The sequence below is a fragment of the Campylobacter sp. RM16189 genome (assembly GCF_012978815.1).
In the GTDB taxonomy this organism is placed as follows: Bacteria; Campylobacterota; Campylobacteria; order Campylobacterales; family Campylobacteraceae; genus Campylobacter_A.
The window spans coordinates 57,672-159,167 of sequence record NZ_LIWR01000001.1 but is presented as its reverse complement, the minus strand read 5'-3'; the positions used below and the strand labels follow the sequence as shown (position 1 = coordinate 159,167).

At 37.4% G+C, this 101,496-nt stretch carries 108 protein-coding genes and 2 pseudogenes (1 of these 110 cut by a window edge); 71 read left to right on the top strand and 39 right to left on the bottom strand.

Annotation, left to right across the window (positions count from 1 at the left end):
• The 12 genes from CDOM16189_RS00865 to mqnP all read right to left on the bottom strand — a co-directional run.
• The coding region (locus CDOM16189_RS00865) for an RNA methyltransferase substrate-binding domain-containing protein (protein WP_283240825.1) at nt 1-378 on the bottom strand (378 nt) is incomplete at its 3' end.
• 35 nt (nt 379-413) lie between these two features.
• On the bottom strand, nt 414-1,226 hold the full coding sequence (rsmI, locus tag CDOM16189_RS00860; protein ID WP_169973559.1) for a 16S rRNA (cytidine(1402)-2'-O)-methyltransferase: 813 nt from the start codon (nt 1,224-1,226) through the stop codon (nt 414-416).
• Between the two features lie 4 nt (nt 1,227-1,230).
• On the bottom strand, nt 1,231-1,431 hold the full coding sequence (gene rpmE / locus CDOM16189_RS00855) for a 50S ribosomal protein L31 (RefSeq protein WP_169973557.1): 201 nt from the start codon (nt 1,429-1,431) through the stop codon (nt 1,231-1,233).
• An 88-nt stretch (nt 1,432-1,519) separates the two neighbouring features.
• On the bottom strand, nt 1,520-2,176 hold the full coding sequence (locus CDOM16189_RS00850) for a 16S rRNA (uracil(1498)-N(3))-methyltransferase (protein ID WP_169973555.1): 657 nt from the start codon (nt 2,174-2,176) through the stop codon (nt 1,520-1,522).
• On the bottom strand, nt 2,173-2,586 hold the full coding sequence (locus CDOM16189_RS00845) for a hypothetical protein (RefSeq protein ID WP_169973553.1): 414 nt from the start codon (nt 2,584-2,586) through the stop codon (nt 2,173-2,175). Before CDOM16189_RS00845 ends, CDOM16189_RS00850 begins: the two co-directional genes overlap by 4 nt.
• The gene (locus tag CDOM16189_RS00840) at nt 2,586-2,774 is read right to left on the bottom strand and encodes a hypothetical protein (protein ID WP_169973551.1); all 189 of its coding nucleotides are present in this window, start codon (nt 2,772-2,774) and stop codon (nt 2,586-2,588) included. Before CDOM16189_RS00840 ends, CDOM16189_RS00845 begins: the two co-directional genes overlap by 1 nt.
• On the bottom strand, nt 2,774-3,355 hold the full coding sequence (locus tag CDOM16189_RS00835) for a 6-pyruvoyl trahydropterin synthase family protein (protein WP_169943178.1): 582 nt from the start codon (nt 3,353-3,355) through the stop codon (nt 2,774-2,776). The genes CDOM16189_RS00840 and CDOM16189_RS00835 overlap by 1 nt, the downstream gene beginning before the upstream one ends.
• The gene (locus tag CDOM16189_RS00830) at nt 3,356-4,117 is read right to left on the bottom strand and encodes a 7-carboxy-7-deazaguanine synthase QueE (protein ID WP_169973549.1); all 762 of its coding nucleotides are present in this window, start codon (nt 4,115-4,117) and stop codon (nt 3,356-3,358) included.
• Between the two features lie 37 nt (nt 4,118-4,154).
• A complete protein-coding gene (moaA, locus tag CDOM16189_RS00825) occupies nt 4,155-5,123 on the bottom strand; it encodes a GTP 3',8-cyclase MoaA (protein WP_169943180.1) in 969 nt (322 codons plus the stop codon).
• Between the two features lie 143 nt (nt 5,124-5,266).
• Nucleotides 5,267-5,779 carry a DUF6115 domain-containing protein gene (locus CDOM16189_RS00820; RefSeq protein WP_169973547.1) on the bottom strand — a complete coding sequence of 171 codons (513 nt, stop codon included), beginning with the start codon at nt 5,777-5,779 and terminating at the stop codon, nt 5,267-5,269.
• Complete coding sequence (locus CDOM16189_RS00815) at nt 5,772-6,287, bottom strand: hypothetical protein (protein ID WP_169973545.1); 516 nt, start codon at nt 6,285-6,287, stop codon at nt 5,772-5,774. The genes CDOM16189_RS00820 and CDOM16189_RS00815 overlap by 8 nt, the downstream gene beginning before the upstream one ends.
• Entirely contained in the window at nt 6,284-7,150 is an 867-nt protein-coding gene (gene mqnP, locus CDOM16189_RS00810; RefSeq protein WP_169973543.1) for a menaquinone biosynthesis prenyltransferase MqnP, read from the bottom strand. Before mqnP ends, CDOM16189_RS00815 begins: the two co-directional genes overlap by 4 nt.
• A gap of 94 nt (nt 7,151-7,244) precedes the next feature.
• On the opposite strand from mqnP, the gene CDOM16189_RS00805 reads away from it, so the two are divergent.
• From CDOM16189_RS00805 to gdhA, 15 genes and pseudogenes are all read left to right on the top strand, one after another.
• Nucleotides 7,245-8,447 carry an NAD(P)/FAD-dependent oxidoreductase gene (locus CDOM16189_RS00805; protein ID WP_170000682.1) on the top strand — a complete coding sequence of 401 codons (1,203 nt, stop codon included), beginning with the start codon at nt 7,245-7,247 and terminating at the stop codon, nt 8,445-8,447.
• Nucleotides 8,444-9,400 (top strand): tRNA (adenosine(37)-N6)-dimethylallyltransferase, encoded by a 957-nt coding sequence (locus CDOM16189_RS00800; RefSeq protein ID WP_169973539.1) that lies wholly within the window; start codon nt 8,444-8,446, stop codon nt 9,398-9,400. Before CDOM16189_RS00805 ends, CDOM16189_RS00800 begins: the two co-directional genes overlap by 4 nt.
• Before the next feature lie 54 nt (nt 9,401-9,454).
• Entirely contained in the window at nt 9,455-10,528 is a 1,074-nt protein-coding gene (locus tag CDOM16189_RS00795; protein WP_169973537.1) for an epoxyqueuosine reductase QueH, read from the top strand.
• A gap of 122 nt (nt 10,529-10,650) precedes the next feature.
• Nucleotides 10,651-11,097, top strand: coding sequence for a 3-hydroxyacyl-ACP dehydratase FabZ (gene fabZ, locus CDOM16189_RS00790; RefSeq protein WP_169973535.1), 447 nt, complete (start codon nt 10,651-10,653; stop codon nt 11,095-11,097).
• Nucleotides 11,098-11,107: 10 nt separating this feature from the next.
• Complete coding sequence (gene lpxA, locus CDOM16189_RS00785; RefSeq protein WP_169973533.1) at nt 11,108-11,896, top strand: acyl-ACP--UDP-N-acetylglucosamine O-acyltransferase; 789 nt, start codon at nt 11,108-11,110, stop codon at nt 11,894-11,896.
• The gene (gene clpX, locus CDOM16189_RS00780) at nt 11,896-13,128 is read left to right on the top strand and encodes an ATP-dependent Clp protease ATP-binding subunit ClpX (RefSeq protein WP_170000681.1); all 1,233 of its coding nucleotides are present in this window, start codon (nt 11,896-11,898) and stop codon (nt 13,126-13,128) included. The genes lpxA and clpX overlap by 1 nt, the downstream gene beginning before the upstream one ends.
• A 15-nt stretch (nt 13,129-13,143) precedes the next feature.
• A complete protein-coding gene (locus CDOM16189_RS00775; protein WP_169973529.1) occupies nt 13,144-14,181 on the top strand; it encodes a rod shape-determining protein in 1,038 nt (345 codons plus the stop codon).
• Complete coding sequence (gene mreC, locus CDOM16189_RS00770; protein ID WP_169973527.1) at nt 14,171-14,926, top strand: rod shape-determining protein MreC; 756 nt, start codon at nt 14,171-14,173, stop codon at nt 14,924-14,926. Before CDOM16189_RS00775 ends, mreC begins: the two co-directional genes overlap by 11 nt.
• Nucleotides 14,926-18,180, top strand: coding sequence for a carbamoyl-phosphate synthase large subunit (gene carB / locus CDOM16189_RS00765; protein ID WP_169973525.1), 3,255 nt, complete (start codon nt 14,926-14,928; stop codon nt 18,178-18,180). Before mreC ends, carB begins: the two co-directional genes overlap by 1 nt.
• Before the next feature lie 40 nt (nt 18,181-18,220).
• On the top strand, nt 18,221-19,507 hold the full coding sequence (locus CDOM16189_RS00760; RefSeq protein ID WP_169973523.1) for an AAA family ATPase: 1,287 nt from the start codon (nt 18,221-18,223) through the stop codon (nt 19,505-19,507).
• A complete protein-coding gene (locus tag CDOM16189_RS00755; RefSeq protein WP_169973521.1) occupies nt 19,497-20,021 on the top strand; it encodes a hypothetical protein in 525 nt (174 codons plus the stop codon). Before CDOM16189_RS00760 ends, CDOM16189_RS00755 begins: the two co-directional genes overlap by 11 nt.
• Nucleotides 20,022-20,068: 47 nt before the next feature.
• Nucleotides 20,069-20,326, top strand: a pseudogene (locus tag CDOM16189_RS00750) (DNA methyltransferase); the annotation flags it as partial.
• A gap of 84 nt (nt 20,327-20,410) precedes the next feature.
• The gene (locus tag CDOM16189_RS00745) at nt 20,411-21,313 is read left to right on the top strand and encodes a DMT family transporter (protein ID WP_169973519.1); all 903 of its coding nucleotides are present in this window, start codon (nt 20,411-20,413) and stop codon (nt 21,311-21,313) included.
• On the top strand, nt 21,310-21,732 hold the full coding sequence (locus tag CDOM16189_RS00740) for a Sua5/YciO/YrdC/YwlC family protein (protein WP_169973517.1): 423 nt from the start codon (nt 21,310-21,312) through the stop codon (nt 21,730-21,732). Before CDOM16189_RS00745 ends, CDOM16189_RS00740 begins: the two co-directional genes overlap by 4 nt.
• A gap of 220 nt (nt 21,733-21,952) precedes the next feature.
• On the top strand, nt 21,953-23,311 hold the full coding sequence (gene gdhA, locus CDOM16189_RS00735) for an NADP-specific glutamate dehydrogenase (RefSeq protein ID WP_169973516.1): 1,359 nt from the start codon (nt 21,953-21,955) through the stop codon (nt 23,309-23,311).
• 48 nt (nt 23,312-23,359) lie between these two features.
• Here gdhA and CDOM16189_RS00730 read toward each other — a convergent pair whose 3' ends face one another.
• On the bottom strand, nt 23,360-25,705 hold the full coding sequence (locus CDOM16189_RS00730) for an autotransporter outer membrane beta-barrel domain-containing protein (protein ID WP_170000680.1): 2,346 nt from the start codon (nt 25,703-25,705) through the stop codon (nt 23,360-23,362).
• Nucleotides 25,706-26,062: 357 nt separating this feature from the next.
• Between CDOM16189_RS00730 and CDOM16189_RS00725 the strand changes: the two genes are divergently transcribed.
• Nucleotides 26,063-26,500: an isoleucyl-tRNA synthetase gene (locus tag CDOM16189_RS00725; RefSeq protein WP_169973513.1), complete on the top strand. Its 438-nt coding sequence runs from the start codon at nt 26,063-26,065 to the stop codon at nt 26,498-26,500.
• Here CDOM16189_RS00725 and CDOM16189_RS00720 read toward each other — a convergent pair.
• A complete protein-coding gene (locus tag CDOM16189_RS00720) occupies nt 26,497-27,147 on the bottom strand; it encodes a tRNA threonylcarbamoyladenosine dehydratase (RefSeq protein ID WP_169973512.1) in 651 nt (216 codons plus the stop codon). The two genes, CDOM16189_RS00725 and CDOM16189_RS00720, sit on opposite strands and share 4 nt — an antisense overlap.
• Nucleotides 27,144-27,914 (bottom strand): 5'/3'-nucleotidase SurE, encoded by a 771-nt coding sequence (gene surE / locus CDOM16189_RS00715; RefSeq protein ID WP_169973510.1) that lies wholly within the window; start codon nt 27,912-27,914, stop codon nt 27,144-27,146. The genes CDOM16189_RS00720 and surE overlap by 4 nt, the downstream gene beginning before the upstream one ends.
• 131 nt (nt 27,915-28,045) lie before the next feature.
• On the opposite strand from surE, the gene lpxB reads away from it, so the two are divergent.
• The 22 genes from lpxB to CDOM16189_RS00605 all read left to right on the top strand — a co-directional run bounded on the left by lpxB (nt 28,046) and on the right by CDOM16189_RS00605 (nt 50,270).
• Nucleotides 28,046-29,077 (top strand): lipid-A-disaccharide synthase, encoded by a 1,032-nt coding sequence (gene lpxB / locus CDOM16189_RS00710; RefSeq protein WP_169973508.1) that lies wholly within the window; start codon nt 28,046-28,048, stop codon nt 29,075-29,077.
• 1 nt (nt 29,078) lies between these two features.
• The gene (gene greA, locus CDOM16189_RS00705) at nt 29,079-29,567 is read left to right on the top strand and encodes a transcription elongation factor GreA (RefSeq protein WP_169973506.1); all 489 of its coding nucleotides are present in this window, start codon (nt 29,079-29,081) and stop codon (nt 29,565-29,567) included.
• A gap of 3 nt (nt 29,568-29,570) precedes the next feature.
• A complete protein-coding gene (gene argC / locus CDOM16189_RS00700) occupies nt 29,571-30,572 on the top strand; it encodes an N-acetyl-gamma-glutamyl-phosphate reductase (RefSeq protein WP_169973504.1) in 1,002 nt (333 codons plus the stop codon).
• A 1-nt stretch (nt 30,573) separates the two neighbouring features.
• On the top strand, nt 30,574-31,302 hold the full coding sequence (locus tag CDOM16189_RS00695) for a UDP-2,3-diacylglucosamine diphosphatase (protein ID WP_169973503.1): 729 nt from the start codon (nt 30,574-30,576) through the stop codon (nt 31,300-31,302).
• Nucleotides 31,295-32,242 carry a chemotaxis protein gene (locus CDOM16189_RS00690; protein WP_169973501.1) on the top strand — a complete coding sequence of 316 codons (948 nt, stop codon included), beginning with the start codon at nt 31,295-31,297 and terminating at the stop codon, nt 32,240-32,242. Before CDOM16189_RS00695 ends, CDOM16189_RS00690 begins: the two co-directional genes overlap by 8 nt.
• A gap of 9 nt (nt 32,243-32,251) precedes the next feature.
• The gene (locus CDOM16189_RS00685; protein ID WP_169973499.1) at nt 32,252-34,591 is read left to right on the top strand and encodes a hybrid sensor histidine kinase/response regulator; all 2,340 of its coding nucleotides are present in this window, start codon (nt 32,252-32,254) and stop codon (nt 34,589-34,591) included.
• Nucleotides 34,592-34,594: 3 nt separating this feature from the next.
• Nucleotides 34,595-35,092: a chemotaxis protein CheW gene (locus CDOM16189_RS00680; protein ID WP_169973497.1), complete on the top strand. Its 498-nt coding sequence runs from the start codon at nt 34,595-34,597 to the stop codon at nt 35,090-35,092.
• Nucleotides 35,093-35,103: 11 nt separating this feature from the next.
• Complete coding sequence (serB, locus tag CDOM16189_RS00675) at nt 35,104-35,727, top strand: phosphoserine phosphatase SerB (RefSeq protein ID WP_169973495.1); 624 nt, start codon at nt 35,104-35,106, stop codon at nt 35,725-35,727.
• 9 nt (nt 35,728-35,736) lie between these two features.
• Entirely contained in the window at nt 35,737-36,741 is a 1,005-nt protein-coding gene (locus CDOM16189_RS00670; protein ID WP_169973493.1) for a transaldolase, read from the top strand.
• A 15-nt stretch (nt 36,742-36,756) separates the two neighbouring features.
• On the top strand, nt 36,757-37,950 hold the full coding sequence (locus CDOM16189_RS00665) for a type IV pilus twitching motility protein PilT (RefSeq protein ID WP_169973491.1): 1,194 nt from the start codon (nt 36,757-36,759) through the stop codon (nt 37,948-37,950).
• A gap of 91 nt (nt 37,951-38,041) precedes the next feature.
• Entirely contained in the window at nt 38,042-38,578 is a 537-nt protein-coding gene (locus CDOM16189_RS00660) for a 50S ribosomal protein L25/general stress protein Ctc (RefSeq protein ID WP_169973489.1), read from the top strand.
• Nucleotides 38,579-38,591: 13 nt separating this feature from the next.
• Nucleotides 38,592-39,146 carry an aminoacyl-tRNA hydrolase gene (gene pth / locus CDOM16189_RS00655; RefSeq protein WP_169973487.1) on the top strand — a complete coding sequence of 185 codons (555 nt, stop codon included), beginning with the start codon at nt 38,592-38,594 and terminating at the stop codon, nt 39,144-39,146.
• On the top strand, nt 39,143-40,204 hold the full coding sequence (locus tag CDOM16189_RS00650) for an LptF/LptG family permease (protein ID WP_169973485.1): 1,062 nt from the start codon (nt 39,143-39,145) through the stop codon (nt 40,202-40,204). Before pth ends, CDOM16189_RS00650 begins: the two co-directional genes overlap by 4 nt.
• A gap of 56 nt (nt 40,205-40,260) precedes the next feature.
• Nucleotides 40,261-41,460 (top strand): diaminopimelate decarboxylase, encoded by a 1,200-nt coding sequence (gene lysA / locus CDOM16189_RS00645; RefSeq protein WP_169973483.1) that lies wholly within the window; start codon nt 40,261-40,263, stop codon nt 41,458-41,460.
• Nucleotides 41,457-42,242 (top strand): HAD-IIA family hydrolase, encoded by a 786-nt coding sequence (locus tag CDOM16189_RS00640; RefSeq protein ID WP_169973481.1) that lies wholly within the window; start codon nt 41,457-41,459, stop codon nt 42,240-42,242. Before lysA ends, CDOM16189_RS00640 begins: the two co-directional genes overlap by 4 nt.
• Nucleotides 42,226-43,305, top strand: a complete 1,080-nt coding sequence (gene pheA, locus CDOM16189_RS00635) for a prephenate dehydratase (RefSeq protein WP_169973479.1) — start codon at nt 42,226-42,228, stop codon at nt 43,303-43,305. The genes CDOM16189_RS00640 and pheA overlap by 17 nt, the downstream gene beginning before the upstream one ends.
• A complete protein-coding gene (gene hisC / locus CDOM16189_RS00630) occupies nt 43,302-44,402 on the top strand; it encodes a histidinol-phosphate transaminase (RefSeq protein WP_169973477.1) in 1,101 nt (366 codons plus the stop codon). The genes pheA and hisC overlap by 4 nt, the downstream gene beginning before the upstream one ends.
• A 3-nt stretch (nt 44,403-44,405) precedes the next feature.
• Complete coding sequence (gene fliF / locus CDOM16189_RS00625) at nt 44,406-46,100, top strand: flagellar basal-body MS-ring/collar protein FliF (RefSeq protein WP_169973476.1); 1,695 nt, start codon at nt 44,406-44,408, stop codon at nt 46,098-46,100.
• The gene (gene fliG / locus CDOM16189_RS00620) at nt 46,100-47,131 is read left to right on the top strand and encodes a flagellar motor switch protein FliG (RefSeq protein ID WP_169973475.1); all 1,032 of its coding nucleotides are present in this window, start codon (nt 46,100-46,102) and stop codon (nt 47,129-47,131) included. The genes fliF and fliG overlap by 1 nt, the downstream gene beginning before the upstream one ends.
• Entirely contained in the window at nt 47,128-47,952 is an 825-nt protein-coding gene (gene fliH / locus CDOM16189_RS00615; protein ID WP_169973474.1) for a flagellar assembly protein FliH, read from the top strand. Before fliG ends, fliH begins: the two co-directional genes overlap by 4 nt.
• Before the next feature lie 12 nt (nt 47,953-47,964).
• The gene (gene dxs, locus CDOM16189_RS00610; protein WP_169973578.1) at nt 47,965-49,794 is read left to right on the top strand and encodes a 1-deoxy-D-xylulose-5-phosphate synthase; all 1,830 of its coding nucleotides are present in this window, start codon (nt 47,965-47,967) and stop codon (nt 49,792-49,794) included.
• A 62-nt stretch (nt 49,795-49,856) separates the two neighbouring features.
• Nucleotides 49,857-50,270: a Fur family transcriptional regulator gene (locus tag CDOM16189_RS00605; protein ID WP_169973473.1), complete on the top strand. Its 414-nt coding sequence runs from the start codon at nt 49,857-49,859 to the stop codon at nt 50,268-50,270.
• A gap of 237 nt (nt 50,271-50,507) precedes the next feature.
• Here CDOM16189_RS00605 and CDOM16189_RS10000 read toward each other — a convergent pair whose 3' ends face one another.
• The 5 genes from CDOM16189_RS10000 to CDOM16189_RS00585 form a co-directional block, all read right to left on the bottom strand.
• Entirely contained in the window at nt 50,508-50,615 is a 108-nt protein-coding gene (locus CDOM16189_RS10000) for a DIP1984 family protein (RefSeq protein ID WP_349304311.1), read from the bottom strand.
• 22 nt (nt 50,616-50,637) lie between these two features.
• A complete protein-coding gene (locus tag CDOM16189_RS09810; RefSeq protein WP_349304314.1) occupies nt 50,638-50,796 on the bottom strand; it encodes a DIP1984 family protein in 159 nt (52 codons plus the stop codon).
• Nucleotides 50,797-50,978: 182 nt separating this feature from the next.
• Nucleotides 50,979-52,142 (bottom strand): exodeoxyribonuclease VII large subunit, encoded by a 1,164-nt coding sequence (gene xseA / locus CDOM16189_RS00595; protein WP_169973472.1) that lies wholly within the window; start codon nt 52,140-52,142, stop codon nt 50,979-50,981.
• The gene (gene ubiE, locus CDOM16189_RS00590; protein WP_169973471.1) at nt 52,136-52,852 is read right to left on the bottom strand and encodes a bifunctional demethylmenaquinone methyltransferase/2-methoxy-6-polyprenyl-1,4-benzoquinol methylase UbiE; all 717 of its coding nucleotides are present in this window, start codon (nt 52,850-52,852) and stop codon (nt 52,136-52,138) included. The genes xseA and ubiE overlap by 7 nt, the downstream gene beginning before the upstream one ends.
• A 9-nt stretch (nt 52,853-52,861) precedes the next feature.
• Nucleotides 52,862-54,289, bottom strand: a complete 1,428-nt coding sequence (locus CDOM16189_RS00585) for a CYTH and CHAD domain-containing protein (RefSeq protein ID WP_169973469.1) — start codon at nt 54,287-54,289, stop codon at nt 52,862-52,864.
• 130 nt (nt 54,290-54,419) lie between these two features.
• Between CDOM16189_RS00585 and serC the strand changes: the two genes are divergently transcribed.
• Both serC and CDOM16189_RS00575 read left to right on the top strand, forming a co-directional pair.
• On the top strand, nt 54,420-55,502 hold the full coding sequence (gene serC, locus CDOM16189_RS00580; protein ID WP_169973467.1) for a phosphoserine transaminase: 1,083 nt from the start codon (nt 54,420-54,422) through the stop codon (nt 55,500-55,502).
• 115 nt (nt 55,503-55,617) lie between these two features.
• The gene (locus tag CDOM16189_RS00575) at nt 55,618-56,256 is read left to right on the top strand and encodes a Crp/Fnr family transcriptional regulator (RefSeq protein ID WP_169973466.1); all 639 of its coding nucleotides are present in this window, start codon (nt 55,618-55,620) and stop codon (nt 56,254-56,256) included.
• 34 nt (nt 56,257-56,290) lie between these two features.
• On the opposite strand, the gene CDOM16189_RS00570 is transcribed toward CDOM16189_RS00575, so the two are convergent.
• The 6 genes from CDOM16189_RS00570 to CDOM16189_RS00545 all read right to left on the bottom strand — a co-directional run bounded on the left by CDOM16189_RS00570 (nt 56,291) and on the right by CDOM16189_RS00545 (nt 59,599).
• Nucleotides 56,291-57,277, bottom strand: a complete 987-nt coding sequence (locus tag CDOM16189_RS00570; protein WP_169973465.1) for a beta-ketoacyl-ACP synthase III — start codon at nt 57,275-57,277, stop codon at nt 56,291-56,293.
• A gap of 3 nt (nt 57,278-57,280) precedes the next feature.
• A complete protein-coding gene (gene plsX, locus CDOM16189_RS00565) occupies nt 57,281-58,270 on the bottom strand; it encodes a phosphate acyltransferase PlsX (protein ID WP_169973463.1) in 990 nt (329 codons plus the stop codon).
• A 5-nt stretch (nt 58,271-58,275) separates the two neighbouring features.
• Nucleotides 58,276-58,422 carry a 50S ribosomal protein L32 gene (gene rpmF, locus CDOM16189_RS00560; protein ID WP_122863182.1) on the bottom strand — a complete coding sequence of 49 codons (147 nt, stop codon included), beginning with the start codon at nt 58,420-58,422 and terminating at the stop codon, nt 58,276-58,278.
• A gap of 11 nt (nt 58,423-58,433) precedes the next feature.
• Complete coding sequence (locus CDOM16189_RS00555) at nt 58,434-58,790, bottom strand: DUF177 domain-containing protein (protein ID WP_169973462.1); 357 nt, start codon at nt 58,788-58,790, stop codon at nt 58,434-58,436.
• An 8-nt stretch (nt 58,791-58,798) separates the two neighbouring features.
• On the bottom strand, nt 58,799-59,212 hold the full coding sequence (ndk, locus tag CDOM16189_RS00550; RefSeq protein ID WP_169973461.1) for a nucleoside-diphosphate kinase: 414 nt from the start codon (nt 59,210-59,212) through the stop codon (nt 58,799-58,801).
• Between the two features lie 102 nt (nt 59,213-59,314).
• Nucleotides 59,315-59,599, bottom strand: coding sequence for a DUF362 domain-containing protein (locus CDOM16189_RS00545; RefSeq protein WP_169973460.1), 285 nt, complete (start codon nt 59,597-59,599; stop codon nt 59,315-59,317).
• 175 nt (nt 59,600-59,774) lie between these two features.
• On the opposite strand from CDOM16189_RS00545, the gene CDOM16189_RS00540 reads away from it, so the two are divergent.
• The 9 genes from CDOM16189_RS00540 (at nt 59,775) to CDOM16189_RS00500 (ending at nt 68,888) form a co-directional block, all read left to right on the top strand.
• On the top strand, nt 59,775-60,374 hold the full coding sequence (locus CDOM16189_RS00540; RefSeq protein ID WP_169973459.1) for a peroxiredoxin: 600 nt from the start codon (nt 59,775-59,777) through the stop codon (nt 60,372-60,374).
• Between the two features lie 198 nt (nt 60,375-60,572).
• A complete protein-coding gene (locus CDOM16189_RS00535; protein WP_169973458.1) occupies nt 60,573-61,298 on the top strand; it encodes a PilZ domain-containing protein in 726 nt (241 codons plus the stop codon).
• A 9-nt stretch (nt 61,299-61,307) separates the two neighbouring features.
• Nucleotides 61,308-63,599: an ATP-binding protein gene (locus tag CDOM16189_RS00530; protein WP_169973457.1), complete on the top strand. Its 2,292-nt coding sequence runs from the start codon at nt 61,308-61,310 to the stop codon at nt 63,597-63,599.
• 83 nt (nt 63,600-63,682) lie between these two features.
• Nucleotides 63,683-64,357 (top strand): hypothetical protein, encoded by a 675-nt coding sequence (locus CDOM16189_RS00525; RefSeq protein ID WP_169973456.1) that lies wholly within the window; start codon nt 63,683-63,685, stop codon nt 64,355-64,357.
• A gap of 112 nt (nt 64,358-64,469) precedes the next feature.
• Nucleotides 64,470-65,084 (top strand): glycerol-3-phosphate 1-O-acyltransferase PlsY, encoded by a 615-nt coding sequence (plsY, locus tag CDOM16189_RS00520; RefSeq protein WP_169973455.1) that lies wholly within the window; start codon nt 64,470-64,472, stop codon nt 65,082-65,084.
• Nucleotides 65,081-65,398, top strand: a complete 318-nt coding sequence (locus CDOM16189_RS00515; protein ID WP_211436533.1) for a dihydroneopterin aldolase — start codon at nt 65,081-65,083, stop codon at nt 65,396-65,398. The genes plsY and CDOM16189_RS00515 overlap by 4 nt, the downstream gene beginning before the upstream one ends.
• 80 nt (nt 65,399-65,478) lie before the next feature.
• Nucleotides 65,479-66,150 (top strand): homeostatic response regulator transcription factor HsrA, encoded by a 672-nt coding sequence (hsrA, locus tag CDOM16189_RS00510; RefSeq protein ID WP_169973454.1) that lies wholly within the window; start codon nt 65,479-65,481, stop codon nt 66,148-66,150.
• Between the two features lie 38 nt (nt 66,151-66,188).
• Complete coding sequence (locus CDOM16189_RS00505; RefSeq protein WP_169973452.1) at nt 66,189-67,421, top strand: HAMP domain-containing sensor histidine kinase; 1,233 nt, start codon at nt 66,189-66,191, stop codon at nt 67,419-67,421.
• 15 nt (nt 67,422-67,436) lie between these two features.
• Nucleotides 67,437-68,888, top strand: a complete 1,452-nt coding sequence (locus tag CDOM16189_RS00500; protein ID WP_169973451.1) for a Ppx/GppA phosphatase family protein — start codon at nt 67,437-67,439, stop codon at nt 68,886-68,888.
• On the opposite strand, the gene CDOM16189_RS00495 is transcribed toward CDOM16189_RS00500, so the two are convergent.
• The 9 genes from CDOM16189_RS00495 to CDOM16189_RS00455 all read right to left on the bottom strand — a co-directional run bounded on the left by CDOM16189_RS00495 (nt 68,881) and on the right by CDOM16189_RS00455 (nt 76,541).
• Entirely contained in the window at nt 68,881-69,735 is an 855-nt protein-coding gene (locus tag CDOM16189_RS00495; protein ID WP_169973450.1) for an excinuclease ABC subunit A, read from the bottom strand. The two genes, CDOM16189_RS00500 and CDOM16189_RS00495, sit on opposite strands and share 8 nt — an antisense overlap.
• The gene (gene fliN, locus CDOM16189_RS00490) at nt 69,732-70,046 is read right to left on the bottom strand and encodes a flagellar motor switch protein FliN (protein WP_169973448.1); all 315 of its coding nucleotides are present in this window, start codon (nt 70,044-70,046) and stop codon (nt 69,732-69,734) included. Before fliN ends, CDOM16189_RS00495 begins: the two co-directional genes overlap by 4 nt.
• Nucleotides 70,043-70,462 carry a restriction endonuclease gene (locus CDOM16189_RS00485; protein WP_249321433.1) on the bottom strand — a complete coding sequence of 140 codons (420 nt, stop codon included), beginning with the start codon at nt 70,460-70,462 and terminating at the stop codon, nt 70,043-70,045. The genes fliN and CDOM16189_RS00485 overlap by 4 nt, the downstream gene beginning before the upstream one ends.
• 63 nt (nt 70,463-70,525) lie before the next feature.
• Entirely contained in the window at nt 70,526-71,275 is a 750-nt protein-coding gene (trpA, locus tag CDOM16189_RS00480; protein WP_170000679.1) for a tryptophan synthase subunit alpha, read from the bottom strand.
• On the bottom strand, nt 71,268-72,449 hold the full coding sequence (gene trpB / locus CDOM16189_RS00475; RefSeq protein ID WP_169973445.1) for a tryptophan synthase subunit beta: 1,182 nt from the start codon (nt 72,447-72,449) through the stop codon (nt 71,268-71,270). Before trpB ends, trpA begins: the two co-directional genes overlap by 8 nt.
• The gene (locus CDOM16189_RS00470; RefSeq protein ID WP_169973444.1) at nt 72,439-73,092 is read right to left on the bottom strand and encodes a phosphoribosylanthranilate isomerase; all 654 of its coding nucleotides are present in this window, start codon (nt 73,090-73,092) and stop codon (nt 72,439-72,441) included. The genes trpB and CDOM16189_RS00470 overlap by 11 nt, the downstream gene beginning before the upstream one ends.
• Entirely contained in the window at nt 73,089-74,693 is a 1,605-nt protein-coding gene (gene trpD, locus CDOM16189_RS00465) for an anthranilate phosphoribosyltransferase (RefSeq protein ID WP_169973442.1), read from the bottom strand. The genes CDOM16189_RS00470 and trpD overlap by 4 nt, the downstream gene beginning before the upstream one ends.
• Complete coding sequence (locus tag CDOM16189_RS00460; RefSeq protein WP_169973441.1) at nt 74,690-75,958, bottom strand: anthranilate synthase component I family protein; 1,269 nt, start codon at nt 75,956-75,958, stop codon at nt 74,690-74,692. Before CDOM16189_RS00460 ends, trpD begins: the two co-directional genes overlap by 4 nt.
• Nucleotides 75,959-76,103: 145 nt before the next feature.
• Complete coding sequence (locus CDOM16189_RS00455) at nt 76,104-76,541, bottom strand: DUF302 domain-containing protein (RefSeq protein ID WP_169973439.1); 438 nt, start codon at nt 76,539-76,541, stop codon at nt 76,104-76,106.
• A gap of 87 nt (nt 76,542-76,628) precedes the next feature.
• Here CDOM16189_RS00455 and CDOM16189_RS00450 point away from each other — a divergent pair, with 87 nt between their 5' ends.
• Nucleotides 76,629-77,366, top strand: a complete 738-nt coding sequence (locus CDOM16189_RS00450) for a sulfite exporter TauE/SafE family protein (RefSeq protein WP_169973437.1) — start codon at nt 76,629-76,631, stop codon at nt 77,364-77,366.
• 10 nt (nt 77,367-77,376) lie between these two features.
• On the opposite strand, the gene CDOM16189_RS00445 is transcribed toward CDOM16189_RS00450, so the two are convergent.
• On the bottom strand, nt 77,377-78,972 hold the full coding sequence (locus tag CDOM16189_RS00445) for a methyltransferase domain-containing protein (RefSeq protein WP_169973435.1): 1,596 nt from the start codon (nt 78,970-78,972) through the stop codon (nt 77,377-77,379).
• Nucleotides 78,973-79,081: 109 nt separating this feature from the next.
• On the opposite strand from CDOM16189_RS00445, the gene uvrA reads away from it, so the two are divergent.
• From uvrA to CDOM16189_RS00425, 4 genes are read left to right on the top strand one after another with little or no spacing between them, the layout of a single operon-like run.
• Nucleotides 79,082-81,940, top strand: coding sequence for an excinuclease ABC subunit UvrA (gene uvrA / locus CDOM16189_RS00440; RefSeq protein ID WP_169973433.1), 2,859 nt, complete (start codon nt 79,082-79,084; stop codon nt 81,938-81,940).
• Nucleotides 81,921-82,847 carry a hypothetical protein gene (locus CDOM16189_RS00435; RefSeq protein ID WP_169973431.1) on the top strand — a complete coding sequence of 309 codons (927 nt, stop codon included), beginning with the start codon at nt 81,921-81,923 and terminating at the stop codon, nt 82,845-82,847. Before uvrA ends, CDOM16189_RS00435 begins: the two co-directional genes overlap by 20 nt.
• Nucleotides 82,844-83,284: a pyrimidine dimer DNA glycosylase/endonuclease V gene (locus CDOM16189_RS00430; RefSeq protein ID WP_169973429.1), complete on the top strand. Its 441-nt coding sequence runs from the start codon at nt 82,844-82,846 to the stop codon at nt 83,282-83,284. The genes CDOM16189_RS00435 and CDOM16189_RS00430 overlap by 4 nt, the downstream gene beginning before the upstream one ends.
• A complete protein-coding gene (locus CDOM16189_RS00425) occupies nt 83,263-84,096 on the top strand; it encodes a DNA alkylation repair protein (RefSeq protein ID WP_169973427.1) in 834 nt (277 codons plus the stop codon). The genes CDOM16189_RS00430 and CDOM16189_RS00425 overlap by 22 nt, the downstream gene beginning before the upstream one ends.
• Nucleotides 84,097-84,238: 142 nt before the next feature.
• On the opposite strand, the gene CDOM16189_RS00420 is transcribed toward CDOM16189_RS00425, so the two are convergent.
• Together CDOM16189_RS00420 and CDOM16189_RS00415 are read right to left on the bottom strand one after the other, a co-directional pair.
• On the bottom strand, nt 84,239-84,412 hold the full coding sequence (locus tag CDOM16189_RS00420) for a formate--tetrahydrofolate ligase (protein ID WP_249321430.1): 174 nt from the start codon (nt 84,410-84,412) through the stop codon (nt 84,239-84,241).
• A 52-nt stretch (nt 84,413-84,464) separates the two neighbouring features.
• Nucleotides 84,465-84,824: pseudogene (locus CDOM16189_RS00415) on the bottom strand (formate--tetrahydrofolate ligase); the annotation flags it as partial.
• A 106-nt stretch (nt 84,825-84,930) separates the two neighbouring features.
• Here CDOM16189_RS00415 and CDOM16189_RS00410 point away from each other — a divergent pair.
• The 5 genes from CDOM16189_RS00410 (at nt 84,931) to CDOM16189_RS00390 (ending at nt 91,463) form a co-directional block, all read left to right on the top strand.
• Nucleotides 84,931-85,518: a DJ-1/PfpI family protein gene (locus tag CDOM16189_RS00410; protein ID WP_169973422.1), complete on the top strand. Its 588-nt coding sequence runs from the start codon at nt 84,931-84,933 to the stop codon at nt 85,516-85,518.
• A 75-nt stretch (nt 85,519-85,593) separates the two neighbouring features.
• Nucleotides 85,594-86,403, top strand: a complete 810-nt coding sequence (locus tag CDOM16189_RS00405) for an HDOD domain-containing protein (protein ID WP_169973420.1) — start codon at nt 85,594-85,596, stop codon at nt 86,401-86,403.
• 74 nt (nt 86,404-86,477) lie between these two features.
• Nucleotides 86,478-89,126, top strand: coding sequence for a DNA polymerase I (polA, locus tag CDOM16189_RS00400; RefSeq protein ID WP_169973418.1), 2,649 nt, complete (start codon nt 86,478-86,480; stop codon nt 89,124-89,126).
• A gap of 247 nt (nt 89,127-89,373) precedes the next feature.
• Nucleotides 89,374-91,044, top strand: coding sequence for an anaerobic C4-dicarboxylate transporter (locus CDOM16189_RS00395; protein WP_170000678.1), 1,671 nt, complete (start codon nt 89,374-89,376; stop codon nt 91,042-91,044).
• A 200-nt stretch (nt 91,045-91,244) separates the two neighbouring features.
• Entirely contained in the window at nt 91,245-91,463 is a 219-nt protein-coding gene (locus tag CDOM16189_RS00390) for a hypothetical protein (protein ID WP_169973414.1), read from the top strand.
• Between the two features lie 27 nt (nt 91,464-91,490).
• Here CDOM16189_RS00390 and flhB read toward each other — a convergent pair whose 3' ends face one another.
• Entirely contained in the window at nt 91,491-92,570 is a 1,080-nt protein-coding gene (gene flhB / locus CDOM16189_RS00385) for a flagellar biosynthesis protein FlhB (RefSeq protein WP_169973412.1), read from the bottom strand.
• Between the two features lie 331 nt (nt 92,571-92,901).
• Here flhB and CDOM16189_RS00380 point away from each other — a divergent pair, with 331 nt between their 5' ends.
• The 12 genes from CDOM16189_RS00380 to atpA all read left to right on the top strand — a co-directional run.
• Nucleotides 92,902-93,933 (top strand): cytochrome-c peroxidase, encoded by a 1,032-nt coding sequence (locus CDOM16189_RS00380; protein ID WP_169973410.1) that lies wholly within the window; start codon nt 92,902-92,904, stop codon nt 93,931-93,933.
• A gap of 145 nt (nt 93,934-94,078) precedes the next feature.
• Nucleotides 94,079-94,393, top strand: a complete 315-nt coding sequence (gene rplU / locus CDOM16189_RS00375) for a 50S ribosomal protein L21 (RefSeq protein ID WP_169942268.1) — start codon at nt 94,079-94,081, stop codon at nt 94,391-94,393.
• A gap of 12 nt (nt 94,394-94,405) precedes the next feature.
• Nucleotides 94,406-94,663 carry a 50S ribosomal protein L27 gene (rpmA, locus tag CDOM16189_RS00370; protein WP_169973408.1) on the top strand — a complete coding sequence of 86 codons (258 nt, stop codon included), beginning with the start codon at nt 94,406-94,408 and terminating at the stop codon, nt 94,661-94,663.
• 190 nt (nt 94,664-94,853) lie between these two features.
• Nucleotides 94,854-95,900 carry a GTPase ObgE gene (obgE, locus tag CDOM16189_RS00365; RefSeq protein ID WP_170000677.1) on the top strand — a complete coding sequence of 349 codons (1,047 nt, stop codon included), beginning with the start codon at nt 94,854-94,856 and terminating at the stop codon, nt 95,898-95,900.
• 25 nt (nt 95,901-95,925) lie between these two features.
• Nucleotides 95,926-96,846: a methionyl-tRNA formyltransferase gene (gene fmt / locus CDOM16189_RS00360; protein ID WP_170000676.1), complete on the top strand. Its 921-nt coding sequence runs from the start codon at nt 95,926-95,928 to the stop codon at nt 96,844-96,846.
• 12 nt (nt 96,847-96,858) lie between these two features.
• Nucleotides 96,859-97,494, top strand: a complete 636-nt coding sequence (locus CDOM16189_RS00355) for a biotin--[acetyl-CoA-carboxylase] ligase (RefSeq protein WP_170000675.1) — start codon at nt 96,859-96,861, stop codon at nt 97,492-97,494.
• Nucleotides 97,491-98,273, top strand: coding sequence for a ParA family protein (locus CDOM16189_RS00350; protein ID WP_169973401.1), 783 nt, complete (start codon nt 97,491-97,493; stop codon nt 98,271-98,273). The genes CDOM16189_RS00355 and CDOM16189_RS00350 overlap by 4 nt, the downstream gene beginning before the upstream one ends.
• 3 nt (nt 98,274-98,276) lie before the next feature.
• Entirely contained in the window at nt 98,277-99,137 is an 861-nt protein-coding gene (locus CDOM16189_RS00345; RefSeq protein WP_169973399.1) for a ParB/RepB/Spo0J family partition protein, read from the top strand.
• Between the two features lie 99 nt (nt 99,138-99,236).
• Nucleotides 99,237-99,659: a FoF1 ATP synthase subunit B' gene (locus CDOM16189_RS00340; protein ID WP_169973398.1), complete on the top strand. Its 423-nt coding sequence runs from the start codon at nt 99,237-99,239 to the stop codon at nt 99,657-99,659.
• Nucleotides 99,660-99,668: 9 nt separating this feature from the next.
• On the top strand, nt 99,669-100,178 hold the full coding sequence (locus CDOM16189_RS00335; protein ID WP_169973395.1) for a F0F1 ATP synthase subunit B: 510 nt from the start codon (nt 99,669-99,671) through the stop codon (nt 100,176-100,178).
• Entirely contained in the window at nt 100,178-100,708 is a 531-nt protein-coding gene (locus CDOM16189_RS00330) for a F0F1 ATP synthase subunit delta (RefSeq protein WP_169973392.1), read from the top strand. Before CDOM16189_RS00335 ends, CDOM16189_RS00330 begins: the two co-directional genes overlap by 1 nt.
• A 13-nt stretch (nt 100,709-100,721) precedes the next feature.
• Nucleotides 100,722-101,496, top strand: partial view of a F0F1 ATP synthase subunit alpha gene (atpA, locus tag CDOM16189_RS00325; protein ID WP_502707244.1) — the 5' portion only. It continues 746 nt past the right edge of the window; 775 of the gene's 1,521 nt are visible here — the first part of the coding sequence; its start codon is at nt 100,722-100,724; its stop codon lies off the right edge, out of view.

Below are 101,496 nucleotides of genomic sequence, written 5' to 3'. Positions count from 1 at the left end.
AAAAAAAACGCCTTCCATGGCAAGACTTTTAGCCACTACGACTATGCCCTCACATCCCAAAGCATGAGCGGTTCTGATGATAGCACCTATATTTCCAACATCGCTGAGTCCATAAAGCACGGTTATAAAATTTCGCTTTTTTAGCTCGTCAAACTGCTTAAAACCAAACTCTTCAACTTCTGCTAAAAAGCCTTGGTGGTTGCCTCCGCGTGCAAGAGCTTGTGCTTTTTGGTTATCCACTCGCTTAATAGGCGCTCCGACGGAAGCGATTTGCGAAAAGGTAGCTTTGTCGCACTCTTTTGCAAGATAGATAGTTTTAACGCTTTTTTTATAGTGCTTTATAATGTGTAAAAATAGCTGTTTTCCATATATAATCATCGGCTCATAATAGCTAAAAATCAGTAAAATTTAGCTTATTTTGTTAGATTTTCATATATTTTCTTTACGTTTTCGCCTGTGATTTTGGCGATAAGTTTGGCTTTAGTTTTTGGTGGGATATCAAGAGGGGTAATGTCATCTATAGTGATTTTTTCACCGCTTTGATGCGCGCTTTTATCTATCACGATACACCATTCGCCCTTTAAATTTGCATTTTGAAGTTGCTCTTTTAACTCTTTTGCGCTTGCGCTAAATTTGGTTTCAAATTTTTTAGTCGCCTCTTTTATGGCAAAAATTTTTCTATCAGGCTCTAAATTTGCTATCTGCTCTATCAGCGCAAGCACTCTTTTTGGACTTTCGTATATGATTACAGGATAGGGTGAATTGAGTGCGTTTTGTATAGCTATCATTCGCTCTTTGCCTGTGTTTGGCAAAAAACCTAAAAAGGTAAATTCTTTATCACAAAGCCCGCTTGCAACGACTGCTAAAAGTAGTGCGCTTGAACCGCTTAAGACTTCGTAATCAATCCCGTTTTTGATAGAAAATCTTACTAGCTCAACTCCAGGATCACTAATAGCGGGCATTCCTGCATCGCTTACATAAGCAACGGTTTTTTTGAAAATTTCCGTATCTAAATTTGAAAGAATTTGAGCTTCGTTGTGAGAGTGAAGTGAGATAAATTTTTCTATCTTGATATCTGTATTAAAGCGAGAATTTAATAGATTTATGAGAGATTTGGTAACTCTTGTATCTTCGCAAAAGATCACTTCACATTCACGCAAAATATTTAATGCGTGAAGTGAAATGTCCTCTAAATTTCCTATCGGAGTAGGAATAAAATATAGCAAAGTATTATTTCAAGTTATATTTTTTCTTAAATTTATCAACTCTACCAGCAGAGTCAACGATCTTTTCGCTTCCTGTGAAGAATGGGTGGCACTCGCTGCAGATATCTACTCTGATCTCGTTTTTGTTTGATTTAGTTGTAAAAGTGTTGCCGCAAGCACAAGTTACTTGGCACTCAACAAATTCCGGATGAATCTCTTTTTTCATTTTTTATCCTTTTATAGCCTGTTTTTATTATTTGTTTCGTTCATAGAGTAAGGCGTGATTATACAAAAAAACTTTTTAAAAATCAAATTTAAACTAAAATCTTAGAAGCGACGCTTAAAATCGCAGTTTGCGAGCGAAGTATATTTTTTGAATTTAAGCTGTATTTTTTGCTTACTTTTTCGCGTTCGTTTTGGCTAAATCCACCTTCCGGACCTATGATTAAGAGTTCATTTTGTGTATAGTTTTCAAAATTTGCTCCGTTAAAATCAACTAACGCCACATCTTTATAAGCCTTGATAACCTCATCTAAATTTTTATAAATTTCAATTTGCATAAGAGAATTTCGCCCGCACTGTTCGCATGAGCTGATTAAAATTCTCTCAAGTCTATCTTTATCAATTTTAAAGTTTTTTTGAGAAAAATCGGAGTAGAAAAATATAAGCTTATTAACCCCGATCTCATTTAAGCTAGGCAGAGTTTTTTCTATCACTTTGGTGTCTATGATAGCCCAGCCAAGGCTGAAATTTAGCTCTTCGCTCTCTACACTATGCTTAAAAACAAGAGATAGCTCAGCGCCTTTTTTATCTAAATTTGCAATTTCATATATATAATTTTGTCCGTCTTTTAAATTTCTAACGTCAATTCGCTCGCCAAGTTTCGCTCGCCTTGCTTTAAGATGTAAAAACTGCTCGTTTTGAAGGCAAATTTGCTCCTCTCCCGCTTGCTTTGAGTAAAGAAATTTCATCTCACACCGCTTGCGATTAAAACCAAGGCAAGATCAAGTAAAATTTTAAATCTCATCTTTTTTCTAAAATCTATAAAATTTTTACTCTTCATGGCCACTTTTAATTTTTTAAACTCCATTGCACCAAGTCCGATTAAAAGTACCCAAACGACTATCATCACTACCACCCTGAAGCTTAAATGAAAGTAAAAGACACTCATCAATAAAAGCCCAGTCATTAGCATAGCTGCTAAAAAGCTATAGTAAGTTGGCAAGAAAAGTCGAATTCGCTTTGCATAAGATGGCGAATTTAGGCCAAATTCTATAAGGCAAAAGTGTATGATGATGAGTGCTATTAATATAACGGCAATCGCCAAATGAAGACTAAGCGCCATTTCGTAAAGCTCTTTTAAACTCTCGTTAAATTCCATTATTTCCCTTCGACTACCGGTTCAGGCGGTAAATTTTCATCTATGGTTACGTTGGCATCAGGCGCAGCAATCGGCACATCGCTTGGAGGAGCTTCGTTTAGATCAAGTAAAATTTGCTTTTTTTCATCCTCGCAACCTGTGAAAAACAGTGCCGAAATCAAAGCCGAAATCCAAAAAATTCGCCTCATCATACCTCCTTTGGATTTATGATTTTTTGCCCGAGTTTTATCTTATCAAAGAGATCTTTATCGTCCCATTCGCTTATGATTTCAGGCGAAAATATAATATCTTTTAAATTTATCTCGCCCATTTTGGCGTTATATGCGTCATCCCTAAAACACTGCGCGTAGCCCGTGTCGGTTTCATGGACGATTACGCTGTGGATTTTTACTTCCCGCTCGCCGTTTTGCATAACGGTTGATTTTAAAAGTCTGTCGATTAGTACAAAAAATATCCTGCAAAACTGCTCTGCTGAAGGATTTACAGGAATTTCTATCCAGCGTTTTGAATGCTTTTTCATGTCATCTAAGTACTCTTTATCATCACCGCTAAAAAGTGTGGTTGTGTGATCGAAGCTGTCGATTAGACATTTGATATTTTGCTTCATTAAGCCAAAGTCATAAACCATGCCCGCATTGTCTAAGAAATTTGATTCAAGCAGGATTTCAGCCCTATAAGAGTGCCCGTGAATGCTTGTTCTGCATCTTCTTGAGCTACAAAATCTCACAATGTGAGCGTTTTCAAATTTAAAAAGTTTTCTAATTATCATTTAAACTCCATCTTTATCGCCCCAAAGTCTTATATGAACGCGATCCGTATAGTTAAAGCCAAATTTTATGCAAAATTCAGCTACGCTTTTAGCATTGTTTTCAAGGCTTATTTTATCATAACCTTGCGGCATGCAAAAAACGTCATTGTCGCAAATTTCAAGGATTTCAAAAATTTCAGCCTCCGCTTGTGCGCTTTGAATCATCTCTTTATTTATCACAAATTTATAAAAGCTCTCTTTTGCATTTTCTTTTATGGCTTTTAAAGCCGCTTGATTTATGCGTTTGGCCTTGTTTTCACCGCTTGAGCTGAGCTTGACGCTTATGGCAAAAGTGCAGTTTTTATAAATCTGAAATTTGCTAAATTCAATCTCAATAGTGCCGTTTGTCTCAAAATGCACCTCGTAATTTTCATCAAGCAAATTTCGCACCAAATTTATGAAATCTTCGTTTTTGTGATGTAAAAGCGGCTCTCCGCCGGTTATGACGACGATAGGTTTTTGGCGTAAATTTTGATCGTATTTTTTAACTAGGGTTAAAATTTCTTGATAGGTTAAATTTTCGTATTTAAAGTGGCTTGTGTAAACAGCTCTAATAGTGTCGCAACCCGTTAGCTCTTCGCCGGTTTTTGGCGAAATTTTACTCACGCCAAAGCCTTTGCAGGTTAAGTTACATCCCGCAAATCGTAAAAATATGGCGAGTTTGCCGCTGCTTGCGCCCTCGCCTTGTATGCTTAAAAAGCTCTCGACCAAATTTAAACCCAAATTTTACCTTTCAAATTTGGCGAGATTATATCAAATTTCAGCCGCCTGTTTGGTAAAAGGCTCTGCTTGAAGTTTCGTTTGCAACTCCCGCTTCCCATCTGTTTTTTTCGGGTTTGTTTTGAAGCACCTTGCGTAAAATTTCGCTTGCACCCTTTACATCGCCGGCTTTTACAGCGTCTTTGATACTCATCGCGTCTTCAAAATACAAGCACGGTATCAAAAACCCTTCGGCTGTTAGGCGAATTCTGTTGCAACTCTCGCAGAAGTCATGCTTATGCGGATCTATGATGCCGAATTTATATCCGTCCTCAAGCATATATATACTAGCAGGGCTTGTAGGTAGCTTGCCATCGCTTGTGATTTTATATTTTTGTCCGATAACGTCTAAAATTTCAGCCGCTTTCATGCCCTTAAGCTCGTCGTCTGCGTGCATGTTTTCCATGTATTCGATAAAGCGAATTTGACAACCTCTGCTCTTTGCAAACTCAAGCAAGCTTACCAGTTCATCGTCATTTACGCCTTTTAGCGCGACGGTATTTATCTTTACTTTAAGTCCTGCGTCAAGTGCGGCTTCAAAACCTGTCAAAACTTCGTGAAGCACGCTTTTTTGCGCGATAAATTTAGCTTTTTCGATTTTGAGGCTATCAAGCGACATGTTTAGTCTTTTAAGCCCCGCATCTTTAAGCGCTCTTGCGTAGTGCTTTAGCATGTAGCCGTTTGTAGTAAGGGCTAAATCTATGTCGTTTTTATAATCGTGTATCATCCTTATAAAACTGTCAAGATCTTTTCTTAAAAGCGGTTCGCCGCCTGTTATTCGGATCTTTTTTACACCCTCGTCGATTGCGACTTTGACAAATAAAAACAGCTCCTCAAAACTAAGTAAATTCTCTTTTGGTGTCCATTCAAAAGGGGTTTTTGGCATACAGTATTTACATCTAAAGTTGCAGCGTTGTGTTACTGAAATGCGCAGATAATCAACAACTCGTCCATGCCCGTCTATTAACATCTTTCTACCCTTAGTTAATTTAGATTTTTATCTAAACAAATTTATAAGCATTATATGGAGCTTACCTTTAAAATTTTTTAAATTTTGACTATTTTAGTGATGTTTATTTTTTATATTTTATAAGTTTAATTAGTTTTATTTATTTAAATGAGTTTATTAAATTTGAGGACAAATTCGACTTTGCCTATTCCAAGTCTAAGATCTTTGGCTATTGTTTCTATGTTTTTACCATCTTTATACATATCTATAATTCGTTTTTCGTCAGTTTCTTCGCTATTTGATGTTATTTTTCCTATGGTTTTAGTTCGTTCTTCAAGTGTGTAAATCCTGTTTTGCTGCTCTTCTTGAAAGCTGTCTATGGAAGTTTCTATCCCTTTAAGAGTATTTACTATAGGGATGATTTTTGAGTTTATCTGCTCGTTTAGTCTTTGTTCTAATCGTAATTCTATCGCTTCTACATCTATATTTGCACTTCCTGCTATCTCTATATTGTTAAGTTGTTTTTTTAAGAGATGATTCTCTTGGATGATACCTTCTAATACTTTTTCATATCTTGAAAATTTCTTGCCAGCCTCCATGTCTTTAAACACTACCAATAAAAAAAGTATTACTAAAATAAGTCCAAGTCCAATAAAAATTATAAAATCGCTACCCATTATTTCCCCTTAACTCGCGTATCATCACGCGCTCTCTAGCCGTTACATATCCGTTGTAGTCGCTCTCATCGCTTTCGTGCATCTTTGTTATCTTGGCTGTTTTTTCATCAACTGCTTCAAAAAACACCGCTAAATCACGCTTTGGAAATATCGGCATTGAAATTCTAGCGTAATAACTGCCTCCGGTGCTAAATTTAGCCTCTTTTATCGCAAAATTTTCAAAGCCGACACCTTCTATCACCGAGCTTTCGTTAAGCTCAAGCTTTGAAATTTTTTCGTTTTTCAAATATGCGTTTAGTTCGTCAAATTTGCGGTGCAGTTCGGTTAAAAGTGTCAGCAAAACCTGATCGCTCTCTTTGGTTTCACCTCTTGCCTTAGCACGCTTTAGCCACTGTCCCAGCGGATCGTCCTCGCTTCCGCTTAGCTTATCGAATTCAATCGCAAATTCATCTTTTCTATCTAAAATTTCTTCAAAAACGATATCTAAATTTGCAGGATAAAGCCTCATAAATCTATCCATATAAATATAAAAAACATAATTCCAAGATAGCCGTTTAGCGTGAAAAAGGCTCTATCTATCTTGCTAAAATCCTTGCGAACGATTTTGTGTTCGGCAAATAAAATCACTGCGCTTAATATAACTCCGATAAATGCCCAAAGTCCCAAATTTGCAGCCCAAGCAAAGAGCAACCAAAATAAAATCGCATTTAGATGAAAAAGCGCAGAGATAAACATCGTAGCCTTTTCGCCATATATCGAAGGTATGCTAAAAAGCCCCTTTTGCTTATCAAATTCCATATCCTGAAGCGAATAAAGCAGGTCAAATCCCGCCACCCAAAACATTACCCCAAGACACAGTAGCGCGCTCCATAAAGGTATGCTCGCACTTATCGCCACTGCTCCTGCAATCGGAGCTAAACCAAGCGATAAACCAAGCACCAAATGCGCAAGTTCGCTAAAGCGCTTAAAGAGCGAATATCCGCCAAGAATGATTAAAATCGGAAACGACAGCCAAAATGCAAGATCGTTTATAAGCCAAGCAACTATGACAAAGATCGCCGCATTTGCGATGATAAAAACAAGCAAATTCCCCCTGCCTATGCGTCCGTCAACGCTTGGACGATTTGCGGTTCGCGGGTTTAATTTATCTATATCCTCATCCATATAGCGGTTAAAAGCCATTGCAAAATTTCTGGCGCTGACCGCGCAGATTATGCCTAAAATCAACAGCTTCCAGCCAAACCAAGCCGAGTTATTTATCTGTTTGCTTGCAACTATCATCGCCGTAAAGATAAACGGCAACGCAAAAATAGAGTGCTTAAATACGATTAGTTCGCCGATATCTTTTAGTGTCGTTAGAAATTTTTGCATATTTTTCCATAAATTTAAGTTTGGCGTTATTTTATCTTAAATTACAAAAATTTGCTAAAATTAAGCTACTCAAGATAAATTTAAAGGAAAACCTATGAAAGACGTAGTGGTTATAGGAAGCGGAATTTCAGGGCTTTTTAGCGCTTATTGGTGTGTTAAAAACTCTCTTAGCGTAAGCGTGGTATCCAAATCGCAAAAGCCTGAAACTAACGGCTTAAATACGCTAAATTTATTTTTAGGCGCACATCGAAGTTTGTTTGACGAAGTTTTAAAATTTGCTAGAGGAGACGGCTTTGTAGGGTTTAAAAATTTAGCCGATAAAGCGTTTTTAAACTGGCTTTTAAAATTTGGCGTAAATCAAACTAGACCTAGTAAAAAGCTTGAAATTTTAACTCGTAGATACGGCTTAAAAAGCTATGAAATTTACCAAAATTTAGCAAGCGAAATAGGGGAATTTGAATTTGAAAGCAGAGGCGAAGCGCTTGTGTTTTTTGACGATAAAAAATACAAATTCATGCTTGAAAATATAAAATTTAACGATGAAAATTTCGAAATTTTAGATATACGCGACGAAAATACTTTGGGTCTTGTTAAAAACGGCGTAAAGGGAGCTTTAAATTTAAAGAAAAACGCAAGACTGGACGCGCAAAAACTATATGAAAATTTAAAAGCGTTTTTAGAGCGAAGCGGAGTTACATTTGTAACCGATGAGATTGTTGATTACGAAGTTGGTGCAGATGGCGTAAGATCGGTAATCGGAAGGCTTGGCAGATATGAGGCAAGCAGCTTCATCCAAGCAAGCGGAGATGATAAGAATTTGGTTAAAAAATTAGGCGTGAATTTCGATCTCATTAGTGCGAAAATTTATGAAGTAAGTTTTGAAGCAAATGAGGATATATCGCCTAAAATGCCGCTTATGATTGATGATTTCGGATTGAATATAGATGCTAAAAACGGTCTTGTAAACATCGTTACAAAGCCTCAAATAAATGCAAAAGATGCGCTTGTGGATATAAAAGAGATAAATGAAAATTTAGCCAAGCTAAAGCCTTATACTTCATTTTTTGAGCTTAAAAATCCGACTTTTAAGGCTAAAAATTTAGCGTTTACGCCAAATTCACTGCCGATATTTGGACGCGATGAGAGCTATAAAAATCTGCTTTATATAAGCGGTTTTGGGCTAAATGAGAGCCTATTTGCTCCGTGCGTTTCTCAAATTTTAACCGATATGATAGTGCGTGGCGTCTCAAATGAAAATAGCGATGATGTGCTGCTTTTTTCAGGAATTTACGCTTGAAAGAACTTGCTATCATAGGCGCTACGGCAAGCGGCAAGACAGATCTTGCGCTTAAGCTTGCAAGCGAGTTTAACGGCATTATCTTAAGTCTTGACTCGCTTTGCGTTTATAAAGAGATCAATATCGCAAGCGCAAAGCCAAGCGAGGCAGAGCTTGCCAGCGTGAGGCATTTTGGGATAAATTTGATATATCCAAACGAGCATTTTGACGTTGGGATGTTTTTTGAGATTTATAAGCAAGCTAGACAGTTTGCCGTGCAAAATGGCAAAAATTTATTTATAACGGGCGGAAGCGGATTTTATCTAAAATCCTTAATCTCAGGACTTTCGCCAAAATTTGATAAACTTGAAAGCGGACTTAGTAACGCTGAAATTTACGAATTTGCAAGTAGGATAGATCCCGTTTTTGCCACTAAATTTAGCCAAAATGACACATATAGGCTAAATAAATGGCTTGAAATTTACGTTCATATTTTAAAGACCGAAAATCCCGCCCAAGAGTTTAAGCTTGAAAATTTGATTAAAATCGTGCAGGGTAAGGCGGTGCAAAATTTGCAAATTTCAACCGCTCCAAGCGTTTATTTGCAAGAAAATACTTACGAGCCTATCATCTCAAATTTAAAGATTTTTGAGATAGTTTGGGATAGGGAAATTTTGCGTGAGCGCATAAAAATTCGCACCGAAAATATGCTTGAAAAAGGGCTTTTGGATGAGGCGAAATTTCTTTTTGAAAAGTACCCTAGCGAGCCAAAACCGCTTAAGTCGATCGGTCTTAAAGAGTGCGGTGAGTTTTTAAGAGGCGAGATCAATGAAAGCGAGCTTTTTGAGCTGATTTCAACGCATACGGCTCAGCTTGCCAAACGTCAGCGCACCTTTAACCGCTCGCAATTTGAAGAGAAATTTAGCGGCTCTATCCAAGAGTGCGAAACAAAAATTCGCGAATTTTTAAGCTGATTTAAAATTTGCGGCTAAAATTGCCATAAAATCACAAGTAAAAAAAGGAAAAATTTGCTAGTTCATATCTGCTGTTCTGTCGATAGTCACTACTTTTTGCGCCGTTTGCGCGAGGATTTTCCTGATGAGGAGCTGATCGGCTATTTTTACGATCCAAACATCCATCCATATAGTGAATTTTTGATGCGCTACGAGGATGTTAAGCGCTCGTGCGACGCGATGGGTATCAAGCTAATATGCGGAGAATACGACTATGAAAGCTGGCTTGCAGGAACTAAGGGGCTTGAAGATGAGCCTGAAAAGGGTAAGCGCTGTAAATACTGCTTTGATTTTCGCGTGGGAAGCTCGGCCGCTAAGGCGATTGAGCTTGGGCAAAAGTCCGTTACAACGACACTTTTAATGAGTCCAAAGAAGGATTTTAGCCAGCTTGAAGCTTCGCTTAAAGAGGCGGTAGGCGGCTATGATCTTGAAGCTGTGGCGGTTGATTACCGAAAAAACGGCGGCACGAACGAGCAGTTTGAACTTGCTAAAAAAGATAAGCTCTATCATCAAAATTACTGCGGATGTATCTTTGGGCTTAGCAAGCAGAGAGAAGCGCAAAATTTGCCGTTAAGCGAGCTTGCAAGCGAGATAAACGGACGCGTTTTACCCGGCAGCATCGAAGAGCGGCTTGAGCTTTATAAAAAGGTGCGAGAGTGCGAAGAAAAGGGCGTGAAATTTCATCTTTCGCGCAAGTATTTTTTGAACTACCGCCTGCTTAGAGCAAGCGTGAAATTTGATAAATTTGTTGTGCCTAGCTACTTTTTGCTTTATTCAAATTTTAAGCGTGCAAGCGTGAAATTTAGTGTAAGCAAGGTAAAAGATTTGCTTGATGAGCTTCGAGATGGGGTAACGATGATGAATTTAGCCAAATTTAACGAGCTTACAAAGAGTGATTACTCAAACGTTAATAGGCTTTGCAAAAATCCGCCAAGCGTAGAGGCTGAGCTAAATTTGAGACGAGAAATTTGCGGAGATTTTAGCCAAAATCCAATAATCGTGCTTGATCAAATTTTAGAGGGCAGATATGAAATTTATGGCAAAAGCGTAACTTATAACGACAGCAGGGAAATTTTGGTTTTAGAGTGAATTAATGCTTAAAATTCGGCTTAAAATTTCCTGCTTAAAAAGCTAAAATTCAACTCAATAATCTTTCTCTTAGCAAAAATTAGCTAAAATCGGGTCTATATTTTAATAATTAAGGCTTAGCAGTGATAGACATAATGCAAATTCAAAAGATACTTCCGCATAGATATCCGTTTTTACTCATCGATAGAGTCGTAGAAATCGAGCCCGCAAAGCACATAGTGGCTTATAAAAACGTAACAATCGGCGAACCGGTTTTCCAAGGACACTTCCCCGATCATCCGATATATCCGGGTGTAATGATAATAGAAGGCATGGCGCAAGCGGGCGGAGTGCTCGCGTTTAAGAGTATGAGCGATGAACATCAGGCGGGCATTGAAAATAAGGTTGTCTATTTTATGAGCATAGATCGCGCTAAATTTCGCCATCCGATCCGCCCTGGCGACAGGCTGGAGTACCGCCTTGAAGTGCTAAAACACAAAGGAAATATCTGGGTGCTTGACGGCAAGGCTTATGTGGACGGAACTCTTGCTTGCGAGGCGGAGTTAAAAGCGATGATAGTAGATAAATAGGCGAAATTTGATGAAAAATATCCATAAAACGGCGGTCATAGAAGACGGTGCCAAGATCGGCGAAGACGCGATAATTGAAGCCTATGCTTATGTCGGAAAAGACGCGGTGCTTGGTAACGGCGTGCTGGTTAAGCAAGGCGCTAGGATCGTGGGCGATACGCATATAGGCGATTTTAGTAAAATTTACAGCTACGCGATCGTGGGCGACATACCTCAAGATATCAGCTATAAACCGGAAAGTAATACCGGCGTACGAATAGGCAAAAACGCTACAATCCGCGAATTTTGCACGATAAATTCGGGCACGCATAAAGGCGATGGGCTAACCAGAATCGGCGATAATGCCTTTATCATGGCGTATTGTCATATCGCGCATGACTGTATAATCGGCAATAACGTAATCCTAGCAAACAACGCTACTTTAGCTGGACACGTTGAGATGGGAGATTTTGCGGTAGTTGGTGGACTAACTCCAGTGCATCAGTTCGTGCGAATCGGTGAAAGCTGCATGATCGCAGGTGCAAGCGCGCTTAGTCAAGATGTAGTGCCGTTTTGTCTAGCCGAGGGCAACAGAGCCTATATAAGAGGGCTAAATTTGGTTGGAATTCGCAGAAGATTTGATAAAGAAAATGTAGAAGAGATAAATAGGGCTTATAAATTTTTATTTAGACATGAAGGCGGGTTAAAAGAGGCTGCAAGCGAGCTTATGCAAACTCAAAACAACGAAAATGTAAAAAAAATGTGCGAATTTATACTAAGCACGACGCGGGGAATTCCGCTGGCAAAAGGAAGAGAATAATGGCGAAAAAGTGTAATTTTTGCGGCGAAATCGAGTCAAACGACAGAAGATTGTTGTCTGATATACAAGGACATGCTTTCATATGCGAATACTGTATAAATGCCGCTTACAATATGATTTATGGTGATACCAGCCTTGAAAAAAGCGAAGAAATTTTAAAGCATGATTATAAAAATTTGACTCCAAAAGAGTTAAAAGAGGTGCTTGACGGTTATGTTGTCGGTCAAGATAAGGCAAAAAAAGTATTTAGCGTAGGTGTTTATAATCACTATAAGAGAATTTTCAAACAGAGCGAGATTGAGGATGATACCGAAATTTCAAAGTCAAATATCTTGCTTGTAGGACCTACGGGAAGCGGTAAGACGCTGATGGCTCAGACTCTGGCTAAATTTCTTGATGTGCCTATCGCAATTTGCGACGCGACAAGCTTGACTGAGGCCGGATATGTGGGCGAAGACGTGGAAAATATCCTAACTCGTTTGCTTCAGGCTGCTGACGGCGATGTAAAAAGAGCCGAGCAGGGGATTGTGTTTGTAGATGAGATCGATAAGATAGCCAGAATGAGCGAAAATCGCTCGATAACGCGCGATGTTTCAGGTGAAGGGGTGCAGCAGGCGCTTCTTAAGATAATCGAAGGAAGCGTTGTAAATATCCCTCCAAAAGGCGGTAGGAAACATCCTAATCAAGAGTTTATCCAGATAGATACTTCAAACATCTTGTTTGTTTGCGGCGGCGCATTTGACGGTCTTAGCGATATTGTTGAGCGCAGGATAGGCAAAAACGTGCTTGGCTTTAATCAAGATAAGCGCAGTAAAGAGGAGAGATCGAATTTGTTGCATTTACTTGAGCCTGATGATTTGGTGCATTTTGGGCTTATCCCAGAACTAATCGGAAGGCTTCATGTAGTCGCAACGCTTAACGAGATCACCAAAGATGATATGGTGAGAATTCTTACCGAGCCGAAAAATGCTATCTTAAAGCAGTATCAAAAGCTTTTTTCTATCGATAAAGCAACGCTTAAATTTGACGATGAGGCGCTTAAGGAGGTTGCAGGGCTTGCCATTGAGCGAAAGACCGGGGCAAGAGGTCTTAGAAGTATAATGGAAGAGGTTATGATAGATATCATGTATGAGCTTCCTGAGCTTGGCGGATATGAGGTAGTGATAACAAAAGATGTCGTAAACGGCGATGCTAAGCCGATTTTAGTCAAACAAAATAAACTAAGCGCATAATATAAAAGGTAGAAGATGATTTTAGATCAAATTATTGGATTTTTCTCAAGTGATATGGGTATAGATTTGGGCACGGCAAATACGCTTGTCTTAGTAAAAGATAAAGGTATCATCATAAATGAACCTTCGGTTGTCGCCGTGCAGCGTGAAAAATACGGTAAGCAAAAAATTCTAGCCGTAGGGCACGAGGCTAAGGATATGGTCGGTAAGACTCCGGGCGATATAGAGGCGATAAGACCTATGAGAGACGGCGTTATAGCTGACTTTGACATGACTGAAAAGATGATAAGATATTTTATAGAAAAGACTCATAGGCGCAAAAGCTTCATCCGCCCGCGTATCATCATATCAGTTCCTTACGGACTAACTCAAGTTGAAAGAAAAGCCGTCCGAGAAAGTGCACTTAGTGCGGGCGCTAGAGAGGTCTTTTTGATAGAAGAGCCTATGGCTGCGGCGATCGGAGCAAATTTGCCGGTTCGCGAGCCGCAAGGAAATTTGGTTGTGGATATCGGTGGTGGAACGACTGAAATCGGCGTAGTTTCACTTGGCGGTTTGGTTATAAGCAAATCAATCAGAACCGCAGGCGATAAGATCGATATGAGTATAGTAAACTACATAAAAGAAAAATATAACCTTTTAATAGGCGAAAGAGCGGGAGAGGACATAAAGATACAAGTAGGCTCTGCTATACAGCTTCCTCAAGAGCTTACTATCGTAGTCAAAGGGCGCGATCAGGTAAGCGGACTCTTAAGCAGGATAGAGCTAACCAGCGAAGATGTGCGAGAGGCGATGAGAGAGCCTCTTAAAGAGATAGCTGATGCCTTAAAAACAGTGCTTGAGATGATGCCGCCTGATCTTGCCGGTGATATTGTAGAAAATGGAGTGGTTTTAACAGGTGGCGGAGCTCTGATAAGAGGACTTGATAAGTATCTATCCGATATAGTTAAGCTTCCTGTATTTGTAGCCGATGAGCCGCTAATGGCTGTTGCAAGAGGAACCGGTAAGGCCTTGGAAGAGATAGGACTTTTGCAACAACTAACAAATGAAGAGTAAAATTTTATTTGTTATTTTAATCGGAGCCTTGGCGCTTAGCTCGCTTTATAAAGGTGAGATATTTAGCAAAGAGGTTGTAAATTTAAATAGCTCTATTGTCAAAATATACGATGATGGCATTAAATTTATAGTCAACAAGGTAAATGAGTATTTTAGACAAAAAGAGGAGATAATATCTCTTAGGGCTCAAAATGCTGAGCTTGAAAAGTCTGCCGTTCTTTTAGCCTCATTTGCTAAAGAGCTAAATGAAATTTTGATAGATAAGAATTCAAGCGTATATGAGCCCAAAATTCAGCTCGTTAGAGCATTAAGCTATGTAAATATAAGCGATTATAATAAAATTTGGCTTGATAAATTTGATGATTTTAATAGCTCTAAAATTTATGGGCTTATCTATCAGGGCAAGAGTGCCGGCATAGTAATATCCAAAGACGATCGCCCTATGGCTATCTTGCAAAATGATCCTAAAAATATATTTGCGGTTTTTGTGGGAAATGAAAAGATCCCAGGTATAGCACATGGCAATAAAAACGGACTTTTGATAAAATTTATTCCTCAATGGCTTCATCCAAAAGATGGCGATGAGGTCTATACAAGCGGGCTTGACGGGATATTTTTCAGCGGAGTTCCTGTAGGAAAAGTTACAAAAGTTATTGAAGAGAGTTTATATAAGAGCGTATTAGTAGAACCATACGTAAAAGTTGATATTCCATCATATCTATATGCAGTTACAAAGGAAAAATAATGCCAAAAAGAGAAGATATAAAAACAGTTTTATTGATAGGTTCGGGACCTATTGTTATCGGTCAAGCTTGCGAATTTGATTATAGTGGCACACAGGCGGCTAAGACTCTAAAGAGTTTAGGCTATAAGGTCGTGCTTATCAACTCAAATCCGGCTACCATCATGACCGATCCTGATTTTGCCGATGCTACTTATGTAGAGCCTATTACAAAAGAGAGTATAAAACGTATAATAGATAAAGAAAGTGTAGATGCCATTTTGCCTACGATGGGAGGTCAGGTAGCTCTAAATGTGGCTATGCAATTACACGAATCAGGAATGCTTGAAGGCGTAAAATTCTTAGGCGCTAGACCTGAGGCGATAAAAAAAGGTGAGGATAGGCAGGAATTTAAAGCTGCTATGCAAAGAATAGGTATGGATCTGCCAAAGAGTAGATATGCTTATAACCTTGAAGAAGCTATGTCGGCTGCCAATGAAATAGGATTTCCTCTGATTATTAGGGCATCTTTTACTTTGGGTGGTGCAGGAAGTGGAGTTGCATATAATATTGATGAGTTTAGAGAGCTTGCACAAGCTGGTATAGATGCAAGCCCTATACATGAAATTTTAATAGAGGAGAGTTTGCTTGGCTGGAAAGAGTATGAGATGGAGGTTATTAGAGATAGCAAAGATAATTGCATCATAGTATGCTCTATCGAAAACCTCGATCCAATGGGTGTGCATACAGGAGATTCTATAACTATAGCCCCAGCGCTTACTCTAACAGATAAAGAGTATCAAAAGATGCGCGAAGCAAGCTTTGCTATTATCAGGGAGATAGGCGTAGATACCGGTGGAAGCAATATGCAGTTTGCTATAAATCCGAAAAATGGCAGAATGGTAGTTATAGAAATGAACCCGCGTGTTAGCCGTAGTTCTGCACTTGCCAGTAAGGCTACCGGTTATCCTATAGCAAAGGTTGCTACTCTTCTTGCCGTCGGTTTTAGCCTGGATGAGATAAAAAACGATATAGCCGATACTCCTGCATCAAGAGAGCCTGCAATTGATTATATAGTGACTAAAATTCCTCGCTTTACTTTTGAAAAATTTCCAGGTGCGAATCCATATTTAGGCACTGCGATGAAGTCTGTGGGCGAAGTAATGGCTATAGGAAGGACGTTTAAAGAGAGTATCCAAAAGGCACTTTGCTCGATGGAGAAGGATTTTTATGGATTTAACTTTTTAAATTTAGATAAGAACGCTCTCATATACGGACTTAGAAATGCTAATGAAAATCGTCTTTTGATGATTGCTCAAGCATTTAGAGATGGACTTAGCATAGATGAAATTAACGAATATAGCAAGATAGATCCTTGGTTTTTGGATCAAATTCGCCAAATAGTTGAATTTGAAGATAGAATCGATATGGATATTTTAAATGACGAAAATTTGCTTCGCGAAACCAAATCCATGGGCTTTAGCGATAAGATGATAGCTCATCTTATAAACTTAAAAGACAATCTTGAGCTTAGTCAAAATGACATCTATTTTGCCAGAAATAAGCTTGGTATTAATCTTGAATACAATGAGGTAGATACTTGCGCGGGAGAGTTAAAAGCGCTCACTTCGTATCTGTATTCTACGACAAATATCACTAAAATTCCACAAAATTTATTAGCCGATGATTCTAAAAAAGTGATGATAATAGGTGGCGGACCAAACCGCATAGGTCAAGGCATAGAATTTGATTACTGCTGCGTGCATGCAAGCTACGCTTTAAGAGATCTTGGCGTAAAAACCATCATGTATAACTGCAACCCCGAAACGGTATCAACCGACTATGATACGAGCGATATACTTTACTTTGAGCCGATTGATTTTGAGCATGTGCGTTCAGTCATCGAGCGCGAGAAGCCCGATGGGGTGATCGTGCATTTTGGCGGTCAAACTCCGCTAAAATTCGCTAAGCGCCTAAGTATAGCGGGAGCTAAGATTATAGGCACGACTGCGCGGGTTATAGATATCGCCGAAGATAGAAAGAAATTTAGCGAATTTATAAATAAAATCGGCGTAAAACAGCCTACAAACGACACTGCAACCAGTCAGAAAGAAGCCATAGAAAAAGCTAACGCTATCGGCTATCCGGTACTTGTGCGCCCTAGCTACGTGCTTGGCGGACGAGCCATGAGGCGTGTGCATAGCGAAGATGAGTTAAAGCAATATATGAACGAAGCGGTTAAGGTTAGCAATAACTCCCCGGTACTGCTTGATAAATTTCTTCAAGATGCGACCGAGCTTGACGTGGATGCGATATGTGACGGCAAGGACGTATATATCGGCGCTATTATGCAGCATATAGAGGAGGCTGGAATACACTCGGGTGATAGTGCATGCATACTGCCTCCAATGAGCCTAAGTGGCAAGATGATAGAAAAGATTGAGCGTCAGACTAGAGATATAGCTTTAAATTTAGGCGTTGTGGGACTTATGAACATACAGTTTGCCATATATGAAGATGAGCTATATATGATAGAGGTAAATCCTCGTGCAAGCCGAACGGTGCCATTTGTAAGCAAGGCGACCGGCGTTCCTATGGCAAAGGTTGCAACCCGCGTTATGTGGCAAGGAAATTTGCGTGAAGCGCTTAAATTTTACGACGCTTACGGAGTCGTCTTTGAAGAGGAGGGCATCCTAAAACCGCGCGTTAAAAATCACGTTTGCGTTAAAGAAGCGGTATTTCCGTTTAATAAACTAAGCGGCGCAGACTTAATCCTTGGCCCTGAGATGAAATCAACAGGCGAAGTTATGGGTATCAGCAGTGATTTTGCAAGAAGCTTTGCTAAGTCACAAATTGCAGCCAGCAACTCGCTACCTACAGGCGGACTCGTCTTCTTAACTCTTGCAGATAATGACAAGACATATGCTATTAATCTTGCAAAAGAGTTTATAAATTTAGGATTTAAGATAATAGCGACCGGTGGAACACATAAAATTTTAAAAGATAGCAGTGTGGAGGCGGAATTTGTATATAAGATAAGCGAGGGTCGTCCAAATATAGAGGACAGGCTTAAAAATGGCGATATATCTTTAGTTGTAAATACAAGCGATAGTAAGTCAAATGCCGAGGATGGCAAGAAAATTCGCCAAAATATCTTGCGATTTAAAATTCCTTATTTTACTACTATCGCTGCTGCGCTTGCCGCAGCAAAATCAATTAGAAGCGTTCAAGACGGCTCTGCTCTTGAGGTGAAAAGCCTGCAGGAGTATTTGAAGTGAAATACCAAATATAAATTTGCAAAATAAAAAAGGCTTTGTTATGAAAATATCTTTAAGTAATATAGGAAAAATAAAAAAAGCAGATATAGAAATAGGCGGTATAGCCGTAATAGCAGGCGAAAATGATACTGGAAAGAGTACGATTGCAAAAAGTTTATACTCTATTATCAATACATTTTATAATATAGATAAAAAAATAGAACTAGACAAGCGAGAAATCTTGCAAGAAATTTCAGAAAGAGTATTTATTGATATATTAAATTCTATAAAACCAAAAGCAAGAGTATTAACTCGTATTAAATCGTACGAACTGTATGAAGAATTTAAAACTGTAAAAAATATCAATATAGATAACCTCAAAAATATAATTAAAAATAAAATATTAGATTGTGATATTGAACTAAGCGATGATGTTGATAAAATTATAGATAAAAATCTAAAGAGAGTTAATCAGGTTTTATCAATAACAGATAAAGAAATGCAGGATAGAATCGTTGATAGGCAATTTAAATCAGAGTTTTATGGCGAGATAAATAATATTTATTCAGATAAACATGGAGAAATAAGACTTGATTTAAAAGGCAAGATTATTGAAATTAATGTGAATAATAACAATATAAATATGGGAAAAATAGAGCCTATAATTGTTGTTAATGCTATTTATATAGATAGTAGTTTGATAATGGATGAATTTAAGAAATCATTTTTTCTATATCGAAAAAATTTTAATGACAGCAATCATAGGGATAATCTGAAAGCAATATTATATGAAAGAGATAATAATATTTCCAGAAGTGTCATGATTGAGGGGCAGTTTAAAAATATATATAATATGATAAGCAGAGTAGTTTTGGGAAATTTTGAATTTGATAATAGAGGGAATGGTATTTATAGAAATGCTGATGGCATAACTTTAAGAATGGAAAATATCTCTGCTGGATTAAAGACATTTATTATTATAAAAACACTATTTTTAAATGGTTCTATTAAAGACAATGGAATTTTAATACTGGACGAGCCAGAAATTCATCTACACCCAAAGTTGCAACTGGTTTTTGCTGAGCTTATAGTCCTTTTACAAAAAGAGTTTAATTTGCATATTTTGCTCAGTACACATAGCCCATATTTCTTAAAAGCAATAGAGGTTTATTCCAAAAAGCATGAAATTTCGAGTAAATGCAGATATTATTTAACAAAAAGTCTTGATGATAAAAAAAAGAATATAGAAGTAGAAGACGTAACGGATAAAACCTATGAAATTTACAAGCTTCTTGCAGAGCCTTACAATATGCTTAATGAAATTGAGGATTCAATAGATGAATTTTAATGACTTTGATGAATTTGCTTTTGCACAAGATACTATAAAAAATATTTCTTATGATAAAGAAAACAGAGAATATATGTCAAATTCGCAGTTAAAAATCTTTAACTTTGATAAGGTTAAAGATAATTTTGTGAGAAAGTATAGTTTTGCAAAGCAACCAAAATCAGTAGATGGATGTATTCAAAAAAATGACTATGTGGCTTTGATAGAATTTAAGAATGGAAAAATAGATGATAAGTGCAAAAATGATGTATATGATAAAATATTTAGTAGCGTATTTATATTATCAGCTATTGCCGATGAAAAAATATCTAATTTAAAAAATATATGCCAGTTTATTTTAGTATATAATCAAAGTAAAAATAGGGATTTTGTTATATCTTTTAATTTAAATAAAGATGCAAAGCAACAGAGTAAAACATTTGATTTGTCTGGATATGAGAAGTTGTTTTTTAGTAAAACTCATATTTTTAGCCAGAATGATTTTGAAAATTTTTTAAACAACTTCGATCAGTAATAAACTTTATCATAATGTATGTTAAAAGCTTGTATTTTATTCAATAAAAAAGTATCTCTCTTTTAGTTCGTATAATTTTGATGGCAAGCAGTGAAAATAGCGTTATCTGCGATCCTTTTAGCGGTTCAAGCACGACGGGAATAGCTGCAAATTTATTAGGACGAAAATTTGTAGGTATAGAAAAAGAGGATGAGTTTATTAAAATTTCTCAAAAAAGAAGACAAGAGTTAGATGCAAATTTTGTCAATTTTAAACGTAAATTTTCAGACATTCGACTACTTGAACAATATAGCTTAGATTTTTAAGAAATAGTATTTAAAATAAAGTAATATTTTATTTATGATTAAGATTAAATTTATATACTTATTTTTTAATCTTAAGGTTGATCTATGCAAAAAAATATAAGCGAATTCTTAGGCATACTCTCTACACTTTTTGGCGGTATTTTATGGGGTTTTAGTGGGGTTTGCGGACAATATCTATTCGAACAAAAAAATATAAGTCCAGATTGGCTTGTTCCTTATAGGCTGTTTTTGGCTGGAACGGTTTTGGTAATATATTTTATGATTTCAAATCCAAAGCTGGCTTTTAAGCCTATAAGAGATACTAAGCTGCTTTTAGAGCTTATGATATATGCTTTTTTCGGTCTTTTGATGACGCAATATACATATTTTTGTGCCATAGAGCTATCAAATGCCGCAGTTGCAACGGTCATACAATACTCTGCGCCCGCAATGATACTAGCCGTTGTATGTTTAATTGAAAGAAGATTTCCAAAGCAAAATGAACTAATCGCTTTAATACTTGCTATTTTAGGTGTCTTTTTATTGGCAACTCATGGAGATTTCAATACTCTTGCCATCGGAGGAAAAGCTTTAGTTTATGCTCTAATAAGCGCAACAGGCATTGTCATATATAGCCTTGTGCCGACAAGACTTAATAAAAAATATCCAGTTGCTTTAAATCTGGGTTGGGGTATGGTGATAGCCGGAGCCGCTTTGGCACTCATAACCAAACCTTGGAGCTTAGATGGCGTAAGCGATACTAATGGATTTTTAGCTTTTTTGTCTGTCATCACCTTAGGCACTATTTTTGCCTTTAGTTTTTATATGGTAGGTGTTAAGACAATAGGCGCAAGCAAAGCTAGTATGATAGCTTGCATAGAGCCTGTTAGTGCCGCTATTTTTGGATATTTTTGGCTTAAGACCGAGTTTGTTTTATTAGATTTTATCGGGTTTGTATTTATAATATCTTGTATTTTAATACTTTCTAAAAAGGAGAAGGCGAGATGATATATCTTGCCCAAACCGATACTACAGCTGGATTTTTAAGCAAAGATTATCGTGAGCTAAACCGAATTAAAGGGCGAGACGAAGATAAGCCTTGCCTTATCACTACATCAAAATTTAGTAAGCTAAAAACACTCGTGCGAGTTCCAGATAAATTTAAAAATTTAGTTCGCCGAGCAAGAAAAACTACATTTTTATATCCAAATTTAAAGGCCGTGCGAGTTGTTAAAGAGTGCGAGCATGCTAAATTTCTTGATATTCACGGCTGGCTTTACTCAACTAGTGCAAATTTAAGCGGAGAGAAATTTGATGAAATTTGGGCAAAAAGTGTAGCGGATAATATAGTGGATATCGAGTTTAAAGAGAGTGCAAGCTCAAGGATATATAAAATTTCAAACAAAAGAATAAAAAAGCTTAGATAGGTCTTTTTATAACAATACTTTCTTGAAATTTCAATCTTTATCTTTTAAATTTTACATTTAAAACATTTATAGAATATACATTAATATTAAACCAGAATAAATTTAGTTTCAATATGTAACATCAAATGCCTAAAATAAAAATATAAAAATAACTTTAAACAAAAATTTTTTACTAGAGTGTTAATATTTCACCATAAAAATCTACCAAAAAGGATCCAAAATGAGTGAGTATATCAACCAGACTTTGGAGTGGATAAAGAGGACAAGCCCGGGTCAGGCAGTATTCGTCCAAGCCGCTACAGAGGTGCTTTATAGCCTAGAGCCTTTGATAAAAAAAGAGAGCAAGTACCAAAAACATGCCATATTAGAGCGCATAGTAATCCCTGAAAGAACGGTTATTTTTAGGGTAACATATACCGATGACAACGGAAGACCTCAGGTCCATAACGGTTATCGTATCCAGTTTAACTCAGCTGTTGGTCCATATAAGGGCGGGCTTAGATTTCATCCTAGTGTTGATCTTGGCGTGTTGAAATTTTTAGGATTTGAGCAAATTTTTAAAAACTCTCTTACAGGCGTTAGAATGGGTGGCGCAAAGGGCGGAAGCAGTTTTGATCCAAAGGGTAAAAGCGATAATGAGATAATGCGTTTTTGTCAAGCCTTTATAAACGAACTCTATCGCCATATAGGTAACACCGTAGATGTGCCTGCGGGCGATATAGGTGTAGGCGCTAGAGAGATCGGATATATGTTTGGACAGTATAAAAAACTAACTGGTAGATTTGATGGGATTTTAACCGGCAAGGGCTTAAATTGGGGCGGAAGCCTTGCTAGAACGGAAGCTACGGGATATGGGGTAGTGTATTTCACTCAAAACATGCTGCAAAAAGCCGGGCTTGATCTTGAGGGCAAAAGATGCTCCGTAAGCGGAAGCGGAAATGTCGCCATATATACGATAGAAAAGCTATATCAGGTAGGTGCCTTGCCTATTACGGCTTCTGATTCAAGTGGTTACGTATATGATAGCGAAGGTATAGATGTATCTTTACTAAAGGAGATAAAAGAGGTTAGGCGTGAAAGACTTAGCGAATATGTGAAATTTAGACCAAATGCAAAATATGTAAGCGTGAGCGAATATAAAGAGGGCAGAAATGGAGTCTGGGATGTGCCTTGTGACGGAGCTTTTCCTTGTGCTACTCAAAACGAGATCCATTTAGCAGATATAAAAGTGCTTTACGCAAACGGTTGTCGCTTTGTCGCAGAGGGTGCAAACATGCCAAGCACATTAGATGCGATAAATTTTATGCTAGCTCAAAAAGATTTTTATTTCGCTCCTGCAAAAGCTGCAAATGCGGGAGGAGTCGGCACTAGCGGAATAGAGATGATGCAAAATGCCGGTATGACATCTTGGAGTTTTGAAAAAGTAGATAGAATGCTTCACGGTATCATGAATCATATTTTTGAACTCTCTTACGAGACGAGCAAGGAATTTGGCGATGAGGGCAATCTTGTGCTTGGCTCAAATATCGCGGGCTTTAGAAAAGTGGCTGACGCGATGATAGATCAGGGCTATGTGTGATATATAAATAAAATTTCAAGGGAAATAAATTCCCTTGAAATTTATCACCTAAAATCTAAGCGCAAATCCTAGTTTCGCACTTGTTTCATCGCGCTTGCCTACGATTTGATTTGCCTCTATATTGATTACGCTTGCTTTGCTAGGAGTAAATTTAACGCCCAAACCGGCACCGCCGCTAAATCCTTTTTGGTTAAGATTAATGCCGTTTGGTTGCTGGATGGTTTGTAGTTTTGAATCTCCGTCAAATTCATACTCAAGTTTAGCATTTATGTAAGGAGCAAATTTTTCAAATTCGTTATATGATATAATAGTATCAAATTTTACTCTATTTGAATTTATGCTATTAAATTTAATTTTTTCTTTGTTTATCTCTACATCATCGTCTTTTACATGTGTGAAACTATATCCTAGCTTAGAGTCAAGACCTACAGCTCCTATATTTGCAAGGTATCCTATACCCACTCCAACGCCATAATACATTGCGCTTGTTTTATAGCTAACTTCACCTAATGTTTTAAACATAGAGTTGTAATCGGTTTTATTTTTACCTACTCTTAGATGCCCGTCTATGTATATATTGTTATCTAAGTTATATTTTGCTAGCGCTCCGACACCTATAGCCTTTGTCTTACCGTCTGATTTGGCTGCGTTGATGTCGCCGTCAAATTTAGCATATCCGTATTCTAAGAACGCTCCTAAAAGAGAGCTGTCATAACTCTTAGCAAACCCGGCAATAGCGTTAAACCCATCGGCATCCACATTTCCATTGTCGTAGTTTGAACTAAAGCCGCTTATATTAGCAAAGCTAATTACGCCAAGATCCGCATCGTAATATGTAGGCTTTATAGCGTCGGTTTGTATATTTGCAGCATGCGCTACCAGCTTGCTATCTAATCTTCGTTTTATATCTATCATAGCTCCGTTTATACCGTCATTTAGTCTATTGTTTAGAGTCATAGACGCTACTGAACCGCTTAGTAAGGAGTAGGCTTGTTGGTTGATCTTACCCTCAGGCTTTGGTTCTGGTTTAGGCTCAGGTTTAGGCTGTTCAGGCTTTGGTTGTGGTTGAGGTTTAGGCTCAGGAAGTGAATTTAAAGTAGCTACTAAAGTTTTATCTCCCTCTTTTTTAACGCTAAAGTCATATACTGTAGTTACACCCTTAATAGCCTCTACTTTTATCTTTTCATCGGTGATTATTTTGCCTTCACCTTCACTTTTTATCAGATTTACTTTATCGTTAGCCTTTAGCATAGGAGAGTCGCCTTCTATAGTTACTCCTATTTTTGTATCTATAAGATTAGTATCGTATTTTCCCGTTATGGTTACTATCGTATCGCCGTTTTTCGTATCACTTGGAAGGTAGAAATTATATTTTTCAAAGTTGCTTAAAGATCCTGTTTTTACGTTTTTAGAGTGGATATTTAAAGTATTGCCAAGTGTCGTATATTCGGCTTTAATCTTGTTGTGTTGGTCTATATGCGTAAGTCCGCCCTGTATAGAGTTAGCAACCTCTATATCCCCATATAAATTTACTATGTTGTTTATATTTTTGCCACTTCCGCTTGCGCCTCCGTATATGGAATTAAATTTTGAGTCTTTTACGCTTACTACGTTTTTACTAGCCGAATTTTTATCGGAGTAGCCGCCAAATATATCGTTTCCTTTAGAATTTACTACATTTACGGTATTTTCCTCTACCAAACCGTTGTCAGACTTTCCTCCATATATGCTTTTTACGATAGAGTCAAATACCTCCGCTTTGTTTCCTCTAGCCTCTTTACCTTTCCACGAATCCCCGCCTTCAATACTTTTGTTATAAACTTTTGACTTTCTAACGATTACAGTGTTGAAATTTGCTCTTTCATCCCCATCTCCGCCATTTACTTCGCCGTACATATTTGAGTTCTCTACTATCAAAGTATTGTGAGCAGAAGAAGCTTCAGAAGAACCCCCTGATGTGTATCCAGTATCTTCGTCTTTACCTGCAGACTCTCTTCCTACCGTAGAATTTTTGATGGTTAGTTTATTGTATTCCGATTTTCCTTTGATACTAGCTCCGCCTTCTGCGCTATCTATTACCGAGTTTTCTACCGTAACCGTATTTTTAGTAGAGTCTTTGTCGTATGATACTCCGCCTACAACGTATCCTTTAGAAATATTAGTTTTGTTTTTGATGTTTATTGTATTATTGCTTGCCAAACCGCTATTGGATCCGGAGCCTATGATGTTTATAGGGTTTGTGTTGTTATAGCCGTCCACGTCTATTTTTACACCGCCTACATCTTCGCTTTCTTTATATGCACCAAATATAAAGCCGTCTATTTTGGCGTCTGTTTTGTCATTGATAACTAGAGGATTTTTTGTTCCTATTCTATATGGATAGGACGTTCCCATATCTTCATTGAAATAGTCTGCGATTTTGTTGCCTTTAAGGCTAGGGGGAGTGAGGTCACTAGCTATTGTCGTTGTCGGAAGCCATAAGGCTACTGCCGCTGATATATATATATATATATCTTTTACTTGTCTGCCTAAAAGAATTTGCTTGAATGCAATCTTTCATATATACTCCTTAGTGGTAAATTATAAATTTTAAAAATTTATTTGCGGTCTATTATAGTTTAAAATTAATTTTTTAAAAATTAAATAGATTTAAGCTTAAGTTTTTGATTAAATTGAGTTTCTTTTTGTTACATATTTAAAATTTTGTATTCAAAGCCTAGATTTAATATAATTATCAATAAAGGAGCCGATATGAAGTTTATAAACGCTTTTTTTATAGGAATTTTATTCGTTTTAGCAGTTATTTTTACTCTTTTTGTCGGGCTTAAAACAAGCTATTTTGACTATTATAAAGTATCTGAATATTTTAATATAATTTTTGTAGATAGTGTGCCTTGGCTTTGGATTTTACCGATCTCTTTTGTATTCGGATATCTTATTTTCTATACACCTTTTAGACAATTTATACGAATTTTTTACGCCATTATTTTGTTGGTTTGTGCTCTATCGTGGCAAGATGAGTTAGGCAGAAAGATCGGTGAATTTATTTTTAAAGGTGAATTAACCACCATTAAGCCTTCGCCCGATTCAAATATAACAATCAAAGGAAATGTTATATACACCGGGCGCAAACAAATTTACTTTCTTAGAAGTGATACCGGCAAGGTTGTAGAGATCAAAAGATTTTAGGCTAAAATTTTCTTTACTGTAAGACTTGCTAAATTTAGTCCAAAGACAGCCGTCACCCCCATAAAGCTTCCAAGCTCTTTACACTGAGGTAATTCCGTAGAAAATACCACTTCAAAGTCGCCTTGAAATCCTGATCTTTTAAGCTCGCTTCTATATTTTCTAGCAAGAGGGTCATTGTAGGTTTGCCATACAGAGGCTACTTTTACTTGTGAGGCGTCTATGCGTTTTGCTCCGCCCATAGAGGCTATTATTTTTTTGGACGCAGCATTAGCAAGAGAGATTTTTGCCGCCATATCGTCTATGGCATCTACTACGACATCAAATTCGCTAAAGTCAAAATTTTCTATAAATTTAGGCGTTATAAGCTCGCAAATAGGCGTGATATTAGGATAAATTTTAGCAAATTCATCTACTTTCACCACTCCTGTCGCTTCGCTGTAAATTTGGCGATTTTGGTTTGTGATGTCAAATGTGTCTTTGTCTATGATGGTGATGTGCCGGGCACCTGAGCGAGCGAGCGCATCTACACAGATACCGCCCACTCCGCCCACTCCGCAAACTAAAATTTTAGCCTTTTGAAGTTTTGCGAATTTTTCATCGCCCAAAAGCCATCTTATGCGAGTAAATCTATCTATTATCTCGCTCATTTTATGCTCTTTTTTAAAATTTCTAGGCTTGAGTGAGCCGTCATATCAAGCATTATAGGTGTTAGGCTCGCGTAGCCTTCGTTTACAACGCTTATATCGCTTGGTTCGCCTTGTTCATAATCAAGCGCAGCGACTCCTAGCCAATAATACTCTATCCCTCTTGGATTACGGTTAAGCGTAGCGTGAGTAGCATAGCTTCGCCTGCCTACCGGCACAACTTGATAACCTTTAAACTCTTTTGGAGTAACCGCTGGGATGTTTACGTTTAAAAATTGTCTATCAGGCAAATTTATCTGATTGTCAAGTACTTTTGGCACTATAAATTTTACTATCTCTCTTGCTAGAGAAAAGCCAAGCATCTCTATGCTGTCATTTTTATAAAATTGCGAAAAAGCGATTGATTTAATTCCTTGCAATACTCCTTCCATCGCCGCTCCGCATGTTCCGGAATAGGTTATATCCTCGCCCAAATTTGCACCGTGATTTATGCCAGATATTACTAAATCGGGCTTTTTATGATATAAGGCATGAAGCGCTAAGTATACGCAATCGCTTGGAGTAGCGTCGTCAAGCTTGAAAAAATTATCATCTATTTTTATAAATCTAAGCGGTTTTGTAAGTGTCAAAGAGTGTGCGCAAGCTGATTTTTCAGAGCTTGGAGCCACTATAGTTACATTTGTGTTTGGTATCTCTCTTAAGGCTCTAGCTAATTCATGAAGCCCTTTTGCCTCAAATCCGTCGTCATTTGTGATAAGAATCTCTCTCAAAATTTTCCTTTGAAATTTTATTGAGCTAATTATATCCTTTTTTACAAATTTGGTTTTAAGGCTTGTATCTTTTAATAATCCTAACTTTCAGTCTAAATCGGCTATAATGAAGCTAAAAAATTTGGATAAAAATGAGTAAAAAACTATTAGTTTCATGCCTTGAGCCTTCTGCAAATTTGCATTTGGCCGAGGTTTTAGAATTTTTGCCTAAATATGAAATTTTAGGGATTTTTGACGAGAAATTCGGTAAGCCTTATATGAGGAGTTCTGAATTTTCGGCAATGGGATTTGTAGAAGTATTGCCGCTTTATTTTAAAGCTAAGCGCGCTATAAAAGAGATGGTAAAGCTAGCAAAAGAGTCTGATCATATCTTGCTAATAGATTCTCCTGCATTTAATCTTCCTCTTGCAAAAGCGATAAAAGAGGCAGGCGTTAAGGCTCCTATTACTTATTATATATTGCCGCAGGTTTGGGCTTGGAAGCCAAAAAGAGTAGCAAAGGTAGAAAAGTATTGCGATAACTTGGCTTCGATTTTACCATTTGATGCAAAATTTTATAATCGCTGCATTTATGTCGGACACCCATTGCTTGATGAGCTTAGAGTGCGTAAAAATACTCTTATAGATAGTAATAAATTTGCCTTTATGCCGGGCTCTAGAAAGGCCGAGATAGCTCGTCTGATGCCTATTTTTAGAGAAGTTGCAAAAAAGATAGATGGAGTAAAGCAGCTAGTAGTTCCTCCTCATTTGATGAATGAGCTGGAAATTTACGGAGATATAGGTGAATTTGAGGTTGTAAATAACGCTCCAAGAGCTCTTTTGCAAAGTGAATTTGCGTTTATCTGCTCGGGAACTGCCACTCTTCAGGCGGCACTGATTGCGACTCCATTTGTTTTAGCTTACAAAGCCAAGTCCATTGATATATTTATAGCCAGGATTTTTGTTAAGCTAAAATTTATAGGTCTTGCTAATATAATGCTTGATTTTATGGGAGAGAGCAAGCTTCATATTGAACTCTTGCAAGATGAGGTGACGGCTGAAAATTTACTAAAAGCATATGAAAGTTGTGATAAAAATAAATTTATAGAAGGTTGTGTAAAGCTACGCAACTATTTGAATCACGGCTCTGCCGAAAATGTAGCTAATATAATAAAAAAGGATTAAAATGACTGAATTGATGACGGTTTTTGGGTATGAAAAGATAACTAATGAACTTAAAAATTTAAAGAGCGTAGAGCGTCCTAAGATAGTCGAGGAGATCGATATAGCAAGGAGTCACGGCGATCTTAAGGAAAATGCCGAGTATCATGCGGCACGTGAGAAGCAGGCCTTTATCGAGAGTAGAATAGCCGAGCTTAGCGATATAGTAAGCCGTGCAAAAGTTATTGATCCGACCGAATATGAGCATGAAAAGGTTAAATTTGGCTCTACAGTTGTAATTATGGACGTTGAAACCGAGATGGAAAGAACATATACCCTAGTCGGCACTCCTGAAAGTAATTTAGAACGCGGTCTAATATCGATAAATTCGCCTCTTGCCAAGCAATTGATAGGAAAATTTGAGGGCGATGAAGTGACTTTAAATTTACCAAACGGTAGAAGCGACGTGGAAATAGTTTCGGTAGATTATAGGCCTATTAAATTTGGAGACTAGACAATGAACGTAGGAATAATAGGGGTTAGCGGATATACCGGATTTGAGCTAATAAAACTACTTTTAAATCATCCTAAATTTAAGATTAACTACCTAGCTGCAAGTGCCGAGAGTAGAGTAGAAGAGATTTTTCCGTCTTTAAATAGTATTTTCGAGTTTGACGTAAAAGTAGCGGACGCTAAAGAAGCTGCTAAAAAGTGTGAACTTGTATTTTTGGCCCTTCCTCATCAAGAGGCGATGAAGTATGCCAAAGAGCTTTTAAGCTTAGGTGTAAAAGTTGTGGATTTTTCTGCTGACTATAGGCTAAGCCAAGCCCTTTATGAGAAAAATTACTGCGAGCATCTGGATCCAAAAAATTTAGAAAATGCCGTTTATGGACTGGTAGAGCTAAATAGGGACAAGATAAGATCTGCAAATTTAATAGCAAATCCGGGTTGCTATCCTACGGCTTCTATTTTAGCTATAGCTGCGTTTTTGCCACATATCGATAGAAATTTTGGCGTTATAATCGATGCAAAAAGCGGTGTCAGCGGTGCTGGCAAAAAAGCAAGCACAACAACTCATTTTGTAAGCGTGAACGAAAACGCAAACGCATATAATCCTATAAAACACCGCCATAGCGATGAGATAAAAGAGCAAATTTCGCTTCTTGCTAGCACTCAAATCCCAACTCTATTTGTACCTCATTTGCTTCCTATAACCCGTGGAATGCTAGTAAGCGTCTATGCTAAGCTAAATAGTCAGATAGAGCCTTTGGAAATTTTGCGTAAATTTTATAAAAATGAGAAATTTATTCGTATCATTAATAAGCCTGCTAATATCAAAGACGTTGCAGGAACGCACTTTTGCGATATCACAGCCTATGTAAGCGAAGATAAAATTTTTATAAATTCAGCCATCGATAATCTTTTAAGAGGGGCTAGCTCACAAGCCTTGGCTAATGCGAATTTGATGAGTGGATTTGAAGAGAGCTTGGCTTTACCAACTTTAACCGTAATGCCTTAAAATGAGTCAAACTATCATAAAAAACGGAGCGATTTTTATTGCCGATGCTCACGAAAATGAAAATCGCCGCCATTTTTTAAAATTTTTAAAATCACTAAAAGAGGGCGAGATAAAGACCTCGCAACTTTTTATAATGGGCGATATGTTTGATTTTTTATCCAATTTTTGTGACTATTCGCTTGAATTTGCAAGTGAATATATAAGGCTTCTTAATGAGCTTGGAGAGGAGATAGAGATTCATTATTTTGAAGGAAATCACGACTTTAATCTTGGTAAAATTTTAAAAAATATCAAGGTCTATCCTATTGAAAATCAGCCTGCAAATTTCTTAACTCAAAATCAAGAGAGCGTTCAGATAGCGCACGGAGATATATTTTTGCCATTTATTGACAAATACGCTTTAAGGTTTTTAAGATTAAAGCTTTTTTTAAAATCTATTAACTTCATTGATAAAATTTTAAATTTTAGAATTTCAAAGGCGATTTTTGCAAAACTTAGAGATAAAAATTTAAGTTATAAAATTTTAAATTTTAGAGAGATTATAGCTAGACACTTAGTAAATTTTGACGCCAAATTCGTCATTGAAGGACACTTTCATCAAGGAGAGATTATAAAATTTGAAAATTATGAATACATAAATATTCCTTGTTTTGCATACGATCAAAGTTATTTTATAGTAGAATATGACAAAAATATTAAGTTTGCCAATACAAGGGGCCAAAATGTTTGATGATAAAGTTTTAAAAACCGGTTCAAACGAAATGGAACTTGTTGATTTTCGTATCTTTAAGCAGACGGGAGACAAAGTATATGAGGGCATATACGGAGTAAATGTCGCTAAAGTGCGTGAAATCATTAAGATGCCTAATTTGACCGAATTACCCGGTGTTCCTGAATATATAGAGGGAATTTTTGATCTGCGCGGAGTTGTTATACCTGTTATAAATTTAGCCAAATGGATGCAGATAAAAGAGCCTACGGGAGTAGCTATAAAGCCTCGAGTGATAATATCAGAATTTAGTGAAATTTTAATAGGTTTTATAGTTCATGAGGCTAAAAGAATCAGACGTATAAGCTGGTCTGATATAGAGGCTACGAGTTTTTCCGCAAATTCAGGCGCTCTGGATAAAGGTAAAATCACAGGCGTTACTCGTATAGAAAACGATGAAGTATTACTGATACTTGATCTTGAAAGCATAGTTGAAGAGCTTGGAATTTATAGCCCTAAGATAGAGGTTGAGATAGATAAGACCAAAGCTTTAACCGGACTGGCTTTAGTGCTTGACGATAGCTCTACCGCAAGAAAACTTGTAAAAGATACTCTTGAAAAGATGGGTTTAAAAGTGGTTGAGGCAAAAGACGGAGTGGAAGGACTTGCTAAGATGCAAGATCTATACGATATGTATGGGGATAAGTTGCATGATTATTTAAGAGTAATTTTAAGCGATATTGAGATGCCTCAGATGGACGGATACCGCTTTGCAGCTACTTTAAAAGATGATAGTAGATACTCTAGTATTCCGATAATATTCAACTCTTCATTAAATAATATGTATAGTGAGGCTCAAAGTAAAGAGGCCGGCGGTGCGGCATACCTAACAAAATTTGATGCTACCTTGCTTTATAATGAGGTGCTTCGAGTGGTCGAAGTGCATAAATCTGCAAAATAGGGGTATAAAATGGATGATATGAAAGAGATACTTGAAGACTTTTTAGTAGAGGCCTTCGAGCTTGTTGAGCAGATTGACCATGACCTTATTGAGCTTGAGTCAAACCCTGAGGATTTAGAGCTTTTAAATAGAATTTTCCGTGTAGCACATACTGTTAAGGGCTCATCATCGTTTCTGAATTTTGATATCTTGACTAAACTTACTCATCATATGGAAGACGTTTTAAATAAAGCTAGAAAAGATGAGTTAAAAATAACTCCAGATATCATGGACGTAGTTTTAGAGTCTATAGATATGATGAAGGGGCTTTTGCACGGCATAAGGGACAATGGTAACGATACTGATGTGGGTATAGAAATTTCTGATATTTGTGCAAGACTTACAGCTATTTCAGAAGGAGAAGCGGCTCCTGCGGCTGAACAAAAGCCTGCACAAAAGGTTCCTGAGATAAAGCCGGAACCAGAGCCAGAGGTTGAACCTGAACCTGAAATAAGCGATGAAAATTTATCAAATTTAACAGATGATGAGGTTGAGGCCGAAATAGAGAGATTGTTAAAGGTAAGAAAGGCTGAGGATCAGGCTAGACGTAGTCAAAAGGCAGCATCAGCAGCATCTGCTCCTGCCAATAAGCCAGCTCCTGAGGCAGCAGCGCCTAAACCAGCACCCGCCCCTAAGGCAAATGAAGCCGACAAGGATAAGAAGGTTCCGGCAGCATCTAGCGGATCTGATGCCGAGCAGACAATCCGCGTAGAGGTAAAAAGACTTGATCATCTTATGAATCTTATAGGCGAGCTAGTCCTTGGTAAGAATAGGCTTATAAAAATTTATGACGATGTCGAAGAGAGATACGAGGGTGAAAAATTCCTTGAAGAGCTAAATCAAGTAGTATCCGGTTTAAGCTTGGTTACCACTGATATCCAGCTTGCAGTTATGAAAACCAGAATGCTTCCAGTAGCTAAGGTATTTAATAAATTTCCTAGAATGATTAGAGATTTAAGTAGAGAGCTTAATAAGCAGATAGATCTTGAAATAACAGGAGAAGAAACAGAGCTTGATAAATCTATAGTAGAACAGATCGGCGATCCTCTTGTGCATATGATTAGAAATTCTTGTGATCACGGCATAGAGAGTGCAGCTATTAGAGTCGCTGCTGGTAAGAGCGAAAAAGGAACCATTGAGCTAAAGGCGTACAACGAAGGAAATCATATCGTAATAGAGATAGCAGATGACGGAAAGGGTCTTGATGCCGATATGCTAAAAGCTCGCTCTATAGAAAAAGGAATCATCACCGAGCGTGAAGCTGATGCAATGAGTAATAAAGAGGCGTTTGGACTTATATTTAAGCCTGGATTTTCAACTGCAGCCAAGGTCACTAACGTAAGCGGACGTGGCGTGGGAATGGATGTCGTTAAGACAAATATAGAAAAATTAAACGGAATTATAGATATAGAGAGTGAGCTTGGAAAAGGCACTGTAATGAAGCTTAAAATACCTCTTACTCTAGCTATTATGCAATCTTTACTAGTAGGTGTTCAGGAGGAATTTTATGCTATTCCGCTTGCAAGCGTTCTTGAGACTGTGCGAGTGCCTGTAGATGATATATATACAATAGATGGAAAAAATGTGCTTAGACTTAGAGATGAAGTGCTTTCTCTTGTTAAACTTTCAGATATTTTCGGTGTCAAGCAGGTATTTGACAACGGAGATCAGACTTATGTTGTCATAATAGGCGTAGCCGAAACAAAACTTGGAATTATAGTAGATAGTCTTGTAGGACAAGAAGAGGTTGTTATAAAATCCATGGGAGAATATTTACAAAATATCCCTGGAATAGCAGGTGCCACGATAAGAGGCGACGGAAGAGTAACTCTAATAGTAGATGTGGGAACTATGATGGAGATGGCAAAAGATATCAAAGTGGATATAAAAGCCAGTATGGAATCATCAAAGGCGGTTAAAGAAAAGCCGAGCGATTATAAGGTCTTGATTGTAGATGACTCTAAAATGGATAGAACTATCATGCAAAAATCCCTTGAACCGCTTGGAGTAACTGTTCTGGAAGCTACTAATGGAGTAGAGGCTCTTACTATCGTGAAATCAGGCGAGCATGCACTTGATGCAATTTTAATAGATATTGAGATGCCTAGAATGGATGGATATACATTGGCAGCAGAAATTCGTAAGTATTCAAAATATAGAAATTTACCTCTAATTGCTGTTACTTCCAGGACTTCAAAGACTGATAGACTAAGAGGTGTTGAGGTGGGAATGACTGAATACATAACCAAGCCGTATTCGTCAGAATACCTTGAAAACGTAGTTAGAAAAAATATTAAATTGATAGGATAGAACATGAATGACAAATTAAATCAGGTTCTAAAAAGACAAAAAAAACAGATGGCTGATCCAAGCGAGAAGGATAGAGACGAAGTAATCCAGCTTGTCGGGTTTATCGTAGGCGAAGAGGAGTATGCTATACCTATTTTAAATATAAAAGAGATTATTAAGCCTATTGAGTATACTCGCGTGCCAAGCGTTCCAGATTATGTCCTAGGCGTATTTAATCTAAGAGGAAGCGTTATCCCTCTTATAGATTTAAGAAAGAAATTCGCTCTTGGCTCGGTTAAGCCTGGCCCAAGCACTAGGTACATAGTAATGAAAGATGAGGAAAATGTGGCAGGCTTTGTCATAGACAGGCTAACGGAAGCCATTAGGATAAAAAGAAATAGGATAGATCCGCCGCCTGAGACTTTGATTAAAGACAAGGGTATGATATACGGCATAGGCAAAAGAGATCAAAATATACTTACGATTTTAAAAGTCGAAGCTCTTTTAAAGCGTGATTTTTAAAAGGTTATAAATTGATAAAGCTTTGTGTATTTGATTTTGACTCCACGCTTATGGATGGAGAGACTATAGATTTTTTGGCGGAGGCTTGCAAGGTAGGCGATGAGGTAAGTAAGATAACCAAGATGGCTATGGCTGGAGAGCTTGATTTTTTCGAGAGTCTTACTAAAAGAGTTGCTTATTTAAAGGGTCTTGAGCTTTCTATTGTTGATGAAATTTGTGAAAATTTACCGCTTATGAACGGTGCTTTTGATCTTATAGATCATTTAAAAAGTAAAGGCATAAAAGTTGTAGTCTTTAGTGGCGGATTTCATTCCGGCACGGATAGGGCGCAAAAGAAGCTTAAATTTGACGCATCTTTTGCCAATATTTTACACCATAAAGACGGTAGACTTACTGGGCTTGTTGGTGGCGAGATGATGTTTGGCTTTTCCAAAGGAATTATGATGCAAAGCCTGCAAAGCCTGCTTGGTATTAGCAAGGAAGAAACTATGAGCGTGGGAGATGGAGCTAACGATCTATCGATGTTTGAGCACTCGAATATAAAAATAGCCTTTTGCGCAAAAGAGATTTTAAGAGCCAAAGCCACTCATTGCGTGGATACAAAAGATCTAAGAGAGATTATAAAACTAGTATAGGGAGAGAATATGTTTAATAATGATGTTAAATTTTCACTTTGGTGTGATTTTATAGAGCGAGATTTTTTAGATAATGAATTTGTAAAACTTATAAATTCCAATACTATAAATGGAGCAACTTCAAATCCCGCTATATTTAAATCAGCCTTTTTGACCTCTCCTGCTTATAAGAGCACAATTAAAGAGAATGAAAGAAGACATGAGAAGCAAATTTATGAAATTTTAGCCGTGCAGGATATTAAAATCGCTGCAGATAGGCTTATTCAAAACTATGCCAATGACGATGATGGATTCGTTAGTATCGAAGTAGATCCAAACTTATGCAACGATACGCAAGGCACTATCGAAGAAGGAGTTAAGCTGTTTAATACGGTTATGATGCCAAATGTTATGATTAAAATTCCTGCTACCAATGCAGGGTTTGATGCTATGAGCGCTTTGATGGCTAGAGGAATTCCTGTAAATGCCACTCTTATATTTTCTCCAGATCAGGCTATTAAGTGCCTTGATGCTTTTGAAATAGGCACCAAAGAGTATCAAAAAAAATTCCCAAATACAAAAAATCCAAAGGGTGTAATAAGTATATTTGTAAGCAGATTTGATAGGCTTCTTGATGAAGTGATGCGAGAAAAATCTCTTCCTGCCGGACAAATAGGTATAATGAATGCTACTAAAATTTACACAATCATACAAAATAGAAATTTAGAAAATGTTAGAGCACTTTTTGCAAGTACTGGCGTAAAAGGAGATGATTTAAGAAAAGATTATTATATAAGAGAGCTGATGTATGAAAACTCTATAAATACAGCTCCGCTTGATACCATTAAGGCTTTTATAAAGCAAAAGAGCGAGCCTAAAGAGGCGGTTAGCGAGGATAGTATAGAGAGGTTTTTTGAGGTTGTCTCTAGAGCCGGCATAGATATGAATAGGGTATATAAAGAGCTTTTAAGCGATGGTCTTAAACAGTTTTTGCAGGCTTATGACGATATAATGAAGGCGTTAAAGCAAGAATAAAATTTGGAACTTAATATGGAAAGTTTACAAAATGAAGAAATTTTAGATCCTGGGCGCTTGCAAAGAGATAAGCTTGATGCCTATCTTATAGAGCTTGTTTCAAAAGGTGGAAGCGACCTACATATTAAAGCAAATGGAGCCGTGAGAGCTAGATATAACGGTGAAATTTACAAGATGAGCGATGAAGTGTTGAGCTATGATGACACGCTAGCTCTTACTAAAGAGATTCTAAGAACAAATTTTGATAATCTAGTTGCTAAAAAAAGTGTAGATTTTACGTATAAATTAAATGAAGATTATCGTTTTCGTGCTAATGCCTTTTTTCAAATAGATGGTGTTTCTATGGTGTTTAGAACAATACCAACCAAAATCCCAAATATGCAAGATCTATTTTTGCCACCTGTTCTTGAAAAGCTTTGTAATACTGTAAACCGCGGATTTATACTTGTGACAGGCCCTACGGGAAGCGGCAAGACAACCACTCTAGCTAGTATGATTAACTATATTAATAAAAATAAAAATAGACATATTGTTACCATTGAAGATCCTATCGAATTTATCTTTTCGGAAGAAAAGAGTATTATAAATCAAAGGGGTATAGGTCAAGATGTGCATAACTTTTCGGATGCCTTGCGTGCAGCTCTTCGTGAAGACCCTGATGTAATACTTGTTGGAGAGATGAGGGATTTAGAGACTATTAGAACAGCTATGGCTGCTGCTGAAACAGGACACTTGGTTTTAGCTACCTTGCATACTCTTGATGCAAAAGAGACTGTTGGCCGTGTTATAAATATGTTTCCAAAAGAGGAACAAAATCGTATTAAGATGACGTTTTCTTCAGTTGTAGAGGCCATTATATGTCAAAGATTTGTTAAGACAGTAGATGACAAAAGGCGCGTAGCTGTTGAAGTGCTTGTAAAAAATACTAGAATTAAAGATATGATACTAGATAGCAGAGAGGATGAAATTTACGATGCCATAGAGCAGAGTAAGAATACTTATGGTATGCAAACTTTCGAGCAGCATCTTCTTGAGCTTTATAAAGAAGGCATAATAGATAAGCAGGAGGCTTTAGAGAAATCAAGTAGAAGAAATGATCTTGAGCTAAGAATTAAAAACGCAGATCTTGCTAAAGAGAAGGCGAGATTGGCGGAAAATAGAGATAATGATAGCAAAGAAGAGGGCATAATAGCTCTTAAAGAGATATAAACTATATACTTTTACTATTAGCAACTATTTAAAGTATAAATTTATAAATATTTTGGTATTATCAGCACTTATTTTTCATGAAAGGAATACGATGTTAGAAGGTATCGTTAGAGAGAGTATCGGTAAAAAAGCTGCTAAAGCTTTGAGAAGAGATGGTTATCTAATCGCGAACATTTACGGTAAGGGATTAGAGAATATCGAAGCGGCATTTAAGGTAAATGAATTTATCAAAGAGGCTCGCAAAAAAGAGAACCTTGCGTTTGATGTAAAAGTTGGCGACAAGACCTTAAAAGTCGTTATAGTTGAGTATCAAAAAGATCCTATCACAAATGCGCTTAAGCATGTTGATCTAAAAGTGGCTCTTCCTGGAGTTATCTCAAGATATATGATCCCCGTTAAGCCTTTTGGAACTCCAATCGGTCTTAAAAATAAAGGTGTTTTGGTTCAATCTAAAAAGAGACTTGCAGTAAAATGCACAGCTGAGAATTTACCAAACGCATTTAATATTGACGTAAGCAAACTTGATGTCGAAGATACTATCTTGGTAAGAGATATTTCAGTTCCAGCAGGTGTTACAATGGTTGATGCAGGCCATGTTGCCGTAGTTGGAGTTGTCAAAGCCAAATAATTAAGGCAAGGCTTTGATCCTTATAGTTGGGCTGGGAAATCCCGGCTCACAATATGAAAAAACAAGACACAATATCGGGTTTATGCTTATAGACCTACTTAAAAATGAAAAATTTACAGATGTAACCTCTTCAAAATTTCAAGGCGAGCTTTTTAAATTTTCAAATTTGCTTCTCTTAAAACCTCAAACTTTTATGAACTTATCCGGAAATAGCGTAAAAGCGGTAAATGACTTTTACAAGCCTGAACGCATAATTGTAATTCATGATGATTTAGATCTAAAACTTGGAGTCGTTAAGTTTAAGATAGGTGGCAGCAGTGGCGGCCATAACGGTATAAAATCCATCGATTCCTTAATAGGAAGCGATTATGAACGAGTTAGAGTGGGTATAGGAAGAGCTCAAAATTCAAGTGTGACCGGGCATGTTTTGGGTAATTTTAGCCAAGATGAGAGTGAGTGTCTTAATAAAGTTCTAAATTATACAAAAGAGGCTGTAGTAGAGCTTATTAAAAGCGATATTAATACTATTTCGCAAAAATATTCTAGCAAAAAAGGTATATGCACGTGAATTTGTATGCAAAATATATCGGCTGGAGCTATTTTAAATCATTTTTGATTATATTTTTTTCATTAGTTTTGTTTTATACCGGCATTGATATTTTGACAAATTTAAAAGATATGCCCTCAAGCGCAAACCTAAAGTTGCTATATTTTACGCTTACTTCGCTTACCGCGATTGGTTATGTATTGCCACTTTCTTTAATTTTTGCCTTGATTGTTACCAAATTTAACATGATTAGAAGTAATGAGCTTGTTAGTTTTTACGCTCTTGGAGTAAGTAAAAACGCTCTTATTAAACCGCCTTTTTTTATCTCTATTTTTATAACTTTGGTCTATATAGGGCTTAATTTTACTCCGTTTGCATACTCTTATGAATTTCAAAGAAATTTGATTAAAACAGCACAAATTTCAGGCATTAGCTCTGATATTTTTTTAAAATTCGGAGGCAAATTTGTATATATAGACGAACTAAATCCTGTGAGTGCAAACATGCGCGACGTAAGAATTTTTGATATAGCGGACGGTAAGTTATTAAGCGCTACTTTTGGTAGCGAAGCGAAATTTGATGAGAATAAATGGACTTTAAAAGATGCGAATGTCACAACCATGCCTAAGGTTATAGAACTTGGTAAAGACGGCCTTGATATCAAACACTATGAAAATCTTATCGCGCTTGAGGGTTTTAAGCCAAAGACGATAGAGAGCGCATATCAATCAAATTCATCGCTATCGATTCCGGACGCATTTGATTTTATTACTGCTTTTGAGAAAGAGGGGGTTGGGCTAAATTCTGCTAAAACAACCCTTTATAGCCTCTTATTTTCGCCGTTTTTTGCTCCCGTTATGGTGCTTATTATATATTATTTTTTGCCCGTTACAGGACGTTTTTTTAATTTAGCACTTACAAGTTTTATATTTATTATAATTACGCTTTGTAGCTGGGGAACTCTTTTTGTGCTGATGAAATTTGCCCATAACTCTGTAGTTTTGCCAGAAATTGGAGTTATCTTGCCGCTATTTTGTCTATCAGGCTTTGCCCTATATCTTTATTTTCGTAACCGTTAAGAGAGTTTTAGGCAAAATTCCAGTAAAATCTATCTATTTTTATTAAGGTTAGATCGATGAATTTTGAAAATTTGGCTCAAGTTTATGGGACTCCTCTTTATATATATGACTTCAGTCATATAGCTTCACGCTATGAAACTCTAAAAAAAGCATTTCATGCAAGAAAATCTTTGGTTTGTTATGCTGTAAAAGCAAATTCAAATTTAAGCATTTTGAAATTTTTAGCCTCACTTGGAGCGGGGTTTGACTGTGTAAGCATAGGAGAAGTAAGACGTGCCCTAACTGCCGGAGCAAAAAGATATCAAATTATCTTAAGCGGAGTTGGCAAAAGAGATGACGAGCTAAAATTTGCACTCGAGAATGAAATTTTGATGATAAATTTAGAGAGTGAGGCCGAGATGTATCGGCTGGAAAAAATTGCTCAAGATCTTGGCAAAATAGCTCGTATAAGCATTAGAGTAAATCCTGATATAGACGCCAAAACCCATCCTTATATATCGACCGGACTAAATGAGAATAAATTCGGCGTAGATATAACAACTGCAAAAAAAATGTATCTGCATGCTAAAAATTCGCCTTTTCTCGATCCTGTTGGCATACACTTTCATATAGGCTCTCAGCTTACTGATATAACCCCGATAATAGAAGCCTCAAGAGTGGTGTCAAACCTGCTTAGAGAGCTAAAGGCTATAGAGATAGATATTAAATTTTTTGATGTCGGAGGCGGAGTTGGCATAGTATATGATGGCGAGGAAGAGCCAAATTTATATGGTTACGCTCAAGGGATTTTAAGCACTCTTAGCGGACTTGATGTCACTATAGTCTGCGAGCCAGGACGATTTATAGTGGGTAATTGCGGATATTTTTTAACTAGAGTTTTATATGAGAAATTTAATAAACAAAAGCGTTTTGTAGTGGTTGATGGAGCTATGAATGATCTAATTCGCCCAAGCCTTTACGGGGCGTATCATAAAATTTCAATCGTTGGCAAAGAAGGTAACAAGAGCGAGTGTGACGTGGTCGGGCCAATATGCGAGAGTGGAGATTTTTTGGCTAAGAATATAAATTTACCACCTTGCGATAGTGATGATTTGATTGTTATAAGATCTGCCGGTGCATACGGTTTTACGATGAGTAGCAATTATAACTCTCGTCCAAGAGCCGCTGAAATCGGTATAAAAGATGGAAAAGATTTTTTAATTAGAAAGCGTGAGAGTTTTGAAGATCTGATAGCACTTGAGAAGGATCTGATTTGATCTTTATCGATGTTCAAGGAACCTTGATAAGCGATAGCGATAAAAGCCTTATAAATGGAGCAAAAGAGCTTATAGATTTTTTAAATTTTAAAAAAATTCCATACGTAGTGATTACAAATAATACAAAATTTAGTAGTTTGGATTTTTTAAAAGAGTTGCGAGACAAAGGACTTGATATCAAAGATAAGGCGTATATAGATCCTTTTTGCGTTTTAAAAGATATTTTGCCCATTTGTCAAGTAGCCGCCTTTGGCTCTGATAAATTTAAAAAGGTATTGCAAAATTTAGGATATGAGCTAGAGTTTTCAAATTTAGCCAAAGCTGTTTTGATAGCAAGCGGAGATGATTTTAAATTTGATGAATTTAGCAATATGATAGAGATTTTACAAAGCGATGCAAAACTAATTGCTATGAGTGAGACCAGCATATATAAAAAAAATGCTAAAAGTTACCCTGGTGTGGGAGCCATAGCCAAGATGCTAAACTACGCCACAGGACGAGAATATCAAGTGGTAGGTAAGCCAAGCGAGGAGTTTTATAGGGTTGCTTTAAGGTTATTAAATTCGCAAGGCTTTAATGCAAATTTTAAAGATGTTTTGATAATAAGTGATGATGCAAAGGGTGATTTAGTAGGTGCTAAAGAGCTTGGAATGAGGACTGCTCTAGTTTTAAGCGGTAAGGTTGATAGTGCCTTAAAGGCTGGAGTGGAGCCAAAATTTGTAGATAAAATTTACAAAGATGTAAGCCTATTTTTAAAGGAACTAGATGCAGAATATAAATGATTTGCGAGAAGAAATCGACAAGATAGACGACGATATCTTAAAAAAACTAAATGAGAGAATGAGCTTTGTCAAAAAAATAGGCGAGTTAAAGCAAACTAGCGGTACTTCGATATATCGTCCAGAGCGTGAGAGAGCGATATTAAACCGTCTTGAGAGCTTAAGCTCAAATATTTTAAATAAATCTGCAATCGAAGCTATTTATCTTGAAATTTTTGCCGTAAGTAGAAATCTTGAAATGCCAGAAAAAGTCGCTTATCTAGGGCCTGAGGGCACATATACTCATCAAGCTGCCGAGAGTAGATTTGGTGCGATGAGTGCGTATTTACCGCTTGCCAGCATTGAGGCTGTTTTTACGAAGCTAAAACACAAAGAGGCTAAATACGGAGTAGTGCCTATAGAAAACAATACCGAAGGTGCGGTAGGAGCGACGCTAGATTGTCTTGGAAGATTTGAAAATATAAAGGTTGTAGCTGAGCTTTATATGGATATTCATCACTCTTTTGCAAGTGTTTGTGAGAATTTAAAAGACATAAAAAAGATATATTCGCATCCTCAAGGATACAATCAGTGCCGTAAATTTTTAGACGATCACCTGCTTTTAAGTGCTGAATTTATACCTACGAAATCCACTGCAGAGGCGGCTAAATTTGCAAGCGAGGATCCAAACTCTGCGGCAATTTGTTCTAAGATAGCCGCCAAGCTTTATAATGTGCCTATCTTGTTTGAGACTATTGAGGATAATATGGCAAATCGAACGAGATTTTTTATACTAAGCGATTTTAAAAACGAGCGTTCGACAAAGAACAAAACCTCTATTTTGGCAAAGACTGACCACAGGCCAGGAGGGCTTGCGGATCTGCTTACTGCTTTTAGAGACGAGGGTATAAATTTAACTAGACTTGAGAGCCGTCCTATAAAGGAGCGTGAGTTTAAGACAGTATTTTATATCGATTTTGAAGGACATATAGATGATGAAAATGTCCAAAGAGCCATAGATAAAGCCACCAGTTTCGGAGACGAGATAGTTTGGCTAGGAAGCTACATACCAGGAGATCAAAGATGAAATTTAACGATAAGTTGGCAAATTTAATAAATTATGAGGCTGGCAAGCCAATAGAGCTTGTGGTGCGTGAATTTGGTATAGCGCCAAAGGATGTAATTAAGCTAGCGAGTAACGAAAATCCTTTCGGAACAAGTCCAAGAGTTATTGAGGCGATAAAAAATTGTGCGCAAAATATGTATCTTTATCCTGATGATAGCTATTATGAGCTAAAAGAAGCCTTGTCGGCTAAATTTAACGTGAATACGAAAAATATAATAATAGGCTCCGGAAGCGATCAGGTGATAGAATTTGCGGTTCATGCCAAAGCAAATTCGAAAAATGCCGTATTGATGGCAGGAGTAACCTTTGCTATGTATGAAATTTACGCCAAGCATACCGGAGCAAAAATTTATAGAACTCAGGCTAAAGGGCATAATCTGGAGGATTTTTTAAAAGTTTATAATGATAAAAAAGATGAAATTTCTATGATCTTTTTATGCTTGCCAAATAATCCTTTAGGAGAGTGTCTAAATAGAGATGATGTGTATGAATTTTTAGAGCAGATTGATAAAGATGTGATGATTGTAATAGATGGCGCTTATAATGAATTTGCGAGATTTAAAGACAAAAATAAAGAAATTTGTCCTAAAGATTTGATAACTAAATTTAAAAATACTATTTTTCTTGGTACTTTTTCTAAAGCTTACGGACTTGGAGGAATGCGCGTAGGATACGGAATAGCTGATGAATCTATAATAAATGAACTTGGCAAACTAAGAGCGCCTTTTAATATCACCACTCTTAGTCTAAAAGCAGCCATAGAAGCGCTAAAAGATCAGGAATTTGTGGATAAGACTGTTGAAGCAAATTTTAAAGAGATGAAAAAATATGAAAAATTTGCAAAAGAGCATAATATAGAGTTCATCGATAGTTATACTAACTTTATAACTTATAACTTTGAGCGTGAAAATGCAAGCGAGATTGCCAAAAATCTGCTAAAAAAAGGTATAATTTTACGTGATTTGAAAAGTTACGGTATGAATTCAATTAGAATTACCATAGGTTTGCCAGAGCAAAATGATAGAGTTTTAGATGAATTAAGGAAAGCTATAAAATAAAATATGGATTTTAAAACCGCATTTCAACAAATCGGACACATTTATCAGAGCCTCTCTATAAGACAGCGCATAGTTGCGGCAAGTTCTGTCGTGCTTGTGGTTGGATTTTTAGTCTTTTTAAGCATTTATAAAAGCTCTCAGACAAACTATGACGGATATAGCGTTCTTTTTGAGAGTGTTAATCCTAGCGACTCGGCACTTATTATTCAGCAGCTTGAAAAAGACGGGGTTAAATATAAAATTTACAATGAAGGCACTATTTTAGTCCCAAATCAAGATGTTTACAAAGAGAGAATTTCGATAGCATCCTTGGGTATTTTAAAGGATAATAAAGTAGGCTTTGAGATCTTTGACAAACAAGAATTCGGAGCTACCGACTCTGAACAAAAGGTAAAATTTCAAAGAGCTTTAGAGGGTGAGCTTGCTAGGACAATAGAGAGCCTAGCACCTATAGAAAAGGCTATGGTGCGCATAGCCATACCAAAAGAGACTCTATTTACAGAAAGAACTACCCCGCCTTCGGCTTCAATAGTATTAAATTTAAAAACCGGAAATAGCTTAAATTTAAAGCAGATTTCAGGTATTAAAAATTTAGTTTCGGCTGCAGTTGCAAATTTAAGCACTCAAAATGTAAAGATAGTAAATCAAGATGGAATTCCTCTTGGCGAAGAGGATGGCGAATACGATAGCGATCAGATAAATCAGCAGATAAAATATAAAAGAGAGTCGGAAAACGCACTTGAGCAAAAGATTATAAACGTTCTTTCCCCTATAGTTGGAGGCACTCATAAAGTAGTAGCCAAGGTAACTATAGACTTTGATTTTGCCAGAAAAGATAGTGAGAGCGAGACCTTTGATCCAAATTCTGTAGCAAGAAGCGAACAGAGCGTAGAAGAGAAGCGACAAGGCTCTAAAGAGCGCGAAGTCCAAGGTGTTCCTGGTGCTGTTAGCAATATAGGTCCGGTTGAAGGGATAGATGATAAAAAGCTTGAGGAGCAGTATTCTAAGAGCTCATCTACTACAAACTATGAAATTTCAAAAAAAGTTATGCGTATCAAAGATCAATTCGCTACTATCAAGCGCTTAAGCGCTGCTGTAGTAGTGGATGGTAGATATGAGAATAAAAGAGATGAAAACGGAAATTTAACTAAAGAGATCGTATATACTCCTCTTACAAATGAGCAGTTAGATAAGATTAGTGCGCTTATAAAGCAATCGGTGGGATTTGATACAAATAGGGGTGATGAAGTAACTGTAAGTAACTTTGAATTCCAAAGACCTGGCACAGATACTCCTGCAAATAAAGTAAATTCGTTTTTTGATACCTATGTAAATCCTTTTATGCCTATATTTAAATATATATTTGTCGGAATTTTATTATTTATATTTTACAAAAAAGTCATCGTTCCGTTTATGGAAAAGATGCTTCAAAATATCAAAGAAGAAGAGCCTGATATGCAAGATGATATAGTAGATCTTGAGGATAGCGAGGATGCCTTAGAGAAATTTAAAGCAGCTAAGAAAAAGGTTGAAGAGCAGCTTGGAATCGGAAGTGATTTTAATGAAGATGAGCTTAGGTATGATGTGCTACTTGAGAAGATGAAGCTGATTATACAGGAGCGAAGTGAAGAGGTTTCTGTATTGCTTCAGGATATGGTTAAAAACGACTCTGACTTTAGTAACCGCAAGGACTTTTAATGGCGACTAGCTTAACCGAACAACAAAAGATGACTTATGATGATCTCTCGATGCCTGAAAAAGTTGCGATACTGCTTATACAGCTTGGAGAAGATGCCACCACTCTTTTATTTTCGCATATGGAAGTTGATGTTATCACAGAAATTTCAAGATATATAGCGACTGCAAAAAGTGTTGATAAACAAGTAGCAGCGGCCGTTTTGGAGGAATTTTACGCTCTAATGCAGTCAAATCAATATATGAGAAGCGGTGGCTTAGAGTATGCCAAAGAGATTCTTTATCGTACCTTTGGTCCTGAGACTGCACAAAAAATTCTTGACAAGCTTGCAAAAAGCATGGAGAGTTCAAAGAGTTTTGGATATCTAACTAAAATTAAACCTCAACAGCTTGCCGATTTTATTATGAAAGAGCATCCTCAAACCATCGCTTTGATTTTAGCACACATGGATCCGACTAGTGCCGCCGAGACACTTTCGTTTTTGTCGGACGAACTTAGAAGCGAGGTTGTGATTAGAATGGCGAATTTGGGCGATATTAGCCCATCTGTGATCAAGCGTGTATCAACAGTGCTTGAAGGCAAACTTGAAAGCCTTACTTCGTATAAGGTTGAAGTTGGCGGTCCAAGAGCTGTTGCGGAGGTGCTTAACCGTCTTGGTCAAAAGGCCTCAAAATCCACTATCGAATATATCGAGGATGTCGATGATAAGCTTGCCACTACTATTAAAGAGCTTATGTTTACGTTTGAAGATATTAATACACTTAATCAAACAGCAATTAGAGAAATTCTTAAAAATGTCGACAAAAAGGATCTTATGATAGCCCTTAAGGGTTCTGGAGATGCACTTAAAGAGAAATTTATGGGTAGTATGTCTCAGCGCGCAAGCGAAGCGTTTAAAGAAGAGATGCAATACCTCGGAGCCGTTCGCGTAAAAGACGTAGAAGAGGCTCAGCGCCGCATAGTAGAACAGGTACAAGCCCTGGCTGATCAAGGAGTATTCCAAGTCGGCGAGGCAGAAGAGATGATAGAATGAGAAGCAGCGTAATAACCAACGAAGAGACCAAAAGTCATTTTGTAGAGAGCTATAGATTTAAGGTTTTAGGTCAAGAGAAAAAGACCAATGAAAACCACGAAAATGAGCACATAGATAAAAATCATAGCAATGTTGAAAATTTAAATAGAGCCGATTTGGCTACAAATTTTGATCATCCCGTAAAAAATAGCCCACAAATACCGATTTCACAAGATCCAAGAATAGAGTCAAATTTCGTAGAAGAGCTTTTAAAGCGCACGGATGAGCTTTCTGGAAATATAATAAAACTTCAAATGCAGATAGAAAATCAAGAGAGTGAATTTGCAAAGCGTCTTGAAAATGAAACTACAAGAGCCAAAGAAGAGGGACTTAAACAGGGTTTTGAAGAGGCTAGAGCTAAATTTGATAGCGAATTAAAATCACTTGAGTCAAGATATCTAAATTCAGTTACTAAACTAGATAGTGAAGCTGCTAAATTTGAAGATTTTTTAAGCTCCAGTGAAAATGAGCTATCAAATACGGCGATTGAGATTGCAAAAGAGATTGTAAAAAAAGAGATTTCATCAAATTCATCAAGTGTCGCTTATTCGCTTGCAAAATCTTTAATAAAAGAGCTTAATGAGGCAAAAAAGCTACAGATTAGAGTTAGTATCAAAGATTTTGAGTTTTTAAAAGAGCAGTTTGGAGCCAGCGAAAACATAGAAATTGTAGCTGATGAAGCTATAAATGTCGGTGGTGTTATAGTAATGAGCGATGCTGGAAATCTTGATGGAACCATTGAGGCTAGGTTTGAAAAGATAAAAAGGATAATTGGCGAATAGTATATGAATGATATAAATTTGAAATCTATGAAAACAGAAGAGCTTGAGGAGCTTTGTAATAAGATAAGAGGCAAAATTTTAGATACCGTCAGTAAAAATGGAGGGCATCTTAGCTCAAATATTGGTGCAGTTGAGCTTATAGTAGCTATGCACTATGTATTTGACAAAGAAAAAGACCCGTTTATCTTTGATGTTAGTCATCAAAGCTATGCTCATAAGCTTCTAACAAATCGCTGGGATAACTTTGATAGTTTGCGTAAATTTGGCGGTATAAGTGGATATACTAAACCAAATGAGAGTAAATATGACTATTTTATAGCAGGTCATAGCTCCACTTCAATATCTTTGGCCGTAGGTGCCGCAAAGGCTATAAGGCTTAAAAACGAAGATCGTTTGCCAGTAGTTCTAATAGGCGATGGCTCTATGAGTGCCGGAATGGCTTATGAGGCTTTAAATGAGCTTGGCGATAGAAAATATCCCTGTGTGATAATCCTAAACGATAACGAGATGAGCATAAGTAAGCCTATAGGAGCGCTTAGTAAGTATTTAAGCCAGATGATGGCAGGTCAGCCATATCAGAAATTTAAAAGTAGAGTTGAAAAATTTTTGAGCTATATGCCTGATGGAGCAGCATATATGGCGCGCAGGATGGAAGAGGGAATACGTCTCATAACTCCTGGCATGTTTTTTGAGGAGCTTGGGCTTGAGTATATAGGCCCTGTAGATGGGCATGATATAAGAGCTGTGATAGATGCATTTGAAGTGGCAAAGGTTATGAAAAAGCCGGTTATTGTCCATGCCCAAACTCTAAAAGGCAAGGGATATGAGAAGGCTGAAGGTCACTATGCTAACTGGCACGGAGTTGGACCATTTGATCTAAAAAGTGGTGAGAGTATTAAAAAAAGTGCGCCAAAATCAGCCACTGCGCTCTTTTCAGAGAATTTGTTAGAACTTGCACAAAAGTATGAAAATGTGGTTGGAGTAACTGCGGCAATGCCTACCGGAACGGGCATGGATGCGCTTATTGAGAAATTTCCTGAGCGTTTTTGGGATGTTGCGATAGCAGAGCAGCACGCGGTAACATCTATGGCAGCTATGGCAAAAGAGGGATTTAAGCCTTTTATCGCTATATATTCGACATTCCTTCAACGTGCCTTTGATCAGGTCATACACGATGCTTGTATTATGAATCTAAATGTAGTTTTCGCTATGGATAGAGCAGGAATAGTAGGAGAGGATGGAGAGACTCATCAGGGAGCCTTTGACGTAGGCTACCTTAATGTGATACCAAATATGACTATTTTTGCTCCAAGATCCGCGGATAATTTTAAAATGATAATGGAATATGCCTACAAACATCAAGGGGCTTGTGCATTTAGATATCCTCGAGGAAGCTTCTTGCTAGAAGATGGGGAATTTGAGTCAAAAGAGATTAAATTTGGCAAAAGTGAAATTTTATCTAAAACAGATTCAAAAGTGGCGTTTATAGGATATGGAAATGGAGTAGGGCGTGCAAATTTGGTCAAAAAGGCCTTAGGGGATAAATTTAATCCGACTCTTGTGGATTTGGTATTCGTAAAACCGCTTGACAGAGAGCTTTTGTTGGATTTAGCCAAGGATAAAAAGGTTTGGTATGTTTTCTCAGATAGTGCTAAAAAGGGCGGAGTAGCTGAAATTTTAAGCGCATTTTTACAAGATGAAGCTATATATGATGTGAGAGTTATTAGTTTTGAGTATGGAGATAAATTTATAGAGCATGGTAATACAAGTGAAGTTGAGAAGGGATTAGGGCTAGATCCGCATAGTATTTCTGAAAAAATACTAAAAGATAATTTATATTAATAAGTATAAAGAACTTTTAAATAATTTTTTTGTATAGTTAGAAAAAATTAAAAGGGAGTTATATGAATTATATAAATTTACTAAAAGAGCGCGGACTAAAAGCCACTCCACAAAGAATCAGCGTCTTGAAAATTCTAGATCGTCATATGCATCCTACTATAGATGAGCTATATGAGGAAATTTTGGTTGAAAATCCATCTGTATCGTTAGCTACCGTGTATAAAAACCTAAATACACTAAAAGACGAGGGATTGGTAGTAGAGGTTAATATGCCAAATCAAAAGGCTAAATACGATATCTTTGAGCATCCTCATATACACGTTGTTTGTCAAGGTTGTGGCGAAGTAAGCGATATGAGCTACAATGATGCCTTACTTGACGAATATAAGGAAAATTTAGAGAAAAAGCTCGGAAATTTCGTTGAAAAACTAAATGTACTAGTAACTGTAAAAAATTGTAAATACTGTAATAAATAATTCTAGTATCTCTTAATTAGGGTGAGAGGCTCTCACCCATATCGCTTTCTTTAATATTTTGATTTAAATTTTTAGCCCCAAACCCGCCCTCGGTATCAAAATCAGTATATGGTAGTGATATTACGCATTTACATTACACTTTTTAATGTACTAGGATTACTGTCTTTACTATAGCTTCTCCGTGCCATCTTTGCCAAAAAATTATACTCGCCTTTTAATACCTACATCCAAAATTTTCTATTTTTCTATTAAGTCTATTTGCCAATTTGCCATCTGTAGTTTAGTGTCGATCTGTCTTATCTCCTTTGATATCCTGTCGATCTGTTTTTTGCAGGCTTGACACATCAACACTGCTTAAGATCTTAATCTATTTATTAGAATACATATCTATCTTCTGGCTGGCAGTTGCGATGAAATTTTTAAGTATATTTACTTTTAACCCCAAAGTGTCACGATCCGCTATCAAATCCACTAAGGCTACCCCTTCAATTTGAGCTTCGCAATTTGTCTTATTTATCTTCTTAATTAATAAATTTAACTCTTCTGTATTCTCATTAAGCTCCCTTGAGAGTTCTTTTGGAGGAGTATCATTTTATTGAACTTTGGCATTATTGTTTAGTCTAATGTGAAGCTGTTTGATTCGTTTTTGTAGATCGGAGTGTAGAATTAGAGCTTCTGCTAATTTCATCTTAATTTATATGATAGAAATTATAAAATTTTTGCTTTTTTAGTCGTTGCAATTGAACTTAAGATAACCTCATCATCTTTTTTTAACTCGTTTAAATTGGTCATTTTGCCATCTTTTAAAACTCTTACAAATGATGAAATTTGATCAAAAAACCCCTCTTGTTGCATAAAGCTTTTATTTAGAATCGATATTTGATTCTCAAATTTTAGTATTTTTAGATTTAGAGCATTTTTTAGTTTTAAATTTAAATTATTTAAAATTTGATATTTGTGATCTATTTTTTGTTCTAAAATTTGCTTTGATAGACGGTTTTTAAGCATATTTAAACTGCTTTCTTTGCGCTCAAACACTCTTTTAATCGCTATATCAATTGCATCTAAGTATCTATCTATCATCTGCATAAATTCATTCATATCCGGAAGTAGTGAAGTCATAGCGGCACTTGGAGTGGGTGCTCTAAAATCAGCCACAAAATCTGTGATAACATAGTCTATCTCGTGTCCTATCGCGCTTATTATAGGTGTTTTAGATATATAAATTTCACGTGCCAAGCATTCATCGTTAAAGCACCATAGATCCTCTCTGCTTCCGCCTCCTCTAGCCAAGACTATTACGTCAAGTCCGTAGCTATCAGCCTTTTTAAGAGCTTTTATAAGAGCCTTTGGGGCGTTTTCGCCTTGAGTTAATGAGTCGAATATGAAAATTTCACTAAGTATCCATCTTTGATTGATAATTTTTAGCATATCTTGTAGAGCTGCTGAGGTTTTAGAGGTTATGATGCCTATTTTTTTAGGAAATTTAGGCAGACTTTTTTTATTTGAAATTTCAAAAAGCCCTTCTTTTTCAAGCCTCTCTTTAAGCTGCTTGAATGCGAGCTCAAGCTCTCCATCTCCGCTCGGTCTAATAGAAGTGGCTATAAGCTGATAGCTACCACTCGGGGAGTAGAGGGAAATTTTGCCATAAATTATAACTTTCATGCCGTCTTTTATATCAAATTTCAGCTTTTCATTGTTAAATTTATAAATTACCGCAGAAATTGAGGCTTTGGCATCTTTTAGCGTAAAATACCAGTGTCCTGAGGCATGTTTGGTAAGTCTAGAGATTTCTCCTTCTACCTCAACGTATGAAAATGTCGTTTCAAGCAGGGTTTTAGCCTGCTCGTTTAGTTCGCTTACGCTTAGCAATTTTTAAATTTCCTGGCTACAAAAAGTGTAGAAATATCCATCGAAAAACTTTTACAAACTTCGATTTCAAATCCCGCTTTTCGCAACTCATCCACAAAGCTTTCGGTGTCTAAGAAATTTTCTATGGAGCTTGGCAGATACTCGTAGGCCTCTTGGTTTTTAGATATAAATCCACCTATCTTAGGCAAAATTTTACTTAGATAAAAATCTCTTATTTTTGTTAGAAAGCCAGATTTTTTTCTTTTTGTGAACTCTAAAACAACGATATATCCGCCATTTTTTAATATTCTATTAAATTCTTTTAGCGCAGCCTCTCTTTCGACCACATTTCTAATTCCGTAACTTATACTTAATACATTTGTGCTTGCATCATCTAATGATGTATTAGTTGCCAGAGCCTCTATGAATTTAAACTCTGGAAATTTTTGCTTAGCAACTTCAAGCATACCACTTGATGGGTCTATGCCTGTCAAAGAGTTGATTTTCACATTAAATTTATTTGCCATATTTTTCCAAAAACCCATCATATCACCGGTGCCGCATGCGACATCGACTATGTTTATACTTTGATTTTTGAATTTTTCAAGCACTATTTTGCAGGCTATCTTACGCCACCTAATATCTACACCCATACTCAAAACTCTGTTTGCAAGGTCGTAAGTCGGAGCAATTTCATTAAACATCTGAACTATTTTTTCTTGTTTTTGCATTCTCTTTCTCTAGTTGTAATAAATTTTTAAATTTTTGGAAACTTTGCTTAAATTTTTAATAAATTTTATCTTTTCTTTTAAAATCTCATCTCTTATCTTAAAAATTTGCTTGTAAATTTTACTTTTCAATTTTGCTATTGCTTGATCGTCAATGCCTTGCTCTTTTTCAATATTATCTAAGATAAGTAACCATATATCTCTATCTTGCAAGTCACCAAAGAGCTCTTGAATCTCTTTTGCTCTATCTTTGCATTTTTCAAGAGATCTAATTGCAAAGAGATCGATGAAGTTTTCAAATAGATATCTAAGCCTCTTTAGCTCTATTCTTGTTTCGTGGAAAATAGCGTTTTCTCGATCACTATTAAGCATTAAAAGATCTTTTTTTAACTTTAAAATTTGAGTTCTAATTGCCTTTGCTACAATTTTTTTAATAGGCTTATCGTAGTCTTCGCCTTTGTAAAAATCGCTATCCTCTTTTAAAAATATCTCCCAATCCCTAAAAATTTCATTGCTTTGAAGACTGCTTAATATAGCTTTTATTTCGTCGTTTTGTCTATTTTTTATATTTTCTAAAATTTGAGTTATTGTTTTGGCTTTTTTTTGTTTTTTTAAAAACTCTAAAAATACGTCTATATCTCGTTTTGTATTAGTAGAGTTGGCTAGAACTTTAAAATTTTTACTAAAATGAACCGTTAGCTTCTCATCAAAAATTTTATTTAATAGTTTAAGTAAAGAACGTGTTTTGCGTAGATTTACTCTTATCTGATGAAGCTCCTCTTCATTACTTGTTTTTAGATACTCTTCTTTATGAAATTCTATAAATTTATAAATTTGAAAAAATAGCACTCTTGCAGCATCTATTGAACGAATTGAGCTCGGAAAAGACAGCTTTATATCTTTGTTTGTATCTAAAATTTCTAATGCTTTTTTAACATCAAATTTCATATCCGGTATACCAAATAGAGCTAAATTTTTATTTTTGTATCGTTCGTCTTCAGTGATTTCAGATGTGATATGATTGGCTAAAAAATCAGGCATTATAAAATTATTTGCATCCTCTACTTTTAAAAATTCTATTTCAAGCGTAACTAATCCTTCTAATGCGCCTTTGTAAATATCGATATTTGCAGGGAGATTATTTATCTTAAACTCAAATCTATCTTTTTCTATTGGCATTGCTATAGAGTTTTTAAAAGCTTTTTTGTATGATTTTTCATCGCAAATCTCTTCAAATTCTTGCCTTACCATTCCTTTTCCGATTTTTTTAGTCATGGTAAGATTATTTTCTGATTTACGAAATCTAATCTCTTCAAGGGGTGTGATTTTGGTATAAAACTGCATTACATTTTTGCTATCTAGTAAAATACCATCTCTTTTAAGAGCATTAATAGCTAAAATACCGTCTAATACAAATTTACGTTCTATCTCTAAGACCAAATATAGCTCCTTAAACTATTTTTAATTGTATCAAAAGCTAGCTTAAATTGTAAATTTGCGATTTTAGTCTTATGAAATTAATTTTTAACTCAAATTGTGATAAATTATAGAAAATTTTAAAGGAGTTTTCGTGAATAGAAAGATAAATTTTAGCGCAGGACCAAGCGGACTACCTCTAAGTGTATTGGAACATGCTCAAAAAGAGCTTATAAGCTACCAAAACAATGGCTTTTCTATAATGGAGATAAGCCATAGGAGCAAAACATTTGAAGAGGTTCATTTTGGGGCGATGGATAAGATAAGGAAGCTTTACGGCTTTGGCGATGAGTATGAAATTTTATTTTTGCAAGGCGGAGCGCATTTGCAGTTTGCGATGGTGCCTTTAAATTTATCTATGGGCGGAACAGCAGAGTATGTAAATACCGGAGTATGGACCAATAAAGCCATAAAAGAAGCCAAACTTCTTGGTATAAATCATAAAGTTGTTGCAAGCTCTGAAGATACGAAATTTGACCGCATCCCGGAGAATATAAAATTTAGCGATGATGCAGATTATGCTTATATTTGCACAAATAATACAATTTACGGCACTCAGTATAAAAGCCTTCCAAAGAGCAAGGCACCGCTTGTCATAGATGCTAGTAGTGACTTTTTTTCAGAACCTCTTGATTTTACAGATATTGGTCTATTGTATGGAGGGGCGCAAAAAAATGCCGGCCCAAGCGGTGTGACAGTAGTAATAATTCGCAAAGATCTTGCCGAGCGTCTTGATAACGATAGAGTGCCTACCATGCTTAGATATAAAACTCATACAGACGCCAAGTCGCTATATAATACTCCTCCGACATTTGGCATCTATCTTCTTGATCTTACTATGGGATGGCTGCTTGAGCAGGGCGGTCTTGTAGCCGCAAAAGAGAGAAATGCGGCAAAGGCGGCTTTACTGTATGATGCTATTGATAATTCTAAAGGATTTTATAAGGGGCATGCAAGGAAGACTGATCGCTCGGTTATGAATGTAAGCTACAATATTGCCGCAAATGCCGAGCTTGAGCCTATTTTTGTTGCCGAGGCGGAAAAGGCGGGAATGCTAGGGCTTAAAGGACACCGTCATTTGGGCGGAATTCGTGCTTCAATTTATAACGTAGTGAGCCTAAATGATGTGAAAACTTTGGTTGAGTTTATGAACGAATTTGCTAGAAAGAATGGATAATTTTAAGTCTATTTGTGATTATTTTTATAAATTTGGCATTTTTATATACGATTTAGCTAGTAAGTATTGAAAATTAATTTTAGATTTTATAAAATGCCAAATAAAGGGGTTGGTTATGCTAAAAGATATTGAAATTTTTAGAACATTAACAGATGAACAGATTAATAAACTTGAGGGCATAAGCATAATAAGACGCTACAATAAAGATGAATTCTTATTTATGGAGGGAGAGGTTCCTAAGTGGTTTTATGTATTGCTTAAGGGCAGGATTAAAATATACAAAACCTCTCCAAAAGGTAAAGAGGTGTTCGTTCATGAATTTTTACCGGTCTCTCCTGTGGCAAAATTTGCAAATTTTGGAGATACGCCTTTTAACGGCTCTGCGGTTTTTGTCGAAGATTCTGAGGTTTTAATGATAGATTTTGATAAATTTAAGAAAAATTTTATGAGCGATGCAAATTTATGCATGGAGATTATTAAATCTTTGTCTGAAAATTTTAGACTCGTACAGGGTATGCTTCATAGAGAAATCGCTCTTGGAGTAGAGGGTAAGATAGCGCTTTTTATAAGTGAATATCAAGATGGTCTTCCTTCTAAAAAATATGCTCAAATAGCTCAAATGTTAAATACCACTCCTGAGACCTTTTCAAGGGTAATTACAAAATTTAAGAAAAATGGATATATATCTATCGATGCAAATAAGAATATCAAGATACTAAATCATGATAAGCTTAAAGAGTTGTATGAGACTTAAAAATTTTTAAAGAAGCGAAAAATTTTAGTAGATTCTATCTGCCGCCAAATTTTAGCAGTGCACTTCCCCATGTAAATCCACCGCCAAAAGCATCAAGGAGTATAAGATCTCCATTTTTAAGCCTTCCTTCTTCGTAAGCATCATTTATAGCCATTGGTATTGATGCCGCGCTTGTATTTCCGTATTTTCCTACAGTGACTACACATTGACTATCTGTAAAATTTAGTCTTTGTTTGACAGCTTCTATGATACGTAAATTTGCCTGATGAGGTATAAAAAGATCTACTTTATCACTTGTAATGCCATTTTTATTAAGTATATCTATAACACTTTTTGTAAGTGTTTGCACTGCGATTTTAAAGACCTCATTTCCGGCCATATGAATAAAATTTAGTTTATTTTCAAGCATAGCCTGCGATACCGGATTGGCACTACCTCCACCTGGAGTTATAAGTAGATCAGCAAAATTTCCATCACTTGCCGTATGGACATCCAAGATCTCATTATCATCTCTAGCGCTTATTATGGCTGCTCCGCTGCCATCTCCAAAAAGTATGCAGGTGCTGCGGTCGCTGTAATCAACTATTGAACTTAATTTTTCCGCTCCTATAATTAGGACGTTTTTTTTAGCACCGCTTTCTACAAGAGATTTTGCAAGCTCAAGAAGGTAGATAAAGCCTGTGCAAGCAGCACTTATATCAAATGCTGTTATTCCTTCTAATCCTAATTTTTTAGCTATTTTACAAGCTGTTGACGGCATGCAAAAGTGATCCGGACTAATCGTGGCGCATATGATAGCATCTATCTCTTTAATATCAATATCCGCTCTTTGAATTGCTACTAAAGCAGCTTTTGTGGCTATTTCACTCGTAATTTCACCTGTTGCAATGTGTCTGGTATGAATTCCTGTGCGTTTCACAATCCACTCATCGCTTGTTTCGACCATTTTTTCAAGGTCAAAATTTGTAAGAGTGTCCTTTGGAACATAAGCGCCGATTGAGATAAGAGAGGATTTTTTCATCAGTTACCTTGCAAAGCTTAAAAGCTCGTCTTTGATAACTTTATTTATCTCTGAGTCTGCAAAATTTAGAGCTTGAAATATAGCGTTTTTTATAGCTTTTGCATTGCTTTTACCATGGCTTATGATTACACAACCATCTACGCCAAGTAGTGGCGCTCCTCCGTATTCATCGTAATCGACTTGCTGTTTTAAAGTTTTAAAAACTTTTTTCATCAAAAGGGAGCCAGCTATCGCTATAGGTGATTTTTTGACATGTTTTTTTATTATTTTTGTTATGGCGTCAGCTACGCCCTCGCTTGTTTTTAACAGGATATTTCCTACGAATCCATCGCATATCACGACATCTACGCTACCGTCAAAAATTTGATTGCCTTCAACATTACCTACGAAACAATCTAGCTTAGACATGAGAGCAAATGTTTCTTTTGTGACTTCATTGCCTTTGCTTTCTTCTTCTCCGTTAGAAAGAAGTCCTATTTTTGGTTTTTTTATTTTAAGAATTTCTTTGACATAAGCTTCGCCCATGATTGCAAACTGAAAAAGATGTTCCGCTTTACAATCTACGTTAGCTCCGACATCCATTACAAGAGTTTTTTTGCCTAAAACATTTGGCATAAGCGTAGCAATCGCAGGGCGTAATACGTTTTGGATTCTACCTACTCTAAGAGTAGCTAGACTCATTGTGGCACCGCTATGACCTGCCGAAACTACTGCTTTAACTTCTTTGTTTTTTAGGAGTTCTATAGCCTTATATATTGTGCTATCTTTTTTCTTTAGTGCATTTGTGGCACCATCAGACATTGATATTGTTTCGGTTGCTTCTATGTAGCTTATGTATTTTTGTAGATGAGATGGTACTAGAGGTTTTAAAACTTCTTCTTTTCCTGCCAAAACAGCACTAAATTTAACAGTTTCTAAAGCCTCTACAACACCCTCTATTATTGGTTTAGGACCAAAGTCCCCGCCCATTGCATCAATGCAAATGCTTGTCATATTTTTTAGTACTCACCGGTTGTTTTATTTACACGATGAGGCATTTTCCATGAACCGTCTTTATCTTTAACAGGTATAGGAAGTGTTACTTTATAGTGTGTTCTACGTTTTGCTGCACGTGTATGACTCACTCTTCTCTTAGGTACTGCCATGTTACTCTCCTTTATAAATTTTCACAATTTTTACAGTAGAAATAGTCGCTTTTAAAAGCCTCTATTTCACTTGATAATATCTCTTCTAAATCTATATATCCGTCGAAAAATTCGATAACATCTTCAAGTTTTTCTTCGCTATCTTTATAAATCCCATCACTTATAAGTAGATTTAAATTCTCTTTTGGACTTAGTATTATATCTTCGCCACATCTATCGCAGTTGTGGCTCATATTGCCACTTATTAGAGCTTTACACTCTACTAGATTGGAATTTATTCTTTTTAAATTTCCGCTAAAGCTAAGATTTTCTCTTTTTATATCAAACGGAATTTGATTGTTTGCAATTTTTGCAAATGCTATTTTCAAAATTTTCCTTAGCAGATATCTCTGGATGCAAAGAAAAATTCAATTTCTATTTTTGCATTTTCTAGACTGTCGCTTCCATGGACCGCATTTGCATCAATATTTTCTGCAAAATCGGCTCTAATAGTTCCAGGAGCGGCTTCTTTAGGATTTGTTGCGCCCATTAGCTCTCTATTTTTAGCTACCGCATTTTCTCCCTCAAGAACCATAATAACAACTGGTCCGCTAGTCATAAATTCAACCAAATCATTGAAAAATGGTCTCTTTGAATGAACTGCATAAAATTTCTTAGCATCGCATTTGCTCAGTCTAATTTTTTTCATAGCAGCTATTCTAAGTCCGTTGCTTTCAAATCTATCTACTATTTTACCGATTACGCCTTTTTTTACAGCATCAGGCTTTATGATAGAAAGTGTTCTTTGCATAAAATTTCCTTGTATTGTTTATTTTGTTTTAAGAGAGGGGATTATATCAAAAAAATTATTAAAAACAAAATAAGCCCTTTTTCGGGCTTATTTTTTAAAATTTTAAGCTATAACAGCAGTTTCGCCCTTTCTCATGTCTGCGCCAATTTCACTGCGTGACGGCTGGCCTTCGTAAGGCATATCCCATACGATACAGCCGTCGGTCGGACAGGCTGATGCACAGGCTGGCTCGTCATTGTGTCCTACGCATTCTACGCATTTATCTGCGTATACATAGTATATATCTTCTCCGGTTGGATTATCGCTATCATCCACTATGGCTTCTACCGGACATTCGTCTATACACGATCCGCAACTGATACAAATATCTGTAATTTTTACTGACATTTTTTCTCCTTAAATTAAAATTTTCGTAACAATATCAAAATATTTTTAAATTTGATATAAAAAAAAAAATTTTATTTTTTAGATTTAAATTTGTAAAAATACAAAATTTATCTATTATTAAACTTGAGACGATATAATTTCGCCAATAATAAAAATTATTTATTAAGGAGAAATAATGATAGTAACAAAAAAAGCACCTGATTTTACAGCTGCAGCAGTTTTAGGTAATAATCAAATCGTAAATGATTTTAACCTATATAAAAATATTGGCGAAAAAGGCGCTGTAGTATTTTTCTATCCAATGGATTTTACCTTTGTTTGCCCAAGTGAGATAATAGCATTTGATAAGAGATATGATGAGTTTAAGTCTCGTGGTATAGAGGTTATAGCTGTATCTTGCGATAATCAATTCTCCCATTTTGCATGGAAAGAGACTCCAGTAAGCAAAGGCGGAATAGGTCAAGTTCGCTTCCCTATAGTAGCTGATATGACAAAAGAGATTGCACGCGGATTTGACGTGTTAATTGATGAGGCCGGTGTTGCACTGCGCGGATCTTTCTTATTGGATAAAGACGGCACGGTTCGCCATGCAGTAGTAAATGACCTGCCTCTTGGAAGAAATATAGACGAGATGATAAGAATGGTTGATACTATGATATTTACAAACGAGCATGGCGAGGTTTGCCCAGCAGGATGGAATAGGGGTGATAAGGGTATGAAAGCTGATACGGCTGGAGTAGCTGACTATCTAGCGCACAATGCAGATAAACTATAATCTTTCAACTATATTTTTTATACAAAAGATAAAGAGGTGGAATATCCGCCTCTTTTTATATTCTTATAAAATTTTAAAATTTATAAGTATTTTTTCTAAATCCAAGTTACATTTTTTCAATAATTTAATAAAAAAAATAAGAAATTTTTACTATAATTAATAGTTTCTACTCTTTTATGGATTATAGGGGATGAATAGATGAACAAAGATCTACATTTTAGTTTCATTGGCGGCAAGGCCATAATACTTGAAAGAGCGATTGATGTTTTTGAAAAAATTATTAACAAAAATCACTCTGTGCATTTTTTAAATTTATATAATGGTGTAAAAGTAGAGTGTTTCGGTAAAGTTTTGTCCATTGAAAATGAGTATGTCGTATGCGAAGTTAATCTTATGCAGATTTTGGCTATGAAAGAGGAGAGAAATGCCTATATAGTGCAAGATGAGTATTTTGCAAAAAATATAGTAGCTGATATAGTTTCTGTAGATATAGCAAATTCTACTGTAACTTTAAAAAATTTCACATACGCAAATAACCTGCATGCAAATTTAAGAAAATTCCAAAGAGTCTATCCAAATCGCTATACCAAAGTTATTCTAAGTGATGAAAATGGAGAAATTCAGGGGAATTTATATGATATTTCAGAGGGCGGAATAGGAGTAATTAGCACAAATTGCGGCACATTTAGAAGCGGAGGTGTTATAAAAGCCAAATTTGTCCTAGAAATTCCTGCAACCAAAGAGATAAAAGATATAGAAGTGGATTTGAAACTGATAGTAGAGCTTGTTTATAGGGGTGCCGTAAGGTACTGTTGTCAAATTATAGAAGGGCAAGATATTCAAGAAACTATAAATCAATTTACTAAAGAGCGTGTAAAAGATACTGTAAAAGAGCTAAAAGAGCAACTAAGTCTATACCAATAAAGAGATTATATGAAATCTATACAAGAGAATTTAAAACTATTTTATATAGGACTAAAGGACAAAGAGCCGTTTTTGTATAAAAATAAGGATCTAACAACACATGCTGCTATTATAGGAATGACTGGTAGCGGGAAAACGGGTCTTGGTATAGGTATTTTAGAAGAGGCTTGCATAGACAATATCCCATCTTTTATCATAGACCCCAAGGGTGATATGACGAATTTGCTTTTAGCCTTTGATGAGATGAAGGCGGATGATTTTTTGCCATATATGGATGAAAATGAGGCGCAAAACAAAGGCTTAAGCAGATCCCGGTTGGCTCAAAAAGAGGCTGAAGCATGGAAAAACGGAATAGAAAATTCATTTCAAAGCTTAGATAGAATTAGGCTTTTTAAAGATAGTGCGGAGTTTAAAATTTATACTCCAAAAAGCTCTTCTGGCCTTAGCGTTGCTCTTCTTGGGGATTTTATATGTCCAAATATAGAGAATGAGGAGGAAATTTCTGAGTATATAAGCTCGCTCACTAGCTCGGTTTTGTCACTAATTGGTATAGATATAGATATAAATTCAAAAGAGCATCTTTTAATATCAAATATTTTTGTGAATAAATTCGGATTAAAAGAGGATCTTAGTTTAGAAGAACTCATTGGCTTCATAGCTGAGCCGCCGTTTAATAAAATTGGTGTTTTTGATATTGAGAAATTTTATCCATCTAGCGAGAGAATGAAGCTTGCCGTTAAGCTTAATACTCTTTTGGCAAGCCCTGATTTTCGTGCTTGGCTAAATGGAGAGAGGCTTGAAATTTCAAAGATGCTCTTTACAAAAGAGGGTAAAGCAAAATGTAATATTTTTACTATTTCTCACTTAAATGATAGTGAAAGAATGTTTTTTGTCACGCTTTTATTAAACGAGATAATTGCTTGGATGAGAAAAACAGAGGGAACAAGCTCGCTTAGGGCGATTTTATATATGGATGAAATTTTTGGATTTTTCCCGCCAAACGGTAACCCACCCTCGAAAACTCCAATGCTAACTCTTTTAAAACAGGCTCGTGCTCATGGGCTTGGAGTAATTTTAAGCACACAAAATCCGGTCGATCTTGACTATAAAGGACTTAGTAATATCGGCACTTGGTTTATTGGCAGGCTTCAAACCGCCCAAGATAAGGCCAGGGTAATAGATGGAATGACCGGGATTCAAGGCTCATCTATGGATAAAAACGAGATAGAAAATTTAATCTCAAATTTAGCTAAACGAAATTTCTTGCTTAAAAATATCCACGATGACGGACTTAATGTAATCTCTACAAGATGGGCTCTTAGCTATCTAAAAGGACCTTTAAGTAGAGAGCAAATTTCAAATTTGATGAGAGATAAGAAGGCCTATTTGAATATTAAAAATACAAAAAGTGAAATTTCAAGCAATAATCCAAAACCAATTTTATCTCAAACAATAGATCAAATTTATGATTTAAGCCTAGAAAATGAGGCTAACGGTTATTTATACGCTAAAGCTAAAGTTAGGTTTTGCGATGTCAAAAAGAGAGTCGATTTTACAAAAGATCTAAATTTGTTATATAGGTTAGAAGATGATTGTTCTGATATAGATTGGAGTGAGGCTAGCGAGGATGTTCAAATTCACATATCTAGTGAGCCAAAAGGAAAAATTTCTTATATGCCGCTTCCTGCTAAAATAACCGGAGTTAAGGATTTTAAAGAGATTACTAAAAAATTTAAAGAGTATATCTACCGAAATGTAAAACTAACTCTTTATAGCTCACTTGGGCTAAATTCAAATCCAAACGAAAGTAAAGAAGAGTTTTTTATACGTTTAAGCGATAGGTGTAATGAAGTTTTAGAACTAGAAACAGCAAAGCTTAATGAAAAATTTACAAAAGAGAGAGCAAGGCTTGAGGAAAAATTAGGCAAAGCTGTCTTAAAACTTGAAAAAGAGCAAAGGGATGTGAAAAATACAGGCCTTGAAGCTGCGATATCCGTAGGAGCTAGCCTGATCGGAGCTCTTTTTGGTAGAAATTTATTAAGTAGGACAAATTTAGGCAAGGTTGCAAGTGGCGCAAAATCTGCAAATAGAGTATTAAAAGAGCGCGATGATGTAAAGCTTGGCGAGCAGGCTGTGGCTGATATAGAGACTCAAATAGAGGAGCTTATGGCTAAATTTGAAAATGAAGCCAGTGAGCTAAAATTAAAAAATGATATACAAAATATCACTATAGCTGAAATTGAAATAGCGCCTAAAAATAGTGATATATATGGTGAGAAAGTCTATCTTTTGTGGAAATAATTAGTTTCATTGTACCAAAGTACAATATACAAACTATCTATTTTTTTAATACAATTACACAAAAATAGAAAAAGAGGGGAATTATGAGCAGTTCGGGTTTCGTAAAAGAAGTGATAGGAAGAGCTATCGTCGTAGATATGCGAAGTCAAGAAAGAGAGCTTAATAAAGGTGATGTTTTAAATATAGGCGATACTGTATTTACAAGCTCTGAAAGTGATAGCATTGTCTTATCTTTTGGATCAGAAGATATAGCTTTAGTAGGAATTGATAGTTTAAAAATAGATCAAAGTATAGTTAGTGCAGAGAGCTTTGGCGATGAATCAAATTTGCAAGAAAGCTCACTGGAAAAGGCGATTTTAGAAATTCAGAGTTTTGAAACTATAGAAGAGGTGACTACTGAAAGTTTTTTTATTGAATCAAACGATGGTTTTGACTCCAAAGCTATTTATAATGCTAACAATGCAGAACATGTTAGCATTTCTAGTGACTCTACTCTTGATTTAAGTAAAGTTTCAGATATGAAACACGAAGAGCAAACTAAACTTATGAAAGATGCTATTATAGAAAAGGTATCGGCTCAAGACATGCTTGATGTCGGTGATAAAAAAGATGGTCTAGAAAATAGTCTAAACGTCGAGAACAATAAGGATGTATCCATCTCTTATAGTAATGAATATAAAAATAGCGATACTTCATCGGAAACTACTAATGCTACAATATCCATTAAGATAGAAAGTGAAATTCAAGTAGATATTTAATAAATTTGGCGAAAAAAATACTTCGCCAAAACCTTAAATTTCTCATAAATTTATAAGAAAATCAGATAAAATTAAATAATATAATATCCTTAAATCTAAAATAGGATAAAAAATGAACGAAAACATTATAGCTTATGCTCTAGCCTATCTTCTAGGAGGGATTCCATTTGGGCTAATCCTTGCTAAAATTTTTGGTAACGTAAATATACAAAATGAGGGCAGTAAAAGCATTGGCGCTACGAATGTTTTGCGCGTCTTAAAAGAAAAAAATCCCAAACTTGCCAAAAAGATAGCTATTCTAACTGTGGTTTGTGACGTACTAAAGGGCGTTTTGCCTATTTTGATAGCAAAATTTATAGGACTTAGCCCTGCTACCCTTTGGGCTATGGCTGTTTTTTCTGTTATTGGTCACTGCTATTCACCTTTTTTAAAATTTGAAGGCGGCAAAGGGGTGGCAACTGGAGCTGGTGTTTTGATGATATTTTTGCCTGTTGAGGTTATTGTGGCTCTTGTTGTCTGGTTTGTAGTCGGCAGAGTTCTAAAAATCAGCTCTTTAGCATCTTTGGCAGCGCTTCTTGCGCTGATCATCTCAACTCTTATCATTCATCCGAAAATCCCAGATATAGACTCTCACGCTCCTATTTTTATAATAGCATTTATAGTATTTTATAAGCATATTCCAAATATTAAAAGACTATTTAGCGGGCAAGAGAGTAAGGTGATATGATAACGACGCTCATAAAAGATTATGAGTTTGAGACTATTATAGGGCTGCTTGAATTTGAGCGCTTAAACCCTCAAAAAGTACGTATAAATGTAGAATTTCAAAGTAGTGACTTTATAGACTATGTTGAAGTGATAAATTTTATAGAATCTATTTATAATGAACATAAATTTGAAACAGTTGAAAATTCACTTGAGGTCTGTGCCAAAAATCTAAAAGATAAATTTAGCTCTCTAACTTCACTAAAGATGGAAATTCTAAAAACAGAGATTCTTAATAATGCCTTGGTAGGAGCTAGGTTCGAGAGCAAATATTAAATTTTTTTTAAAGTATCTTGAAATTATCCTTAATTTATGATACAATCCGCCTATAATTTATACTCCCAAGGAATAATCAAATGAGAATTTTAATAGTAGAAGACGAAGTAACGTTAAATAAAACGATTGCTGAGGGCTTACAAGAATTTGGATATCAGACCGATAGTTCTGAAAATTTTAAAGATGCCGAATACTATATAGGCATTAGAAACTATGATCTCGTGCTTACAGATTGGATGCTGCCTGATGGAGACGGTGTTGATCTAATAAGTGTTATTAAAAATAAATCTCCAAGAACCGCTGTTGTAGTTCTATCTGCTAAAGATGACAAGGATAGCGAGGTTAAGGCGTTTAGAGTAGGTGCAGATGATTATATTAAAAAGCCTTTCGATTTTGACGTATTGGTAGCAAGAATCGAAGCAAGATTAAGATTTGGCGGAACAAATGTTATTAAAATAGACGATCTTATAATAGATCCAGATGAAGAGAAAATAACATATCTTGGACAAGATATCGAGCTAAAAGGTAAACCTTTTGAGGTATTAACCCACCTGGCTCGCCACTCTGATCAAATAGTATCAAAAGAGCAGCTTTTAGATGCCATCTGGGAAGAGCCTGAGCTTGTTACTCCAAACGTAATCGAAGTAGCAATCAATCAAATACGCCAAAAAATGGACAAACCACTAAATATATCTACAATCGAAACCGTTAGAAGACGCGGATATAGATTTTGCTTTCCAAAAAAAGCTTAAGAGCTAGATTCATCATTCAATTAGCATCAGCTTCGGCGATGCTAATTGTAATCATCTCAGTAATGCTATATTACTACATCAAGGTGACTATCTATGAGGGCATATCTCAATCTTTGATGTATGAGGCCAAAATCCTATCTACAAGTTCAAATTTGAGTCAAAAAAAAGGTGGTTTTGAATACGGCACTCTTGACGGAAGCACAACCACTGTAAACATAATAACAAAGGCGTCAAAGTCTAAAAATCCATATTTCGTAAATGAAAAAACAGAAAATAAGACCTATTTAAAGCTATATTTTCCATATATAGGAGATTCATATATAACTCTTACCAAAGAGACCACTATGCAAAGCAAACTCATAGATCAAATTTTAGTTGATATCATGATAGTAAATGCAACTGCTATATTTTTAGTGCTTTTTTATGCGTTGTTCCTATCTCGAATGCTACTTGTACCTATTAAAATTTTAAGCTCAAAACTTAGTAAATTAAACGAAAGATTTTTAAAAGAGGTTAGTATAGACGAGTTGCCCGATGAATTTACTCCGCTTGGAAAGAGTATCAACCGTCTAATAGGTAGAATTCAGACCTTTGTGTTGTATCAAAAGGAGCTTTTTGTAGGTGTGGCACATGAGCTTAAAACTCCTCTTGCCGTGATGAAAACTAAAAATGAAGTGACTTTGTTAAAACCTAGAGATAGCGAAAAGTATATAGAGGCTCTTAAAAACAATAACGAAGAGATAAATGGCATGAATAAGATGATAGGATCTATCCTTGAAATTGGGCGCCAGGAGGGAGCTCAGTTTGAGGAGGCGGTCCAGATCGATATTATAGAATTTTTGGATAAAATGGCTAATAACTTTAAAATTTTGGCTCGTGGTGATGATAAGGATGTTATGATAAATTTATCACCAAAAACGCTTAAAATGACCTTACAGCCTACTTTGCTAACACATATTATTCAAAATTTCGTTCAAAATGCGATTAAATTCTCTCCTCCAAAATCTACAATCACGATAGTTTCAAAGCTAAAAGACGAAGAGTTTATTGTAGAAGTGATTGATGAGGGTATAGGTATCGATGAGAGCAAGGATCTTTTTGCTCCGTTTAAGCGCTTTGGAAATAAAAGCGGTGCAGGTCTGGGACTATTTTTAGCCAAAGGTGCAGCTCAAGCGCTCGGTGGCAATGTGAGTATCAAAAATAGAACCGATGGAGTAAAAGGAGTGGTCTCCTCGCTTGTTTTACCGATATTAAGAAATGTAAAAAAATAAATAAAAGAGCGGTATATGGCAAAACGAACAGCAGTTATAGATCTTGGGTCAAATTCTATGAGAATGGCTATATTTGAGAGGACCTCAAGATATGCGTTTTATATACTGGGCGAATTTAAGATGAAGGTTAGGCTTGGAGAAAGCGCTTATGAAAATGGTGGTGCAATAAGTGAAAAATCGATGCAAAAAGCTTATGAGGCATTTTGTGAATTTAAAAGCATAGCTAAAGCGTATAAGTGTAATAAAATATTTTGTATGGGTACTTCAGCCCTTAGAGACGCTCCCAATTCAAATGAACTAATAAGCCTGATTAGACGAAATTTGGGACTTAATTTAAAAGTTGTAAAAGGGATTGATGAGGCTAGCTTGGGCGGGATTGCGGCTTTAAATTTGCTTGAGCCTATGAGCGAGTTTATTACGATTGATATAGGTGGAGGCTCGACTGAACTTGCTATGATTAAAGACGCAAAAATAGTAGATGCCGTTTCTCTTGATGTAGGCACGGTAAGACTAAAAGAGCTATTTTTCGATAAGAAAAATTTAAAAGGTCTTAATGATTTTATGAAAGAAATTTTAAAAGATCTGCCAAAAAACTTTAAAAGCAAAAATATAGTGACAATAGGTGGAAGCTTAAGAGCTATATCAAGCGCTATTATGCAAGCGCAAAACTATCCTTTAAGATCGGTTCATAACTTTAGCTATAAATTTGAATCGCAAAAGGAATTTATACAAAATTTAACCAAAGCAAGCGTGCTTGATCTCGATAAATTTTATATTAAAAAAGATCGTTTTGATACCATTAGGGAGGGTGCTTATATATTTTTAAGTGTGGTAAATAGCTTAAAATGTGAGCATGTGTATACAAGTGGTGTAGGATTTAGAGAGGGTGTCTACCTAAGCGATATATTGCGCCCTAGTAAGAAATTTCCGCCAAATTTCAATACTAGCGTAAGAAGTTTGCAAGATAGATTTTTGCTAAATAACAACAAAATGGTCGTAAAATATGCAAAAGATGCTTTTGTAACGCTTAAACCGCTTCACAGAATCGATGATAAGTTTATATATGAACTTGAGACCGCCGCTAGACTTCATAATCTAGGACAATGTTTAGGATTTTACGGAGAGCATATAAATTCTGCAAATTTTGTTATAAACGCTTTAAATTATGGCTTTTCACATAGACAAAAAGCACTTATAGCAACCATTGTAGGCTTAAATGGTAAAAAAACTCTAGGAGAATTTGAGAAATTCAGAGATCTTTTGCCCGAAGAAGATATTGTAAAATGGCTGAGTTTTATTCTAAATTTTGCTAAGATATTGGATATAAACTGCACGCATAAGAAGCTAAAATTTGAGCTTAAAAGCCAAATGCTTGAAATTAGTGGGGCAAAAGAGCAATTTATGACAAAAGAGAATATTAAAAAGATCGCTAAGCCTGCGACATTTGCAATAAGCTTCGTTAGTTGAGGCTAGCTTTGTCCTTGTATGCGCTCAAGGCATTTTGCCTATCTTCAAGATACTGTCCTATTCTCTTACGATTTTCTTCAAAAAATGCCTCAAAGTCATTTTCGCTATTAATAGTGTCTTCACCAAATTTATCTAGTAGCACATTTGAACTGCCCACCAAGACAAGGTATTTTTTGTTTTGATGGTTTAATAGCATAACCTTGTTTGTTCTATCAAGCGGTTTTTCATATAAAATTTTTACATCCTGACTTTTATCGCTATTTAGCCATCCGGCAAGATTTAGTTTTCTGCTGCCTCCTGTTTTTTTGACTATAAAGTTTTTAAGCAGCCAAAGAGCTATGGCAAAGGCTATAAGAACACCTATTACCATATAATATCTTGCGTCAAAGATATTTTGTATATCAGGCTGAGTATTTATAGTTGTAGACGTTTTGGGCTGGATTATCTGTTCGCTTTGTGAAATAGGTTGCTCGTTTTTAGTTGAGGCGGCAGCTGTGCTTACGACTCTGATTCTGAGTCCAAATCCGTCAGAGGTTTTAGAAGCCATTACTCCTATTGAAGAACTGCTTTTTATGCTTAAAACTACGCTATTTTGCTTGGGTTCTATGTATAGTTCTTGAAGTATTTTTGAGTTTAAGTTTTTTTCAACAGCCTGATCGAAATTTAGCCCGTTAAATATAAGCATTGTCATATCGTTTTCGCGCTTTTGGAATATATTTCCCTCGTAAGGTGCGTCAAATGAAAGCATTACATCGACCCTATCGCTTCTTTCATATATATTATATGTGAGTAGGTTTGAGGCAAATAATGAGACGGTAAAAGCAAAAATAGCAAGCAAATTTCTCATAATTGCTCTCTTTTGAAGTATTGAATTACTGATTTTGAGTCTAAAATTTCATTTATGCGGATAGCTAAATTTTTCTCATACACCATTACTTCGCCCTTGCCAAAAATTCGGTTGTTAATGAAGAGCTCCACACTTTCGCCGGCAGGCTTTTCAAGATCTATAACCGAGCCGTTTTCAAGTTTTAAAAGCTCTCTTACGCTAATTGTTGTCGTGCCAAGTTCGGAGATAAAATCTACGCTTATATCCATTAACTCGTCATAGCTTTTAAAAAGTCCGTTTTTTTCTAAAATTTGTTCTAGCTCCCGATTCATGCCTTTTTGTACCCTATTTGAAATGTTCTATTTTTTATTTTATAGATTCTCTTTTCTTCAAGCTCCACAGGAAAGCCTTGCATACGCCCGAGATATTCTGGAGTACCCATTTTGTAGGCGTTATTTTCTCGTTCATTTAGTATGTTTTTAGCATATCCTATTGCCAAATTTGCACTCTCTTTGCAAATATCACTTAGTTCATCCTCGGCTAGCTCATCAACTCCCAATAAAATTTTAGCAAACTGATTTAAAGTCTCTTTTTTAAAATAAAGGTAGAATTGATATTCGTCCCCGCCTTTATAAATTGGTAGGCTAGAGCCATAAAATTCGCCATTTAATGTTTTTGCTTCACTGACTTTATATCCGAGAGTATCTTCACAAAGGTGTTTTATTCCTATCTCAATTATATCCATCATTTTAATTTCCTTGATATCAAATAACTTCAATTATACTTCAAATTTATATAATTTACTATAAATTTAAAAAAGCTTATTGATTTCTTCTATCAATTTTTTACCGCTAAATTTCGCCGTTAGCTTGACGATTTCGGTGCCGATTATCGCTCCGTCTGCAAAGCTTTTGACTTCGCTAACGTCACAGCTGTTTTTCACGCCAAAGCCTACGGCTACGGGCAAATCGCTCTTTTGCTTTAAATCTGAGACTAAATTTTTAAGCCTATCTATGCTGGCCCGCTGCGATCCGCTTACTCCTACCGCGCCAAGAGCATAGATAAATCCTGATCCAATGCTTAAAATTTTATCCGTTCTGTGAGCCGAGGTAACGCTTATTAATGGCACCAGATCAAGCCCGAATTTAGAGCATAGCCCGCTTACCTCTTCGCTCTCTTCAAACGGCAGATCGGGTATGATAAACCCGCTTATGCCTACCTTGCTTGAGCGCGCGATGAATTTTTCCACTCCGTAAGCGAAGATGATATTGTAATAAACCAAAAAGACAAGCGGCTTATTTACGCTTTGCTTGCACTCTTCAAGAAGGCTAAAAATTCTCTCTGTATTTACGCCGTTTGTTACCGCTTCAAAGCTTGCTTCGGCTATAAGCTTGCCGTCTGCTAGCGGGTCTGAGTAAGGAATTCCAAGCTCAAGCAGATCAAGCGAGCTAGCGTCTAAATTTAGTAAAAATTCGCGCGTGTGCTCAATGCTCGGATAGCCCGCTACTATGTAGCCGATGTTTGCTTTTTTGCCCTCAAAGGCTTTGGATATCTTAGCCATAAATTTTTCCTTTCTCATAGCTCATTACCGTGTTCATATCTTTATCGCCTCTGCCCGATACGTTTACTACGATAACGCTTTTTTTATCTAAATTCGGACATAATTTTTCTAAATACGCAAGCGCATGCGAGCTTTCTATCGCAGGGATTATACCTTCAAGGCGGCTTGTAAGACGAAGCGCGTTTATGCACTCATCATCGCTTACGGCTTGATACTTTACGCGCTTTATATCGTGCAGGTGCGCATGCTCAGGACCCACTCCAGGGTAGTCAAGACCCGCCGAGATACTGTGAACCGGTGCTATCATACCGAAGTCATCTTGCAACACGATAGTCTTCATGCCGTGTATGATACCTTCGCGCCCTTTGGTAAGCGTGGCTGCGTGATATGGAGTATCCGCTCCAAGACCGGCCGCTTCTATACCTACTAATTTTACGCTAATATCCTCTAAAAATCCGCTAAAAATTCCTATCGCATTGCTTCCGCCGCCTACGCAAGCTATGATGTAATCGGCTTTTACTCCGTATTCTTTTAGCTGCTCTTTTGTCTCGCTACCGATGACGCTTTGAAGCTCGCGCACGATCTTTGGATAAGGGTGCGGACCCACGGCAGAGCCTATGACGTAAAAGCTGCTTTCTATCTCATTGACCCACGCTTGAATCGCTGCGGTTGTAGCCTCTTTAAGCGTTTTTAAGCCGTCGTAAATGCTTACAACCTTTGCACCGAGCAGATCCATTCTAAACGCATTTAGTTGCTGGCGCGCCACATCGGTTGCGCCCATATACACATCGCATTCTAGCCCAAGAAGTGCCGCAGCAGTTGCAGTCGCCACTCCGTGCTGTCCCGCTCCCGTTTCAGCTAAGAGCTTTTTTTTGCCCATTTTTTTAGCTAATAGGGCTTGACCGAGGGCGTTATTTATCTTGTGAGCGCCGGTGTGGTTTAGATCTTCGCGTTTTAGATAAATTTCATGCCCATAATGCTCGCTTAAACGCTTTGCGTGATAAAGCGGACTAGGGCGACCCACATAGTGCTTTAGCAGATCGTTAAGCTCGTCTTTAAACTCCTGCGTGCCGGCGATCTTTTCGTAAGCTTCTTCAAGCTCTTCAAGCGCGAACATAACCGTTTCAGGCACGAACTGCCCGCCAAATTTGCCAAAATATGCTTTAGTGTTCATTGCCTTCTTCCTTATTTACGATGTCTAAAATTTCTTTTATCTTGCTTGGAATTTTTATCATATTTTCATCTTCGACTCGTGAGTTTATATCCAAAATTTTAGGCTTAAATTTAAGCGCTTCAAACGCATTTGTTTCGTTTATACCACCTGCTAATGCGAAACTAAAAGGCTTTAGGTCTTTTAAAATTTCCCAGTCAAAACTCACTCCGTTACCACCTAAATTTTCGCCTTTGTAGTCATAAAGTACCAAATCATGTGGTTCGTTTGTGGCGATAAGTTTGTCTTTTACGCTTAAAACTTTCCAAACGCTTACGCCAAGATCTTTTAAATTTGCGTACAAATTTTCGCTTATCTCTCCGTAAATTTGAGCCGCGTCAAGTCCTGCAAATTCGCAAATTTCCATTATCTCGCAGCTACTTTGCTCGCCACTTGACGTTAAAGAACACTCGCTTGCGCCGACAAATACCCCTACACATTTTGCACCGAATTTGTGAGCTAAATTCGCTATTTGCCTAGCGGTTTTGATGTCTACTTGCCTTAGGCTTTTTGCAAGGATTACGCCGATAAATTTTACTCCGAGTTCAAGCACGTTTTTGGCTTCAGCCTCGCTTTTGATACCACAAATTTTAAGCTCTGTTTTCATGATTTTACCTCGATATAATCTTTAAAGTATTCATAAACTTGCCCGCTATCAATCGCCTTGACTATAACGTCCTTTGCGTCCATCGGGTTTGCGACAAAATTTGCCGTATAAAGCGCAAACATCGCGTTTAGCACGACTATATCAAATTTCGCTCCTCTTTCCTCGCCTTTTAAAATTTTAACCAAAGTTTGTGCGTTTTCTTCGGGAGTTCCGCCCTCTATCTCGCTGTGAAATGCTCGTTTAAAGCCAAACTGCTCCGGAGTTACGGAGTATTCGTAAATTTCGCCGTTTTTAAGCTCGATTATCTTTGTCTCATCGCATAAGCTTATCTCATCAAGCCCGTCCTCGCCGCGCACCACCAGTGCATGCTCACGCCCAAGTAGCTTTAAAGTCTGCGCATAAAGCTTTAAAACAGGCTTGTGATATACGCCTACAAGTTGGTTCTTAAGGCTTAAATTTGGATTTAACATAGGCCCAAGCACGTTAAACACCGTCCTTATACCAAGGCGTGCTCGCACCTCTTTGACCTCGGCAACTAGCGGATGAAAAAACGGCGCATGGAAAAAGGCTAAATTTTTCTCATCAAGCAGCTCTCTTAGCGTGCTTAGTGAATTTGACATGGTTAAATTTATGCCTTCAAGCACATCCGAGCTACCCGATCTACTTGAAATCGCCTTGTTGCCGTGCTTTGCGACTTTAACGCCAAGGCTTGCAAGGATAAACGAAACCGCAGTTGAGATATTTATCGTCTTAAGCCCATCACCACCCGTTCCGCACAGATCTATCATCGGCGAAGCGTCGCGGTAGGTTTGGGAGTATTTTAAGATGTTTTTAACGAGGCTTGCAAGACTCTTTGGATAAAGACTCTTTTCGCTAATTAGCACCAAAAGCGCTGCAAGCTGCGTTATCTCGTAATCCTTTGAAGCTATCAGCGCGCAAATTTGCTCAAAATCCCTATCGTCAAGCCCGACGTTATCTTGAAGCTTGATTAAAAACCTCTTGAAATTCGCAGGTTCACTTTCTTGTATTTTGGCTTCGCTTTTAAAGTTTAGAAAATTTTCGATTATCTTTTTACCGTATTGCGTGAAGTAGCTTTCAGGGTGAAACTGTATGCCAAAAACGGGGCGATTAACTTCGCGAAGTGCCATTATTACGCCATCATCGCTGATCGCAAGCGGTTTTAAATTTGACGGCAATTCATCAACATAAAGCGAATGGTAGCGCATAACCTCAAATTTGGCCGGCAATCCTTCAAAAAGCGGGCTTTCCTCAAGCATATCGATAAATGAAGTCTTGCCGTGAAACGGCTTTTCAAGACGCTTTATGACTGCACCGCCGACTAGTCCGATCGCCTGATGTCCAAGGCAAATTCCCAAAATCGGCACGTTTAGATCGCTTTTTAAAATTTCAAGACAAATTCCGCTGTCTTTTGGATGCTTAGGTCCCGGGCTCAGCACGATCTTACTTGGATTTAGCTTGCGAATTTCTTCAAGCGTGATCTTGTCGTTTCTTACGCTTATGACCTCTTCGTCGGTTAGCTCTTTGATGTATTGCTCAACGTTAAATACGAAGCTGTCGTAGTTGTCTATCAGAAGTATCATTTATGAGTTTCCCTTGCGTTATTTTTAAATACATTTAGCACCGAGGCGCGTTTTTTGCAAATTTCTTTGTATTCGTTCTCGCCCACGCTGTCTATGACGATGCCCGCACCGGCTTGGATAAACACCTCGCTAGCACCGTTTTTAGGCACAAAAACCGCACTTCGTATGAGGATAGCTTGCTGAGCGTCACCGTTAAAGTGAAAAAATCCTATACCGCCTCCGTACGCGTTTCGCTTATAGCTTTCAAGCTCAGATATTATCTCCATGGCGCGAATTTTTGGAGTTCCGCTGAGCGTGCCTGCGGGAAATACGCTAGAGACTACTTCAAACGAGCTTATATCGTCGCGTTTCATGCCATAAACATCGCTAGCCATGTGCATAACGCTTTCATAAAAGACCACGTGCATCGGGTTTTTCACGCTTACGCTTGAGCTTTTTGCCACGCGTCCGATGTCGTTTCTGGCTAGATCGATTAGCATTTTATGCTCGGCGAGCTCTTTTTCGTCATTTATGAGCTCGTTTTTAAGCATTTCATCTTCTATGGCGTCCTTGCCTCGCCCTCTTGTACCTGCGATCGGGGCTGCGAAAATTTGAGAGTTTTTTACTTCGCACACCAGCTCCGGGCTTGAGCCTACGATATCACCGTGCGGAGTCGGGAAGTGAAACATATAAGGGCTTGGGTTTGCCTCGCTTAATAACTTATAAAACTCAAGGCTGTCCATGTCGCTTATTAGTTTCATCTGCTCGCTAAGCACGACTTGAAAGATATCGCCGCTGTATAGATACTCTTTTGCTTTTTGAGTTATGCTTAAAAAATGCTCGCGCTCTTTATCTAAATCCGTGCAAATTTGATAAAAGCTATCTTCGGCTTTTAAATTTGACTCTTTGAGTTCTTTTAAAAAGTCGTAATATCTGCTCTTTTCGCCGTAAAACGAGTAAATTTTGCTTGTCTTGTCAAAATGCAGATATGCTCTTGCGTTTGCGTATAAGAAATTTGGAAATTCATACTGCGAGCTTTGAAATTCGGGAATTTTTTCAAAATATCTCACGCTTTCATAGCCTAAAACTCCAAAAAGCCCCGCAAAGGGCGCGCTATGTTTTTGAGTTAAAAAATAGCTCTTAAGTCCTGCAAAATCAACATCATCGCTACTTATATACTCGCAATCTATCCCAATGATGGCTTGAGCGGTATCTTCTGCTAAAAAGCTGTTTTTAAATTTTTGTCTTATCGCTTCGTAATAAACTAAAGGCTCTAGTAAAAGCATATTAAATCCTAAAAAATAAGTGAAATATTATATGTAAAAAGAGCTTTTATATGCATAAAGGGCTAAATTTGGGTCGCTAAAGTAGAGTGCGCTGAGTAAAAAAGATTAAAATTTAAGCGGGATAGACCTCAAAAGAGGTCTAAGATTATTCCGTTAAAGCTTTGTGGAAATTTGCTTGTATTCCGCTTATTTTTTCGACTATGTCGCAGTTTTGAGCACCGTATCTTTTGGCGATATTTTTGATATCCTCGTAAGCTACGGTTGTTTTGCCTGCGTCTTTGTAGATTAAAAATTTCATCGGCAGCTCAAGCGCGATTTGCGGTTCGCACTTCATTAAAAGCGTTCCGACTTTAGGTGCGCCAAATACCACCACGCTGGTTTCAGTCATCTCAAGACCTGCCTCTTTGGCTAGTTTCGAGTGGTTAAATACGTCAAAAAGCATAACGCCTTTTTCTTTAAGGATATTGCTAAATTTAGCTACTGTTTCATCTACGCTTAGACTGTTTGTGCCTTTTATAAGCATGCTTTCACCTCCAAACGCCAGCGACGCTATCGCAGCTACCGATATGAACAGTTTTTTCACCTATTCTCCTTTATAAATTTTAGATTTAGATTAAAACGTAATTATACTTTAACAAGCTTAATGCTAAAATTTGCCAAAAGGTTAAAGATGTTTATCGGATATGTTTTTTTGGGCGTTTTAGTCGGTTTTGTTTCGGGGTTTTTCGGTATCGGAGGCGGCGCGGTAGTCGTGCCTGCGATGATACTTTTGGGATATGATATCAAATACGCAATCGGCGTTAGCATAATGCAGATGGTATTTAGCTCCATCTTTGGTTCGTTTGTAAATTTACGCTCCAAGATGCTTGATTTAAGACCCGCTTTGGTGCTTGGGCTCGGGGGATTTTGCGGTGCGCTTAGCAGCGGATTTATAGTCTCTCACTTTTCGTCTAAATTTCTACTTGGAGCGCTTATTACCGCTCAGATGATAAATTTAACTAAGCTTTTAACTAGCCCGCTTGAGCCAAAAGGAGAGCAAAACAGCTCGCAAATTTTACTGTTTGCCATAGGGCTTATCACGGGAGCTGTCGCTATTAGCGTGGGTATCGGCGGATCGGTTTTTGTTATGCCCGCACTTATCGGCTTTTTAAACTATGATATCAAAAAAGCAGTCAGCACCGGGCTCTTTTTCGTAGTGTTTAGCTCAACTGCGGGCTTTATCAGCCTTGCTTCTCACGGACTGGTTCATTACGATATAGGTGTTGCTATCGGAATTGGCTCTTTGTTTGGGGTGTATTTTGGCGTAAAGACATCACACGCCATAGATAAAAAGAAACAAAAATACTGGATGATCGCTCTTATAACGACCATCCTTGTCATTACGATTAGAAAATTTTTAATAGCTTAAAAGCTGTTATTTAAATATTTTCAAACAAATAAGCTGAGGTTAGCTTGTTTTCAAGATCTTTTATATAGTCTTTAACGGCTTTGTCAAATTCCTTTTTGGTTTGAGTTTTTACTTGCGAATTATCGCTCGTAAGCGTAAAGCTAAGACCGCGTTCTTTGGCAAATTTTGCGGTTTGGTTTATGATATCTTCGATTGTATTTTTGCCATTAAATTTAAGCGCTATAAATGCATCGAAATTTGATAAATCCAGCATATTGTTAAACTCATTGGCATTCATTATTACAGGATTATCTTCCGCGCTAAAATATTCAAAATATCCTCTAATGCGCTCTTTTAATCTGGTTTTGCCGTGCTCATAGGCTATTTTTGGCTTTTCATGAAGGCTAAATAACGCGCAATCTGCGGATAAAATTTCCATAAAGCCCATATATGCGGACTTAAGAGAGTTTTCATTGTCTTTTAAAAGCTCGGCAACTTGAGCGAAATTTATACTTGCCGGAAATACCTCGCTAAACACCTGATATAACCAGTTGTAGTTTGATTTCATCTGTTGATTTGTGATGCTAACGTAATTGCCGTCTTTGTCTTTGGTAAATGTTGCAACCAGATGCAGTTTACTAAGTTCGCTAGGACCTATATCTACGTGAAAATCCTCTCCTATTAGCTCTTTGTGTACGATGAGACTTTTTCTAAATACCTTATTCGTGAAAAAATCAATAGCCTGCTCTTTATCTATCCTATTTGTAAAATTTGCATTTATATACTCATCAAAGCCTTCCAGTCCAAGATCAGCCTTAAACACGTCATCAAGGTTTACATCCGTTAAGTAAGTAAGCTCATTATCGTCAAGATTTTTTGCAAAATCTTTAAAGTAGATAGGATTATTAAAAAATTCCAAATACTCATGCACTATATAAGAATCTGATTTTACTTTCTCTATTCCTTCAATGTGCTCAAGCAGCAGCTTTGCGTTCATAAAATCGGCTTTCACACCGTCTTGAGAGCAAAATTTCATATACTCTTTAAAAACCGTTAAAAGCTCCTTTGCTTTGTTTGCTTTTACTATTTCGCTTTCATCTTTTAATTCTTTTGTTCCAAATATCAAAAAATCCCTGATGATATCTTTTATTTTCCAGCCCGGATAGACGTTATAGCTTACATAGGCGATACCGTTTTTGCTAAGAAGCTTCTTGATACTTTTTAGTATTGCGTCTTTTACCGCATCAGGAACCCAGCTATAAACTCCATGGCAGATGATATAGTCAAATTCGCCAAATTCTTTTACATCCTCATCGCTTAACTCACAGATATCCTTTTGGATAAATTTTATATTATCCACACGCATCTGTTTTGCAAGCTCTTTTGCTTTATTTATCTGAACTTCACTTAGATCTATGCCGACAACTTTGGCATCCGGATTTGCTATAGCAAAAGGAAATATATTCCCACCATAGCTACACCCTATCTCTAGGACTTTTGCGCTTTTGCTACTTGGCGGAGCAAATGATAAAAACGAAGCCACGGCTTCCATTCTTAGCGGAGAGCATTCTGGAAATGCGCTTGAAAAATAGGGGAGATTGTCGTAGGAATCTTGAATTTCTTTCATTAAAACCACCTTAAAATATTTTTATTGATTATATCTTAAATTTTCAAAATTAATCAGATATTTATACCGCTTTGATTAAAATAAATAACTTAAAATTTAGGCGATAATCATGAACGATACAATCAAAATCACAGGTGCCCGCGAGCACAACTTAAAAAATATAAATTTAGAAATTCCAAAAAACAAATTAGTAGTTTTTACGGGGCTTTCAGGCTCTGGCAAGAGCACTTTGGCCTTTGATACGCTTTATGCCGAGGGACAAAGACGATATATCGAGAGTCTTTCTGCTTATGCAAGGCAGTTTTTGGATAAAGTCGGAAAGCCTGATGTGGATAAGATCGAAGGACTAACGCCTGCAATCGCAATCGATCAAAAAACCACAAGCAAAAACCCTCGCTCTACAGTCGGCACAATAACCGAAATTTACGACTATCTGAGGTTGCTTTATGCGCGCGTTGGGATTCAGCATTGTCATCAGTGCGGCAAGCCTATATCAAAGATGAGTGCAAGCGATATCATAAACGAAATTTCAAAGCTTCCTAAGGGCGCTAAAGTAGTGATTTACGCTCCGCTTGTGCGAGAAAAAAAGGGAACTTGGGCGGACTTAATCGAAAATTTGCGCGCAAAAGGCTTCGTAAGAGCCCAAATAGACGGTGTGATGGTAAGGCTTGATGAGGAAATCGAGCTAGCTAAAACTAAAAAGCACACCATAAAAGTCATAGTCGATCGCTTGGTTATCGATGATGAAAACCTTCAGCGTCTGGCTCAAGACGTAGAGAAGGCTTTGAGCGAGAGTTACGGCGAAGTCGAGATCGAGATAACTAATGCCGACGAGTTAAATTTAAAAGAGAAATTTATACATTACAGCGAGCATATGGCTTGTTTTGATTGCAAAATTTCATTTACTCCGCTAGAGCCGCTTAGTTTTAGTTTCAACTCTCCAAAAGGAGCTTGCGAGCATTGCGACGGGCTTGGAATTCGCTACAGCCTTGATATGAATAAGATAATAGACGAGGAAAAAAGCGTAGAAACCGGCGCTATCAAGCTACTTTACGGCTACAATATGAGCTATTATTATAAATTTCTGCTTGCATTTTGCGAACAAAACGGCATCGACACCAAAAAGCCATATTTTGAGCTAAGTGAAGATGAAAAGCGACTTGTGCTTTACGGCAATGCAAAAGAGGTTGAGTTTTTCTGGAAAAGACACAAGATAGCGCGTAAATTTGAAGGTGCAGTAAAGATTAGCTACGATTTATTAAAAGACTCCAAGGATTTTGGCGAGTATATGAGTGAAAGAGGCTGCTCAAACTGCGGCGGACACAGGCTTAGACCTCAATCTTTAGCTGTGCGCGTAGCGGGGCTTGGGATCGGTGAAATTTTGGATATGAGTATAGAAAATTGCGTTGCGTTTTTCTCAGACTCTAGCAAATTTGACTACCTAAGCGAGCAAGATGGCATGATAGCTTCGCCTATCTTAAAAGAGATAAACGAGCGACTTTATTTTCTTTATGACGTGGGGCTTGGCTATCTCTCGCTTGGGCGGGACGCGCGCACGATTAGCGGCGGAGAAGCGCAAAGAATTCGTATCGCAAGCCAGATAGGAAGCGGGCTAAGCGGCGTTATGTACGTGCTTGATGAGCCAAGTATCGGACTTCATGAAAGAGATACTTTAAAGCTTATTAAGACTCTTAGAAATTTGCAGTCAAAAGGCAACTCCGTAATCGTGGTAGAGCATGATAAAAAGACGATAGAGGAGGCTGATTTTGTAGTTGATATCGGTCCTGCAGCGGGTAAATTCGGAGGCGAGATTATATTTAGCGGTGATGTAAAAAGCCTTATGCAAACCAACACCTCAACAGCTTTATATCTAAGCGGCGAGAAAAACATCAACTATCAAAAAAACAGAAAACAAGAGAAGTGGATAGAAATTTCAAACGTAAATATCAACAATATCTCAAATTTAAGCGCCAAATTTCCGCTTAGAAATTTAGTCGGTATTACGGGCGTTTCGGGCTCGGGCAAAAGCTCGCTCATACTTCAAACCCTGCTTCCTGAAGCGCAAGAGCAGCTAAATAGAGCTAGAAAAGTTAAAAAGATAGCGGGCGTGAATTTAAGCGGACTTGAAAATTTAGATAAAGTTATCTACCTTGACCAAAGCCCGATAGGCCGCACGCCACGCTCAAATCCTGCGACATATACGGGCGTGATGGACGAGATAAGAAATCTCTTTGCGCAGACTAAGGAAGCAAAGCTTAGAGGCTATAAGATCGGGCGTTTTAGCTTTAATGTCAAGGGCGGCAGGTGCGAGAAGTGCCAAGGTGAGGGCGAGATAAAGATAGAGATGCACTTTTTGCCCGATGTGATGGTGGTTTGTGATGCTTGTAACGGCTCTAGATATAATGCTCAGACGTTAGAAATTTTATACAAAGGCAAGAGTATTGCAGATGTGCTAAATATGAGTATCGATGAGGCGATAGAGTTTTTTAAAGCGGTTCCTAAAATTTACGCTAAACTTAAAACCCTGCAAGACGTCGGGCTTGGCTACATCACGCTTGGGCAAAACGCAACTACGCTAAGCGGCGGCGAAGCTCAGCGCGTGAAGCTCTCAAAGGAGCTTGGCAGAAGTGATACTGGAAATACGCTTTATATACTTGATGAGCCTACAACGGGGCTTCACTTTGCCGATGTCGATCGCCTTACACAAGTGCTTCATCATCTAGTCGAGCTTGGGAATTCGGTATTTGTGATCGAGCATAATATGGACGTGATTAAAAATTGCGATTATATCGTTGATATGGGACCTGAAGGCGGTAGCAAGGGTGGCAAGATCATAGCCGTAGGAAGCGTAAAAGAGGTGGCTAAAAATCACAAAAAAACAGGCTCTTACACGGGTAAATTTTTAGCCGAGGAGCTTGAGGATATGAAGGCTAAAAAGGGCAAAAAAGATGCAAAGAGCGCTCAGTGAGTATCTTGAAATTTGCAGGCATATACAAAACGTAGCAAGCAGACATGCCAACAAAGAGGATTTTATCGCTAAAATCATAAATCAGATCTCGTTTAGGCATACAAAAGAGCTTTATGAAATTTGGTTTAAGGAGTGCCTTGAAAAGCGCGACTGGAAGGGCTTAAACAGCCTTATATTTCAGCAAAACCGCTTGGAGCTCATACCGGGTAGTGCAAGCGGATACGATCACTGCATTAGATTTTCTAAGCTGCTAAATAGCGTTGCGTGCAGTGATTTTGAAGCTGTTAATAAAATAATCCCGCAAGACATCGTAGCTAGCAAAAACGGCTACACGCTGCTGGTTGTTGGCATAAATTTGTTCTTTGCGACGTGGTATAAAGATGAGGTTAAGCTTGAGGCGGCGTTAAAGGCGGCTAGGAAATTTATAAACTCAAAAAAGCCTGCCAACGAGCGAGCTCAAATCGCCTCTATGGTAGGAATTTGTGATAAGGACCCAGAGGCGATAAGCGAGAATTTGCAAGCCTTTTGCACAGGATATAATAAAACAGACGTTTTGCCTTACAAAAAGCTGCTTTGCATGCCTGCGCACGGCATTTACTGCCTTGCTAAAATTTTGCTTGACGAAGAAACTTTTAGTCAAATAAAAATGCCAAAACATCAAAATTTCTCCCGCGAATTTGCCGCTTGGCGAAACGAAAATCAAAAGCCTGAGCTAAATTTATACTTTACTTATCCGGAAGAGCTTGAAATTTTTAACCAAATTTTTATGTATCCGCCCGTAAAAAGCATGCTTCATCAGCCATATAAAGATCACGAGCGGGTGCCGTACTGGTATATGGATGAAAAAGCGATGGTAAGGGCTTTTGCAAAGCAGATCGCAGATAAATTAAGGAGTGAGACAAAATGAGACTTTGGACGATCAGCCCTGTTTATCTGGACGCAAAAGGTTTGGTAGCGCTATGGAGGGAGGCGCTTTTAGCAAAGCATGTTTTAAATGGGCTTACAAAGGGGTATAAAAACCATCCGCAGCTTGATAGATTTTACGCGCATGACAATCCCAAAGAGCTTATAAATGCCTATTTGCAAGAGGTTTATGACGAGGCCTCAAAAAGAGGATATAAATTTGACAAAAACAAGATAGGCGCCTTTAACAGCCAGAATTTATCGCCGGTGCAAGTTACCAGCGGTCAGATAGAGTATGAATTTGCGTTTTTGCAAGAGAAGCTAAAGGTGCGAGACGCCCTGATGTATGAGCGAAATTTACGCGTGAGTGAGGTTAGGATAATGAGTCTTTTTAAAGCTGTAAATGGAGATGTAGAGCCGTGGGAAAAGATAAAGAGCTAAAAGACATCCAGCGCAAAGGCGCAAGATCGATTAGTGAAATTCCTATCGAAATTTTAGAGCGGTTAAATTCAGGCGAGATACAAACTGCAAATTTGACCGAGTGGCTTGCCGTAGATCAAGAAATTTTGCTTGCAAATGTGCTGGCGCAAATAAATAAAAGCGAATTTTTAGAGCAAATTTTAGCTCAGGTTAAAAGCCTTAAAAACAAAAGCGCAAATTCCGTCAGCAAGACGATCGGTGCCGAGCTTTTTAAGCTTGCAAGCGCGGATAAAAGCGAACAAATTTTAAAAGCTATTAGCACACACAGATCTGATACGGTGAGGTGTTGGGCGGCTTATATGACGGCTTGCGATGAAAGCCTTGATATAAGCGCTACTCTTAACGCTATAAAGCCGTTTGCCGCAGACTCTCACTTCGGCGTTAGAGAGATCGCTTGGCTTTGCGTGAGAGGTCAAGTCATCTCAAATTTGGACGAAAGCATAGAAATTCTCTCAAAATTTGCACTTGATGAAGACGCTAATATCAGGCGATTTGCAAGCGAGGCTACAAGACCGCGCGGAGTTTGGTGCGAGCATATATCGGTACTCAAAGCCGAGCCTTGGCGCGCACTAGCTATACTTGAACCGCTTAAAAGCGATAGCTCAAAATATGTGCAAGATAGCGTGGCAAACTGGCTAAACGACGCGAGCAAAACGCAAGCTGAATTTGTGCGTGCAATTTGCGCTCGGTGGAGCGAGCAAAGCAAAAGCAAGCAGACCGCATATATCGTAAAAAGAGCGCTTAGAACGCTTAAGAAAAGCGATGACATATAAAACAGAGGCGATAAAAAGTTCTTTAAAAGGAATTGCGGTGATTTTTAAAAAAATAAGAATAAGTTAAGACTATCCTTATTTAGAGAAACTACAGATGATTTTATGTGAGCTTTTATATTCATTGCGCTCATTTGGAGGCTTGCTAAGCTCTGGTATTAACATAGTTTATAATCACGATAAATCCGCTTCCTGCACGAAGCTCAAAGCTAAAATCTCTAGCTCTGCCTAGAAATTTTGGATCTGAGCTGAAGCTGTATTGATTTTTTACGATACAAACGGGCAAATTTGCCTTGCCTAAAGCTATTATGCTATTCATATTCTTAAGCGCTTTTTGGCTAAATTTCACATCTCTTGCGCGTTTTTGCAAGGTGCAAATTTATATCATCGCTTGGCGCAACTTGAGCGTATCCTCCACCTGTCGCCTCGCCTTTGATGCCAAATACAGGCCCAAGGCTTGGCTCTCTAAGTGCGGCGCAGACTCTTTTATCAAGCCTGCTTAAAGCGTCGCTAAGTCCTATGGTTACGGTTGTCTTGCCCTCTCCAAAGGGGGTCAGGTTTGTAGCCGTTACAAGGATCAAATTTGAGTTGCTAGTAGCCAAATTCGCAGCCACTTTAGCCTTAAATTTGCCAAAAAGCTCTAAATTTTCTTCATTTAAATTTAACTTTTTAGCCACCTCTTTGATGTTTTTTAAATTTGCCTTTTTTTCTATCTCGTGATCGTTTAGCACAAATTTCCTTAAAATTTTAGATTAGTTCAAAGATTAAAATTTATCAAAAATATATGAAAAATTTGATTAAATTTGTCTGCAAATTTAAATTTCACAAGGAAAAGCCATGCAGCAGATAAATATCTTGCTTTTTGACGACTATACAAGTCTTGACGCGCTTGGACCGCTTGAAGTGCTTTCAAGGCTTAAGCAGCACTATGAGATAGACTATTTTTCACTTGACGGAAAAGCGGTTAAAGGCTCCATAAACACGCAAATTTTAACTCGCAAAATAAGCGAGATAAAAAGCCATGATATCCTGCTGGTACCTGGTGGATTTGCGACAAGAGCACTTATAAATGATGAGCGGTTTTTAAGCGAATTAAGCAATTTGGCTAACGCCAGCAAGATAGTTTTAAGCGTCTGCACGGGCTCGGTTTTGCTCGCTTGCGCAGGATGTTTAAAGGGCAAAAGAGCCACTAGCAACAAGTCATCTTGGGAATTTGTAACAGCATCAAGCAAAGACGTGGAGTGGATAAAGCCTGCCAGATGGGTAAAGGACGGCAAATTTTACACTTCAAGCGGAGTTGCGGCAGGCATTGATATGGCGCTTGGTTTTGTGGCTGAAATTCACGGAATAAAAACTGCGCGAGATATCGCAAAATCCATGGAATACATCTGGAATGAAGATAGAAATTTCGATCCGTTTGCGTGAAATTTAAAAACGGAGTGAAGTTTGTTTATAGCAAATTTTTGATACAATTTCTTAAATTTTTCGTAAGGACAAGATATGATTGAAGAGTTTAAAAAGAGGATAAAAACGCTTCCACCGCTTCCAAAAAGCTTCCATAAGGTTTTGCAAATTTGTGAGAGTGATAGCGGAGTAGGGGAGCTTGCCAAGGCTATCGAAGGCGATCCGATGATGGTTGCTCAAATGTTAAAAACGGCAAATTCTCCGCTTTACGGCTTTAACAGGCAGATTAAAACAGTTTTGCAAGCGGTTAGCCTATTTGGCAAAAATATGACCAAATCGCTTGTGGCTAGCTCAACCGTGCAAGGCATGCTAAAAGTAAGTGTGGAGCCTTATAGCGTGAGCCCTGAGCAGTTTGTAAATATCTCAAATTTACAAGGCGCGATCGCAAAAGCGTGGTTTAAGCGCATTGCGCCTGAGAAGATGGATGATCTGTTTTTATGCGCGCTGCTTCAAGATACGGGCAAAATTTTGATCTCTGATGAGGTGATCAGACGCGATGAGGTGATGTATTTTAAAGAAGATATCGCGATGAGCTTTGATATCGGCGCAGTTGAGATGAATAACTTCGGCACTACAAGCGTGCTCATAGCTGCTGATATATTTGATCACTGGGGCTTTGAAAAGGGTATCGTAGAAAATATCCGCCACTCAAACGATCCAAAAAGTGCGCCTGATGAGCTTAAGCAAACCGCATGGGCGCTTTATATCATAAGAGTTTTGGCAAATCAAAAGCAGCAACTTAGCGATCTAAACGTCCAAACTGCGCTAAATTTGGCTGCTGAAAACGGCTTTAACGAGCAAATTTTAAAAGAGGTTGTAGAAGAGATAAAAGAAAAAAACGGTTAGTAGTTTAAGGCGGTTTGCTCGCCTTAAATTTATCTTCTGCTCTGCTTTGCACAAATTTAAATCAAGGAAAAATAATGAACGGCAAAAAAACTCTCACTATCATCGATACTTTCGGCTTTTTTTTCAGGCTTTATTATGCGATGCCAAACCTTAAAAACAAAGAGGGCAAGCCAAGCGGGATGGTGAGCGGATTTGCAAATTTCATTATGAATTTAAGGGATGAATTTCCAAGTGATTACATCATCTTTGCGCTAGATAGCAAGGGTAAGACACTTCGCCACGAGATGGCTGGCGAATACAAAGCCAACCGCGACGAGCCGCCGGCACCACTTAAAGAACAGCTTCCCGTGTGTATAGAGATGATATGCCGGATGGGGCTTTGCGCGATGTCAAAAGAGGGTTATGAGGCTGATGACATCATCGCAACAGCGGTAAAAACAGCAAAAGAACAAGATATCTTCGTGCGAATCGTAACGCACGATAAAGACCTTTATCAGCTTATCGAAGACGGTAAAGTAAGCATATATAGCCCGCAAAGCAAGATAGATCACGATAGCACAAGCTGTGTGGAAAAGTATGGCGTGCTACCTTCTCAAATTCGCGATTTTCTAGCCCTTACAGGAGATAGCTCAGATAACATCCCCGGCGTAAAAGGTATCGGCGCAAAGGGTGCTAAAAAGCTACTTGATGAGTTTGGAAATTTAGAAAATATCTATGAAAATTTAAGCTTTATAAGAAATGATCGCACAAGGCAGATGCTAGTTGATGATAGGGAAAATGCCTTTTTAAGCAAGCGGCTGACCTCGCTTTTTTACGATGCAGTTGAGATAAAAAGCTTTGAAAACGCGCTATTTCCTACGCAAAATCCGCTTTTAAAGGTTGCCGATTTGCTTCGCGAATACGACCTAAATCGCATACTAAAATCGCTTCAAAATAGCGAAGAAAACGCCGAATTTAAGCTTGGATTTAACGCGCATTTGCTAACTGATGAAAGCCAGATAGAGCGCTTGCTAGAAGATATCACAGATGAGACGATCGTGGCTTTTGATACCGAAACTACGGGCATTGACGCAAATAACGCCAAGATCGTGGGCTTTAGCTTTTGCTTTAACGACACCGATAGCTACTACGTGCCTATAGCTCACAGCTATCTTGGAGTTAGCAAGCAAGTAAGCCTTAAATTTGCGGCTTGGGCGGTAGGGCAAATTTACAAAGGCTGCGTCATAGGGCAAAATTTAAAATATGATTTTAAGGTCGTAAAGCAAAATTTAAACCTCAATCCACCTAAAAATTTTAAAGATACGATGATCATGGCATGGCTTATGGAACCTTCACAGGCTGTGGGTATGGACGCGCTTGCAAAGAGGCTTTATAATTACGATACGATCAAATTTGAAGATGTGGTTAAGCGTGGCGAAACATTTGCCAGTGTTAGCCTTGAAAATGCCGCGAAATATGCGAGCGAGGACGCTTGGATAACGCTTAAATTTTATAAGAGCTTTTTAAATCTGCTTGAGCCAAATTTGCTTAAACTCGCAAACGAGCATGAATTCCCTTTTCTCATCACGCTTTTTGATATGGAAAATCGCGGCATCAAGCTAAACAGGCAAAAAATGCAAAATTTGATAATCCAAAATGACGCCACTATCAAGCGTCTCACTGCCGAAATTTACGAGCTAAGCGGCGAGAGCTTTAATATCAACTCCGTTAAACAGCTTGGCGAAGTTCTCTTTGAGAGGTTAAATTTGCCTGCTAAGAAAAAGACTAAAACAGGCTACAGCACCGATGAAGCCGTGCTTACCGAGCTGCTTGAAGCTCATCCTGTTATAGCGAAACTCCTTGAATATCGCGAAATTTACAAGCTTCAAAGTACCTATTGCGAGCCGCTTTTAAATTTGGCTAAAAACGATGAAAACAGCCGAATTTATACAAATTTTATGCAAACGGGCACGAGTACTGGCAGGCTTTCTAGCAAAAATCCGAATTTGCAAAACATACCTGCGCGCGGAAGCCTTGCTTACGAGGTTCGCGAGACGTTTGAGGCAAAGGATGGCTTTAGTCTTGTGGGGCTTGATTATAGCCAGATAGAGCTAAGACTGCTTGCGCATTTTAGTAAAGATAGCGCTCTGCTTGAGGCGTTTGCAAATGATGAGGATATACACGCAAGAACGGCGATTAGCATATTTGGAGAGAGTAATGCACAAAACAGAGCCGTAGCAAAGAGTATAAATTTCGGGCTTATCTACGGCATGGGCTCAAGCAAGCTCTCAGGGCAGGTCGGCATCTCACGCGCCGAAGCAAAAGAGTATATAGAGCGCTATTTTAGGGCTTTTCCAAGCATTAAGGGCTTTTTAGAAAGCATTAAAACCGAGGCTAAAAATAATGGATTTGTCACCACCTTGCTTGGTCGAAAAAGATTTTTTGACTTTAGCACGGCAACTCCGATGCAGCTTGCGATGTATGAGCGTGAGGCTGTAAATACGATATTTCAGGGCTCGGCGGCTGATATCATAAAGCTTGCGATGGTAAAAATCAGCAAAATTTTAGATGAGCGAGCCAACATGCTGCTTCAAATTCATGATGAGCTTATATTTGAGGTTGAAGATGGCTTTGCGCAAGAATTTGGCGAGCAGGCAAAAGAGGTAATGCAAAGTATTTGTAGGCTTAACGTTCCGCTTAAGACTTCACTAAATATAGCGAAAAATTGGGGTGATTTGAAGTAAAATTTGTGCTTTATAAATACAAAGCGTGAGATAAATTTCAAGTTTCGTTGCCCAAATTTAACAGCTTTGCGAATACATAATTTTCAAGAAATATTATTTTAGTGACATTTTCACCTATTTAATAATCTTAAATTATCTTATTAAAAATGATATTTAATAAAAACTATAAAATTTAAGCTGATTGACGCTGTGTATTTGCTAAAATTACGCTAATACTCTAAAAAATAACATTCCAAAAGGAGAATTAATGGAGTTTTTGACTAGTTTAAGCGAAGGCACGCAGTTTGCCATTCAGCTTATAGTTGTTCTTGTCTGTCTATTTTACGGGGCGAAAAAGGGCGGCATCGCGCTTGGTTTGCTAGGCGGTATAGGACTTATCGTTCTTGTATTTGGCTTTCACATTCAGCCTGGTAAGCCGGCGATTGCCGTTATGCTCACCATCCTTGCCGTTGTTGTTGCGAGTGCGACATTGCAGGCAAGCGGCGGACTTGACGTTATGCTTCAAATAGCGGAGAGAATTTTAAGGAAAAATCCAAAATACGTAAGTATCCTAGCGCCGTTTGTAACCTGCTTTTTAACGATACTTTGCGGAACCGGACACGTTGTTTATACGATTTTACCTATCGTTTATGATATAGCTATCAAAAACGGCATTCGTCCTGAGCGCCCGATGGCTGCAAGCTCGGTATCTGCGCAAATGGGTATCATCGCAAGCCCGGTTTCAGTTGCGGTCGTAACCTTAACCGCATTTTTAGTAAGTTCCAAGACTCAGCTTGCCGGATTTGATGGCTATTTGGACCTTCTTAAAATCACGATACCTTCGACATTTTGTGGTGTTTTAGCGATCGGAATTTTTAGCTGGTTTAGAGGCAAAGATCTTGATAAAGACGAGGAATTCCAAGAGAAGATAAAAGATCCTGAGTTTAAAAAATATGTTTACGGCGAAAGTGCTTCTTTGCTCGGTCAAAAGCTTCCACAATCAAGCTGGAACGCGATGTGGATATTTTTAGGTGCTATCGCGGTTGTTGCTCTGCTTGGATACTTCAAAGAGTACCGCCCGGCATGGCCTAAATCAAATCCTGCGAAAGTAGTCGAGATTGTAGCTGACGGTAAAGCGGTTAAGAGCTTTAACGTAAAAGACGGCAAGATCGTAGCTATCGTAAAAGACGGCAAGATCGAAGAGACTGTTGCTTCAAGCAAGGCAAAAAGCTCTATGAGCTATGAAAATATCGAAATTTACAGCAAAGACGGCAAACTAACTCAAAGTCTAAGAGCTGAAAACGGCGGCGTGGTGCTAAATGCCGGAGATAAGAGCGAGACCATAGCTTCAGCTAAGATCGCTGTAAAAGATAGCGTTAAAAAGCCGGCTTCTATGGGCATGGTCGATGTTATCCAAATTTTCATGCTACTAGCCGGTGCGCTCATCATCATCTTTACAAAAACGGATGCGAGCAAGATCAGCAAAAACGAAATTTTCCGCTCAGGTATGATCGCACTTGTTGCGGTGTTTGGAATTTCATGGATGGCTGAGACGATGTTTGCGGTGCATACTCCGATGATGAAAGAAGCACTTGGAGATATCGTTAAGCAGCACCCTTGGACATATGCGGTTATGCTGCTTTTGGTGTCAAAATTTGTTAATTCTCAGGCCGCCGCGCTTGTGGCTTTCGTGCCGTTAGCTCTTGGTATCGGCGTTAGCCCTGCGATCATCCTTGCCTTTGCGCCTGCTTGCTATGGATACTACATACTTCCTACATATCCAAGCGACCTTGCGGCTATTCAGTTTGACCGCTCAGGCACTACAAGGATTGGTAAATATGTTATAAATCATAGTTTTATTATTCCTGGACTTATTGGAGTATTCTCGTCGTGCTTATTTGGCTGGATATTCGCGAGTCTATATGGATATATGGGCTAAAATTTAGAATTTTTTATCTGCTTAAGTCTTGTAGAAAGAGACTTAAGCAGTATATTTATATGTGTTGCGAAATAATATAATTTAGGTAAGACTATAAATTATTACACTTAATATTATTTTATTTTGATACTATTTTATAATTTTAGTGGTATACTTATATGATTATAAATATTTTTTAAATACATTAAGATTGGATGGAAGTGAAAAGACCAAATAGCTATTGGAACTCTCAGATAGAATCTCAAGAGGGAAGTGTTGAGCGTATGATGAAAGATGAGCTTATGCGAAAGAAAGCTTATGAAAAAAATCAAAAAAATTTTGTAAAGGCATTTGAAGACAGGATGGATTTTTATATAACATCTAGTATTGTGGTAATGAGTTTGGTGTTAGTCGGCTTTGTACTAAAGTATATGGTTTAATTTTTTATCAATCTGCTTAGCTATAACTCATTTTTTTAGCCTATTGCCAAATTTGGCTCTATCGCTCATATATACAAAGCTTAAGACTTCCGCAACCGCTCTAAAAAGCTCGGCAGGTATCATCTCGTTTATATCACACACCTTATAAAGCTCTCTTGCAAGCGGCGGATTTTCTACGATCTTAACGCCGCTGTTTATACCGATATCTTTGATACGAAGTGCTAGGAAATCAACCCCTTTAGCTATAACGACAGGCGCTTTTTCTTTGGTTTTATCATATCTTAGCGCGACTGCGTAGTGAGTCGGGTTGGTGATGATGACGTCGGCTTCGGGGATATTTTGCATCATCCTTCGCCTGCTTGCCTCCATCTGAAGCCTGCGGATACGAGCTTTTACTTGCGGATCGCCCTCCATCTGTTTGTATTCGTCTTTAACCTCTTGTTTGGTCATCCTGAGGTCTTTAAAATACTGAAAACGCACGATAAGAACATCAACAATCGCTATGACAAATAGCACGATGAGCATGACAAAAGCTAGGATTATCATCTTTTCTTTAAGCCAGTCAAGCTGAGCTACCATAGGCAAAAATATAGTGTGCGGAAGCTCTTTGATAAAGCTTAAAAACATGAAAAATCCAACGCTAAATACGATAGTAACTTTTAGCGTCATCTTTATGGATTCGATCAGTTTTTTAAGCGAAAAGAGGTTTTTAAGCCCTTTTATCGGGTTTATTTTGTTTAAATTTGGCTCAAGCGGCTTTGTCGTAAAGATAAATCCAAACTGGATCAAATTTGCGATAATTCCTGCGATTGCTACGCAAATGGTAATTGGAAAAATCATTAAAAGCGCTCTAAAAACCGTTGTAAGTGCGATACTATAAATGAGCTTTGCATCTATCTCTTGCCCGATTAAGCTCTGATAATAAACATAAAGCGCGAAAAACTGCTCGCCTAAAAAGCCAAGAAGTAAAATTACGGCAAAGATAGCCACAAAAAGGGTGATAAATCCCGCTAAGTCCTGGCTTTTAGGGACGTTTCCGTCCTTTTTGGCGTCTTCTATCTTTTTGGAGGTGGCTTCTTCAGTTTTTTCTTGATCGTTTTCTGCCATTATCTACTTAGCCGTATTTAAGATTAAGCTAAATTTCTTAGTGTAGTTGAGTGGAAAATTTTGAGCAGTGTCTAATAGTAAGATAAATTTTACCAAGAAATTTCCTTTGTGATTTTGAATTTAGTGATTATATCAAAACTGCTTTGTATTTTTAAATTTAAAATTCTAAATTAAATCTAAAATAGAAACTTTTAAGTAATAATCAGAGATATTTTATCCTAATTGCTTAATACTATCTAAAAATAATTTTTAACAAACAATAAAATTTATTTTAAATTAATAGAAAAAATTATATTATTCTGTGATTTTATTTTAAATTTAAGGATTAAGTATGAAATTTAAGTTTATCTTACTGAGTTCAGCTTTGGCTAGTTCGATTTTTGCGAACGATTTGATTAAAGAGGCGCTTGACGCAGGTCTTGTTGCGATTCCAAGCGATCCGCACACTCTTACAAAGATGATAAATGATGCTTCGCCTGATTCTAAAGCATTTCCTACGACAATGGCGGCTTATGAGCTTGGCAAAAGACTTTATTTTGATCCGCGCCTTTCAAAATCAGGCATCATCAGCTGTAACACCTGTCACAACTTAGGGCTTGGCGGAGTTGATGGCGTTCCTGCTTCAACGGGACATAAATGGATGCCAAACCCGCACCACGTAAATGCTCCGACCGTTTATAACTCCGTGTTTAACGCGGTTCAGTTCTGGGACGGACGCGCAGCTCACCTTGCAGCTCAAGCGGCTGGTCCTATGACAGCACTTCCTGAAATGGCTTCAACTCCTGAGCTTGTGGTGGATAGACTTAAATCAATTCCTGCTTATGTAGCCGAGTTTAAAAAAGCATTTAACAGCGAGATAAATTTTGATCTTGTTACGACTGCGATTGGAATTTTTGAAAGAACGCTTGTAACTCCTTCAAGATTTGACAAATTCCTAGAGGGCGACAAGAATGCACTAAATGAAGCTGAGAAAAAAGGCTTAAAAGTGTTTTTGGATAAGGGTTGTGCATCTTGCCATAATGGCATCAATTTAGGCGGGACTCTTCAACCGTTTGAAGTTGCAGGCAAGTATGAATTTGCAAATGTTGGTGATTTTAAAGGCGACGCAAACGGAATGGTAAAGGCTCCTACACTTAGAAACGTCGAGTTAACAGCTCCTTATTTTCATAACGGCGCTATTTGGTCTCTAAAAGATGCAGTAAAAGCCATGGGTAGTATTCAGCTTGGAATCGAGATAAGCGAGCAAGAAGCTAACGATATGGTAACGTTTTTAAATTCCTTAACAGGAACTATGCCAAAGGTTGAATATCCGATGTTTCCTGCTTCGACAGATAAAACTTCAAAGCCTGAATTAGACTACTAAAATTTATGATCGGGAGGTTATCCTCCTGATTAAATTCAACTTAAATTTATAAAAAAAAGTATATAATCCACTCCTTACAACCAACAAAGCTCCAGAAATCTTTTTTAAAAGTGCTTTTTGGTAACTTACCAAAGAAGGGATAGCAATGTCAAAATATGCTATTATAAAACACGGCGGAAAGCAGTATAGAGTGAGCGAAGGTGAATACCTTAAGCTTGATCGCTTTGAAGCCGAGCCAAAAGCAAACATCGAAATAAACGAAGTTTTAGCTCTTGGCGGAGATGAAGTGAAGGTAGGTGCGCCATTTGTTAAGGGTGCAAAAGTTGTCTTAGAGGTCGTAAATTTAGGTAAAGACAAAAAAGTCGTGATCTATAAAAAACGCAGAAGAAAAGACTCTAAATTAAAACGCGGTTTTAGAAGACAATTTACTCGCGTTAAAGTTTTAAGCATACAAGCCTAAGGAGATTAAGATATGGCACACAAAAAAGGTCAAGGTTCAACCCAGAATAACCGAGATTCCATCGGTCGCCGCTTAGGCGTTAAAAAATTCGGAGGCGAATTTGTTCGCGCCGGCAATATCATAATCCGCCAAAGAGGCACAGCAACTCACGCCGGAAGCAACGTAGGTCTTGGTAAAGATCACACGATATTTGCGCTTATCGACGGATATGTAAAATTCGAGAGAAAAGATAAAACAAGAAAAAAAGTTTCTGTTTATCCGGCTGCTTAAATTTTAGGAGGGCCTAGCTCTCCTTTTCTTCATTAAATTTTTACAAAAATATTTTACTCTTGCTGCTAAATCAAATTAAATACCGTTATATTATAAATTTATGTTAGGCAGATTTATAATTGTGAGAATTTTAAAATCAAATTTTAATCAACAAAAAGATATAATGAAAAGAAAATTTTAAGGTAAATTTATGTTTATAGATAGTGTAAGTTTGACATTAAGTTCGGGTCACGGCGGAGCAGGTGCGGTCAGTTTTCGTCGTGAAAAGCACGTTATACTAGGCGGACCTGACGGCGGAGACGGCGGAGACGGCGGAGACGTGTATTTTATCGTTGATAACAACTCTCACACGCTGGCAGCTTATAAGGGCAAGCGTGCCTTAAAAGCTCAAAACGGAGAGCCCGGGATGGGTCGCAGGATGACTGGTAAAAAAGGCGAAAACCTTGAGTTGGTCGTACCTCCCGGAACTGCTGTCTATGATGCCGATAGCGGCGAGCTTTTGCTTGATTTAACGCAGCAGGGCGAGCGCAAGATGTTTTTAAAGGGCGGCAAAGGCGGACTTGGCAACGTGCATTTTAAAAGCTCGACTAATCAAGCTCCCGAATACGCCCAAAAGGGCACTCCGGAAGAAATTTGCAACGTTCGTCTTGAGCTTAAGCTCATAGCCGACGTAGGGCTTGTCGGCTTTCCAAATGTCGGCAAAAGCACGCTCATTTCAACCGTTTCAAACGCCAAGCCGCAGATTGCCAACTATGAATTTACGACACTCACGCCAAAGCTCGGTCTTGTAGAAGTTGATGAATATAGCGGCTTTGTTATGGCTGATATCCCTGGCATTATTGAGGGGGCAAGCGACGGAAGAGGGCTTGGAGTGCAGTTTTTAAAGCATATTGAGCGGACTAAAGTTTTACTTTATATGCTAGATCTTGCCAATTACCGAACCCTTAAAGAGCAGTTTGGCACTCTTAAAGCCGAGGTTAGCAAATTTTCAAGTGAGCTTGGCGGCAGGGATTATGCTATCGCACTTACTAGGCTTGATGCTTGCGAAGAGGTGGATAAAATTTCGGACTTCATTAAGAGTCTTGGGCTTGGAAGCGATCTTTTAAGCTACAAGCAAGACGTGTATGAATTTGATGCTGCCAAACCGTTTTTTATCATGCCGATATCGTCTGCAAGCGGGGAAAATATAAATGAGCTTAAATTTGCACTTTTAGAACTTCTAAAAGCCGAAAAATAATCTGTTAAGCTAATAGGCTAAAGTGATGCAAGAGCAAACAAATATCGTTTTTATGGGAACACCCGAGTATGCTACTAAAATTTTAAGAGCACTTGTTGAGACGAAATTTAATATCGTAGCCGTTTTCACACAGCCTGATAAGCCCGTGGGCAGGAAGCAGATACTAACTCCCAGTAGCGTTAAGATTTATAGCGAGGCAAATTTGCCCACTGTGCCGATATTTCAGCCAAAGACTTTGCGAGATGAAGCGGTGGCTGAGCAAATTTCAAACTTGAAGCCTGATTTTATAGTTGTGGCGGCGTATGGAAAAATTTTGCCTAAAAGCATACTTGACATCGCTCCTTGTATAAATTTACACGCTTCGATTTTGCCGAAATACCGCGGCGCAAGTCCGATTCAAAGCGCGATTTTAGAAGGTGAAAAGCAAACCGGAGTAACGGCTATGCTTATGAACGAAGGGCTTGATACAGGCGATATGCTTGATTTTGCCTATACGAACTGCGAAAACAAAATGGCGCAAGAGCTTTTTAGCGAACTTGGCGATATGGCGGGCGAACTAATAGTAAAAACGCTCTTAAATTTTCAAAATTTAACTCCTATCAAACAAGATGACAACCTCGCAACAGAATGTAAAAAGATACAAAAAACGGACGGGCTTTTTAGCTTTAACGAAGAGGCACATGAAATTTATAATAAATTTAGAGCGCTTACTCCTTGGCCGGGAATTTATCTTGAGAGCGGACTTAAAATTTTATCTTTGGAGTTATTTGAAAGCTCAAGTGGCGAAGCGGGAGAGATTTTAAGCATTTATAAAGATAGTTTTGTGGTGGGTTGCAAGAGCGGAGCCGTTAAAATTTACTCCCTGCAAGAGCCTGCCAAAAAGGCCGTCGATGCAAATTCTTATATAAACGGCAAACGCCTTAGAGTGGGCGATAAAATTTTATGATAAGAGCTGATTTTGGTAATTGAATTTGTTGATTCAATCCCGTCAACACAGGAATTTGTCTGCGAAGGCGTGCGTGCAGGAGCGATAAAGCCGCCTTTTATGCTCGTAGCAAACGAGCAAACCAAAGGTATAGGCAGCAGAAATAACGAGTGGCAAGGATTTAGAGGGAATTTGTTTTTTTCTTTTTGTGTGGATAGGAGCTTTTTGCCAAATGATTTGCATGAGGCCTCCATATCTATTTATTTTTCGATGATTATGCGTAAATTTTTAGCTTCGCAAGGCTCTGAAATTTGGATCAAGTGGCCCAATGATTTTTACATAGAAGATAAAAAAATCGGCGGAACAATTACTTCAAAGATAAGCGAAAATTATATTTGCGGCATGGGCTTAAATCTCGTCGGTGCACCAAAAAATGCGGGTATTTTGGATATACAAATTAGTCAAAATGAAGCAGTTTGGGGATTTTGTGAATTATTAGAAAAAAAGATTTTATGGAAGCAGATTTTTAGCAAATTTAGGTTAGACTTTCAGAAATCAAAAAAATTCATCACGCATATAGACGGGCAAGAGATATCGCTGCAAGACGCAGAAATTTGCGATGATGGAGCTATTTTAGTAAATGAAAAAAGGGTGTATTCTTTAAGATGAGCGAGATAATAACCATAGCAAACCAAAAAGGCGGTGTGGGCAAAACGACCACAGCGGTAAATTTGGCGGCTTCTTTGGCGGTTGCGGAAAAGAGAGTTTTACTCATAGATATCGATCCTCAGGCAAATGCGACTACGGGAATGGGCTTTAGCAGAAATGACTATGAATACAATATCTATCACGTTTTAACAGGGCGCAAGAAGCTTTCTCAGATAGTTCTAAAAACTGAAATTCCTACACTTTTTCTAGCTCCTTCAAACATCGGTTTAGTGGGTATCGAGCAGGAATTTAACGATCAGAGCAAGGATTACAAACTAATCCTTAAAAATAAAATCGCAGAAGTTTTACACGAGTATGATTTTATCATCATCGATAGCCCGCCCGCACTTGGCAGCATAACCGTAAACGCTTTAAGCGCAAGCGATAGCGTGATCATTCCTATACAATGCGAATTTTACGCACTTGAAGGATTGGCGCAAATTTTAAACACGGTTAAAATAATCAAAAAAACTATAAATCCGAAGCTTGCCATAAAGGGCTTTTTACCAACTATGTACAGCTCTCAAAACAACCTTTCAAAAGAGACTGTGGCGAATTTAAAGCAACATTTTGAAAACAAGCTGTTTAAACTAAGAGACGATAGTGAGGATTTTGTGATCGTGCCTAGAAATGTAAAGCTTGCCGAGTCTCCAAGCTTTGGTAAGCCAGTGATACTCTATGATATCAAATCTCCAGGCTCTCAGGCGTATCAAAATTTAGCTTACGCGATCTTAGGATAAAAGATGGCTAAAAAGAGTAGTTTGGGACGCGGATTGGGAGCTATACTTGAAGATGTTGAGCTTGCTTATAAGGCTGAGTTAAGTGGCGGAAATCGCGATATAGTAACCGAAATCGATGTAAAATTAATAACCGAAAACCCTTATCAGCCACGAAAACACTTCGATGAGACAGCCTTAAAAGAGCTAAGCGAATCAATAAAAAGACATGGACTTATCCAGCCTATAATCGTCATACAAAAAGATGACGGATATATGCTGATAGCCGGCGAAAGAAGATTTAGAGCGACTAAAATTTTAGGCGCCGAGAAAATAAAAGCCATAGTTGCCGATATCGAGAGTAAAAATTTAAGAGAACTTGCACTTATTGAAAATATTCAAAGAGAAGATCTTAATCCTATCGAGCTTGCAAATTCATATAAAGAGCTAATTGACGAGTATAAGATCACGCAAGAAGGACTTGCAAACATCATACATAAGAGCAGAACTCAGATAACAAACACAATGCGGCTTTTGTCTTTAAGCCTTCATACTCAAGATCTCATAAAAGAAGGAAAGATAACCCAAGGACATGCTAAAGTAATCGTAGGGCTTGAGCCAAATGATGAAAAAATGGCTGTCGATACGATAATCGGACAGAGATTGAGCGTTCGCGAAACTGAAAATTTGGTTAAAAATTTAAAAGATAAAAGCAAAGGCTCGCAAAAAATCGGTTTTAAAATCGATGAAAAATACACTCAAAAGCTAGATCATTTAAAAGAGCTTCTAGAAAAACTCCACATAAAATCAAAAATTAAAAATAGAAATTTGATACTTGAATTTAAAGATATATCGGATATTGAGAATTTTATATATAAAATAAGATAGAAATTCGCTAGTAAATTTAGCTTATTTTTTCTTTTAATATTGTAGAATAAACCGATTTTTTGTTTTTACACAAAATATACAGAGTCATAAGGAGATTTAATGTTACAAGTCGATTTGCCATTAGTAATTCTAACGGCAGTGGTTTTTATAGGACTCATCATTATTTTAAACTCAATCCTCTATCAACCTCTGATTCATTTTATTGATTCGAGAAATGAGGCTATTAAAAATGATGAAGAAAGTGCTATTAAAAATACAAGCGATCTTAGTGTCCATGAGGCTGAGATTGAGCAGATAATTATGTCTGCCAGAAATGAAGCCAGTAAAATCAAACAAGAGGCTTTAAACGCAGCAAAAGAGAGTGCAGCAAAAATAATAGAGCAAAAGCGCGCTACTTTAGAGGCTGATTATGAGGCATTTATGCAAAATTTGCAGGCTCAAAAAAATGAGTTTAAGTCTGATTTGATTACTAGGTTGCCTGACCTTAAGAGTGTTCTTAGAACAAAATTGGCAAAAATTTAAGGAGAGTGTATGAAGAAAATTTATCTTATTTTGCTTGTTCCGTTTTTTGCTTTAGCTAGTGAATCTAGCGGACACAGCTATGATATAGTAGCAAGAATTCTAAACTTTTTAATGTTTTTTGGAATCTTATATTATTTTATAGCTACCCCTGTTAAAAATGCTTATAAGGCTAGAATTGAAAGTATAGCGATTAGGCTTGATAATATTCAAAAGAAGTTAAGAGAGTCAAAGGCTAAAAAGAACGATGCTCTTAAAAGAGTTGAAGAGGCTAAAAACAATGCTATAAGCCTTATTGAGACTTCTAGAAAAGAGGCTTTATTATTATGCGAAAAGATAAAAGCAGAGACTAATCAAGAGCTTTTAAGCCTTGAAAAGAGCTTCCAGGAACAAAAAGAATTTGAAAGAAGACGTGCCGTAAAAAACGTTGTAGTTGAAATTTTAAATGAAGTTTTTGAAAGCGATAGCCTTAAAATCGATAAAAACGAACTTGTTAATATTGTTCTTAAAAAGGTTGGCTAATGAAAGAGTTGATAGCAAAAAAATATGTAAAAGCTTTAATGGCTGATCTTAACAGAGATGATCTTGAGAAATTTATAAGCGATCTAGATGTTGTTGTAAGTGCATTTAATATTAATAAATTTAGAAACATTATAGCTTCTCCTAGTATAAAAAATGATAAGAAAATAAGCCTTGTCTTGTCTTTTTTAAGTAACGATAATCCTAAATTTATAAATTTTATCAAGCTTTTAGGCGAGAATAAAAGGCTTGATATCTTGCCTGATATACTTAATGAGCTTGCAGTGCAAAAAGCTCAAATGGATAATATTTTCCGTGGCACAATCTATGGAAATTTTGAGATTGATCAATCTCAAATTACTGAGCTTGAAAAAAGCTTTTCTAAAAGATTTAATGCAAAAATCATGTTAGAAGCTGTAAAAAGCGATTATAACGGTATAAAAATAGAGTTGGACGATTTGGGTGTGGAGGCTAGTCTTTCGATAGATAGACTTAAATCTCAAATGACTGAATATATATTAAAAGCAATTTAAAAGGAGAAAAAGCGTGGGTGCAACGAAAATAAAAGCGGATGAAATTAGCGCTATCATCAAGGAAAGAATCGAAAATTTCGATCTTAGTGTTGATGTTGAAGAGACAGGTAAGGTTATCTCGGTAGCTGACGGTGTTGCGAATGTTTATGGTCTAAAAAACGTTATGGCTGGCGAGATGGTTGAGTTTGAGAGCGGTGAAAAAGGTATGGCCCTTAACCTTGAAGAGAGTAGTGTGGGTATAGTTATCCTTGGTAAAACTGATAATATTAAAGAGGGAAGCTCGGTAAAACGTCTAGCTAGACTTCTTCGTGTTCCTGTGGGCGATGCTCTTATAGGACGTGTTGTAAATTCACTTGGTGAGCCTATAGATGCTAAAGGTCCAATAGATGCTAGTGAAACTAGATTCGTTGAAGAAAAAGCAAAAGGCATCATGGCTAGAAAATCAGTACATGAGCCTCTTCAAACAGGTATTAAAGCTATTGACGCTCTTGTTCCAATCGGACGTGGACAACGCGAGCTTATTATCGGCGACCGCCAAACAGGTAAAACTACCGTAGCAATCGATACTATCATTAATCAAAAAGGTCAAGATGTAATTTGTATATACGTTGCTATCGGACAAAAACAATCAACCGTCGCTCAAGTTGTTAAAAAACTCGAAGAGTACGGTGCTATGGACTATACTATAGTTGTAAACGCAGGCGCATCAGATGCTGCGGCGCTTCAATACCTTGCCCCGTATGCGGGCGTAACTATGGGTGAATATTTCCGTGACAACTCACGCCACG

Excerpts from the sequence above, each read along its gene's own strand:
- rpmE (WP_169973557.1), bottom strand. The coding sequence starts at position 1,431 with ATGAAAAAAGAGATTCATCCGGAATTTGTTGAGTGCCAAGTAACTTGT.
- CDOM16189_RS00850 (WP_169973555.1), bottom strand. The coding sequence starts at position 2,176 with ATGAAATTTCTTTACTCAAAGCAAGCGGGAGAGGAGCAAATTTGCCTT.
- CDOM16189_RS00845 (WP_169973553.1), bottom strand. The coding sequence starts at position 2,586 with ATGGAATTTAACGAGAGTTTAAAAGAGCTTTACGAAATGGCGCTTAGT.
- CDOM16189_RS00840 (WP_169973551.1), bottom strand. The coding sequence starts at position 2,774 with ATGAGGCGAATTTTTTGGATTTCGGCTTTGATTTCGGCACTGTTTTTC.
- CDOM16189_RS00835 (WP_169943178.1), bottom strand. The coding sequence starts at position 3,355 with ATGATAATTAGAAAACTTTTTAAATTTGAAAACGCTCACATTGTGAGA.
- moaA (WP_169943180.1), bottom strand. The coding sequence starts at position 5,123 with ATGTTAATAGACGGGCATGGACGAGTTGTTGATTATCTGCGCATTTCA.
- CDOM16189_RS00820 (WP_169973547.1), bottom strand. The coding sequence starts at position 5,779 with ATGGGTAGCGATTTTATAATTTTTATTGGACTTGGACTTATTTTAGTA.
- CDOM16189_RS00815 (WP_169973545.1), bottom strand. The coding sequence starts at position 6,287 with ATGAGGCTTTATCCTGCAAATTTAGATATCGTTTTTGAAGAAATTTTA.
- mqnP (WP_169973543.1), bottom strand. The coding sequence starts at position 7,150 with ATGCAAAAATTTCTAACGACACTAAAAGATATCGGCGAACTAATCGTA.
- CDOM16189_RS00805 (WP_170000682.1), top strand. The coding sequence starts at position 7,245 with ATGAAAGACGTAGTGGTTATAGGAAGCGGAATTTCAGGGCTTTTTAGC.
- lpxA (WP_169973533.1), top strand. The coding sequence starts at position 11,108 with ATGAAAAATATCCATAAAACGGCGGTCATAGAAGACGGTGCCAAGATC.
- clpX (WP_170000681.1), top strand. The coding sequence starts at position 11,896 with ATGGCGAAAAAGTGTAATTTTTGCGGCGAAATCGAGTCAAACGACAGA.
- CDOM16189_RS00775 (WP_169973529.1), top strand. The coding sequence starts at position 13,144 with ATGATTTTAGATCAAATTATTGGATTTTTCTCAAGTGATATGGGTATA.
- mreC (WP_169973527.1), top strand. The coding sequence starts at position 14,171 with ATGAAGAGTAAAATTTTATTTGTTATTTTAATCGGAGCCTTGGCGCTT.
- carB (WP_169973525.1), top strand. The coding sequence starts at position 14,926 with ATGCCAAAAAGAGAAGATATAAAAACAGTTTTATTGATAGGTTCGGGA.
- CDOM16189_RS00760 (WP_169973523.1), top strand. The coding sequence starts at position 18,221 with ATGAAAATATCTTTAAGTAATATAGGAAAAATAAAAAAAGCAGATATA.
- CDOM16189_RS00755 (WP_169973521.1), top strand. The coding sequence starts at position 19,497 with ATGAATTTTAATGACTTTGATGAATTTGCTTTTGCACAAGATACTATA.
- CDOM16189_RS00745 (WP_169973519.1), top strand. The coding sequence starts at position 20,411 with ATGCAAAAAAATATAAGCGAATTCTTAGGCATACTCTCTACACTTTTT.
- CDOM16189_RS00740 (WP_169973517.1), top strand. The coding sequence starts at position 21,310 with ATGATATATCTTGCCCAAACCGATACTACAGCTGGATTTTTAAGCAAA.
- gdhA (WP_169973516.1), top strand. The coding sequence starts at position 21,953 with ATGAGTGAGTATATCAACCAGACTTTGGAGTGGATAAAGAGGACAAGC.
- CDOM16189_RS00730 (WP_170000680.1), bottom strand. The coding sequence starts at position 25,705 with ATGGGAACGTCCTATCCATATAGAATAGGAACAAAAAATCCTCTAGTT.
- CDOM16189_RS00725 (WP_169973513.1), top strand. The coding sequence starts at position 26,063 with ATGAAGTTTATAAACGCTTTTTTTATAGGAATTTTATTCGTTTTAGCA.
- CDOM16189_RS00720 (WP_169973512.1), bottom strand. The coding sequence starts at position 27,147 with ATGAGCGAGATAATAGATAGATTTACTCGCATAAGATGGCTTTTGGGC.
- lpxB (WP_169973508.1), top strand. The coding sequence starts at position 28,046 with ATGAGTAAAAAACTATTAGTTTCATGCCTTGAGCCTTCTGCAAATTTG.
- greA (WP_169973506.1), top strand. The coding sequence starts at position 29,079 with ATGACTGAATTGATGACGGTTTTTGGGTATGAAAAGATAACTAATGAA.
- argC (WP_169973504.1), top strand. The coding sequence starts at position 29,571 with ATGAACGTAGGAATAATAGGGGTTAGCGGATATACCGGATTTGAGCTA.
- CDOM16189_RS00695 (WP_169973503.1), top strand. The coding sequence starts at position 30,574 with ATGAGTCAAACTATCATAAAAAACGGAGCGATTTTTATTGCCGATGCT.
- CDOM16189_RS00690 (WP_169973501.1), top strand. The coding sequence starts at position 31,295 with ATGTTTGATGATAAAGTTTTAAAAACCGGTTCAAACGAAATGGAACTT.
- CDOM16189_RS00685 (WP_169973499.1), top strand. The coding sequence starts at position 32,252 with ATGGATGATATGAAAGAGATACTTGAAGACTTTTTAGTAGAGGCCTTC.
- CDOM16189_RS00680 (WP_169973497.1), top strand. The coding sequence starts at position 34,595 with ATGAATGACAAATTAAATCAGGTTCTAAAAAGACAAAAAAAACAGATG.
- CDOM16189_RS00670 (WP_169973493.1), top strand. The coding sequence starts at position 35,737 with ATGTTTAATAATGATGTTAAATTTTCACTTTGGTGTGATTTTATAGAG.
- CDOM16189_RS00665 (WP_169973491.1), top strand. The coding sequence starts at position 36,757 with ATGGAAAGTTTACAAAATGAAGAAATTTTAGATCCTGGGCGCTTGCAA.
- CDOM16189_RS00660 (WP_169973489.1), top strand. The coding sequence starts at position 38,042 with ATGTTAGAAGGTATCGTTAGAGAGAGTATCGGTAAAAAAGCTGCTAAA.
- lysA (WP_169973483.1), top strand. The coding sequence starts at position 40,261 with ATGAATTTTGAAAATTTGGCTCAAGTTTATGGGACTCCTCTTTATATA.
- pheA (WP_169973479.1), top strand. The coding sequence starts at position 42,226 with ATGCAGAATATAAATGATTTGCGAGAAGAAATCGACAAGATAGACGAC.
- hisC (WP_169973477.1), top strand. The coding sequence starts at position 43,302 with ATGAAATTTAACGATAAGTTGGCAAATTTAATAAATTATGAGGCTGGC.
- fliF (WP_169973476.1), top strand. The coding sequence starts at position 44,406 with ATGGATTTTAAAACCGCATTTCAACAAATCGGACACATTTATCAGAGC.
- fliG (WP_169973475.1), top strand. The coding sequence starts at position 46,100 with ATGGCGACTAGCTTAACCGAACAACAAAAGATGACTTATGATGATCTC.
- fliH (WP_169973474.1), top strand. The coding sequence starts at position 47,128 with ATGAGAAGCAGCGTAATAACCAACGAAGAGACCAAAAGTCATTTTGTA.
- CDOM16189_RS00605 (WP_169973473.1), top strand. The coding sequence starts at position 49,857 with ATGAATTATATAAATTTACTAAAAGAGCGCGGACTAAAAGCCACTCCA.
- CDOM16189_RS10000 (WP_349304311.1), bottom strand. The coding sequence starts at position 50,615 with ATGTGTCAAGCCTGCAAAAAACAGATCGACAGGATATCAAAGGAGATA.
- ubiE (WP_169973471.1), bottom strand. The coding sequence starts at position 52,852 with ATGCAAAAACAAGAAAAAATAGTTCAGATGTTTAATGAAATTGCTCCG.
- CDOM16189_RS00575 (WP_169973466.1), top strand. The coding sequence starts at position 55,618 with ATGCTAAAAGATATTGAAATTTTTAGAACATTAACAGATGAACAGATT.
- CDOM16189_RS00570 (WP_169973465.1), bottom strand. The coding sequence starts at position 57,277 with ATGAAAAAATCCTCTCTTATCTCAATCGGCGCTTATGTTCCAAAGGAC.
- plsX (WP_169973463.1), bottom strand. The coding sequence starts at position 58,270 with ATGACAAGCATTTGCATTGATGCAATGGGCGGGGACTTTGGTCCTAAA.
- rpmF (WP_122863182.1), bottom strand. The coding sequence starts at position 58,422 with ATGGCAGTACCTAAGAGAAGAGTGAGTCATACACGTGCAGCAAAACGT.
- ndk (WP_169973461.1), bottom strand. The coding sequence starts at position 59,212 with ATGCAAAGAACACTTTCTATCATAAAGCCTGATGCTGTAAAAAAAGGC.
- CDOM16189_RS00545 (WP_169973460.1), bottom strand. The coding sequence starts at position 59,599 with ATGTCAGTAAAAATTACAGATATTTGTATCAGTTGCGGATCGTGTATA.
- CDOM16189_RS00540 (WP_169973459.1), top strand. The coding sequence starts at position 59,775 with ATGATAGTAACAAAAAAAGCACCTGATTTTACAGCTGCAGCAGTTTTA.
- CDOM16189_RS00535 (WP_169973458.1), top strand. The coding sequence starts at position 60,573 with ATGAACAAAGATCTACATTTTAGTTTCATTGGCGGCAAGGCCATAATA.
- CDOM16189_RS00530 (WP_169973457.1), top strand. The coding sequence starts at position 61,308 with ATGAAATCTATACAAGAGAATTTAAAACTATTTTATATAGGACTAAAG.
- CDOM16189_RS00525 (WP_169973456.1), top strand. The coding sequence starts at position 63,683 with ATGAGCAGTTCGGGTTTCGTAAAAGAAGTGATAGGAAGAGCTATCGTC.
- plsY (WP_169973455.1), top strand. The coding sequence starts at position 64,470 with ATGAACGAAAACATTATAGCTTATGCTCTAGCCTATCTTCTAGGAGGG.
- CDOM16189_RS00515 (WP_211436533.1), top strand. The coding sequence starts at position 65,081 with ATGATAACGACGCTCATAAAAGATTATGAGTTTGAGACTATTATAGGG.
- hsrA (WP_169973454.1), top strand. The coding sequence starts at position 65,479 with ATGAGAATTTTAATAGTAGAAGACGAAGTAACGTTAAATAAAACGATT.
- CDOM16189_RS00505 (WP_169973452.1), top strand. The coding sequence starts at position 66,189 with ATGCTAATTGTAATCATCTCAGTAATGCTATATTACTACATCAAGGTG.
- CDOM16189_RS00500 (WP_169973451.1), top strand. The coding sequence starts at position 67,437 with ATGGCAAAACGAACAGCAGTTATAGATCTTGGGTCAAATTCTATGAGA.
- CDOM16189_RS00495 (WP_169973450.1), bottom strand. The coding sequence starts at position 69,735 with ATGAGAAATTTGCTTGCTATTTTTGCTTTTACCGTCTCATTATTTGCC.
- fliN (WP_169973448.1), bottom strand. The coding sequence starts at position 70,046 with ATGAATCGGGAGCTAGAACAAATTTTAGAAAAAAACGGACTTTTTAAA.
- CDOM16189_RS00485 (WP_249321433.1), bottom strand. The coding sequence starts at position 70,462 with ATGATGGATATAATTGAGATAGGAATAAAACACCTTTGTGAAGATACT.
- trpA (WP_170000679.1), bottom strand. The coding sequence starts at position 71,275 with ATGGCTAAGATATCCAAAGCCTTTGAGGGCAAAAAAGCAAACATCGGC.
- trpB (WP_169973445.1), bottom strand. The coding sequence starts at position 72,449 with ATGAACACTAAAGCATATTTTGGCAAATTTGGCGGGCAGTTCGTGCCT.
- CDOM16189_RS00470 (WP_169973444.1), bottom strand. The coding sequence starts at position 73,092 with ATGAAAACAGAGCTTAAAATTTGTGGTATCAAAAGCGAGGCTGAAGCC.
- trpD (WP_169973442.1), bottom strand. The coding sequence starts at position 74,693 with ATGATACTTCTGATAGACAACTACGACAGCTTCGTATTTAACGTTGAG.
- CDOM16189_RS00460 (WP_169973441.1), bottom strand. The coding sequence starts at position 75,958 with ATGCTTTTACTAGAGCCTTTAGTTTATTACGAAGCGATAAGACAAAAA.
- CDOM16189_RS00450 (WP_169973437.1), top strand. The coding sequence starts at position 76,629 with ATGTTTATCGGATATGTTTTTTTGGGCGTTTTAGTCGGTTTTGTTTCG.
- CDOM16189_RS00445 (WP_169973435.1), bottom strand. The coding sequence starts at position 78,972 with ATGAAAGAAATTCAAGATTCCTACGACAATCTCCCCTATTTTTCAAGC.
- uvrA (WP_169973433.1), top strand. The coding sequence starts at position 79,082 with ATGAACGATACAATCAAAATCACAGGTGCCCGCGAGCACAACTTAAAA.
- CDOM16189_RS00435 (WP_169973431.1), top strand. The coding sequence starts at position 81,921 with ATGCAAAGAGCGCTCAGTGAGTATCTTGAAATTTGCAGGCATATACAA.
- CDOM16189_RS00430 (WP_169973429.1), top strand. The coding sequence starts at position 82,844 with ATGAGACTTTGGACGATCAGCCCTGTTTATCTGGACGCAAAAGGTTTG.
- CDOM16189_RS00420 (WP_249321430.1), bottom strand. The coding sequence starts at position 84,412 with ATGAATAGCATAATAGCTTTAGGCAAGGCAAATTTGCCCGTTTGTATC.
- CDOM16189_RS00410 (WP_169973422.1), top strand. The coding sequence starts at position 84,931 with ATGCAGCAGATAAATATCTTGCTTTTTGACGACTATACAAGTCTTGAC.
- CDOM16189_RS00405 (WP_169973420.1), top strand. The coding sequence starts at position 85,594 with ATGATTGAAGAGTTTAAAAAGAGGATAAAAACGCTTCCACCGCTTCCA.
- polA (WP_169973418.1), top strand. The coding sequence starts at position 86,478 with ATGAACGGCAAAAAAACTCTCACTATCATCGATACTTTCGGCTTTTTT.
- CDOM16189_RS00395 (WP_170000678.1), top strand. The coding sequence starts at position 89,374 with ATGGAGTTTTTGACTAGTTTAAGCGAAGGCACGCAGTTTGCCATTCAG.
- flhB (WP_169973412.1), bottom strand. The coding sequence starts at position 92,570 with ATGGCAGAAAACGATCAAGAAAAAACTGAAGAAGCCACCTCCAAAAAG.
- CDOM16189_RS00380 (WP_169973410.1), top strand. The coding sequence starts at position 92,902 with ATGAAATTTAAGTTTATCTTACTGAGTTCAGCTTTGGCTAGTTCGATT.
- rplU (WP_169942268.1), top strand. The coding sequence starts at position 94,079 with ATGTCAAAATATGCTATTATAAAACACGGCGGAAAGCAGTATAGAGTG.
- rpmA (WP_169973408.1), top strand. The coding sequence starts at position 94,406 with ATGGCACACAAAAAAGGTCAAGGTTCAACCCAGAATAACCGAGATTCC.
- obgE (WP_170000677.1), top strand. The coding sequence starts at position 94,854 with ATGTTTATAGATAGTGTAAGTTTGACATTAAGTTCGGGTCACGGCGGA.
- fmt (WP_170000676.1), top strand. The coding sequence starts at position 95,926 with ATGCAAGAGCAAACAAATATCGTTTTTATGGGAACACCCGAGTATGCT.
- CDOM16189_RS00350 (WP_169973401.1), top strand. The coding sequence starts at position 97,491 with ATGAGCGAGATAATAACCATAGCAAACCAAAAAGGCGGTGTGGGCAAA.
- CDOM16189_RS00345 (WP_169973399.1), top strand. The coding sequence starts at position 98,277 with ATGGCTAAAAAGAGTAGTTTGGGACGCGGATTGGGAGCTATACTTGAA.
- CDOM16189_RS00340 (WP_169973398.1), top strand. The coding sequence starts at position 99,237 with ATGTTACAAGTCGATTTGCCATTAGTAATTCTAACGGCAGTGGTTTTT.
- CDOM16189_RS00335 (WP_169973395.1), top strand. The coding sequence starts at position 99,669 with ATGAAGAAAATTTATCTTATTTTGCTTGTTCCGTTTTTTGCTTTAGCT.
- CDOM16189_RS00330 (WP_169973392.1), top strand. The coding sequence starts at position 100,178 with ATGAAAGAGTTGATAGCAAAAAAATATGTAAAAGCTTTAATGGCTGAT.